The 110,041-nt window shown below is 71.8% G+C and carries 111 protein-coding genes, 1 tRNA gene and 1 pseudogene (2 of these 113 running past the window's edge); 58 read left to right on the forward strand and 55 right to left on the reverse strand.

Translation table 11 applies throughout. The features are described 5' to 3' along the window. Positions 1–528, forward strand: the 3' portion of a protein-coding gene (locus ACIQJT_RS17285) for a metal-dependent transcriptional regulator (protein ID WP_402644242.1). The gene continues 165 nt to the left of window position 1, outside the view; the window shows 528 of its 693 coding nt (coding positions 166–693); the start codon falls outside the window, past its left edge; the stop codon is at positions 526–528. A gap of 68 nt (positions 529–596) precedes the next feature. Here the strand turns inward: ACIQJT_RS17285 and ACIQJT_RS17290 are convergent, their stop codons facing one another. Continuing rightward, positions 597–1,496 (reverse strand): DMT family transporter, encoded by a 900-nt coding sequence (locus ACIQJT_RS17290; RefSeq protein WP_365453803.1) that lies wholly within the window; start codon positions 1,494–1,496, stop codon positions 597–599. 114 nt (positions 1,497–1,610) lie between these two features. Here ACIQJT_RS17290 and ACIQJT_RS17295 point away from each other — a divergent pair, with 114 nt between their 5' ends. From ACIQJT_RS17295 to ACIQJT_RS17315, 5 genes are all read left to right on the forward strand, one after another. After that, positions 1,611–2,153, forward strand: a complete 543-nt coding sequence (locus ACIQJT_RS17295; RefSeq protein WP_402644779.1) for a TetR/AcrR family transcriptional regulator — start codon at positions 1,611–1,613, stop codon at positions 2,151–2,153. Positions 2,154–2,246: 93 nt separating this feature from the next. Next, a complete protein-coding gene (sigK, locus tag ACIQJT_RS17300; RefSeq protein WP_402644244.1) occupies positions 2,247–2,831 on the forward strand; it encodes an ECF RNA polymerase sigma factor SigK in 585 nt (194 codons plus the stop codon). After that, positions 2,828–3,580 (forward strand): anti-sigma factor domain-containing protein, encoded by a 753-nt coding sequence (locus tag ACIQJT_RS17305; RefSeq protein WP_402644247.1) that lies wholly within the window; start codon positions 2,828–2,830, stop codon positions 3,578–3,580. Before sigK ends, ACIQJT_RS17305 begins: the two co-directional genes overlap by 4 nt. A 71-nt stretch (positions 3,581–3,651) precedes the next feature. Then, positions 3,652–5,244, forward strand: a complete 1,593-nt coding sequence (locus ACIQJT_RS17310) for a sulfite oxidase (protein ID WP_402644250.1) — start codon at positions 3,652–3,654, stop codon at positions 5,242–5,244. A 65-nt stretch (positions 5,245–5,309) separates the two neighbouring features. Beyond that, on the forward strand, positions 5,310–5,969 hold the full coding sequence (locus ACIQJT_RS17315; protein ID WP_402644252.1) for a fasciclin domain-containing protein: 660 nt from the start codon (positions 5,310–5,312) through the stop codon (positions 5,967–5,969). A 5-nt stretch (positions 5,970–5,974) separates the two neighbouring features. On the opposite strand, the gene ACIQJT_RS17320 is transcribed toward ACIQJT_RS17315, so the two are convergent. Beyond that, the gene (locus ACIQJT_RS17320) at positions 5,975–6,196 is read right to left on the reverse strand and encodes a hypothetical protein (RefSeq protein WP_365453327.1); all 222 of its coding nucleotides are present in this window, start codon (positions 6,194–6,196) and stop codon (positions 5,975–5,977) included. A gap of 44 nt (positions 6,197–6,240) precedes the next feature. After that, positions 6,241–6,474, reverse strand: a complete 234-nt coding sequence (locus ACIQJT_RS17325) for a hypothetical protein (protein ID WP_402644255.1) — start codon at positions 6,472–6,474, stop codon at positions 6,241–6,243. A gap of 108 nt (positions 6,475–6,582) precedes the next feature. Between ACIQJT_RS17325 and ACIQJT_RS17330 the strand changes: the two genes are divergently transcribed. Next, the gene (locus ACIQJT_RS17330; protein ID WP_402644257.1) at positions 6,583–7,158 is read left to right on the forward strand and encodes a dihydrofolate reductase family protein; all 576 of its coding nucleotides are present in this window, start codon (positions 6,583–6,585) and stop codon (positions 7,156–7,158) included. Between the two features lie 68 nt (positions 7,159–7,226). Here ACIQJT_RS17330 and ACIQJT_RS17335 read toward each other — a convergent pair whose 3' ends face one another. Beyond that, a complete protein-coding gene (locus ACIQJT_RS17335) occupies positions 7,227–8,168 on the reverse strand; it encodes an LAETG motif-containing sortase-dependent surface protein (RefSeq protein ID WP_365453336.1) in 942 nt (313 codons plus the stop codon). A gap of 279 nt (positions 8,169–8,447) precedes the next feature. Between ACIQJT_RS17335 and ACIQJT_RS17340 the strand changes: the two genes are divergently transcribed. Continuing rightward, entirely contained in the window at positions 8,448–10,121 is a 1,674-nt protein-coding gene (locus tag ACIQJT_RS17340) for a glycoside hydrolase family 13 protein (RefSeq protein WP_365453339.1), read from the forward strand. Positions 10,122–10,123: 2 nt separating this feature from the next. Here ACIQJT_RS17340 and ACIQJT_RS17345 read toward each other — a convergent pair whose 3' ends face one another. Continuing rightward, positions 10,124–10,870 (reverse strand): DUF4142 domain-containing protein, encoded by a 747-nt coding sequence (locus ACIQJT_RS17345; protein WP_365453342.1) that lies wholly within the window; start codon positions 10,868–10,870, stop codon positions 10,124–10,126. Between the two features lie 266 nt (positions 10,871–11,136). Between ACIQJT_RS17345 and ACIQJT_RS17350 the strand changes: the two genes are divergently transcribed. Beyond that, on the forward strand, positions 11,137–11,817 hold the full coding sequence (locus ACIQJT_RS17350; protein ID WP_402644262.1) for a DUF6445 family protein: 681 nt from the start codon (positions 11,137–11,139) through the stop codon (positions 11,815–11,817). 22 nt (positions 11,818–11,839) lie between these two features. Here the strand turns inward: ACIQJT_RS17350 and ACIQJT_RS17355 are convergent, their stop codons facing one another. Beyond that, on the reverse strand, positions 11,840–12,298 hold the full coding sequence (locus ACIQJT_RS17355) for a hypothetical protein (RefSeq protein ID WP_402644265.1): 459 nt from the start codon (positions 12,296–12,298) through the stop codon (positions 11,840–11,842). A gap of 147 nt (positions 12,299–12,445) precedes the next feature. On the opposite strand from ACIQJT_RS17355, the gene ACIQJT_RS17360 reads away from it, so the two are divergent. Then, positions 12,446–12,907, forward strand: a complete 462-nt coding sequence (locus ACIQJT_RS17360; RefSeq protein WP_365453351.1) for a hypothetical protein — start codon at positions 12,446–12,448, stop codon at positions 12,905–12,907. Between the two features lie 75 nt (positions 12,908–12,982). Here the strand turns inward: ACIQJT_RS17360 and ACIQJT_RS17365 are convergent, their stop codons facing one another. From ACIQJT_RS17365 to ACIQJT_RS17380, 4 genes are all read right to left on the reverse strand, one after another. After that, complete coding sequence (locus ACIQJT_RS17365; RefSeq protein WP_365453354.1) at positions 12,983–13,354, reverse strand: DUF6479 family protein; 372 nt, start codon at positions 13,352–13,354, stop codon at positions 12,983–12,985. Between the two features lie 20 nt (positions 13,355–13,374). Beyond that, positions 13,375–13,770 (reverse strand): luciferase family protein, encoded by a 396-nt coding sequence (locus ACIQJT_RS17370; RefSeq protein WP_365453357.1) that lies wholly within the window; start codon positions 13,768–13,770, stop codon positions 13,375–13,377. A gap of 145 nt (positions 13,771–13,915) precedes the next feature. Continuing rightward, on the reverse strand, positions 13,916–14,830 hold the full coding sequence (locus ACIQJT_RS17375) for a peptidoglycan-binding protein (RefSeq protein WP_402644269.1): 915 nt from the start codon (positions 14,828–14,830) through the stop codon (positions 13,916–13,918). Positions 14,831–14,894: 64 nt separating this feature from the next. Next, a complete protein-coding gene (locus ACIQJT_RS17380) occupies positions 14,895–15,707 on the reverse strand; it encodes a class I SAM-dependent methyltransferase (RefSeq protein ID WP_402644272.1) in 813 nt (270 codons plus the stop codon). A gap of 201 nt (positions 15,708–15,908) precedes the next feature. On the opposite strand from ACIQJT_RS17380, the gene ACIQJT_RS17385 reads away from it, so the two are divergent. Continuing rightward, complete coding sequence (locus tag ACIQJT_RS17385; protein WP_402644275.1) at positions 15,909–17,003, forward strand: sugar ABC transporter substrate-binding protein; 1,095 nt, start codon at positions 15,909–15,911, stop codon at positions 17,001–17,003. A 6-nt stretch (positions 17,004–17,009) separates the two neighbouring features. On the opposite strand, the gene ACIQJT_RS17390 is transcribed toward ACIQJT_RS17385, so the two are convergent. Then, positions 17,010–17,168 carry a hypothetical protein gene (locus tag ACIQJT_RS17390; RefSeq protein WP_179200255.1) on the reverse strand — a complete coding sequence of 53 codons (159 nt, stop codon included), beginning with the start codon at positions 17,166–17,168 and terminating at the stop codon, positions 17,010–17,012. A gap of 184 nt (positions 17,169–17,352) precedes the next feature. Here ACIQJT_RS17390 and ACIQJT_RS17395 point away from each other — a divergent pair, with 184 nt between their 5' ends. Further along, entirely contained in the window at positions 17,353–18,558 is a 1,206-nt protein-coding gene (locus ACIQJT_RS17395; RefSeq protein WP_402644276.1) for a sensor histidine kinase, read from the forward strand. Next, a complete protein-coding gene (locus tag ACIQJT_RS17400; protein WP_053851547.1) occupies positions 18,546–19,205 on the forward strand; it encodes a response regulator transcription factor in 660 nt (219 codons plus the stop codon). Before ACIQJT_RS17395 ends, ACIQJT_RS17400 begins: the two co-directional genes overlap by 13 nt. 152 nt (positions 19,206–19,357) lie before the next feature. Here the strand turns inward: ACIQJT_RS17400 and ACIQJT_RS17405 are convergent, their stop codons facing one another. Then, positions 19,358–19,705 (reverse strand): hypothetical protein, encoded by a 348-nt coding sequence (locus tag ACIQJT_RS17405; protein ID WP_365453373.1) that lies wholly within the window; start codon positions 19,703–19,705, stop codon positions 19,358–19,360. 85 nt (positions 19,706–19,790) lie between these two features. Here ACIQJT_RS17405 and ACIQJT_RS17410 point away from each other — a divergent pair, with 85 nt between their 5' ends. Genes ACIQJT_RS17410 through ACIQJT_RS17420 form a run of 3 tightly spaced genes read left to right on the forward strand, consistent with a single transcriptional unit; the run spans position 19,791 to position 21,760 of the window. Continuing rightward, complete coding sequence (locus tag ACIQJT_RS17410) at positions 19,791–20,420, forward strand: RNA polymerase sigma factor (protein ID WP_402644280.1); 630 nt, start codon at positions 19,791–19,793, stop codon at positions 20,418–20,420. Then, positions 20,417–21,403, forward strand: coding sequence for a CU044_5270 family protein (locus tag ACIQJT_RS17415; protein ID WP_402644282.1), 987 nt, complete (start codon positions 20,417–20,419; stop codon positions 21,401–21,403). The genes ACIQJT_RS17410 and ACIQJT_RS17415 overlap by 4 nt, the downstream gene beginning before the upstream one ends. Before the next feature lie 36 nt (positions 21,404–21,439). Further along, the gene (locus ACIQJT_RS17420; protein WP_402644285.1) at positions 21,440–21,760 is read left to right on the forward strand and encodes an antibiotic biosynthesis monooxygenase family protein; all 321 of its coding nucleotides are present in this window, start codon (positions 21,440–21,442) and stop codon (positions 21,758–21,760) included. 40 nt (positions 21,761–21,800) lie between these two features. Here ACIQJT_RS17420 and ACIQJT_RS17425 read toward each other — a convergent pair whose 3' ends face one another. Continuing rightward, entirely contained in the window at positions 21,801–23,375 is a 1,575-nt protein-coding gene (locus ACIQJT_RS17425; RefSeq protein WP_402644287.1) for a carbohydrate-binding protein, read from the reverse strand. Between the two features lie 127 nt (positions 23,376–23,502). On the opposite strand from ACIQJT_RS17425, the gene ACIQJT_RS17430 reads away from it, so the two are divergent. After that, entirely contained in the window at positions 23,503–24,117 is a 615-nt protein-coding gene (locus tag ACIQJT_RS17430; RefSeq protein WP_365453387.1) for a phosphoribosylanthranilate isomerase, read from the forward strand. A 129-nt stretch (positions 24,118–24,246) separates the two neighbouring features. On the opposite strand, the gene ACIQJT_RS17435 is transcribed toward ACIQJT_RS17430, so the two are convergent. Further along, positions 24,247–25,860 (reverse strand): alpha/beta hydrolase, encoded by a 1,614-nt coding sequence (locus ACIQJT_RS17435; protein ID WP_402644290.1) that lies wholly within the window; start codon positions 25,858–25,860, stop codon positions 24,247–24,249. A gap of 313 nt (positions 25,861–26,173) precedes the next feature. Between ACIQJT_RS17435 and ACIQJT_RS17440 the strand changes: the two genes are divergently transcribed. After that, a complete protein-coding gene (locus tag ACIQJT_RS17440) occupies positions 26,174–26,977 on the forward strand; it encodes an inositol monophosphatase family protein (RefSeq protein ID WP_402644781.1) in 804 nt (267 codons plus the stop codon). A gap of 119 nt (positions 26,978–27,096) precedes the next feature. Beyond that, positions 27,097–27,627: a TerD family protein gene (locus tag ACIQJT_RS17445; protein ID WP_402644292.1), complete on the forward strand. Its 531-nt coding sequence runs from the start codon at positions 27,097–27,099 to the stop codon at positions 27,625–27,627. Positions 27,628–27,811: 184 nt separating this feature from the next. Here ACIQJT_RS17445 and ACIQJT_RS17450 read toward each other — a convergent pair whose 3' ends face one another. Further along, positions 27,812–28,027: a DUF6959 family protein gene (locus ACIQJT_RS17450; RefSeq protein ID WP_402644293.1), complete on the reverse strand. Its 216-nt coding sequence runs from the start codon at positions 28,025–28,027 to the stop codon at positions 27,812–27,814. A gap of 180 nt (positions 28,028–28,207) precedes the next feature. Here ACIQJT_RS17450 and ACIQJT_RS17455 point away from each other — a divergent pair, with 180 nt between their 5' ends. Continuing rightward, entirely contained in the window at positions 28,208–28,429 is a 222-nt protein-coding gene (locus tag ACIQJT_RS17455) for a hypothetical protein (RefSeq protein WP_037706913.1), read from the forward strand. Positions 28,430–28,664: 235 nt separating this feature from the next. Here the strand turns inward: ACIQJT_RS17455 and ACIQJT_RS17460 are convergent, their stop codons facing one another. From ACIQJT_RS17460 to ACIQJT_RS17470, 3 genes are all read right to left on the reverse strand, one after another. After that, positions 28,665–29,984 (reverse strand): DUF3500 domain-containing protein, encoded by a 1,320-nt coding sequence (locus tag ACIQJT_RS17460; protein WP_402644296.1) that lies wholly within the window; start codon positions 29,982–29,984, stop codon positions 28,665–28,667. Between the two features lie 167 nt (positions 29,985–30,151). After that, the gene (locus ACIQJT_RS17465; protein ID WP_402644299.1) at positions 30,152–31,624 is read right to left on the reverse strand and encodes a sensor histidine kinase; all 1,473 of its coding nucleotides are present in this window, start codon (positions 31,622–31,624) and stop codon (positions 30,152–30,154) included. Further along, on the reverse strand, positions 31,621–32,346 hold the full coding sequence (locus ACIQJT_RS17470; protein ID WP_365453408.1) for a response regulator transcription factor: 726 nt from the start codon (positions 32,344–32,346) through the stop codon (positions 31,621–31,623). The genes ACIQJT_RS17465 and ACIQJT_RS17470 overlap by 4 nt, the downstream gene beginning before the upstream one ends. Before the next feature lie 161 nt (positions 32,347–32,507). Here ACIQJT_RS17470 and ACIQJT_RS17475 point away from each other — a divergent pair, with 161 nt between their 5' ends. Then, positions 32,508–33,749 (forward strand): acyltransferase, encoded by a 1,242-nt coding sequence (locus ACIQJT_RS17475; protein ID WP_365453411.1) that lies wholly within the window; start codon positions 32,508–32,510, stop codon positions 33,747–33,749. A gap of 91 nt (positions 33,750–33,840) precedes the next feature. On the opposite strand, the gene ACIQJT_RS17480 is transcribed toward ACIQJT_RS17475, so the two are convergent. The 5 genes from ACIQJT_RS17480 to ACIQJT_RS17500 form a co-directional block, all read right to left on the reverse strand. Beyond that, complete coding sequence (locus ACIQJT_RS17480) at positions 33,841–34,938, reverse strand: DUF3533 domain-containing protein (RefSeq protein ID WP_402644303.1); 1,098 nt, start codon at positions 34,936–34,938, stop codon at positions 33,841–33,843. Between the two features lie 151 nt (positions 34,939–35,089). Beyond that, positions 35,090–37,528 (reverse strand): SpoIIE family protein phosphatase, encoded by a 2,439-nt coding sequence (locus tag ACIQJT_RS17485; protein WP_402644306.1) that lies wholly within the window; start codon positions 37,526–37,528, stop codon positions 35,090–35,092. 78 nt (positions 37,529–37,606) lie between these two features. After that, complete coding sequence (locus ACIQJT_RS17490) at positions 37,607–37,909, reverse strand: SCO5918 family protein (RefSeq protein WP_402644309.1); 303 nt, start codon at positions 37,907–37,909, stop codon at positions 37,607–37,609. Positions 37,910–38,032: 123 nt separating this feature from the next. Next, positions 38,033–39,463, reverse strand: a complete 1,431-nt coding sequence (locus ACIQJT_RS17495) for a DEAD/DEAH box helicase (protein ID WP_365453423.1) — start codon at positions 39,461–39,463, stop codon at positions 38,033–38,035. A 238-nt stretch (positions 39,464–39,701) separates the two neighbouring features. Next, a complete protein-coding gene (locus tag ACIQJT_RS17500) occupies positions 39,702–39,905 on the reverse strand; it encodes a cold-shock protein (RefSeq protein WP_007383480.1) in 204 nt (67 codons plus the stop codon). Positions 39,906–40,629: 724 nt separating this feature from the next. Here ACIQJT_RS17500 and ACIQJT_RS17505 point away from each other — a divergent pair. Beyond that, positions 40,630–41,952 carry a phosphatase PAP2 family protein gene (locus ACIQJT_RS17505; protein WP_402644313.1) on the forward strand — a complete coding sequence of 441 codons (1,323 nt, stop codon included), beginning with the start codon at positions 40,630–40,632 and terminating at the stop codon, positions 41,950–41,952. A 19-nt stretch (positions 41,953–41,971) separates the two neighbouring features. On the opposite strand, the gene ACIQJT_RS17510 is transcribed toward ACIQJT_RS17505, so the two are convergent. Then, positions 41,972–43,324 (reverse strand): helix-turn-helix domain-containing protein, encoded by a 1,353-nt coding sequence (locus tag ACIQJT_RS17510; RefSeq protein ID WP_402644316.1) that lies wholly within the window; start codon positions 43,322–43,324, stop codon positions 41,972–41,974. 188 nt (positions 43,325–43,512) lie between these two features. Between ACIQJT_RS17510 and ACIQJT_RS17515 the strand changes: the two genes are divergently transcribed. Then, entirely contained in the window at positions 43,513–44,253 is a 741-nt protein-coding gene (locus ACIQJT_RS17515) for a DUF4232 domain-containing protein (RefSeq protein ID WP_402644318.1), read from the forward strand. A gap of 4 nt (positions 44,254–44,257) precedes the next feature. Here the strand turns inward: ACIQJT_RS17515 and ACIQJT_RS17520 are convergent, their stop codons facing one another. The 5 genes from ACIQJT_RS17520 to ACIQJT_RS17540 all read right to left on the reverse strand — a co-directional run bounded on the left by ACIQJT_RS17520 (position 44,258) and on the right by ACIQJT_RS17540 (position 48,297). After that, a complete protein-coding gene (locus tag ACIQJT_RS17520; RefSeq protein WP_365453435.1) occupies positions 44,258–44,608 on the reverse strand; it encodes a MerR family transcriptional regulator in 351 nt (116 codons plus the stop codon). Between the two features lie 448 nt (positions 44,609–45,056). After that, positions 45,057–45,305, reverse strand: coding sequence for a CBS domain-containing protein (locus tag ACIQJT_RS17525; RefSeq protein ID WP_402644321.1), 249 nt, complete (start codon positions 45,303–45,305; stop codon positions 45,057–45,059). 52 nt (positions 45,306–45,357) lie between these two features. Then, a complete protein-coding gene (locus ACIQJT_RS17530) occupies positions 45,358–46,830 on the reverse strand; it encodes a DEAD/DEAH box helicase (protein ID WP_365453441.1) in 1,473 nt (490 codons plus the stop codon). 224 nt (positions 46,831–47,054) lie between these two features. Next, positions 47,055–47,258, reverse strand: coding sequence for a cold-shock protein (locus ACIQJT_RS17535; protein WP_280850343.1), 204 nt, complete (start codon positions 47,256–47,258; stop codon positions 47,055–47,057). A gap of 370 nt (positions 47,259–47,628) precedes the next feature. Further along, positions 47,629–48,297: a TetR/AcrR family transcriptional regulator gene (locus tag ACIQJT_RS17540; protein ID WP_402644326.1), complete on the reverse strand. Its 669-nt coding sequence runs from the start codon at positions 48,295–48,297 to the stop codon at positions 47,629–47,631. A gap of 117 nt (positions 48,298–48,414) precedes the next feature. On the opposite strand from ACIQJT_RS17540, the gene ACIQJT_RS17545 reads away from it, so the two are divergent. The 3 genes from ACIQJT_RS17545 to ACIQJT_RS17555 all read left to right on the forward strand — a co-directional run bounded on the left by ACIQJT_RS17545 (position 48,415) and on the right by ACIQJT_RS17555 (position 51,833). Beyond that, entirely contained in the window at positions 48,415–49,449 is a 1,035-nt protein-coding gene (locus ACIQJT_RS17545; protein ID WP_402644328.1) for a medium chain dehydrogenase/reductase family protein, read from the forward strand. Positions 49,450–49,680: 231 nt separating this feature from the next. Beyond that, entirely contained in the window at positions 49,681–50,745 is a 1,065-nt protein-coding gene (locus tag ACIQJT_RS17550; RefSeq protein ID WP_402644330.1) for a nitrous oxide reductase family maturation protein NosD, read from the forward strand. A 59-nt stretch (positions 50,746–50,804) separates the two neighbouring features. Beyond that, on the forward strand, positions 50,805–51,833 hold the full coding sequence (locus ACIQJT_RS17555) for a methyltransferase (RefSeq protein WP_402644784.1): 1,029 nt from the start codon (positions 50,805–50,807) through the stop codon (positions 51,831–51,833). An 89-nt stretch (positions 51,834–51,922) separates the two neighbouring features. On the opposite strand, the gene ACIQJT_RS17560 is transcribed toward ACIQJT_RS17555, so the two are convergent. The 10 genes from ACIQJT_RS17560 to ACIQJT_RS17605 all read right to left on the reverse strand — a co-directional run bounded on the left by ACIQJT_RS17560 (position 51,923) and on the right by ACIQJT_RS17605 (position 60,403). Further along, the gene (locus ACIQJT_RS17560) at positions 51,923–52,255 is read right to left on the reverse strand and encodes a TcmI family type II polyketide cyclase (protein WP_365453453.1); all 333 of its coding nucleotides are present in this window, start codon (positions 52,253–52,255) and stop codon (positions 51,923–51,925) included. A 20-nt stretch (positions 52,256–52,275) separates the two neighbouring features. Beyond that, the gene (locus ACIQJT_RS17565) at positions 52,276–52,755 is read right to left on the reverse strand and encodes an SRPBCC family protein (protein WP_365453456.1); all 480 of its coding nucleotides are present in this window, start codon (positions 52,753–52,755) and stop codon (positions 52,276–52,278) included. A 1-nt stretch (position 52,756) separates the two neighbouring features. Continuing rightward, positions 52,757–53,014 (reverse strand): acyl carrier protein, encoded by a 258-nt coding sequence (locus tag ACIQJT_RS17570; RefSeq protein ID WP_365453459.1) that lies wholly within the window; start codon positions 53,012–53,014, stop codon positions 52,757–52,759. A gap of 57 nt (positions 53,015–53,071) precedes the next feature. Further along, complete coding sequence (locus ACIQJT_RS17575) at positions 53,072–54,322, reverse strand: ketosynthase chain-length factor (RefSeq protein ID WP_365453462.1); 1,251 nt, start codon at positions 54,320–54,322, stop codon at positions 53,072–53,074. Next, on the reverse strand, positions 54,319–55,587 hold the full coding sequence (locus ACIQJT_RS17580; RefSeq protein ID WP_365453465.1) for a beta-ketoacyl-[acyl-carrier-protein] synthase family protein: 1,269 nt from the start codon (positions 55,585–55,587) through the stop codon (positions 54,319–54,321). Before ACIQJT_RS17580 ends, ACIQJT_RS17575 begins: the two co-directional genes overlap by 4 nt. After that, positions 55,584–56,036 carry a cupin domain-containing protein gene (locus tag ACIQJT_RS17585; RefSeq protein WP_053847564.1) on the reverse strand — a complete coding sequence of 151 codons (453 nt, stop codon included), beginning with the start codon at positions 56,034–56,036 and terminating at the stop codon, positions 55,584–55,586. Before ACIQJT_RS17585 ends, ACIQJT_RS17580 begins: the two co-directional genes overlap by 4 nt. 66 nt (positions 56,037–56,102) lie before the next feature. After that, positions 56,103–57,260, reverse strand: coding sequence for a SchA/CurD-like domain-containing protein (locus tag ACIQJT_RS17590; RefSeq protein ID WP_365453468.1), 1,158 nt, complete (start codon positions 57,258–57,260; stop codon positions 56,103–56,105). A gap of 152 nt (positions 57,261–57,412) precedes the next feature. Beyond that, entirely contained in the window at positions 57,413–58,114 is a 702-nt protein-coding gene (locus tag ACIQJT_RS17595; RefSeq protein WP_402644336.1) for a class F sortase, read from the reverse strand. A 118-nt stretch (positions 58,115–58,232) separates the two neighbouring features. Further along, complete coding sequence (locus ACIQJT_RS17600; protein ID WP_053847561.1) at positions 58,233–58,601, reverse strand: hypothetical protein; 369 nt, start codon at positions 58,599–58,601, stop codon at positions 58,233–58,235. Positions 58,602–58,747: 146 nt separating this feature from the next. Then, positions 58,748–60,403 carry an FAD-dependent oxidoreductase gene (locus ACIQJT_RS17605; protein ID WP_402644339.1) on the reverse strand — a complete coding sequence of 552 codons (1,656 nt, stop codon included), beginning with the start codon at positions 60,401–60,403 and terminating at the stop codon, positions 58,748–58,750. A gap of 219 nt (positions 60,404–60,622) precedes the next feature. Between ACIQJT_RS17605 and ACIQJT_RS17610 the strand changes: the two genes are divergently transcribed. Further along, complete coding sequence (locus ACIQJT_RS17610) at positions 60,623–60,997, forward strand: hypothetical protein (protein WP_365453474.1); 375 nt, start codon at positions 60,623–60,625, stop codon at positions 60,995–60,997. A 124-nt stretch (positions 60,998–61,121) separates the two neighbouring features. Further along, complete coding sequence (locus tag ACIQJT_RS17615; protein WP_402644342.1) at positions 61,122–62,414, forward strand: alpha/beta hydrolase; 1,293 nt, start codon at positions 61,122–61,124, stop codon at positions 62,412–62,414. Between the two features lie 108 nt (positions 62,415–62,522). Here ACIQJT_RS17615 and ACIQJT_RS17620 read toward each other — a convergent pair whose 3' ends face one another. Continuing rightward, positions 62,523–63,092 (reverse strand): TetR/AcrR family transcriptional regulator, encoded by a 570-nt coding sequence (locus tag ACIQJT_RS17620; protein ID WP_402644344.1) that lies wholly within the window; start codon positions 63,090–63,092, stop codon positions 62,523–62,525. 343 nt (positions 63,093–63,435) lie between these two features. Here ACIQJT_RS17620 and ACIQJT_RS17625 point away from each other — a divergent pair, with 343 nt between their 5' ends. The 4 genes from ACIQJT_RS17625 to ACIQJT_RS17640 are packed head-to-tail and all read left to right on the forward strand — an operon-like array spanning position 63,436 to position 66,376. Then, positions 63,436–63,759, forward strand: a complete 324-nt coding sequence (locus ACIQJT_RS17625; RefSeq protein ID WP_053847556.1) for a hypothetical protein — start codon at positions 63,436–63,438, stop codon at positions 63,757–63,759. Positions 63,760–63,762: 3 nt separating this feature from the next. Further along, positions 63,763–65,049, forward strand: a complete 1,287-nt coding sequence (locus ACIQJT_RS17630) for a putative T7SS-secreted protein (RefSeq protein ID WP_402644348.1) — start codon at positions 63,763–63,765, stop codon at positions 65,047–65,049. Continuing rightward, positions 65,046–65,753, forward strand: a complete 708-nt coding sequence (locus tag ACIQJT_RS17635) for a hypothetical protein (RefSeq protein ID WP_402644351.1) — start codon at positions 65,046–65,048, stop codon at positions 65,751–65,753. The genes ACIQJT_RS17630 and ACIQJT_RS17635 overlap by 4 nt, the downstream gene beginning before the upstream one ends. Further along, entirely contained in the window at positions 65,750–66,376 is a 627-nt protein-coding gene (locus tag ACIQJT_RS17640; RefSeq protein ID WP_402644353.1) for a hypothetical protein, read from the forward strand. Before ACIQJT_RS17635 ends, ACIQJT_RS17640 begins: the two co-directional genes overlap by 4 nt. Positions 66,377–66,531: 155 nt before the next feature. Here ACIQJT_RS17640 and ACIQJT_RS17645 read toward each other — a convergent pair whose 3' ends face one another. Beyond that, complete coding sequence (locus tag ACIQJT_RS17645; protein ID WP_365453492.1) at positions 66,532–66,990, reverse strand: hypothetical protein; 459 nt, start codon at positions 66,988–66,990, stop codon at positions 66,532–66,534. 71 nt (positions 66,991–67,061) lie between these two features. Between ACIQJT_RS17645 and ACIQJT_RS17650 the strand changes: the two are divergent. Then, positions 67,062–67,310 (forward strand): annotated as a pseudogene (locus ACIQJT_RS17650) (ribbon-helix-helix protein, CopG family); the annotation flags it as partial. Beyond that, positions 67,307–67,750, forward strand: a complete 444-nt coding sequence (locus ACIQJT_RS17655) for a PIN domain-containing protein (protein ID WP_402644356.1) — start codon at positions 67,307–67,309, stop codon at positions 67,748–67,750. The pseudogene ACIQJT_RS17650 and the gene ACIQJT_RS17655, both read left to right, overlap by 4 nt. Positions 67,751–67,972: 222 nt before the next feature. Here ACIQJT_RS17655 and ACIQJT_RS17660 read toward each other — a convergent pair. Next, positions 67,973–68,046 (reverse strand) — tRNA-Gly (locus tag ACIQJT_RS17660). A 512-nt stretch (positions 68,047–68,558) separates the two neighbouring features. Between ACIQJT_RS17660 and dcd the strand changes: the two genes are divergently transcribed. Both dcd and ACIQJT_RS17670 read left to right on the forward strand, forming a co-directional pair. Further along, entirely contained in the window at positions 68,559–69,134 is a 576-nt protein-coding gene (gene dcd, locus ACIQJT_RS17665; RefSeq protein ID WP_053847548.1) for a dCTP deaminase, read from the forward strand. Next, positions 69,131–69,628 (forward strand): phosphoribosyltransferase, encoded by a 498-nt coding sequence (locus tag ACIQJT_RS17670; protein ID WP_365453502.1) that lies wholly within the window; start codon positions 69,131–69,133, stop codon positions 69,626–69,628. Before dcd ends, ACIQJT_RS17670 begins: the two co-directional genes overlap by 4 nt. 75 nt (positions 69,629–69,703) lie before the next feature. Here ACIQJT_RS17670 and ACIQJT_RS17675 read toward each other — a convergent pair whose 3' ends face one another. Together ACIQJT_RS17675 and ACIQJT_RS17680 are read right to left on the reverse strand one after the other, a co-directional pair. Further along, the gene (locus tag ACIQJT_RS17675; protein ID WP_402644361.1) at positions 69,704–71,917 is read right to left on the reverse strand and encodes a S1 family peptidase; all 2,214 of its coding nucleotides are present in this window, start codon (positions 71,915–71,917) and stop codon (positions 69,704–69,706) included. Positions 71,918–71,972: 55 nt separating this feature from the next. Next, positions 71,973–72,479 (reverse strand): hypothetical protein, encoded by a 507-nt coding sequence (locus ACIQJT_RS17680; protein ID WP_365453508.1) that lies wholly within the window; start codon positions 72,477–72,479, stop codon positions 71,973–71,975. 475 nt (positions 72,480–72,954) lie between these two features. Between ACIQJT_RS17680 and ACIQJT_RS17685 the strand changes: the two genes are divergently transcribed. Both ACIQJT_RS17685 and ACIQJT_RS17690 read left to right on the forward strand, forming a co-directional pair. Further along, positions 72,955–76,902, forward strand: coding sequence for a polymorphic toxin-type HINT domain-containing protein (locus tag ACIQJT_RS17685; protein WP_402644364.1), 3,948 nt, complete (start codon positions 72,955–72,957; stop codon positions 76,900–76,902). Then, on the forward strand, positions 76,899–77,375 hold the full coding sequence (locus ACIQJT_RS17690; RefSeq protein ID WP_365453514.1) for a hypothetical protein: 477 nt from the start codon (positions 76,899–76,901) through the stop codon (positions 77,373–77,375). The genes ACIQJT_RS17685 and ACIQJT_RS17690 overlap by 4 nt, the downstream gene beginning before the upstream one ends. A 62-nt stretch (positions 77,376–77,437) precedes the next feature. Here ACIQJT_RS17690 and ACIQJT_RS17695 read toward each other — a convergent pair whose 3' ends face one another. Then, positions 77,438–78,310 (reverse strand): YIP1 family protein, encoded by an 873-nt coding sequence (locus ACIQJT_RS17695; protein WP_402644367.1) that lies wholly within the window; start codon positions 78,308–78,310, stop codon positions 77,438–77,440. A 106-nt stretch (positions 78,311–78,416) separates the two neighbouring features. After that, positions 78,417–79,715 carry an FG-GAP repeat domain-containing protein gene (locus tag ACIQJT_RS17700; protein WP_402644787.1) on the reverse strand — a complete coding sequence of 433 codons (1,299 nt, stop codon included), beginning with the start codon at positions 79,713–79,715 and terminating at the stop codon, positions 78,417–78,419. 207 nt (positions 79,716–79,922) lie between these two features. Here ACIQJT_RS17700 and ACIQJT_RS17705 point away from each other — a divergent pair, with 207 nt between their 5' ends. Then, positions 79,923–80,414 carry a nucleotidyltransferase domain-containing protein gene (locus ACIQJT_RS17705; RefSeq protein WP_365453520.1) on the forward strand — a complete coding sequence of 164 codons (492 nt, stop codon included), beginning with the start codon at positions 79,923–79,925 and terminating at the stop codon, positions 80,412–80,414. Between the two features lie 67 nt (positions 80,415–80,481). Here ACIQJT_RS17705 and ACIQJT_RS17710 read toward each other — a convergent pair whose 3' ends face one another. Further along, complete coding sequence (locus ACIQJT_RS17710; RefSeq protein WP_365453523.1) at positions 80,482–82,764, reverse strand: (Fe-S)-binding protein; 2,283 nt, start codon at positions 82,762–82,764, stop codon at positions 80,482–80,484. A gap of 216 nt (positions 82,765–82,980) precedes the next feature. On the opposite strand from ACIQJT_RS17710, the gene ACIQJT_RS17715 reads away from it, so the two are divergent. The 5 genes from ACIQJT_RS17715 (at position 82,981) to ACIQJT_RS17735 (ending at position 88,256) form a co-directional block, all read left to right on the forward strand. Next, the gene (locus ACIQJT_RS17715) at positions 82,981–84,000 is read left to right on the forward strand and encodes an MraY family glycosyltransferase (RefSeq protein ID WP_402644371.1); all 1,020 of its coding nucleotides are present in this window, start codon (positions 82,981–82,983) and stop codon (positions 83,998–84,000) included. Positions 84,001–84,094: 94 nt separating this feature from the next. After that, on the forward strand, positions 84,095–85,936 hold the full coding sequence (gene dnaK, locus ACIQJT_RS17720; protein WP_365453529.1) for a molecular chaperone DnaK: 1,842 nt from the start codon (positions 84,095–84,097) through the stop codon (positions 85,934–85,936). Beyond that, complete coding sequence (grpE, locus tag ACIQJT_RS17725; RefSeq protein WP_402644374.1) at positions 85,933–86,580, forward strand: nucleotide exchange factor GrpE; 648 nt, start codon at positions 85,933–85,935, stop codon at positions 86,578–86,580. Before dnaK ends, grpE begins: the two co-directional genes overlap by 4 nt. A 45-nt stretch (positions 86,581–86,625) precedes the next feature. Continuing rightward, the gene (gene dnaJ, locus ACIQJT_RS17730) at positions 86,626–87,804 is read left to right on the forward strand and encodes a molecular chaperone DnaJ (RefSeq protein ID WP_053846459.1); all 1,179 of its coding nucleotides are present in this window, start codon (positions 86,626–86,628) and stop codon (positions 87,802–87,804) included. Between the two features lie 5 nt (positions 87,805–87,809). Then, positions 87,810–88,256 (forward strand): heat shock protein transcriptional repressor HspR, encoded by a 447-nt coding sequence (locus tag ACIQJT_RS17735; protein WP_037706704.1) that lies wholly within the window; start codon positions 87,810–87,812, stop codon positions 88,254–88,256. Positions 88,257–88,316: 60 nt separating this feature from the next. Here ACIQJT_RS17735 and ACIQJT_RS17740 read toward each other — a convergent pair whose 3' ends face one another. After that, positions 88,317–89,966: a fibronectin type III domain-containing protein gene (locus tag ACIQJT_RS17740; RefSeq protein WP_402644379.1), complete on the reverse strand. Its 1,650-nt coding sequence runs from the start codon at positions 89,964–89,966 to the stop codon at positions 88,317–88,319. 240 nt (positions 89,967–90,206) lie between these two features. Between ACIQJT_RS17740 and ACIQJT_RS17745 the strand changes: the two genes are divergently transcribed. Next, a complete protein-coding gene (locus ACIQJT_RS17745; RefSeq protein WP_365453538.1) occupies positions 90,207–91,310 on the forward strand; it encodes a substrate-binding domain-containing protein in 1,104 nt (367 codons plus the stop codon). Positions 91,311–91,599: 289 nt separating this feature from the next. Then, positions 91,600–92,628, forward strand: a complete 1,029-nt coding sequence (locus ACIQJT_RS17750; protein WP_365453541.1) for a LuxR C-terminal-related transcriptional regulator — start codon at positions 91,600–91,602, stop codon at positions 92,626–92,628. Here the strand turns inward: ACIQJT_RS17750 and ACIQJT_RS17755 are convergent. The 4 genes from ACIQJT_RS17755 to ACIQJT_RS17770 form a co-directional block, all read right to left on the reverse strand. Further along, complete coding sequence (locus ACIQJT_RS17755) at positions 92,591–93,583, reverse strand: LuxR C-terminal-related transcriptional regulator (RefSeq protein WP_402644382.1); 993 nt, start codon at positions 93,581–93,583, stop codon at positions 92,591–92,593. The two genes, ACIQJT_RS17750 and ACIQJT_RS17755, sit on opposite strands and share 38 nt — an antisense overlap. Then, positions 93,580–94,578: a helix-turn-helix transcriptional regulator gene (locus tag ACIQJT_RS17760; protein ID WP_365453547.1), complete on the reverse strand. Its 999-nt coding sequence runs from the start codon at positions 94,576–94,578 to the stop codon at positions 93,580–93,582. The genes ACIQJT_RS17755 and ACIQJT_RS17760 overlap by 4 nt, the downstream gene beginning before the upstream one ends. Beyond that, entirely contained in the window at positions 94,575–95,336 is a 762-nt protein-coding gene (locus tag ACIQJT_RS17765; protein WP_402644385.1) for a helix-turn-helix transcriptional regulator, read from the reverse strand. The genes ACIQJT_RS17760 and ACIQJT_RS17765 overlap by 4 nt, the downstream gene beginning before the upstream one ends. 80 nt (positions 95,337–95,416) lie before the next feature. Beyond that, positions 95,417–96,457 carry a helix-turn-helix transcriptional regulator gene (locus tag ACIQJT_RS17770; RefSeq protein ID WP_365453553.1) on the reverse strand — a complete coding sequence of 347 codons (1,041 nt, stop codon included), beginning with the start codon at positions 96,455–96,457 and terminating at the stop codon, positions 95,417–95,419. 86 nt (positions 96,458–96,543) lie between these two features. Here ACIQJT_RS17770 and ACIQJT_RS17775 point away from each other — a divergent pair, with 86 nt between their 5' ends. Further along, positions 96,544–96,741 (forward strand): hypothetical protein, encoded by a 198-nt coding sequence (locus ACIQJT_RS17775; protein WP_143663512.1) that lies wholly within the window; start codon positions 96,544–96,546, stop codon positions 96,739–96,741. Between the two features lie 5 nt (positions 96,742–96,746). After that, positions 96,747–97,082 carry a hypothetical protein gene (locus ACIQJT_RS17780; protein ID WP_086723925.1) on the forward strand — a complete coding sequence of 112 codons (336 nt, stop codon included), beginning with the start codon at positions 96,747–96,749 and terminating at the stop codon, positions 97,080–97,082. A 128-nt stretch (positions 97,083–97,210) separates the two neighbouring features. Here ACIQJT_RS17780 and ACIQJT_RS17785 read toward each other — a convergent pair whose 3' ends face one another. After that, positions 97,211–97,624 carry a pyridoxamine 5'-phosphate oxidase family protein gene (locus tag ACIQJT_RS17785; RefSeq protein ID WP_402644390.1) on the reverse strand — a complete coding sequence of 138 codons (414 nt, stop codon included), beginning with the start codon at positions 97,622–97,624 and terminating at the stop codon, positions 97,211–97,213. A gap of 127 nt (positions 97,625–97,751) precedes the next feature. Here ACIQJT_RS17785 and clpB point away from each other — a divergent pair, with 127 nt between their 5' ends. The 3 genes from clpB (at position 97,752) to ACIQJT_RS17800 (ending at position 102,345) form a co-directional block, all read left to right on the forward strand. Then, complete coding sequence (gene clpB / locus ACIQJT_RS17790; RefSeq protein ID WP_365453559.1) at positions 97,752–100,349, forward strand: ATP-dependent chaperone ClpB; 2,598 nt, start codon at positions 97,752–97,754, stop codon at positions 100,347–100,349. A gap of 126 nt (positions 100,350–100,475) precedes the next feature. Then, positions 100,476–101,777 (forward strand): ATP/GTP-binding protein, encoded by a 1,302-nt coding sequence (locus tag ACIQJT_RS17795; RefSeq protein WP_402644393.1) that lies wholly within the window; start codon positions 100,476–100,478, stop codon positions 101,775–101,777. Continuing rightward, positions 101,755–102,345, forward strand: coding sequence for an RloB family protein (locus ACIQJT_RS17800; RefSeq protein WP_402644396.1), 591 nt, complete (start codon positions 101,755–101,757; stop codon positions 102,343–102,345). Before ACIQJT_RS17795 ends, ACIQJT_RS17800 begins: the two co-directional genes overlap by 23 nt. Before the next feature lie 106 nt (positions 102,346–102,451). Here ACIQJT_RS17800 and ACIQJT_RS17805 read toward each other — a convergent pair whose 3' ends face one another. After that, the gene (locus tag ACIQJT_RS17805) at positions 102,452–102,940 is read right to left on the reverse strand and encodes a hypothetical protein (protein ID WP_402644398.1); all 489 of its coding nucleotides are present in this window, start codon (positions 102,938–102,940) and stop codon (positions 102,452–102,454) included. Positions 102,941–103,080: 140 nt separating this feature from the next. Between ACIQJT_RS17805 and ACIQJT_RS17810 the strand changes: the two genes are divergently transcribed. After that, positions 103,081–103,608, forward strand: a complete 528-nt coding sequence (locus ACIQJT_RS17810; RefSeq protein ID WP_402644400.1) for a YbjN domain-containing protein — start codon at positions 103,081–103,083, stop codon at positions 103,606–103,608. Between the two features lie 174 nt (positions 103,609–103,782). Here the strand turns inward: ACIQJT_RS17810 and ACIQJT_RS17815 are convergent, their stop codons facing one another. Beyond that, positions 103,783–104,988, reverse strand: coding sequence for a pyridoxal phosphate-dependent aminotransferase (locus tag ACIQJT_RS17815; protein WP_402644402.1), 1,206 nt, complete (start codon positions 104,986–104,988; stop codon positions 103,783–103,785). A 134-nt stretch (positions 104,989–105,122) separates the two neighbouring features. On the opposite strand from ACIQJT_RS17815, the gene ACIQJT_RS17820 reads away from it, so the two are divergent. From ACIQJT_RS17820 to pyrE, 6 genes are all read left to right on the forward strand, one after another. Then, positions 105,123–105,410, forward strand: coding sequence for a hypothetical protein (locus tag ACIQJT_RS17820; protein WP_402644405.1), 288 nt, complete (start codon positions 105,123–105,125; stop codon positions 105,408–105,410). Positions 105,411–105,810: 400 nt separating this feature from the next. After that, positions 105,811–106,335: a DUF2617 family protein gene (locus ACIQJT_RS17825; protein WP_365453568.1), complete on the forward strand. Its 525-nt coding sequence runs from the start codon at positions 105,811–105,813 to the stop codon at positions 106,333–106,335. Positions 106,336–106,423: 88 nt separating this feature from the next. Continuing rightward, on the forward strand, positions 106,424–108,052 hold the full coding sequence (locus ACIQJT_RS17830) for a polyamine aminopropyltransferase (RefSeq protein WP_402644407.1): 1,629 nt from the start codon (positions 106,424–106,426) through the stop codon (positions 108,050–108,052). An 82-nt stretch (positions 108,053–108,134) separates the two neighbouring features. After that, entirely contained in the window at positions 108,135–108,962 is an 828-nt protein-coding gene (locus ACIQJT_RS17835) for an SRPBCC domain-containing protein (RefSeq protein WP_402644409.1), read from the forward strand. 24 nt (positions 108,963–108,986) lie between these two features. Then, positions 108,987–109,778 carry an aldose 1-epimerase gene (locus ACIQJT_RS17840; protein ID WP_402644412.1) on the forward strand — a complete coding sequence of 264 codons (792 nt, stop codon included), beginning with the start codon at positions 108,987–108,989 and terminating at the stop codon, positions 109,776–109,778. A gap of 10 nt (positions 109,779–109,788) precedes the next feature. Then, positions 109,789–110,041: the start of an orotate phosphoribosyltransferase gene (gene pyrE / locus ACIQJT_RS17845; RefSeq protein ID WP_053852712.1), read on the forward strand. The gene runs 296 nt beyond the window's last position; only the first 253 of its 549 coding nucleotides appear in the window; it begins with the start codon at positions 109,789–109,791; its stop codon lies off the right edge, out of view.

Consider the following 110,041-nt stretch of genomic DNA (forward strand, 5'->3'; position numbering starts at 1 on the left):
GTCGCCGGCGACCGGCGCGTCGAGCTGACCGGTGAGGGGCGCCGACGGGCCGTGCGGGTCATGCGCAAGCACCGGCTCGCCGAGTGCCTGCTGCTCGACCTGCTCGGCATGGACTGGGAAGACGGCCACGCCGAAGCCCGCCGCTGGGAACACGTGATGAGCGAGGCCGTCGAACGCCGTGTCCTGCACCTGTTGCGGCACCCCACGCACTCGCCCTACGGCAACCCGATCCCGGGCCTGGCGGAGCTCGGCGGGCGGAGCACCGCGGGGTCGCTCCCCGAGGGCGGCACGGTCAGCCTCAGCGACCTGCGGACCGGGCCGGGCGGTGTGCGGACCGTGGTACGCCGCATCGCGGAGCCGGTGCAGACCGACTCCTGGGTGATGTGCGCGTTGCGGTATGCCGGGGTGCGGCCCGGCGCGGTCGTGAGCGTGACGTCGTCGCCCGGCGGGGTGACGGTCGGCGACGGCCGGGCGACCGCCGACCTTCCGGCGCCGACCGCGGCACACGTCTTCGTGGCCAGGCCCTGAGCGCGGCAGGGCGCGGACGGTGACGGCGCTGCGGGGGCTCCCCGGGTGCCCGTGATCCTCGGGACCTATCAGCGGGACCCGGCGGTCTCCGTCTCCTCTCGCCGGGGGCTCGCCCCCCGCACCACCGCCACCGCCGTCAGGGCCACCGCCAGGCCCAGCGCGGTCTGCGCCGTGAACGGCTCGTCGAACATGAGCGCGCCCCAGACGGCCGTGACGGGTGCCATGAGGAACATGAGGGTGTTGACCTCGGTGACTCCGGAGCGCTCGAGGACGAGCCAGTACAGGCCGTAGCCGCCGAAGGTGGAGAGGGTCACGAGCCAGACCGTCGCGAGCCAGAAGGACCCGTCGGCGGGCGGGGTCGCGGTGCCGGTGGCGAGGGCGGCGGCCGTGAAGACGACGGCGCTGGTGGCGCAGTGGACGGTCATCGACACGGCCGGGGCCACCGGGGTCCGGGAGCGCCGGTCGAGGAAGGTGGCCGCGACCAGCGAGAGCATCCCGGCGAACGGGACGAGGTAGGTCCACCACGCCACCCCCGTCGTCGAGGCCGCGTCGGCCGTGGTGACCAGGGCGACTCCGCACAGGCCCAGGCACAGACCCAGCCACTGCCGGGCCGACACGTACTGGCGCAGCAGTGGACCGGCGAGCGCGCCCGCGACCAGCGGCTGGGTGCCGTCGATCAGAGCCGTCGTACCGCTGGAGACGCCGAGCTGGACGGCGTGGTAGACGGTGAGCAGGTAGCCGCTCTGCGAGAGCAGTCCGATCAGGGCCTGCCGGCCGAGGTCGCGGGGTGCCAGCGTGCGCCAGGGAGCCCGGCCCCGATGGACGGCGTACGCGATCAGGACGGCCGCGAGCGGCAGGAACCGCCACATCAGCAGCGTCGTCGCGCCGGCGTCCTGGGTGCCCAGCTTCGCGCCGACGAACCCGGAGCTCCAGCAGACGACGAAGGCGGCGGAGAGCAGGACGTTCATGGAGGTCACCACCCGTGACTAAACAGATCGGTATACGTCCTTGCCGTGACCACTATACAGATCGGTATAGTCGGGAGGGTGGCAGACGGAACGGACCAGGTACGGCGGATCACCATGACCCCGGGCGCCCGGCGGGCCCTCGCGGCGGCGTCCCGGCTCTTCTACGAACGCGGCATCCACGCGGTCGGCGTGGACCTGATCGCCGCCGAGGCCGGGGTGACGAAGAAGACGCTCTACGACCGGTTCGGCTCCAAGGAGCAGATCGTCGTGGAGTACCTCGCCGACCGGGACGAGCGCTGGCGGGCGTATCTCCTGGAGCGGCTGGCGGCGGCGGGGCCCGGCGCCGCCGACCGGGTCCGCGCGGTCTTCGAGGCCTCCCGGGAGTGGATGGACGCCAACAGCCCCAAGGGGTGCGGCATGGTCAACGCGCACGCCGAGATCAGCGACCCCGCCCACCCGGCGTACGCCGTCATCACCGGCCAGAAGCAGTGGATGCTCCGGCTCTTCACCGACCTGGCTCCCGACCGGGCCGGCGCGCTCATGCTGCTGCACGAGGGCGCCATGGTCGCCCACGGTCTGCACGTCCTCCCCGACCCCCTCGGGCACGCCCGCGACCTGGCGGCGGAACTGCTGGGCGCACCGGACTCGGACTCCTGACGACGGCTCCCCGCGCCCCGCACGGCGCATCCAATCCGCGGTCCACGCAGAAACGGATTACACCCGGACATGTCCCGACCGCGGAGGCCCTCGGTGAGAGAAGCAGTGCATATCGGAAGAAATCCATCGGTGGAACCTGATCTCCAGGAACTGGTGGGCCGGGTGGCACTGGGCGACGAGGAAGCGTTCGCCCGGGTCTACGACACCGTGGTGGGCTCGGTGCTCGGCGTGGTGCGCGCCGTACTGCGTGACCGGGCCCAGTCGGAGGAGGTCGTGCAGGAAGTGCTCGTGGAGGTGTGGCGGACCGCCCCCCGCTACCGGCCCGACCTCGGGACGGCCATCAACTGGATCCTCACCCTGGCGCACCGCCGGGCGGTGGACCGCATCCGCTCGGCGGACGCCGCGGCCGCCCGCGACCACAAGGCCGCGCTGCTGGACCGGCTGCCCGAGTACGACGAGGTGGCCGAGCACGTCGAGGCCCGCCTGGAGCGGGAACAGGTACGGCGCTGTCTGCGCACCCTGACCGAGATCCAGCACCAGGCCGTGACCCTCGCCTACTACCGGGGACTGACCTACCGTCAGGTGGCGGAGGCGCTGGCGCTCCCGCTCGGCACCGTGAAGACCCGGCTGCGCGACGGACTCATCCGGCTGCGCGACTGCCTGGGGGTGACCGCATGACCGCCGTCGACCTCCACCGGATGACGGGCGCCTACGCCCTGCACGCTCTGTCCGAGGAGGAGAACGCCGCGTTCGAGCGGCACCTCCCGGGCTGCGAGCCGTGCGCCCAGGAGACCGCCGAACTGCGCGCCACCGCCGCCCGGTTGGGGCTGGCGGCCACCACGGCACCCCCCGTGGACCTGCGCGCACAGGTGCTGCGCCGGATCACCACCGTCCGGCAGGTGCCGCCCGGCCCGCCGGCCGAGGCGCTCTCCGTGCGGGCCGGGCGGCGCACCCGGGCACTGTCCCGGTGGGCGCTGGCGGCCTGTCTCGCCGCGGCCACGGCACTGGGCGGCACGACCGTGTGGCAGTACCAGCGGGCGGAGGACGCCCGCGACCGGGCCGGACAGGCGGTACGGACGGCGGACGAGATCGCCGCGGTGCTGTCCGCGCCGGACGCCCGGACCCGGGCCGCGGAACTCGCGGACGGCGGCACCGGCACCGTCGTCGTCTCGCGCGGTCTGGACCGTGCCGTCTTCGCCGTCTCGGGGATGGCCCGGCCCCCCGGCGGCAAGGTCTACCAGCTCTGGTTCGACGAGGACGGCACCATGCGGTCGGCCGGTCTGATGGACCCCGGCCGCAGCGACCAGACGGTCCTCATGCGGGGCGTGGTCGACGGGGCGTCAGGCATGGGTATCACCGTCGAACCCGTGGGCGGCTCGGAGCACCCCACCTCCGCCCCGGTCGCCCTGATGGGCTTCCCGGGCTGACGAGTTCAGGAAATTTCAGCAGATCGTGGGGAACGACCAATCCGCCCTCCCAGCGGGTCCGGATTCCCCACGTGACCGAGAACGAGAAGGAACCGAGGGGCCACAGCAGCCCGTTGAGGCTGCTGCCCGGCGCGCTCAGCGGCGTGCTGGCGGGCTGCGCCGCGCTCGCGGTCGCCGAGGCGGTGGCGGGGGGCGTGCGCCCGCAGTCCGGTCCCGTGGTCGCGGTGGGCGGGGCGGCCATCGACCGTACGCCTGCCGCGGTGAAGGACTGGGCGGTCCGTCAGTTCGGCACCGACGACAAGCTGGTCCTCCGGCTCGGGATTCTCGCGGTGCTGGCGCTTCTCGCCCTGGCCCTGGGAATCACCGCGCTGCGGTTCCGGCGCACCGGCGCGGTGGGCGTGCTGCTGTTCGGTGCCGTCGGCGCGGTCGCGGCGACGAGCCGCCCCGACTCGACGGGGGTCGCGGACGCCCTCCCCTCGGCGGCCGGCGCCGTGGCCGGTGCGGTGACCCTGTACGTCCTCGCGGGCCGCCTCGCACTCCACGACCGTGCCCCCGCCCCTGCGGGCGCGCGGGACTGGGACCGCCGTGGGTTCGTGCTCGCGGCGGGTGCCACCGCCGTGGCCTCGGCCGGGGCGGGTCTGCTCGGCCGGGCCCTGAGCGGTGCCGGGAACCGGGGCGCGGTCGCCTCCCGTCGGGCCGTGGTGCTTCCCCGGCCGGCGTCCCCGGCCCCGCCCGTACCCAGGGGCGCCGCGCTGCGGGTCCCCGGGGTCAGCCCGTTCGTCACCCCCGAGGGCTCCTTCTACCGCGTCGACACCGCCCTCGTCGTGCCGAAGGTGGACGCGACCTCCTGGCGGCTGCGCCTGCACGGCAAGGGCGTCACCAGGCCGCTCACCCTCTCCTACGACGATCTGCTCCGCCGTGACCAGGTCGAGCGCGACATCACCCTCACCTGCGTCTCCAACGAGGTCGGCGGCCCCTACGTCGGCAACGCCCGCTGGACCGGCGTACGGCTGGCCGACCTGCTCGCCGAGTGCGGGGTCGAACCGCCTTCCCGGGGCGGCCCGGCCGACCAGTTGGTCGCGCGCTCGGTGGACGGCATGACGATCGGCACCCCGGTCGAGGACGTCATGGACGGCCGCGACGCGCTGCTCGCCCTCGGCATGAACGGCGAACCCCTGCCCTTCGCCCACGGTTTCCCGGTCCGCATGGTGGTGCCCGGCCTGTACGGCTTCGTCTCCGCCTGCAAGTGGATCGAGGACATCGAGCTCACCACCTTCGACTCCTACGACCCCTACTGGGTCAAGCGCGGCTGGGCCCGCAGGGCGCCGGTCAGGACCCAGTCGCGGATCGACACACCCAAGCCGTTCGCCCGGCCGAGGACCGGCATGGTCATGGTCGCCGGGGTCGCGTGGGCCCAGCACCGCGGCATCGGCAAGGTCGAGGTGCGGGTCGACGACGGCCCCTGGCAGCAGGCCCGGCTGGCGGCCGAGGACTCGCGCGACACCTGGCGCCAGTGGTCCTTCCCGTGGCGGGCGACCAAGGGCGGCCACACCCTCACCGTGCGCGCCACCGACCGCACCGGCGCGGTGCAGACGGACAGACGCGCCCGCACGATCCCCGACGGCGCCACCGGATGGCACTCCGTCGTGGTCACCGTCGGGTGACCTCCCCGAACCACCCTCCGCAAGCCATCACCACTCAGTTCGATCCCCTCAACAGGAGACTCATCATGAACACCCGTATCCGCCGTACCGCCGTCACCCTCGCCGCCGCGGCCGTCCTGCCGCTCGCCCTGAGCGCCTGCTCCGACAGCGGCGACGACTCGGCCAAGTCGGACTCCTCCTCGAAGGCCGCGGCGTCGGCGTCCCCGTCGGACGACAGCATGGCGGGCGCCGGCAGCACCGTCTCCGCCGACCAGCCCTTCGGCTCCGCCTGTTCCGCGGTGCCCGCGAGCGGCGCCGGCTCCTTCGACGGCATGGCCCAGGACCCGGTCGCCACGGCCGCTTCCAACAACCCCGCCCTGTCCACGCTGGTGACGGCGGTCAAGAAGGCCGGACTGGTCGACACCCTCAACAACGCCCAGAACATCACCGTGTTCGCGCCGACCAACGACGCCTTCGCGAAGATCCCGAAGGCCACGCTGGACAAGGTCCTCAACGACAAGGCCCAGCTCACGAAGATCCTGACCTACCACGTGGTCGGCCAGAAGCTCACGCCGCAGGACCTGGAGAACGGCTCCTTCGACACCCTGGAGAAGTCGAAGCTCACCACCTCCGGCTCGGGCGAGTCGTACACCGTCAACGACTCCGCCAAGGTCGTCTGCGGCAACGTGAAGACCGCCAACGCCACCGTGTACATCATCGACAGCGTGCTGATGCCCACCGGCTGACGGCGTCAGCCGCCCTCCGGGCCCCACTGCTCGGGGCCGCCGCCGCGCCAGTCGATCCAGGACGACTGCGCCACCTCCGCCGGGTCGATCTCCAGCCCGGCCCGGCGGAGGAACTCGGCGACGTCGGTCAGGTTGTGGGCCAGGCCGAGGATCTCGCCGTCGACGCGGACCCGTCGGCCGCCGGTCGGGGACGGAGGGTGCACGATCACGCGGATCGGTCCGGACATGTCCTCAGGATCGTCCGCGGCGTACGGTCCCGCATGTCGGTCCGTCATCGGGTGGGCCGTTCGCCGCTGTCGTCGGGGAGCGGGCGCAGGTCACGCAGTTCCCGCCACTCGGCCGGCCGTGGGCGCCCACGCTGCCAGTAGGGGTGGAAGAACACCTGCGCCGACAGCCGGTACAGGCGCCGGCGCAGGTCCGTACGGCCGGGGCGGTCGGCGAGCTGCCGGTAGGCGGCACTCCACTCGCGCTGGGCCCGGGCGAGGTCGTCGGGGAACGATCGCATGCCTGGATTCAATCATGTGTTCGATTTATGGGGCCATGGCGATGAGTTCCGGAGACGGGCCGGGTCAACCCTGACGACCCGCAGCCACCCGGAGGACCGGAGACCGACATGACCGCCACCTACACCTTCGACGTCTTCACCAGCCTCGACGGCTACGGCGCCGCCGGCGGCGACTGCACCGGCTACTGGGGCAAGCAGGGGCCGGAGTTCCTCGCCCACCGCCTCGCCCAGTACGGCGGGGAGCAGCGGATGGTCCTCGGGGCCGCCACCTACCGGCTGTTCGCGCGGATGCTGGCGGAGAGCAGCGCGGGGGACGACGTGCGGGACCCCTGGGTCACCCGGATGACGAACCTGCCGGCGACGGTGGTGTCGACGACGCTGGAGGGCCCCCTCGACGGGCTGGACGCCACCGTCGTGCACGGGGACGCCGTCGAGGTCGTCGCCCGGCTCAAGCAGGAGTCGGACGTGCCCTTGCGCTCGCACGGCAGCCTGGCGATGAACCGGGCGCTGATGGCCGCCGGCCTGGTCGACCGCGTGCAGGTGACGGTCTTCCCCGTGATCACCGGCCGGACCGGGCTGGACCCGGTCTTCGCGGGCGGGGCGGACTTCGACCTGGAGCTGCTGGAGAGCCGCACGCTCGACGGCCGGATCCAGGAGCTCGTCTACCGGCCCACCCTGCACTGACGACCGGCACGGGAACGGCGAAAGGGCCGCCCGCACCGCGAACGGTGGGACGGCCCTGTCGGAGGGGATCAGGCGCGCGAGGCCTTGCGGCGACGCGTGGCGAGCACGATGCCCGCGCCACCCGCGAGCAGCACCGCGGCACCGCCCGCGATCAGCGGGGTGTTGCTGCTGGCGCCGGTCTCGGCGAGGTTGTCACCGCCGCCGCCGTTCGGCGTGGGGGCGGCCGGAGCCGTGGTGGACTCCGAGGCGGACGGGGTCGGAGTGCCCGTGCCCGGGGTCTCGGAGGCCGGGGGCGTGCTCTCGGACGCCGGCGGAGTGGACTCGGAGGCCGGCGGCGTCGACTCCGAGGCCGGCGGGGTGCTCTCGGCCGGCGGGGTCGCCGGGGGCGTGGTCTGCGTGCTCGTGCAGTCCTTCGTGCCGCCGTTCCAGGCCGCGATCAGCTTGTCCTTGATGACCGGGTGGTCCGGGCCCTTGGGCAGGTCGCCGTGCGGAAGGCCGTCCTTGGCGTCGAGCTTGCCGTCGAACTTGGTGTTGCCCCGGTAGAGGTCGATCTGCGCGTAGCAGCCGAGGTCCGGGATCGAGATGTCGAGGGAGTCGACGGCACCGGCCTTGACGGTCACGGTGTCGAAGTCGTGGAAGACCTGCTCGCCGGAGGTGGCGAACGTCGGGCCGTGCGCGAGGTAGGACGCCAGGGAGGCGGTGCAGGTGGAAGCGTCGCCCGCCGCACGGACCTTGACGTGGACCTTGCCGTCGTCGGTCGGCTTCAGGTTCTGGTCGTCGACCTTGACCGAGGCGAAGAAGTTCTTGCCGTCGAGGGAGAACTCGCAGCGGTCGGTCTCGGTCTTCGAGCCGGCGCCCGTACCCGGCTTGTAGCTTCCGCCGTCCTGCCAGCCCTTGCCGCCGGGGCAGTCGGAGGCGGAGGCGACGGAGGCGAGGGCGGCGGAGAAGGCGAGCGTCGCGGCGCCCGTCCCCAACAGGCGCCGCATGGTGACACGTCTCGCTATGGACATACGTATCCCGTCAGGATGAGAGTGAGTGGTTACAGCAAGCATCAGAAACACTGGGCCCATTGGTCACATGGGCCACGGTGTTCGCACATCGTGGATCTCCTTGCGGAATGCTGTCAACCTGCGGTGATACGGGGGCGGTTCGACGCCCATCACAATTTCGCCACACTGGGAAGGATTCACTCCGCACATCCCAGGTTCACTTTTCCGGTGACGTGGACAGATATCCCCTTTGTCGCCTTCCACGGAAGTGCATCGCACCCGCCTCGCAGAGGAGCCCGCGTGACCGCCCGCACCCCCACGCCCGACCCCTCGCCCGACCTCTCCAGCAACGACCCGAACTGGTGGCGGCAGGCCGTCGTCTACCAGGTCTATCCCCGCAGTTTCGCCGACGCCGACGGCGACGGCCTCGGTGACCTCCGGGGCGTCACCCAGCGCCTCACGCACCTGGCCGGCCTCGGCGCCGACGCCCTGTGGTTGAGCCCCTTCTACCCCTCCGAACTCGCCGACGGCGGCTACGACGTCGCCGACTACCGGGACGTCGACCCCCGCCTGGGCACCCTCGACGACTTCGACGCCATGGTCGCCGAGGCCCACCGGCTCGGCCTGAAGGTGATCGTCGACCTCGTCCCCAACCACACCTCCCACCGGCACGCCTGGTTCCAGGAGGCCCTCGCCGCCGGACCCGGTTCCGCCGCCCGTGCGCGGTACGTCTTCCGCGACGGCCGGGGCGCGCACGGCGAACTGCCGCCCACCGACTGGCAGTCCGTGTTCGGCGGCAGTGCCTGGCAGCGGGTCGCCGACGGGCAGTGGTACCTGCATCTGTTCGCCCCCGAACAGCCCGACCTCGACTGGTCGCACGAGGAGGTCCGCGAGGACTTCCGCACCACCCTGCGCTTCTGGTCCGACCGCGGGGTCGACGGTTTCCGCGTGGACGTGGCGCACGCGCTGGCCAAGGACCTCACCGAGCCGCTGCGCGACCTCGGCGAGCTGCCGGGCGTCGCGGAGGAGGCCCTGCACCGCCTGCCGCCGGGCGCCCACCCCTACTGGGACCGCGACGAGGTCCACGAGATCTACCGCGACTGGCGCACGATCCTCGACTCCTACTCCCCGCCCCGCATGGCCGTCGCCGAGGCCTGGGTGCCCGGCGCCCGCCGCGCCCTGTACGCCCGCGCGGACGAACTGGGCCAGGCGTTCAACTTCGAGTACCTCCAGACCGCCTGGGACGCCGGTGCGCTGCGCCGGGTCATCACCGACTCCCTGGACACCGCCCGCGCGGCCCACGCCTCGGCCACCTGGGTGCTCTCCAACCATGACGTCGTACGGCACGCCTCCCGCCTGGTGCTCCCGCCGGGCACCGACGAGAACGCCTGGCTGCTGTCCGGCGGCCGGGCGCCCGGGATCGACCTCTCCCGCGGCCTGCGGCGGGCTCGCGCGGCCACGCTGCTCATGCTCGCGCTGCCGGGGTCGTCGTACGTCTACCAGGGCGAGGAGCTCGGGCTGCCCGAGGTCGCCGACCTGCCCTTCGAGGTGCTCCAGGACCCGATCTGGGAGCAGACGGGACGGGTCCGCAAGGGGCGCGACGGATGCCGGGTGCCGCTGCCGTGGACGCGGAGCGGTCCTTCGTACGGCTTCGGCGCGGGCGGGTCCTGGCTGCCGCAGCCGCAGTGGTTCGCCGAGTACGCCGTCGAGGCCCAGGACGGTGTGGAGGGCTCCACGCTGGAGCTGTACCGCACCGCCCTGCGCCTGCGCCGCAAGCTCCTCCAGGGGGAGGAGCTCACCTGGACGGACCCGGGGCCGGACGGCGTACTGGACTTCGTCCGCCACGAGGGCTGGCGGTGTGTCGCCAACCTGTCGGACGCCGCTGTCCCGCTGCCGCCCGGAGAAGTGCTCATGACCAGCGGCCCGCTGGAGGACGGGCTGTTGGGACCGGACACGACGGCCTGGCTGGGCTAGGGCTATCCGACGGTCGGCGTCGGGGTCGCGCCCGTGGCCGGGGTGGCGCCGTTCGCGTTCTCGCCCGGGACCGCGAGCGGCGTCGACGTCGGGTTCGCCGGCGGGGTGAGCACGACCATCGGCGCGCCCGGCTGCGGGGCCGGTGGGGTCAGGTCGCTGTCGGGCAGCTTCGGCGGTGTGGTCTGCATGAAGAGGGCCTGGTCGAAGTTGACGAAGCCGGTCTTCTCCATGACCGTCATGTGGTCGAGCACCGTGTCGTTGGCCATGTCGGCCAGCGACCGCACCAGCGAGTTCTTCGTGGTGGAGCGGACCTTCGAGATCGTGTTGAAGATCGAGCCGTGCGTGACTCGCAGGATGTTGGCGAAGTTCGTGTCGAACTGCTGGCCGTTGCTCGACTCGATCTGGTTCACGAAGCCGACCTGCTGCGGGCTCGCCACGTTCGGGATGGTGATGTTGAGCATCGGCGCGATCTTGCGGCACGCGGCGTCCAGGGCCGCGTGCCCGTCGATGAGGTGCCGTCCGGCCTCCTTCACCTCCGGGGTCGTCCCCTTCTGCAGGGCGACCTGCCCCAGCGGGTACTCCCACAGGCCGGCCGCCCGCACCTTGACGACGAAGTCCCGGTCCAGTTCGGTCAGCGGGCCCCACTGCGTCTGCGCGATGACTCTGTCCTGTGCGCTGGAGACGGTGCTCACGCCGAGCATCGACGGATACGCGAGAGCACCGAGGGTCAATGTCAGGGCTCCGCCCACAAACAGCGTTCCCAGTGCATTGCGCGAGAGTGGCACCGTGCCTCCTGCCCGGTCGGGGTCCCCGCCGGGAGGCGGGTCGGACGCACAGGAGTACGCACCGGGGGGCGCGGATGTTCATCGCCTCCCCACAGGATGACCGGGCTCACACCACACCCCGTCAGTGCGGGGCCGTACGGCGGCGGTTGACCGTTCGTTGACCGGTTCACGGGGAAGTCCGGGGGAAATCGCGGGAGAGACCTGACGGGCCCCCGGCCTAGATTCGCCGCATGTCCATGCCACAGCGGTCGCAGCGGCCCCTGCCCGTCCTCCCGTACCGCAAGCCCACCAGGGGCCGCGACTACTGGGTGATCGACGACGTGCTCCCGGACGCCGACGCCGTACGGGAACGCTGTCTCGCGAAGGACGACTGGGTGCGGGGACACCCGTACACCTCGGAGACCTGGCCCGGGCTGCGGGCCATGCCCGGGCTCGAACCCGCCGAACTCGCCGTCGTCGAGCGGCTGGTGCGGAAGGCGACGGGGGCCGGGAGGCTGTGGGTGCAGCGGGCGCCCGGCGGGGGCACCCTCAACCACAACTGCGTCCAGGTCGTCGGGGAGGGCGAGAGCGAGCCCAGGCCGCACACCGACTCCCGGGCGCTGTGCCGGTACGCGGCCGTGCTGTACCTCAACCCCGGCGTCCCCAAGGACTGCGGCACCAGCTTCCACCGGCAGTCGCTGCCCGGCGGACGGCTCGGCGGCAACGTCGTGCAGGCCCCGCACGACAACCTCGTCGAGGCCCTCGGCACCCGGTTCGTCGCGCCCGACGCCTTCGAGGAGGACGTACGGGTGCCGCACAGGTACAACCGGCTGCTCCTCTACAACGCCAACCTCGTGCACAGCGCGACCGGTTACTGCGGCGGGACCCTGGAGGAGAAGCGGATGACGGCCGTCTTCTTCTGGATGGCGTGACCCCCGCCGCGGGCCGCCGGCGTCAGTAGCGGACCGCCCGGGACACCTTCGCCCGCACGTCCCCCGACAGGTCGTGCGTACTGCGGGCGGTCCCCTTCCCGGAGCCACCCGCCGGGACGTCCGCGACCGTCACCACCACCGCGTCCAGCAGCTTGCCCGTCCCGTCGGTGAAGTCGACCTGGACGGCGAAGGACTTCACCGAGCCCGCGCTGTTCGCCACGGTGACCGCCACCGTCGTACGGCCGTCGGATGCGGTCGCGGGGCTGCCGAGCCGTACGTCGTCCTCGGCGTCGACGCCGTTCCTGATGTCGTCGAACCGCCTGCCCGCCTCCGCCGTCGCCGACGAGACGGCGTCCCCGGCGCGCGAGGCGGCCGACGCCACCTTGCTCGCCACCGAGGACGGGCTGCCGTCGTCGGAGCAGCCGGTCAGGCCGGTGAGGGCCAGGGCCGCCACCAGCGCGGCCGTCGTCCTGCGGGTCATCTCGCCTCCCGGGTGCGGGTCCCTCCAGTGAAGATCCCCCGTGGCACGGCCGCACGCCCTGTCACCCGTTCGGCCCACTCCCGTGGTGGCCGGACCCGCCGCACCTGATGGTCGAAGCACATCGACCACGAGAGGCGGGACACGGCCATGACGCAGCAACCGCACGCCACCCAGCAGTCCGCCGGCACCACGCAGACGCCGACCCCGGGTTTCGGACCCACGCCCACCGAGGCCGCGTGGGCGGCCGGCGGGGTCGTCTTCGCCGGTGTGCTGATGCTGATGAACGGCATCCTGGCGATCTTCCAGGGCATCTCCCTGCTCGCGAAGGACGACGTGTGGACCCGCGTCGGCGACTACGTCTACAAGATGAATCTCACCGGCTGGGGCGTGGTCCTGCTCTGCCTGGGCGCCCTCGCCGCCGTCACGGGCGCGTTCGTCCTCAGGGGCGCCGCCTGGGCCCGGATGACCGGTATCTTCCTCGCCTCGCTGAGCATGCTCGCCCAGTTCCTCTTCCTGCCCTACGCCCCGGTCTGGTCGGTCATCATGATCGGCATCGACTTCTTCGTCATCTGGGCGCTGGCGGTGTACCGGCCCGGCATGCGCGCCTGACCCTCCGGGCGGGAGTGCCCGCCGGAGGATCGGCGGCCGTGGTCCGGGCGGCGGCGCGGCGCACGGCCGCCCCGGTCACACGTGTCCGAGGCCGCCGCTGCCGAAGCCGCCGCTGGAGCCGGGCAGCCAGCGTCTGCGGTGCTGGTCCTTTCCTCGTCTGCTTCCCGAGTGATGGAGCTGGTACGGCATCAGCCGTTCCTGCCCCTCCGCGGGGGCCGGCAGCTCGTCCGGCTCCCGCATCTCCCGGATCTCACGGATCGGTCCGGTCTCCGGGAGATGCGGCTGCTCATCGCTGAGCGGCCGCGGCAGCTCCCGTTGCTGGACCCGCATGCCGAACTGCACGGCCCACACCAGCGCGCCGGCGATGAACAGCCCACCGGCAAAGGCGGCGATCACGTTGAGTACCTCGCTCGACGTGGCCGCCAGGACAAACGTCGCCGTACTCATGGACCGATTATCGCCGAATATCACCCGAATGGCGCGAAGGAGTCGTCCCGGGGGACCACCGTGACCCGGTGGAGGTTGCACCCGCCCGGACCGGGCGCGGGCGGACCCGCCTGATGCGCCTTGAGCGCCACGCTGACCAGGCTCATCAGCAGGTCGACGTCGGTCTCGCAGTCGAGGTGGACGGTGACCCAGCGGGAGCCCGGCAGCAACCGGACCGCGGTCGACTCCCTCAGGTCGTCGTGGAACCTGCGGATGGCCGGTTCGGTGAGGTGCAGGTCCACGTCCCGCCCCGGGTGGAAGTGCACGATCTCGCTGTGCGCGGAGCGCAGCGCCAGGCCCGCTCCGCAGCTCGGCAGGTCCGTACTGAGGTCGGACCACGCCTCCAGGCGTTCCAGGGCGCGCTCGGCCAGAGTCATGTGCCCATCGTCGCCCGCTCATCGCCCGGCAACCAGAGGTTGAGCGAAACGTAACCGCGGCGTGAGGCGGGCGCGGGCCCCGCGTGGCGGGCCGGCGCCCCGGACCTGCGCGGACCGCCGGGGGTCCGGGGCGCCGGCCGCGCGGTCACGAGAAGAGCAGACGCCAGGTCAGCGGGCCGGGGTAGCCGTCGGCGTCCCCGTGCAGTTCCGGGCGGGACTTCTGGAAGTCGCGGACGTTCAGCCGGTCCGCCTCGCCCCAGGTCCTGCTCGGCCCGACCCGGTAGTGGTCGCCGAAGCCGCGCGCGACCAACTGCCTGCCCAGCCGCAGGACATGGTCGTTCGTGGCGCCCGCGCGGAAGTGCTTGCGGCCCGGGTAGGCCGGGACCCTCGGCTCGGACGGCTTCCCGGGGGTGTCGTCGTCGCCGACGTCGAGGTCCGCCTTGGCGTACTTGAGGAGCCGGGAGAAGTCGATCGCGCCCGGGTCGCCGTGGCTGTTCTCCGGCACGTGCATGTGCCCGCACACACCCTTGAAGGACTCCCACTTCCGCCCCGACATCCGCTGGCCCTGCTTGCTGCCGTACGACGACGGGTACGCGGGCCAGGCGCTCGGCCCCGACAGGGGGACGCCGTGCTCCTCGTGCATCCAGGAGAGGAACCGGGCGACCTGCCGGAGGGCCCAGTCGGGGGCGTCCGGCCAGTAGATGTGGGACTTGCCCGCGCTCTTCCACTTGGCGTGGATCGTGGGGTCGCAGGTGCCGACCAGTTCGACCTGGCAGACGTTGAGCGTGTTGGTCTCGACACCGCCGCGCAGGTTGGCCAGCGCCCGGGACGAGGTCTCGATGTCGAAGTGCTGGTACCAGCGCAGCCTCCTCGCGGCGAGGTCGGGCACCGCGGTCAGGTTGGGTGCCAGGGCACCGCCCGAGTACGTGGGCAGCGTGCGCCCCTCGGTGGTGTGCAGCACGACGACGTTGACCTCCATCGGGTCCCCGCCGAAGTCGTCCTGGTACCAGTTGGCCCGGCTCGCGCCGGGATAACGCTGCGGTCCGGTCCTCGTGCTCATACGGTCCCCCTGAGTGTGCCGTCCGACTGATGCGTCCCTGGACGCCTGCGTCTTTCGAACTCCTTCAGACGCGAGGGGAGTTGGGGACGGTTCCCGGACGGGCGGTGCGGCCGCGCACGGCCCAGGCGCGGGCCGAGAGGGGGATCGTGCCGTCGGGGGCGGTGGGGGCCGCCGCGCGCAGGGCCTCCCTCAGTTCGTCCCGTCCGGCCGGGGGGAGCGCGGTGACATAGCCGGGCGCCGGGCCCTGGCCGGCCAGGAAGGGACCCCACAGGTCGGCGAAGTCGGCGAAGACGGTGGGGACTTCGATCGGACGCACGACCACGTCGGCGAGTCCCGCGGCCGTCCACAGGTCGTGCAGCGGCTGGGGACGGCAACCGGGGAACCGCCGGCCCTCGTCCAACTCGGCGGCCGCGGGGTCGAGTGCGGCGGCGGTGTCCCAGAAGAGCCGCAGCAGCCCCATCCCCTGCGCGTAGTCCCAGACGTACGCGGCCACCTGAGCGCCGCCCGGCCGGACCGCCCGGGCCATCCCGGCGACGGCCGCCGCGGGGTCGGGCAGGAAGTTCAGGGTCAGACCGCTGACCGCCACGTCGAAGGCGCCGTCCCGGACGGGCAGCGCCATGGCGTCCGCGACGACCGCGGCCCGGGCCGCCCGGACGAAGCCCTCGGAGCGGTCGCAGCCCACGACCAGGCGAGGCCGGCAGCGCTCCCGCACCACCGCCGACAGCACCCCGGTGCCGCATCCCACGTCCAGCCAGCGCAGTCCGTCCGGACGCCCGAGCCAGGCCGTGAACTCACGTGCGACCGCCCGGCTCCAACGGCCCATGTAACGGTCGTAGGCGGCAACGGACGCCCACACGTCGTATCGCTGTTCGTCCATGGCTTCCACGATCCTCGCCCCACCGGAAATCTGCCCCACGTGTGGCGTGCGCGCCCTGACCGGCGTACAACTTGTGTACGTCGAGGGCCGGTTGCGTGCGCCGAGTGGTGATCCCTTGAAGGAAAGCGGCAGGGCGTTTGATCGGGATTGAGGGCACTTACTGTTGCGCCTACGTGACAGCCCCCCACCCACAGGATCGCCATGCGTACCGTCCCCTCCGTCATGGCCGTCTGCGTGTCGGCCCTCCTGCTCACCTCCTGCGGAGTGGGCGACAGCAACACCTCGGTGAGCCCCGAGAAGGGCGACGACATCACGCTGGGTCTGCTGCTGCCCGACCGGGACACCAGCCGCTTCGACCGCTTCGACCACCCCCTGATCAAGAAGGAGGTGGCGGCCCTCACCCATGGCAAGGGCAAGGTCAGCTACGCCAACGCCGGGGCGAGCGCGAAGCGGCAGAGCCGGCAGTTCCGGCAGATGATCGCCGACAGGGTCGACGTGATCGTGGTGGACGCGGTCGACGCCAGGGCGATCGGGCCGGACGTCCGGAAGGCGAAGGACGCGGGCATACCCGTGATCGCCTACGACCGGCTCGCCCAGGGCCCGATCGACGCCTACGTCTCGCACGACAACGAGCTCGTCGGCGAGGTGCAGGGCCGGGCCGTCGTGGAGGCGCTCGGCGACAAGGCCGAGACCAGCAAGATCGTGATGATGAACGGCTCGCCCGCCGACCCCAACACCGCGCTGTTCAAGAGGGGCGCGCTGGACGAGCTCGACGGCAAGGTCGTCATCGCGAAGCAGTACGACACCCGGGAGTGGCTGCCGTCGGTCGCCGAGGCCAACATGAAGGCGGCGATCACCTCGATCGGGCTGAAGGACATCGCCGCCGTGTACTCGGCCAACGACGACATGGCGGGCGCGGTCATCGACGCGCTCAAGGAGGCGGGAGCCACCAAGATCCCGCCGGTGACCGGGCAGGACGCGAGCCTCGCCGCCGTGCAGCGGGTGGTGTCGGGCGAGCAGTACATGACCGTGTACAAGTCGTTCCTGCTGGAGGCGACCAACGCGGCGCAGATCGCCGTGTACAAGGTCCAGGGCCGTGACCTCCAGTTCGACGCGCTGATCCGCGACAAGGTCGACAGCCCCACCCAGCGGGACATCCCGTCGCTGCTGGTGCCGGTGGTCGCCCTGACCAGGGACAACATCGAGCAGACGGTGATCAAGGACGACGTGTACACGGTGAAGCAGATCTGCACGGCCGCGTACGCCGCGGACTGCGCGGCGATCGGCCTCGGGTGAGGTTCCTCAGGGGCCGGTGCGCACCCGGCGTACGACGAGAGCGGTGGCCGTCAGCGCGGTGACCGTGCCGAAGGCCAGGTGGACGGCGGTGTCGGCCGAGGTGAAGGACGCCACCGCGTTGCCGAGGACGCTGAGGACGAGCAGGGGCCAGAGCAGAAGCTTCACGGGGTACTCCAAGGACGGTCGGGATCTCTTCGGTGAGGACGACGCTATGGGCCCCGGCCACGTCCGGACGATCCAGCCCTCGGCCCGTTCCGGGGTACAGCAGGCTGTACTTTCCGCCTCCCGGCCTGTCGGCGGACCGGCCCTCCGCCTAGGGTCGGTGTCCTCCGGACCGAAGGAGGCACCCATGGCCACCGCCGACGTCAGGGGTCTCGTCGTGGGCACCGCGACGACCGCGGCCGCCGCACTCGGCCAGTTGGTCTCCGGCCTCGGTACGGCCGTCCTCGCCCCGTTCGTGCTGCTGTGGCTGGTGCTGGCGCCCGGCGGGGTGCGCGTGCTGCACGCCCTGGCCGGCATGGAACGCGTCCGGCTCGCCCGCTGGGGCCCCGAGGTCAGCGCCCCCGCACCGCCGCCGACGCGCCTGCGGGACGCCCTCGGCGACCCCGCGACCCGGCGCGAACTGCTGTGGCTGGTCCGGCACCTGGCGGTGGGCCTGCCGCTGGGCCTGCTCGGGTTCGTCCTGCCGGTGCTCGCCCTGCGGGACACCCTGTTCCCGCTGTACTGGCGGCTCGCCCCGAAGGACGCGACCGCCACGTCCATCGGGATCGGCGTCGCGCACTCCTGGCCGGACGCCCTCGCGGTGTGCCTGCTCGGCGTGGGCTGGATCGCCATCATCCTGGGGCTCACACCCGGCATGGCGAAGCTCCAGGCGAACCCGGGGCGCCGGCTCCTGTCGGCCGGTCCCGACGCCGATCTCTCGCTGCGCGTCGCCGAGCTGACCGCGACCCGGGCCGCCGCCCTGGACGCCCACGCCACCGAACTGCGGCGCATCGAGCGGTCGTTGCACGACGGCACCCAGAACCGGATCGTCACGGTGACCGTGCTGCTCGGGGCCGCCCGCCGGATGGTCGCCCGCGACCCGGCCGGCGCCGACGAACTGCTGGAGCGGGCCCAGTCCGCGGCCGAGCAGGCGCTGGCCGAGCTGCGGACCGTCTCCCGCAGCATCCTGCCGCCGGTGCTCGCGGACCGCGGCCTCGCGGGCGCGCTCACCGGGCTCGCGGCGGAGAGCGCGGTGCCGTGCGCGGTCGACGTGGAGGTGGAGCGGCGGTGCGCCGCCTCCGTCGAGGCGACCGCGTACTTCGTGGTCGCCGAGGCGCTCACCAACATCGCCAAGCACAGCGGGGCGTCCCGGGCCGCGGTCACCGTCCGCGCCCCCGGCCCCACGCTCCTGCTGCGGGTCACGGACGACGGCCGGGGCGGGGCCGACGAGCACACCGGCTCCGGCCTCTCCGGCATCCGCCGCCGTGTCGCCGCCCACGACGGCACCTTCCGCCTGACGAGCCCGCCGGGCGGCCCCACGACCCTGGAGGTGGACCTGCCGTGCGGATCGTGATCGCCGAGGACGACCCGCTGCTGCGGGAGGGCCTGGCGCTGCTGCTGCGTGCCGAGGGGCTGGACGTGGTCGGCACGGCCGACTCCGCCGAGGGGGCGCTGGACGCCATCGACACGCACAAGCCCGACGTGGCCATCCTCGACGTACGGATGCCGCCCACGCACACCGACGAGGGGGTACGCGCGGCCGTCGAGGCCCGGCGGCGCAGGCCCGACCTCGCCGTCCTGGTGCTGTCCGCCTACGTCGAGCAGAGCTTCGCGACCGAGCTGCTGACCGGCGGGGTCGGCGGACTGGGCTATCTGCTCAAGGAACGGGTCGGCCGGGTCGAGGAGTTCCTCGACGCGCTGCGCCGGGTGGCGTCCGGCGGCACCGCCATCGACCCCGAGGTGGTCGCCCAGTTGTTCACGCGGTCCCGCAAGGACGTACGGCTGGAGCGGCTCAGCCCGCGCGAGAAGGACGTCCTCGCGCTGATGGCCGAGGGGCTCGGCAACAGCGCCATCGCGGAGCGGCTGTTCGTGACCGACGGGGCCGTCCACAAGCACATCCGCAGCATCTTCGCGAAGCTCGATCTGTCGCCGACGGACCAGGTCGACCGGCGCGTGGCGGCCGTACTGCACTACCTGGAGGACGCGCGGCGGCTGTCGTAGCGGGGCGGTGTGCGGTCACCGGAACGCTGACGGGTTCCCGGGGCCTCCCTCGTCGCCCCGGGAACCCGTCGCGGTGCCTCCCCTGGTGCTGTTCGTCGCCCGCCCCGGATCGGATGTCGTCCCGCCGCGGAAAATCGTGACGCGGCTCGCGGCTACTGCTGCGCGCCGCCCGCGAACTGGAGGGAGATGCGCCGCAAAACCTCCGCGGCGGTGTCGGTGCGGCCCTCGTCGTGCGCCTCGGCCAGCTGGACGAAGGCGAACGCGAAGCAGTGGGCGATGCTCGCGATGGCGGGCCCCAGTTCCTCCACCACGGCGTCGGCCGCCGCGTGGCCACTGGCGTCCGCGGGGAGCTGGATCCGTGGGAGGGTCTCCACGAGCAGCGCGGAGATGGCCCCGGTCAGGGAGACCTGCTGGTCGGGGTGCTCGCGGACCTGCCGCCGCATCTCCAGGGCCTCGGTGAGGATGCCGACGACGTTCTGCATGACCTCGCGCTGTTCCATGGGACCGCAGCGTAGGTGCTCCGCGGGACACGTCATGTGATCCAGCGCACAGGAACCCGGTGCGGAGGAGCGGAGCGTCACGGGTGTGAGGGAAACAGAGGCGGTGGAACCGTCACGCGCACGGATCCGGGACGGCGACCGGGCGGCCTTCGGGGAGTTGTACGACCTGTACGCGCGGGCCGTCCACAACCACGCCCTGCGGCTCACCGGGAACTGGGCGGACGCCGAGGAGGCCATGTCCGAGACCTTTCTGGCCGCCTGGCGGACCCGGGAGACCGTGGAGGCGGAGGGCGGCTCGCTCAAGCCCTGGCTGCTGGGGATCGCCACGCACAAGGCGTACAACGCCAACCGCGGGCTGCGCAGGCGGCTCGCCTTCCTGGCCCGCAGTCCGCAGCCGCGCCCGGTCGAGGACTTCGCCGAGGAGGCGGCGGGCAGGATCGACGACGCCCGCCGCCTGGCCCTCGTCCAGCAGGCGCTGGGCCGGCTCAAGCGCCAGGACCGTGAGGTCCTCGCGCTGTGCGTGGCGGCCGGGCTCGACTACCGGCAGGCCGCCGAGGCCCTGGGCGTGCCCGTCGGCACCGTGCGCTCCCGGCTGTCCCGGGCCCGGGCCCGGCTGGCCCGGCTCAGCGCGCAGGCGGAACCGCCGCCGTCCCACGGAGAGATGGAGAGCGAGGCCGCGCTCGCGGCCCTGTTCCTGAAGGAGGAGACCCCATGAACGAGGCCGAGGAACTCCTGGCCACAGCGGAGTGGGACCTCCCGCCGGAGCGTCACCGTCACTTCAAGGACGTACTGATGCAGCGCATCGACGACGACGAGAACCGAGCCGCGAAGCCTTCCGTACGGCGCCGGCTCGCCCGGCCGGCCGTGCTGGTCCCCCTGGTCTCCGCGGCCCTCGCGGGAGCCCTGCTCACCACGCTGACCCTGGGCGGGCAGCCGCCGCAGGCCCCGGCCGGCAGCGCCTCCGGCACCCTGAACCGGATCGCCACGGCCGTCATGGCGAGCGACACGATCCGGGTGCGGGACGACCAGTTCGTGTACGTCAGGGCGCTGGACCGCTCCAACACGGGCAGCTTCGGCGGCCCGGTGCGGCTGGGCGCCCTGCACACCGAGGAGAGCTGGACCGCCCAGGACCCCGGTCCCCTCAAGGTCACCGGCTGGCTCCGCTCCAGCGGCAAGGACGCGGTCATGCCCGGTCAGCTCATCCCGGTCGAGTCCGCGGACGCGGTCCCGGCGGGCGTCTTCCACCCCACCTACCGGTGGCTGGCCTCCCTGCCCACCGACCCCGACGCCCTTTTGCGCCGGCTCCGCGAGGAGGCCAGGCCGGTCGAGGGCGAGTCGCGGGACCAGGCGGTGTTCTCCCTGATCGGCGACCTGATCAGCGGCACCGTCATGCCGCCCGCCAACGCCGCCGCCTTCTACCGGGCGGCCGCCCGGCTGCCCGGGGTGCGGGAGATCCCGGACGCCGTCGACGCGGCCGGCCGGCACGGCATCGCCATCACCCTCGACGACACCGGCTTCGCGACCCGCCACGAGTGGATCTTCGACAAGGAGAGCCTCGCCCTGCTCGGTTCCCGCTTCTACATCACCGACCCGGACCGGGGCATCACGACCGAGACCCTCGCCGGCACCAGCGCCGTGATGGAGACCGCCGTCGTCGACAGGAAGGGTGAGGTGCCCGCCCGGGCCGCGTCCCGCTGACGTCCCGTTGATGCCCCTTGGCGGACAATGGCCGCCATGAGCATCGTCAAGATCAACGTACTCACGGTCCCCGAGGAACAGCGCGAGACGCTGGAGAAGCGGTTCGCCTCCCGGGCGGGCAGCGTGGAGAACTCGGACGGCTTCGAGTGGTTCGAGCTGCTGCGGCCCGTCGAGGGCACCGACACCTACCTCGTCTACACGCGCTGGCGCAGCGAGGAGGACTTCCAGAAGTGGATGTCCGGGATGTCGCAGGCCTCGCACGGGGCCGGCGGCGAGCAGGGCCGTCCCAAGCCCGCCGCCACCGGTTCGACGCTGTGGAGCTTCGAGGTCGTGCAGCAGGCCGCGCCCAAGCAGTGACCTGAGCGGACCCCGGGCGGGCAGCCCGGGGTCCCGTGGTCTACAGCGTGACCTGCTTGCCGCCGAAGGTGACCACCAGGGAGCCGTTCGAGGCGAACGACCAGCCGAGCGCGCCGGAGTAGGAGGAGCAGCGCGATCCGTTGGTGCCGGACCAGAACTGGTTCGAGCTGTCGGCGTCGCCGATGATCCGGTCGTTCGTCCCGCTGCTGAAGCGGCAGGAGGTGTTGGAGCGGAACACCGAGGTGCCGCCGTCGAAGTTGAAGTTGCGTTCGGTGTTGTCGACGGACACGTTGTTCGACACCGCCATGGTGCCCGGGTTGCTGTTCCACGTGAAACCGTGCTTGCCGTTGGCGTAGGCGATGCTGTGGCGCACCACGTGGTCGACCGCGATGTCGTCGCCGCCGAGCTTGTAGCCGTTGCGGTCGCCGTTGCCGGCCTGGGAGCCGTCGCTGAGGGTGCCGTTGTCGTAGGACAGGGAGTACTCGACGGTCACCGGGCCGATCGCTCCGGTGTCGGTCTTGGTGTAGAGGTCCCAGCCGTCGTCGATGTTGTGGTGCGAGACGGTGTACCGGAACACGTTCCCGGTGCCGGTGGTGAGCTTCGCGGCGAAGCCGTCGGCGTCCTCGCCGTCGCTGTCGGCGTTGTCGTGCGACTCGGAGCTGAGGATCAGGTTGTTCGCGGGCCACTGGGCGGCCGGCGTGGAGGAGGCCATCCGGCCGAGCTGGAGGCCGGTGTCCCGGTTGAAGCGGGTCACCGTGCGCTCGACGACGTTGTTGCTGCCGCCGATGTAGATGCCGTTGTCCCCGGCGTGCTCGACGACCAGGCCCTGGATCTTCCAGTAGTTCGCGTTGAGCTGGATCCCGCGGTTGGTGGAACTCTCGCTCTGCGCGGCGAAGTTGAGCACCGGGGTCTCGCCCGGGTAGGCGGAGATCGTGGTGCGGGCGGCGGCGGTGCCGTCGCTGCCGGCCGGGACGGTCACCGTCGAGGAGTAGGCGTACGTCCCTCCGCGCAGGTAGATCGTGCCGCCGGCGGAGATGCGGCTGATCGCCGAGGTGAGCGTGGTGGGCGCGGTCACCGTGCCGGCCGCGCTGTCGGTGCCGCTCGGTGACACGTACAGGGCGCTGCTCGACGGCGGGGTGGTCGTGCCGGACGTCTCGGCGTCCAGGTGGTCGACGTTGGGCAGCCCGTTGGCACTGGTGGGGTTCAGCCGGATCGTGTTGCTGCCCGCGGCCAGCGGGACGGTGAGCGTCTTGGTGGTCCAGGCGGTCCAGGTGCCGGTGGACGCGAAGGACGCCGAGGAGACCGTCGAGCCGTTCACGATGATGTCCGCGGGGCGGGCGGTGGTGGTGCCGTTGGCGAAGCGGACGTTCAGGGTCGCGGTCTGTGCTGCGGACGCGGACACGGTGAACTGGGCGTAGGCGCCGGTGGCGTTGGTGCCGTTGCAGAATCCGCTGCCGGAGTAGCCGGCGTACTCGCTCTCTATGGCTCCGGTGCAGATGGCAGGGCTGGTCTCCGCTTCGTAGCGGAGGGTGGCGGCCTGGGCGGTGGTGCCGGACAGTGCGACGAACGTGCCGGCGACGAGGCCGACGGATGCGAGGACTGGTCTCAGGTGCATCGTTCGTCTCCCTGGTGTGCGGCGACGGGGGCACGTACCGTTCGGAAGGTAAGCGCTTGCCATGGGCGCGTCAAAGGTTGTGTATGTGATTCTTGTTCACACATACGAATTGGATACGGTGGGCGGCATGACGCTCTTCGTGAAGATCTGCGGCCTGAGGACCGAGCAGGACGTGGACACGGCCGTCGAGGCCGGTGCCGACGCCATCGGGTTCGTCTTCTCCGACAGCCCGCGCCGCATCGACCCCGCCACCGCGGCACGGCTGGCCGCCAGGGTCCCCGAGAGCGTCCTCACGGTGGGGGTCTTCCGCCGCGAACCCCTCGACCACGTGCGCTCCGCGGCCGCCGAGTCGGGCATCCGGGCGGTCCAGCTCCACGGCCCCGAGGACCGCGACTACTACGCCGAACTCGCCGGTGGGGGCTGGACGTTGATCCGCGCGGCCGCCTTCGGCGACTCCGTGCCGCGCTGCGGGGAGCTGGGTGAGGACATGCTGCTCCTCGACGCGCCGGTGCCGGGCTCCGGGATCGCGTGGGACTGGTCGCGCAAACAGGTCGCGGGCGCGGGCGAGAAGTGGCTGCTCGCGGGAGGGCTCACGCCGGAGAACGTGGGCGAGGCGGTGGACGTCACCCGGCCCTGGGGTGTCGACGTGTCGAGCGGCGTGGAGGCGAGCCGGGGGGTGAAGGACCCGGCCCTGATCACGGCGTTCGTGGAGGCGGCCCGGGCGGGGGCGGCGACGGGGTGAATCGACCGTCGGTGCCGGGTGCAAGGTGACGGGTGCCTGGTACGGGGTCGTTGTCGCTGGTCGCGCAGTTCCCCGCGCCCCTGAGGGCGGGGCCCGGGCCTCCCCCGAGAGACCCGGGCCCTTGTGCGGTCAGCGCAGCGAACCGATGCGGTCGACCCGCTCGTTCACACCGTTGCTCAGTTCCGTGAGCGTCGTGCCGGGCGGTGCCACCGTGGGCTCGGACGTGGGCGGCTGGGTCTCGTCCGCGCAGGTCGTGCCGCGGGCCGGGACCTTCAGGTCCACCAGGTAGTCCGTGATCGCGTCCGTCGCGCACACACTGCGGTTGAAGGCGGTGTGCCCCTCGGCCTCGAAGGTCAGCAGACGGCCGTTGTCGAGCTCACGGGACAGGGCCACCGCGTCCTGGTACGGGGTGTCCGGGTCACCGGTGTTGCCGACGACGAGGATCGGCGCGGAGCCCTTCGCGTGGAAGTTCCCCTCGTAGCGGCTGGTGTGCTCGCCCTTCCACTGCGCGCACGCGGTGGCGTGCTGGTGGTCGTAGGTCGGCGGGCCGTACGCCATGGCCGGACCCAGCAGCGGGGCCAGCCTGGCGTTGGTGGTGACCTGGCGCTTCAACAGGGCCGGGTCGGACGGGTACTTCTTGTCGACGCACTCGACCACGACGTTCGGGTTGAGGAAGTCGAAGCTGGCCGGGGACGGCGGCCGCAGCAGGAACGAGGTGTTGTCGCGCTGCTGCGCCTTGCGCAGGGCCTCGCCGAAGGACGGCCAGATGACCTTGCCCTCGTTGATGTTGAACATCAGCCGGTAGACCAGCGTGTAGCCGTTCGCCCGACCGCCGTTGGCGGTGGGCACCGGGTTGGCGTCCAGGTCGGCCTTCAGCTTCTCGAACGCCCCCCGCGGGTCGCCGTCGCCGAAGCCGCAGGTCGCCTGGTCGGCCTCGCACCAGTCCAGGAAGCGGCTCATCGCGCCGTCCAGGGCCAGGTACTGCGGCCGGTCGTAGGCGTAGGGCCTGTTCGTGTAGTGCTCCGGGTCGTACGCCCCGTCCAGCGCGAGCGCGCGGACCCGCTTGGGGAACATCGCGGCGTAGACCGTACCGATGTAGGAGCCGAACGAGCGCCCGTAGTAGGTCAGTTGCTTCTCGCCCAGGGCCTGGCGCAGCAGGTCGATGTCCCGGGCCACGTACTGGGTGCCGACGTACGGCAGCAGGTCGCCCGCGTTGTCCTGGCAGGCCCGGTCGAAGTCGGCGGCCTGCCGGACGGCCGGCTCGTAGGCGTCGGGGCCGGGGACTCCCTTGGCGGCGGTGACGGCCGCGGTGTAGGTCGGGTCGTCCCAGCACACGACCTGGGAGCTGCGGCCGACGCCGCGCACGTCGTAGCCGAACACGTCGAAGTCGTCGCGGAGTTCGGATGGCAGGTCGGCGTAGTTGTTGCGCACGAAGTCCACGCCGGAGTTGCCGGGGCCGCCGGGCTGAAGGAACAGCGTTCCCTTGCGCCGGGAGGGGTCGGCCGCCGGCTTGCGTATGACGGCGAGGGTGAGGGTCCTGCCCTGCGGATCCCGGTAGTCCAGGGGCACTTGGGCGTTCGCGCACTCGAAGCCGCCCTGGCAGTCCGACCAGGTCAGGGTCGGGACGGTCGGGGCCGGCACGGTCGGGGTGTCCTGCGCTGCCGCCGACACCGGCGACGCGGTCCAGGCCACGGCGAGCGCGCTCACCGCGGCTCCGGTGAGTCTGAGTCGTCTGAACTTCACTGCTGTTGTTCCCCCTTGGGCTGGTCAAGCCTCAGAGAATCGGTTGTCTCACTGAGAACACACAGAAAAACACCCGCCCCGGTTCCCGCTGTCCGGCGGCAGTCCCGGCGGCCTGGACGGACTGTTCGGCACCGGATGGGGAGATCCCCCGCCGTGGCCGCCTTCCCGATGCCGGGCGGCTTCGAGGTGCGCACGGCACTGCCGTTGCAGCCTTGGGTGAGCGGCGACCGGACGGGCTGAGGGCGGCCGCGGTGGGCGGGGGTCATCCGGGGTTCACCGGAAGGTCGCCGGCCGCCGAGCCCCGGGCCGTAGGCTGGCCGGCATGGCTGACGTGGATCTCGACCGGGCACTGGAGGTCGCGACGGAACTCGCGGCCTGGGCGTCGGAGACGATTCGGCGCCCCCGCGACCCGGGTGCCGCGGTGCGGGAGAAGGACGGGCCCGCGGACATCGTGACCGCCACCGACGAGGCGGTGGAGACCCACACCCGTGAGGTGCTCGGGCGGGCCTTCCCCGACCACGGGATCGTCGGCGAGGAGTACGGCACGACGGAGGGCGCCCCGGGCGCCCCGCACTGGGTGGTCGACCCGGTCGACGGCACCACCAACTACGCCCACGCGCTCGGCTGGTGCTCCTTCTCGCTGGGCCTGGCCGCCGCCGACGGCACCCCGCTGCTCGGCGTCGTGGCGGACCCCTGGCGGGGCGAGACGTTCACCGCGGTCCGGGGCCGCGGCGCGTATCTGAACGGCACCCGGCTGCACGCGGCCGCCCACACCACGCTCACCGGCCATGTGTTCCTCACCGAGTGGGCCGCGCACGCCCATTGGCCCGGCATGGACGCCCTCCTCGCCGAACTGGCCGCCCGGCACTGCACGGTGAGGGTGATGGGATCGACCGCACTCTCCCTCGCGCAGGTCGCGGCCGGCCGGGCGACCGCGGCGGCGATCGGCGGCTTCCACGCGGTCGACGGACTCCCGGCACTGCTCATCGCACGGGAGGCGGGAGCGGTGGCGCTGCCCGAGCTCCCCGCCCACAACCAGCCGTTGCTGCTCGTCGCGCCCGAAGCCGCCGAGGAGGCGGCCGGGATCTGGCGCAGGACGGGAGCGGCGGCCGGCTGACGGCCTCCCGGGCAGGACCTGACCAGGAGACCACAGTCGGCGAGGCATCATCGGGCCGGTCACGGCACATACTTCAGCAAGCGGGCAAGTCCCGGGGAACTCCGACGGGGAGCGGCTTGATGCATGCCGATGGTGCGGGTCTTGGCAGGGTCCAGGTGCGGCTCAAGTGGGACCCGAGCCCCTACGGGGAACCGGCCCGGCACCTCGACATCATCGCCGCGACCTACGCGGCGGGCGACCCGTACGGTCGGCCCGAGTACGTGGTGCACACCGAGAGCCGCTCACCGGACGGCACCATCAACATGACCCGGCACAGCGAGACCGGCCTCGGCCTCGGCTACGTCGAGGTGATGGAGCTGGAGTTCGAGCGCCTGTCGTCCGCCTACGGCCGGGTGGTGGTCGGCGTCGCCATCCATCAGGACGGCGGCCCCCGCACCTTCGGCGACCTGTCCCACGCCGGGGTGCTCGTCGTCGAGGGCTACCGGCAGCTGCTGGCCGACGACTTCGCGGGCGTCGCGGACGCCACGGCCGCCACCGTCGCCGAGTTCACCAGGGACCCCTCCGGGGCCTGGCACCACGCGGAACTGATCCGGGGCTTCGACAGCAACCCCACCGGATTCATGGCGGAGATGGGCGGCGCACGCGGCTGAGGGACCCGGCCACGGGCCGACCCCTCGCCGCGGTTACGCAGCGAGGCGGCGGTGGTGCCCGGTGGCGGGCAGCAGCCGCTCGCGGGGACCCCGTCACCCGAGGCGGGCTCGGCGACCCGGGCCGGACGGCGGTCGACGAAGCGGAAAGCGGCCGCCGCGGTGCCGTCCCGCGGGCCGCCGGCCCTCAGTACGGTCGCCGGAGCCCGTGGCCGTGAGCGCCGCCTCGTAGCCGGCCAGGAGCTCGTCGAGGCCGCTCAGGAGGAGGCTGGCCGTGTCGCTGGCCCCGGCCAGGTCGTCCCGCCCGCACGCCGAGGATTTCGCCCACCTCGCCGCGCAGGACGTGCAAGGGGTCGCCCTGCACGAGGACCCCGGGGAAGTGACGGCCGGGCGGGCGGACCATGGCCTTGTTGCCGCCCGGCGGCGGTCAGGAGCGGGGCTCGGCAGAGGCCCGCCGGCGGCGGCCGCACCCCTGTGCCGAACCCCTCCACGGTGATCTCGGGAACGCCTGGCCCGTTGCGTGTTCGTATCGGTCCTGGACGGACGGCGCGGGCCGGGCGGCCATGGGCGCATACTGAGGAGGATGACAAAGCCTGCTGCACCGAAGCGTCACTTGCCCACCAGCCCCTTCAAGGCACCGGTCGCACCCGCTCCCAAGCACTTCGCCGTGGGCGACCAGGTCACACACGACATGTACGGTCTCGGCCGGGTGATCGGCGTCGAGGACGGAATCGCGGTGCTCGTCGATTTCGGCTCGTCGCAGATGCGGATCCTGAGTCCGTACTCGAAGATGACCAAGCTGTAGGAGAAAGGACTCCCTCTCATCGATCTGACCTCGCTGTTCTCCGCCCCCGAAGGGCAGCCCCAGCGCACCCCCGCGGCCCTGCCGCCCCCCACCACGAACCCCTTCCAGGCCCCGGACTTCGGGGACGACGAGGACGAGACCTTCCCCCGGCCGGAAGCGGCCTAGCTCCCCTCGCACGGACGAAAGGGCCGCACCCGCCCGGGTACGACCCTCCGCCTGACGGGAGACCCCCGCCTCACCGATGGTGCGGTGAGGTCAGATAGTGCTGCCTGATGAGCTCCTTTCCGTAGTCGTTGCCGTTCGGAGTGCGGATCACCGAGTGGACGTGCTTCTGGGTCGGGCCGTCCCCCTGGCTCGCGCCGTACGCGCCGGCCAGGGGACCCGGGCCCTGGCAGTCGACCTCGACCCACACCACGGGGCTGTGCACCCGCACGTAGAACGCGGAGTCGTCGGCCGTCCCGCCCGCCCAGGTGACGTACGTGTCCGACAGGTGGGAGCGGACCTCCGCGAGCCGTACCTTCGCCGCGTCCGCCTTCGCCCGGCCGGTGAACGCCTCGACGATCGCCAGGAGCTTCTTCTGCTGCGCCGCCGTCAGCACATCGGCGCGCAGCCCCTCGTACGGCTGGACCGCGTTGTCCGAGAAGGCACCCGCCTTCATCGACTCGTTCGTCTTGGTCGCGGAGGAGACCGCCACCGAACGCTGCGCGTCGGTGAGGGAGTTGACGAAGGCCAGCGAGGCGGTGACCTCCTCGTGGCAGACGGTGACCGTCTCGCCGTCGATCTCCATCGAGGTCGGCTCCGAACCCCAGAAGCACGGGCTCATCACGACCTGGTCGCCCAGCACGAAGTAGTTGATCACCAGGTGGTGTCCGTCGAACTGGAAGCCCCAGGGCTCGTCGGCCGACGGTGTGCCCATCACCGTCCAGTAGTAGGCGTCCTCGTTGAAGGCGTTCGTGTTGCCGATCGCCTCGCCCGCCGCCTGGTTGATCCGGCGGATCCGCTCTGTCGTCTCCAGCCCGTCCGCGCTGAGCGCCGCCTTCAGCAGGGCGGTGCCGAGCGCCTTCTGGGCGTCGGTGAGGTCGGCCAGGGAGACGCCCTGGCGGTCGTAGGAGTCGACGTTGCTCCACAGACGCCATTCGGTGGAGTGGACGGTGAACTGGGTCGACGTCCGCTGGGTGTCCGTGAGACCGGCGAGGAAGGCGGTGGCCGCCGTGACGACCGGGGCCGTGGACACCCCCGTCGAGTGGATCGTGAACAGGTCGTCGATCCGCTTGCCGTCGGTCGTCAGGCCGAAGAAGTCCTCGGTGACCGACTGGTTGCCCGGGCCCCCGGCACCGCCGCCCGGGCCGCCGCTCGGGGCCCCGCTCGGAGTGGCGGCCGCGGAGGCGCCGGCCGTGGTGGTGTCGTCCGCGAGCGCCGCCCAGGCCCCGGCACCGCCCATCGTGGCCACGGCCGTGGCACCGGCGGCGAAGAAGGCTTTGCGCATGAAGGTACGGCGGTTAGCGTGCGCCCCTCGATCCGTCCGCCCGGCCGCCGTCTCGTCGAGCTCGGTCATCGTCGCTGGCTCCCTTCGTCATGGGCACGCCCGCCCTCGGACGGCCCCGAAGCCCCACCCTCGGTGCCCGAACTGAGTCCGAGCTGAACTCTCCCGGCCGTCGCAGCCCCCACGGCCCGCCGGACCTGCACCTCTGTGAATCCCCTGAGAGAACCCGAGCGGCGACGTCACGGTGAACCCCCTCCACCCCCTCCACCCCCTCCCGCCACTCCCGGCAACGTCACCGTGAACTCCGTCCACCCCGGCTCGCTCGCCACCTCGATCCGCCCCCCGTGCGCCCGCGTGATCGCCGCCGCGATGGCGAGCCCCAGGCCCGTGCCCCCTCCCGCGGTGCCACGGGCACGGGACGCGTCCGCGCGGGTGAAGCGTTCGAAGACGGCCGGGAGAAGGGCTGGAGGGACACCGGGGCCGTCGTCCCGGACCCGGACGACGCGGCACGCGCGCGTGGACTCCACCGCCACCGTGACCCGCGTGCCCGCCGGGGTGTGCGCCCGCGCGTTGGCGAGCAGGTTCGCCACGACCTGGGTGAGCCGGGCCGGGTCGCCCGTCACCGTGGCCGGTTCGTCCAGGCGCAGGGCGAGCCGCCAGTCGTGCCCGGCGCCCGCCGCCCGCGCGTCCCACACCGCCTCCGCGACCAGCGTCGCGAGATCGACGTCCACCGCCTCCAGCGGCCGTCCCTCGTCGAGACGGGCGAGCAGCAGCAGATCCTCGACGAGCCCGGTCATCCGGGCCGACTGGGCGGAGACCCGGCGCCAGGCCAGCTCCGGCTCGATACGGGCCGCACCCCGGTGCATCAGCTCGGCGTACCCGGCGATGGAGGCGAGCGGAGTGCGCAGTTCGTGGCTCGCGTCGGCGAGGAAGCGGCGCATGCGGTCCTCGCTGCGCTGCCGCTGGGCGAGCGCCGACTCGACGCTGTCGATCAGGTGGTTCAGGGCGGCGCCCACCTGACCGGCCTCGGTGCCGGGGTCGGTGTCCCCGGCCGGGACCCGGACGAGTCCGGTGACCGCACCGCGGTCCAGCGGCGCCCGCGCGACCGCGGCGGCGGTGGCGGCCACCCGGCCGAGGGGCCGCAGCTGCCGCCGTATGACCACCGCGCCCGCGCAGCCCGCGACGGCGAGCCCGGCCGCGGCGATCACCGTCTCGGTCACCACCAGGCGGTGGACCGTGTCCTGTACGGCGGCCATGGGGAGCGCGGCCAGGACGTCGGCCCCGTCGCCGCCGACCACGGTCACCCGGTAGGTGCCGAGCCCGGGGACGGTCCGGGTGCGCAGGGTGCCGTCCGCGGGAATCCCGGCCAGGGCCGCGCGCTGCGCCGCCGTGAGGCGCTGACGGGCGCCGCCCCCCGCCACCACCTCGGCGACGGTGACCCGGCCGCCCGCGACCCGCGCCGCCACGGTCCCGGCGGGCTGCCCCTGCTCACCGAGGAAGCCCAAATCCGTGTCGCTGCCCGCCCGGTAGTGGGCGCCGCCCTGACTGCGCGCGGCGGCGTCCCGCACCCGCTGGTCCAGCTCGTCCAGCAGCCGGGCCCGTTGCACGAGGACCGTGGTGAGCGCCATCGTCACGCACACCGCGCCCAGCACGAGCGTCGTGAACAGCACCAACCGCACCCGCAGGGACCGGACGCCCGGCCGGCACCTCATGGGCCGCCGTCCGCCGCCCTGAGGACGTACCCGGCGCCGCGCACGGTGTGGATCATCGGCGCCCGCCCCTTGTCGATCTTCGCGCGCAGGCCGTAGATGTAGACCTCGACCAGATTCCCCTCGCTGTCGAACGAACTGCTCCACACCTCGCCCAGGATCTGCGCCTTGCTGAGCACCTGGCGCGGGTGCCGCATCAGGAAGTGCAGCAGGTCGAACTCCTTCGCGGTGAGCGCGATCGGCGTCCCGTCCCGCTGCACCTGCCGGGTCCTCTCGGCCAGCACGAGGTCACCGAGTACCCGTACGGACTCGTCGGCCGCCTCCTGCTCGGCGCCGGCGCGGCGCAGCAGGGCGCGCAGCCGCAGCATGACCTCCTCCAGGGAGAAGGGCTTGGTGACGTAGTCGTCGGCGCCCGCCGACAGTCCGTCGAGGCGGTGCTCCAGGGCGTCACGGGCGGTCAGCATGAGCACGGGCAGGCGCGCGTTCTCGTAGCGCAGCCGGCGCAGCACGTGCACGCCGTCCAGGTCCGGCAGCATCCCGTCCAGGACGACGGCGTGCGGGGCGCAGCCACGGGCGAGGGCGAGCGCGCCGTGGCCGTCCTCGGCCAGGAAGGGCTGCCAGCCCGCGTCGGCGACGGCCCATGACAGCAGTTCGGTGAGCTCGGGCTCGTCGTCGACGATGAGCACGCGCACCGCGCCCCGGCGGATTCCACGAGTGGCAGGCATACGGGGACTGTGCCGGGTGGGTCTGAGCGGAATCTGTGGGCGTGCTGTGGCGGGGCCGTGACGTGGCACAGCTGACGCCCAGAGAGGCATGCGAGCGTGATTTCCGGTTAGGCGCACCGGGATTACTCGATTCAGCGGGCAGGTGAGAAGAGATCTCTTTCATGGCGAAGGCACCGGACTCGACAGCCGTGGCGGAATCGGAGCAGGAAGGACAGGGCACAGCGGACACCGCGGCAGGCGTCCGCAGACCTCCGGCCCCGGTCGCACCCCGTGCGAGCCGGGGTTTTCCGTCCGCGGTGGCCCGTACCGGCCGGGTGAGCGGCCTGGACGGGCTGCGCACCCTCGCGGTCGCGCTGGTCGTCGTCCACCATGTGGAGCCCGACGTGCTGCCGGGCGGCGCGGTCGCCGTGGACGTCTTCTTCACCATCAGCGGCTTCGTCATCACCCGCCTGCTGATCGCCGAGTACGTCCGCCGCGGCGGCATCTCCCTCCTGTCCTTCTACCGCCGCCGCTGGCTGCGGCTCGTGCCCGCCCTGCTGGCCCTGTGCGCGGTCTGCGCCCTGCTCGCGTCGACGACGTCCCTGTGGGGCTTCGACGGTTCGCTCCAGGCCGCGGGCCTGTCCGCGCTCTTCCTCACCAATGTCGTACGGGCCATGGAGCCCGGCCCCTACTCCGACCTCACCAGCCCGCTCGCGCACACCTGGTCCCTGGGCGTGGAGGAGCAGTTCTACTTCCTGTGGCCGCTCGTCCTGCTCGTCCTCCTGCGGCGCGTGCGGGCCCGCGCGGTCCTGCTGGGCACGGCGGCCCTGTGCGTGCTGCCCCTGCTGTGGCGCTGCGTCCTGTGGACCCCGGAGGCGGCCCACCGCATCTACAACGGCACCGACACCCGCGCCGACCAGCTCCTGGCCGGCGCCCTGGTCGCCGTGGCCCTCGCCCGTCTGCGCTCCGACGACCCGCGCCTGGCCGCCCTGCGCACCTGGTCCGCCCGCCTGGCCTGGCCGGCCCTCGCCCTGCTGGGCCTGGTCGCCTGGCAGGTGCCGGTCACCGAGGACCTCGGCCCCTGGACGGCGGCTTGGTACACGACCGGTTTCCTCGCCGTGGCCGCCCTCTCCGCCACCCTGGTCACGGCCCTGGAACTGGGCCCCGGCGACCGCCTCTCCCGCCTGCTGGCCCTGGCCCCCCTGTCCTGGGTGGGCCGCAACCTGAGCTACGGCATCTATCTCTGGCACTACCCGGTCGTCCGCCTCCTCGCCTCCCTCGGCGTGAAGGAGGGCCGGCTGGCGGCGACGGTGCTCCTGACCCTCCTGATGGCCCTGCTGTCCTACTACGCCGTCGAGAGGCCGTTCCTGCGCAGGGCCCACGTGACCCGCACGCGGGGTCCGGCGCCGGTGCCGGCGACGTAGGACGGTCCCGGGGCGGGCCCGCTTCTCCGGCGGGACGGCCCGCCCGGGGGCCTCAGGACCCCGGCCCCCGTGTGGAACGCCGTGCCTCACCTCAAGCAGTCACCGCCGCCTCCGCGACCGTCCCCGCGGGGGCCGTCCGCCCCTCCCGCCACCAGGACGCGGCCCAGGCCAGCACCGCTCCCCCCACCGCGTACGCCACCAGTACCCACAGGGCCGGGCCCGTCGCGTGGCCCGAGAAGTAGACCGTGTTGCGGACCAGTGTCGTGCCGGCGCCGGGCGGCAGGGCCTGGCCGATCGCGCTCCAGAAGGCGGGGAGGAGGGGGGCCGGGTAGACGCCGCCGGAGCTGGGGTTGCCGAGGACCACGAAGAGCAGGACGACCAGTCCCGTGCCCAGCAGGCCCAGCAGGGTCTGCAGGGCCAGTGCCGTGGTCGCCGAGGCCAGGACGGTCAGGGTTCCGATCGCGCTCAGGGCCCAGAAGTGGCCGCCCAGGGCGTGGAACACCGGGCCCACGATCACCGCTCCGGCCACGCCCGACACCACCGCGTACGGGATCAGGGCGGCCAGGCGGATCAGAGTGCGGGGGCGGTTCGCCGGGCGGGAGCCGGACGCCATGCCCATGATCGTGGCGGTCAGGTAGCCGCCGATCACCCAGCCCAGGACCAGGTAGAAAGACGTCATGCCGCGGCCGTCCCCGGGGTTGGGGGAGCGGATGTCGGTCACCGTGATCCGGCGCTTCTCCGACGCCTCGATCCTCTGGGCGATCTGCGTGGCCGTCTGGGACACCGACGGCCCGCCCGCCGAGGCGACGAGCAGCGTGTCCTCGGTGCCCCTGGGGTTGAAGAGGAAGGCCGCGTCCGTGCGGCGCGTCATCACCCACTCGCGGGCGACGGCCGTACTGGACGCCGCCGTCGCCGTCACCGGTTCGCCGTCCAGCCCGTTGAGCTGCGCCACGATCTTCGCGGAGGCCTGTGGGGGAGCCAGCACCGCCACGGGGATGCGGTGGGGCGTGGGGGAGTGGAAGGCGCCGACGTACGAGACGACGAAGGCCAGTTGGACCAGCAGGCCGCCGAGGACCAGGCCGAAGGCGCGGAACGTCACGGCGTCCTTGAACTCCGCCGCGAAACCAGAGGACTTGGGGGCCGGCTCGGTCGGGGGCCGGCCGGTGGAAGGACTGGAGGGTGCGTTCACGGGCGCATCGTCGCACAAGGGAGTGAATTCACCGTTCCGTTTGCCGTCCCGCGCTGACCGGACAACCCGGGCAACCCAAGACCCGCAACCCAAGACCCGGGCGATCCGGAGCCCGGGCACCCCGCGACGGGGCGACCCCGTCGCCGGCCCTCTACTCCTCCGGTAACCCCAGCTCCGCCCAGATCGTCTTCCCCGTGGCCGTCTGCCGGCTCCCCCACCGTTCCGCCATCTGCGCGACCAGCAGCAGCCCCCGCCCGCCCTCGTCGAACACCCGCGCCCGGCGCAGGTGCGGAGCCGTACTGCTGCCGTCGGAGACCTCGCAGATCAGCGCCGAGTCCCGGATCAGCCGCAGGACGACGGGGTCGTCGCCGTAGCGGACGGCGTTGGTGACGAGCTCGCTGACGACGAGTTCCGTCGCGAAGGACGCCTCCCCGAGGCCCCACGCCGTGACCTGTTCGCTCGCCGCCTTCCGCGCCCGTGCCACCGCCGCCGGATCCCGCTGGAGGTTCCAGGTGCGGACCTGCGCCGCGTCCAGCGCCGAGGTGCGGGCCAGCATCAGGACGATGTCGTCGGCGGGGCGGGCCGGGAGGACCGTCCGCAGGACCTGGTCGCAGGTCTCCTCCAGCGGCCCCGACGTGTCGGCGAGGGCCCCGCGCAGCAGGTTCAGGCCGACCTCGATGTCGCGGTCGGCGGCCTCGACGAGACCGTCGGTGTAGAGCGCGAGCAGGCTGCCCTCCGCCAGCTCCACCTCGACGGACTCGAAGGGCAGGCCGCCGAGGCCGAGGGGCGGGCCGGTCGGGAGGTTCAGGAAGCGGACCTCGCCGCCGGGGGTGACCACGGCCGGTGGCGGGTGGCCGGCGCGGGCCATCGTGCAGCGGCGCGAGACCGGGTCGTAGACGGCGTAGAGGCAGGTGGCCCCCACCTCGCCGGGTGTGGAAGCCTCCGCGGCCCGGTCGCGGGTGTCCGGGCCCTCCTCCCGGTCGAGCCGGACGACCAGGTCGTCGAGCTGGGTGAGGAGTTCGTCGGGGGCGAGGTCCACGTCCGCGAGGGTGCGTACGGCCGTGCGCAGGCGGCCCATCGTCGCCGAGGCGTGGATGCCGTGGCCCACCACGTCGCCCACGACCAGGGCGACCCGGGCGCCGGACAGCGGGATGACGTCGAACCAGTCACCGCCCACGTCCGCGCCGGAGCCCGCCGGGAGATACCGGTACGCGACGTCCATGGCCGCGAGGTGCGGCGGCCGCTCGGGCAGCAGACTGCGCTGGAGGGTGAGCGCGGTACGGCGCTCGTGGGTGTAGCGGCGGGCGTTGTCCACGCTCACCGCGGCCCTCGCCACGATCTCCTCCGCGAGCAGCAGGTCGTCGTCGCTGAAGGGCTCGGCCGTACGGTGCCGCAGGAAGTGCACCAGGCCCAGGGTGACCCCGCGGGCGCGCAGCGGCACCATCATCACCGAGTGGATCAGGTACTTGGCCACGGACTCGGCACGGGCCCGGGAGGAGTCGACCCACTCCCGCATCCCCGGCTCCCAGGACTCCGGCCGGGTGCCGCGACCGGCGATCAGGGCCAGCATCGGGGGCGTGCCCACCGGGTAGAACGTCCTCTCGCCGGTCGGCACCACCGACTCCGGGCAGCCGTCGAGGACGGACCGCTGGGCCGTACGGCGTACCGTGACCGACCGGTCCGGCGGCACGGGTTCCGGTTCCTCGCCGAGGGCGACCGACTCCAGCAGGTCCACGGTGACGAAGTCCGCGAAGCCGGTCACGGCCACCTCCGCCAGTTCCTCGGCGGTCCGGGTCACGTCGAGGGTGCTGCCGATGCGGAGGCTCGCGTCGTTGAGGACGGCGAGGCGGCGGCGGGCCCAGTACTGCTCGGTGGTGTCGAAGACGGCCGCGGACATGCCCCGCACCGCCCCGCTCCCGTCCTTCAGCGGGGACAGGAACATCGACCAGGCGTGGCCCCGGACCTCGCCGGGGGCCTGTCCGTAGTTCTCGTGGAAGATCGGCTCACCGGTGCGCAGCACCTGCCGCTGGAGGCGGTCGTACAGGTCGAAGGGCGGGTTGGGCTCGATCTCCGACAGGGTCAGCCCGCGCATCTCGGCCACGCTGCGGCCCATCACCCGGGTCATGACCTCGTTGGCGGACACCAGCCGGGCGTCGGTGTCGTAGACCGCCACCGGCACGGGCAACTGCGCGAGCGTGAGGTCCCACAGGGCCTCCGCGTCCGGTTCGACGGGCCCGGCCATGTACTCGGGGGCGGCGGCGGTCACCAGCCACGGCCGGGCGCCGTCGCCGTCCGCGAGCGGAGTCGCCTTCAGCCGTACGACGACCCGGTCGCCGGCCCGGTGCCGCAGCGCGACCTCGGTGGCCCAGCTCCGGCCCTGGGCGACGTGGCGGCGCGCGGACCCCGGCAGGTCGGCGGCGAGCAGTCCGGCCGCCGGGCGTCCCACGATCTCCTCGGCCTCGTATCCGAGGAGCCGGTGCGCCCCGGCGCTCCACGCCGTGATCGTCCCGGCGGCGTCGACGACGACCGCGAGGTCCTCGGGTACGCGTCCCTCCACGGTGCCTCCGGGTGTGCCGCCCCTGCTGTCCATGCTCCCAGCGTCGCGCCGCGCAGCTTCCCGCTCAAGCGATGACAAGCGATGACAGACACAGACAGGAGGGACACGGCGTCAGCCCAGCGGGGTGTCGGCCCAGGGGAGGGACGCGGCCGGGTCGTTGAAGGCCTCCTGGCGGGGCGGCTGGACCTCGTGGCAGGTGAAGCCGAGCCGGGTCAGGGCCCGGCCCACCTCGCCGGCGGTGAAGTCACGGCGGTCCTGGCGGGTGATCACCTGGCCGACCTGCTTGACCGGGTAGACGTGGGGGCCGACGGTCACGCACAGGCCGGTGGCGGGTTCGGGCTGGACGCCGCCCATCGACCTCTCGACCTCGCTCATGGTCAGGTCGAAGGGAAAACGTGCGATGACGATGCGCATGGTGCCTCCACGGGGAGCGGTCGGGACGTGACGGTGAGAACGGCCAGGGAGCGGCCCTGTTCGTCTCCTTCTCGACGGGGACGCCGGCGGCGCGGCCGCCGGGCCCGTCAGTCGGTCGTACGGCTATCGGCTGGTGGGGGTGGAGCGGCGGCGGCCCCGCGCGGAGCGGGCGCTGCGGTTGCGTCCCGCGGACCCGGAGCGCTTCGGTGCCTCGGCGGGCGCGGGAGCGGGGAGGACGACGGGCACACCGGAGGGGGTGCGGGCGCCGGTGATGCGGTTCAGCTCGGCCTCGCCCGGGCGGACCCGGGTGATCCGCGCGGTGACGCCGGCGTCGGTCATCAGACGGTCCACCGAGCGCCGCTGGTGCGGCAGGACCAGCGTGACGACGGTGCCGGACTCGCCGGCGCGTGCGGTACGGCCGCCGCGGTGCAGGTAGTCCTTGTGGTCCGCGGGCGGGTCGAAGTTGACGACGAGGTCGACGTCGTCCACGTGGATGCCGCGGGCCGCGACGTTGGTCGCGACCAGGACGGTCACCTGGCCGTCCTTGAACTGGCCGAGGGTGCGGGTGCGCTGCGGCTGCGACTTGCCGCCGTGCAGCGCCGAGGCCCGCACACCGACCGACAGCAGGTGCTTGGCGAGGCGCTCGGCCGCGTGCTTGGTGTCCAGGAACATGATCACGCGGCCGTCGCGGGCGGCGATCTCGGTGGCGGTGGCGTGCTTGTCGTCGTCCCGGACGTGCAGGAGGTGGTGGTCCATCGTGGTGACGGTGCCCGCGGAGGGGTCGACCGAGTGGACGACGGGGTCGTGCAGGTAGTTCCGCACCAGCCGGTCGATGTTGCGGTCCAGTGTCGCCGAGAACAGCATCCGCTGGCCGTCGGGGCGCACCTGGTCGAGCAGGGCGGTGACCTGGGGCATGAAGCCCATGTCGGTCATCTGGTCGGCCTCGTCGAGCACGGTCATGGTGACCTGGCTCAGGCTGCAGTCGCCGCGCTCGATGAGGTCCTTGAGCCGGCCGGGGGTGGCCACCAGGACCTCGGCGCCGGCCCGCAGCGCGGACGCCTGCCGGCCGATCGACATGCCGCCGACGACGGTGGCCGCGCGCAGACGCAGCGCCCGCGCGTAGGGGGTCAGCGCGTCGGTGACCTGCTGGGCCAGCTCGCGGGTCGGCACCAGGACCAGGGCGAGCGGGTGCCGGGGCTCGGCGCGCTGTCCGTCCAGGCGGGCCAGCAGCGGCAGGCCGAAGGCGAGGGTCTTGCCCGAGCCGGTGCGGCCGCGGCCGAGGACGTCACGGCCGGCCAGCGAGTTCGGCAGGGTCGCCGCCTGGATGGGGAAGGGCGTGGTCACACCCTCGGCGAGGAGCGCGGCCTGAAGTCGCTCGGGCAGGTCGAGGTCGGTGAACGCCTCCACCGCGGGCAGGGCCTCGGTGACGGTGGTGGGGAGGGTGAACTCGCCGCGCGGGGCGGCGGCCGGGCGGGAGCGCTGGTGGCTCGCGCCGCGGGAGCGGTGGCGGGACGTGCTGTTCCCGTTGGTCCCGGTACGGCGGGTGCGGTTCATGGGAGGGAACCCTTCCTCGATGCGTGCGGCACGTGTCGAGGAATTCCTCCGGGGCGCGGCGAAACCGCACGAGAATTCGCAAGAAAGAGCCGGGGAGAAACGAAGAAAATCAGATTCTTCGGGACTGTCAGATGCTTGGGTGCCGGCAGGTCCGTGGACCTGTCGGGTTCTTCGGGGCAATGGGACAGGGCCCGCACCCCAAGAGTGCGGGCCCCAGCCGTGAAGATACGCGTCAGCGTCAGGCGGGAACGATGTTCTCGGCCTGCGGGCCCTTCTGGCCCTGCGTGACGTCGAAGGTAACCTTCTGGCCTTCCTGAAGCTCGCGGAAGCCGGAGGTGGCGATGTTCGAGTAGTGCGCGAACACGTCAGCGCCGCCGCCGTCCTGCTCGATGAAGCCGAAGCCCTTTTCCGCGTTGAACCACTTCACGGTGCCAGATGCCATATTGAATCTCCCTAGGGGGCAGTGCCGGGACCCGCACTGTACGGACCCGAGTCGCCGCGATGGACTCCCCTCCGGAAGACCCGGAAAGACGCCGGAGAACTTCAGAATTCTCCGGAAACCAAAACTGCAACTTTTATCACGGTAACACACGGTAGGTGGGCGGCTCTACGGCGCCGCGCATTCTGGCGGCGACCGGCCCGAAAACCTCTTCGTGCCCCGCGCGCGATTCTGTCGCGGCGATGACAGTTATTCGTCCGGCCGACGGGTGCGCCCCCTCGTTCCGTGCGGTGGGCCGCCTCCGCGGCCCGCCCCGGTCGACGAGCGCGCGGGCCCGGACGGCGCGGCGCAGTAGGGATGTCGACGCTCCGGCCCTGAGGTCGACGCACACGAAAATGTGGTGTCACGGGACCAGATTTTCGGACCCGGTTCAAGGCCGCCGAGACACACCCCGGCGCCCATAGTGATCCGCCACACGTGTGGCCACCCGGTACGGCGCCGGCCCGCGGCCCCTCGGCGATCGGTGACGCGGTGTTCGATTAGCGCCGCGATGTCATACCCTGCATCTTCGGTGAGCCGGGCTTCTCAGGGGGGACACAGGAACCCGGACCGCGATCGTTCCCTCTTTCTCAGTCGGGCGGGCGGTTCTCTGACGAGCATCTAGTGAAACTGGCTGGAATTGATACAAATGCCACCGCGGATCGGTTCGCGGGCGAGACTCTGGGCCGTGGCGGCCGTCGTGGCCCTCGGGTTCTTCGTCGCGATGGAGTGCCTCGCGCACCACTACGGTCTGCCGGGACCGCTCGGCACCCAGGCGCGGGAGTTCGTCGGCCCGCCCAAGTCCGGTCCCCTGCTGTACGCGGGACTGGCCCTGACGATGGTGGTGCTGACCTGGCGGCAGCGTTTCGTCGCGCTCGGCGCCGCGCTCGGCATCGACCTCGTCTTCGCGGTGGTCCGGTGGGCCTGCGACATCGAGGTGACCCACGGCCACCCCTTCGGCAACGGCGCGCTGTGGGTGATCGTGGGCTGCGCGGTCGTCGCCCTCACCCGCCGCACCGGCCCGGAACGCGTCCTGCTGCTGAAGGGCGTCGGGCTGGGCCTGCTGCTGGTGGCCGGCCGCAAGACCGGCGACACTTGGCTCCTCATCACCTCGAAGTCCCGGCACCTGGTCCTCGACCCGTACCTGGCGAACGCCGACCACGCCCTGGGCAATCCCTCGTGGCTGATGGGACGGCTGGTCACGGCCACCGGAGCGGTCGGCTTCAACTTCCTCGACACCATCTACGGCCAGCTCGCGGTGGCCGCGGTGGTCGTCGCGCTGTACCAACTGCGCCACGTGGCGGCGGAGCGCCGCTTCCCCCGCCACCACCTGGTGCGCACCTTCCTGCTGATCGGCCTGCTCGGACCGGGCATCTACATGATCTTCCCGGTGGTCGGCCCGGTCTTCGCCTACGGCACCGGCACCGACCACTGGGCGTCGATCGCCCTGTGGTCGCCGCAGATACCGAGCGACGGGCACTGGGCGGTGGCGAACCTGTGGCCGCAGACCCCGCCGCCGATATCCGCGCCGCACGCCATCCCGTTCGACGGCGTCACCCCGCGCAACTGCATGCCCAGCCTGCACACCGCATGGGCCACCGCGATCTTCATCCACTCCCGCAAGGGCCCCCGCCTCCTGCGGTACGCGGGCACCTTCTGGCTCATCGCCACCCTCTGCGCCACGCTGGGCTTCGGCTACCACTACGGGGTGGACCTCGTCGCCGGAGTGGTGTTCACGCTCACCATCGAGGCGGGAGTGCGCTCGTTCGACCGCGGCTGGGACCGGTCCGGGCTGCGGCTGACGGCCTACGGCACGGTGGTCTTCGTCGCGCTGCTGGTGTCGTACCGCTTCCTGCCGGTGCGGATGGCCGAGTACCCCTGGCTGGCCGGCCCGCTGCTCCTGGTGGCGATGGGGTCGGTGATCCACGGCTATCTGCGCACCGTCGCCCGCTGGGAACCGGCGACCGCGTCGGCGCGCTCGCCGCAGCAGCCGCAACCCGAACTGCTGTGAAGGGCGGCGCAGGCCCGGATCAGCCGCCGACCCGCTCGATCCACTCGCCGCCGCCCAGCGGATAGTCGTAGCCGGGGCGGCCCACGTCGGCGCTGGTGCGGAAGGGCCGGCCGGCGTCGTCGATGTGGAGGGTGCCGCTGCGGCTGCCGCTGGACCAGTCCAGGCTGAGGTCCCAGCGCACGTCGTGCGCCTTGGTGTGGGCGCTGATGTAGAAGACCTCCGGGTCGGACTCGCTCACCTTGTACGGGAAGTCGCGCTGGCCGTTCTTCACGGTGACCGTGGGACTGCCGTTGTCCAGGTCGATGTCGAAGGACTTGGTGCCGACCCCGCCTCCGCAGCCGACGCCCATCGAGTAGTCGTTCCAGGCGAGTGGCGCGCCCTTGGTGAGGAAGCGCACGTGCAGCGCGTTCAGTACGACGGTCTCGGCGCCGGTGCCCTGGACGGTGAGCGCGATCCGCTGCTCGCCCGAGGAGACCGCCCCGTAGGCGCCGGCCCAGCGCCGCGCGTCCTGCTCGGTGGCCGGCGGGCCGACCTGCTCGGGCTCGCTGTCGACGAGGAAGTGCTGGCTGCACGGGTCGTCGTAGACATAGGGGCGGACGCCGACGGTGAGCGGGACGGCGTCGGTGGCGCCGCCGGTGGACCGGGCCGCGCCCGGCTCGCCGGCGCCCCGGGAGGTGCCGGCTCCGGCGTGCCCGGAGGCGGCGGTCGCGGACGGGGAGGCGCTGGCCGACGCGGACGGGCTGTGTCCGCCGCCGTCGGCGGACGGGGCGGCGGAGGGCCGGCCGGCGGCTCCGGCGTCCGGGGCGCCGGTGGACGTCGGAGCGGCGGTGTCCCCGGCCCCGACGATCGTCGGGTGCAGAGCGAACGCGACAGCGCCCAGTGCGGCGGCCACGGCGACGGCGGCAATCAGGGCGCTGCGGCGACGGCGCAGCCAGGAGGGGTGGGGGAGCGGGGAACCCTCGGGCCCGCTGCCGTCCTCGGGGGCCTCGGTCCGGTGCGGCCCCTCCGTGGTCTCCGGGCCCTCCGTGCTCGCCGTAGGGTCCGGGTCCTCCGTACCGTCCGCGCCGGTCCCGCCCGCCGGGGTCTTCGCCGCGGGCTGGTCCGGCCTGCGCCCCCGTTCCGCGTCCGCGAGGATCCAGTGCCGGTGCAGCTCCACCAGCTCCTGCGGGGTGGCCCGGCAGACCCGGGCGAGGCGCTCCACCGGGGCGTACTCGACCGGCACGGCGGTGCCGTTGCAGTAGCGGTGCAGCGTCGACGTGCTCATGTGCAGACGCTTGGCGAGCGTCCCGTAACTCAGCCCCGACCGGTCCTTGAGCTCCCGCAGCCGACGCGCGAACGCCTCCGTCCGCTCGGTCCCCGTTGCCCCTGACACCCGTTCCCCTCAACCCCGCGCATCCCGGTCAAGCATTCCAGGGTGAGCGCGTTCCCCCTGGTCACAGCCCGTTTTGGCGTTCCGGCGTCCCCAACTGCCCGCTGCCCGTGGCGGCCGGGACGGATCACCTCACAAGCTTCGGTCATCCAATCACCACCGCCACCCGAACTCCGAAGGGGCACAGCACCATGTCCAAGACCTCCCGCGCCCGTCTCCTCACCGTCGCCGCGTCCACCGTCCTCGCCGCGCTCTCGCTGACCGCGTGCAACGACGGGACGGGCACCCAGGACGAGGGCCGCGCGGCCGGCACGAGCCCTTCCGCCACGGCCTCCTCTCCGGCCGCCGCCCCGGACTCCCCGGCCCCCTCGGCCACCACGGACCGGTCGGCCACGACGGGCTCCACCGGCTCCTCGGCCACCACGGGCTCCTCCGGCACCGGGACCGGGGGCGGCGCCGGGACGTCCACCGCGCGTACCCCCGTGAGCAAGGCGCCCGCGGGGAAGCCGGTCACCTGCGAGGGCTCCGTCACCAGGACGGTCGCCGCGCCGCTGACCCGACCCGTGAACCACATGCTGCTCACGGTCACCAACACCGGCAGCAGGAGCTGCTACCTGTACGGCTACCCGGCCGTCCGCTTCGGCGAGGCCCAGTCCGTGCCTCCGGTCATCGAGGCCTCGCAGCCGCAGGCGGTCGTCACGCTCGCACCGGGCGAGTCCGGCTACGCCTCCGTGAACCTGTCCGCCACCGACGGCAGCGCCGCGAACGGCCACACCGTCAAGTCCCTGGCCGTCTACTTCCAGGGCCGCTCCGGCAGTGAGAGCGTCGGCACCGGCGCCCGCCCGTCACTGCCGGCGAAGGGCGTCTACGTCGACGACTCGCTGGCGGTCACGTACTGGCAGCAGTCGATGGACGACGCCGTGAGCTGGTGACACCTCAGCTCGCGCGGGACTCCGTGCTCTCGGCGGACGCCTTCGCGGCACGGCGGTACTCGGCGTTGATGCGCTGTGCTTCCTCCAGCTGGTCCTCGAGGATGACGATGCGGCAGGCGGCCTCGATCGGGGTCCCCCGGTCGACGAGCTCACGGGCACGGGCGGCGATCCGCAACTGGTAGCGGGAGTACCGGCGGTGTCCGCCCTCCGAGCGCAGAGGCGTGATCAGACGGGCCTCGCCGATGGCCCGGAGGAAGCCCGGGGTGGTGCCGAGCATCTCCGCGGCACGGCCCATCGTGTACGCGGGGTAGTCGTCGTCGTCCAGGCGATCGCCGAGTGGGTTATCTGCTGCCATGTCACCTCGTTGTGCAACGCGTCGAGGGGCCCCGATGCCGTACGGCACCAGGGCCCCGAAGGGAATTCAACACCATCTGTCGGCCCTCATGCTGTGCCGACCTTCTGTTTCCGCTACCCGGCCCTGCGGCGGGCGGGGTGCGGGGATCGCGGCTGCGTGACCGGGGACCACCATCCAATCCGGGGTCTTGCGGTACCCGGGCCGAGAACATCGGGCCGGGCGATCCTGATGGCGTCTGCTCCTCCGTCCTTGCTCTGAACCTCGTCTACGAGAAAAACAGTAACGCTGTCAGGGACCAATGTCTACTCTGACAAGAGGAGATTTTGGTGTTCGAGAGACGCAGAGATTTTCGCTCCCGGGCATACGACGAAGGGGCCCCGCCGACGCGCGTCGGCGGGGCCCCTTCGGGCTGGGCGGGCGGACCGCAAGGGGGCCGCGAGGGTACGGATCAGCGGGCGGGGCTCACGACGTCCCGCAGCCGGAGCCGGTCCGTGTAGGCGGAGCTGTCCCGGAGGACGGCGAGCCCGGCCAGGGTGACCAGGCCGGTGCGCTGCTCGTCCCCGTCGCAGAGGACGAGGTGGTCGACACGGGCACCGGCCATGAGGGACAGGGCCACCTCGACCGTCATGTCGTCACTGACCCGGGGTCCGGGCCCCGGCCTGTCGAGGACCGCGTGCTGCGTCCGGGTCGGCGTCATGGTTGCCTCCTGCTGGAAGGGGGGTGGGGGCGTGGGCCGGCGGCACGGCCGCCTACGCGGCGGAGCCGTAGCCGGTCCGGCGCGGCGCGCCACGGCGGACCGCCTCGCCCGCGGGACGGCCCTGGCCCGCCTGGCCCCTTCGTCCACGGCGGCCCCGGGACGGGGACGAGGACGCGGAGGACGCGCGACGCGGACGCTCGGCCTGCGGGGCGGTGATGACGACCGGGACGCCGGACGGGGCCTGGGCGCCGGTGATGCGGCTCAACTCCGCCTCGCCGGAGCGCACCTGGGCGATCCGGGGGGTGATGCCCGCCGAGACCATCAGCCGGCTCATGCCGCGGCGCTGGGCCGGGGTCACCAGGGTGACGACGCTCCCGGACTCGCCGGCGCGTGCGGTACGGCCGCCGCGGTGCAGGTAGTCCTTGTGGTCGGTGGGCGGATCGACGTTGACGACCAGGTCGAGGTTGTCGACGTGGATGCCGCGGGCCGCCACGTTGGTCGCCACCAGCACGGTCACGTGCCCGGTCTTGAACTGGGCGAGGGTGCGCGTGCGCTGGGGCTGGGACTTGCCGCCGTGCAGGGCCGCGGCACGGACGCCGCTGCCCAGCAGGTGCTTGGTCAGCCGGTCCACGGCGTGCTTGGTGTCCAGGAACATGATCACGCGGCCGTCGCGGGCCGCGATCTCGGTGGTCGTCCGGTGCTTGTCCGCGTCGTGCACGTGCAGGACGTGGTGCTCCATCGTGGTGACCGCGCCGGCGGAGGGGTCGACCGAGTGGACGACCGGGTCGTGCAGGTAGGTGCGCACCAGCCGGTCGACGTTGCGGTCCAGCGTGGCCGAGAAGAGCATGCGCTGCCCGTCGGGGTGCACCTGGTCGAGCAGGGCGGTGACCTGGGGCATGAAGCCCATGTCGGCCATCTGGTCGGCTTCGTCCAGGACGGTGATCGCCACCTCGTCCAGCCGGCAGTCGCCCCGGTCGATGAGGTCCTTGAGCCGGCCCGGCGTCGCGACGACCACCTCGACCCCGGCGCGCAGCGCACCGGCCTGCCTGCCGAGCGACATGCCGCCGACGACGGTGGCCAGCCGCAGGTTCACGGAGCGGGCGTAGGGGGTGAGGGCGTCGGTGACCTGCTGGGCGAGCTCGCGGGTGGGGACGAGGACGAGGGCCAGCGGCTGCCGCGGCTCGGCACGGCGTCCTGCCGTACGGGCCAGCGTGGCGAGGCCGAAGGCGAGGGTCTTGCCCGAGCCGGTGCGGCCGCGGCCGAGGACGTCACGGCCGGCCAGGGAGTTCGGCAGGGTCGCCGCCTGGATCGGGAACGGCACGGTCACGCCTTCGTGGCCCAGCGTGGCCAGCAGCCCTGCCGGCATGGCGAGGTCGGCGAACGTCTCGACCGCGGGCAGCGCGGGTGTGATCGTCCTGGGCGGTGCGAACTCGCCCGAGACGGTCTGCCGGTTTCCGTGGGGCCGGGAAGTGCGGCGGGGACCGCCGGAGCGGCCTCGGGCGGGATTGGAGCGTGTGCGATTCATGCGAGAAAAACCTTCCTTGATGCGGCACGTGTCAAGGAAGTCCCGCAGCCGGTGAGCGGCGCAGAGAATCGCGAGAACGAGCCGGAGGCGATGTGTGATGCGCCCTGAAGAACAGTGCCTGAAAAACAGGGTCTGGAAAACGGTGCCCTGAAAAAGCCGCGAGCTGGGGCCCGCACCCCAAGGTGCGGGCCCCAGCTACGAAAAGATGCGCGGCGGTGCCGGGGTCAGGCCGGGACGATGTTCTCGGCCGTCGGGCCCTTCTGGCCCTGCGCGATCTCGAACGACACCTTCTGGCCTTCCAGCAGCTCACGGAAGCCCTGGGCGGCGATGTTGGAGTAGTGGGCGAAGACGTCGGCGCCGCCGCCGTCCTGCTCGATGAAGCCGAAGCCCTTTTCCGCGTTGAACCACTTCACGGTGCCAGTAGCCATGTCATATCTCCTTCGGAGGCGGTTTCGGAACGCACCCTGTGTGCATTCCGTGTCGCCGTGCTGATTAGCCCGTCGGAAATAAACCTTGTGGCAACCACACCTGCAACTGAGATCGACAGTAGCACGGTGTCATCGGCCCTGCGTGGGCGCCGTTTTTCTGCTCGACCGGTGTTCGGGGAATACGTGTCGTGCCCCGGTCCTGTTTCTCATTTTGTCGGCACAGATATTGCGGTCCCCCGGGCGTGATCTACCTCCCGCACGGGTCCTCCGCACCCCTGTGACCTCCCGTGACGGGACTTCCGCCGCCGTCACGGGCGTCGGCGTCCGGCGCGGCGGTTCAGGTCCCGGAAATCCGCCGGCACGACGAACGTCACATCGTGGCGTCGGCCCCCGGACCGGTCAGCTCGTCCAGTTCGGCGGCGTAGTACCGCGCGGGGTCGAAGCCCATGCCGGTGAAGTGACCGGCGAGCTCCAGGGACAGGGTGCCGTGCAGCCGGGTCCAGAAGGTCAGGGCCCGGTGGAGGACCGCGGTGGGGGCGGGGTGGTCGCGCGCCCAGTGCCGGTGCTCGTCGAGGTGGGCGTCGAACGGGGTCTCCCGGCCGCTCGACGGCAGCCTGGCGAAGGCGTCGAGGAGCGCCGCCATGATCTCGGACGCGATCGCGGTGATGTCGTCGGGCGCGTGATAGCCCGGGACGGGGGTGCCGTAGATGAGGAAGTAGCGGTGCGGGTCCGCGAGGGCCCAGGTCCGCAGGGCCTCCGCCAGCGCGGTCACGTCGGCGCCGGGCCGGGCGGCGACCGTGCGGAAGGTGTCGGCGAGGCTGCGGTACGCGTCCCTGACGAGTTCGGTGATCAGTTCGTCGCGCCCCGCGTAGTACCGGTACAGCGCGGGTCCGCTCATGCCGAGCTGCTTGGCGATCGCGTTGAGGGACAGTGCGGACGCGCCCGCGGTGGCGATCTGCTCCCACGCGCGTTCCTTGATCTCCGTGCGCACCTGGGCGCGGTAGCGCTCGCGCGGGGTCTTCGCTTCCGGTTTCACCATGGTTAGAGGCTATCACTGAAGTTATTGACACTCCCCTTCCTGTGCAGTTATAACTTCTAACGAAAGCGAAGCCGAGTAACCGGCCGCGTGCAGCCAGCCGTCCGTGTGGAGGTCGTCATGAACACCGAAGAACTCGTCGAGGTCGTCCTGCCGGGCAAGGTCGAGCCCGAGGGGCTGCAGATCCGGCACGGCGCCGTCCCCGCCGCGGGCCCGGGCCAGGTCGTGGTGCGGATGGAGGCCACCGGCGTCTCCTTCGCCGAGCAGCAGATGCGGCGCGGCCGCTACTACGACCAGCCGCCGTTCCCCTTCGTCCCCGGCTACGACCTCGTCGGCACGGTGCTGACGACCGGCGAGGGCGTCGACCCGGACCTGGCCGGCACCCGTGTCGCCGCCCTGGTCAAGGTCGGCGGCTGGGCCAGCCACGTGCTGGTCGACGCCGGGGACGTGGTGCCGGTGCCCGACGGGATCGGCGCGGCGGAGGCCGAGACCCTGGTCGTCAACGGCGTCACCGCCTGGCAGATGCTGCACCGCAAGGCCCGCGTTCGCGCCGGGCAGACCGTCGTCGTGCACGGCGCCAACGGCGGTGTCGGCTCGGTCCTGGTCCAGCTCGCCCTGGCCGCGGGCGCCCAGGTGATCGGTACGGCCTCCCCGCGCCACCACGACACCCTCCGGGAGCGGGGAGTTCTCCCGGTCGACTACCGCGCCGACGGCCTCGCGGCACGGATTCGCGAACTCGCCCCGCGCGAGGGCGTCCACGCCGTCTTCGACCACGTCGGCGGGCGCGGCATCGTCGACTCCTGGCGCCTGCTCGCCCCCGGCGGCACGCTCGTCGCGTACGGCACCGCCGCCACCCGCGACGCCGAGGGCTCCAAGCAGTGGCCGGTGCTCAAGCTCCTCGGCCGGGTGTGGCTGTGGAACACCCTGCCCAACCGCCGCCGCGCCCTCTTCTTCAACGTGTGGGCCGGCAAGGCGCTGTCCAGGAACCGCTTCCGGGCCCGTCTGCGCGCCGACCTCACGCACGTCTTCGCCGCCTTCCAGCGCGGCGAGGTCACCGCGCAGATCGCCGCCCGGATGCCGCTCGCCCGCGTCGCCGACGCCCTGCGGCTGGCCGAGTCCGGCACCGTCGCCGGCAAGGTCGTCCTCCACCCGTAGCGAGCAGGCGCGGACCCCGACCGACCGTCACCACGAGAGGAACACCATGTCCCGCGTCTCGCGGTGCGGCGGCCGTGGCGTCGACGCCGACGCCGGCATCCGCTACCCGTCCGACGTGCTGAGTGCCGGCACACAGCACGGCCGCAGCCGGTCGGCGGGCCGCATCCGTGACACGCCCCCGGACGGTCTATCCCGGCCATGTGCGACCTTTCAGGCCATACCGTACCGAATATGATGAGATTTCATATCTCCCGCCTGGCATGCACCGCGGCGATCATCGGGGCGGTGTTCGGGGCCGCCCCGCCCGTCGCCGCCGCCCACCAGATGACCCACGTGGTCTTTCCCGGACAGTCGATCCAGCGGGCGGTGGACGCCGCCGAGCCGGGTGACACCGTCCTGCTGACCCCCGGCACCTACCGCGAGAGCGTCAAGGTGAGCACGCCCGGGATCACCCTGAGCGGCACGGGCCGCGAGACCGTCATCGAGCCGGCCGCCACGAAGGCCGGCAACCCCTGCGCCGAGGCCGGCAACGGCATCTGCGTGATCGGGACGAAGGACCACGACGTCGAGGGGGTCACCGTCGCCTCCCTCACCGTCACCGGCTTCTCCGGGTCCGGGGTGTTCGCCATGGCGACCGACGGGCTGACCGTGCGGAACGTGACCGCCGTGAAGAACGGCGTGTGGGGCATCGCCCAGGAGCGTTCGGTGCACGGGGTGTTCCGCAAGAACACCGCCAGGGACAACGGCGACGCCGGACTGTTCCTCGCCAACACGATCAAGGAGGAGGCGGGCGCCGCGGACACCCGGGGGACCGTGGTCGCGCACAACCGCCTGGAGGGCAACCGGATCGGCATCACCGTCCGGCGCCTCAGGAACCTCACCGTCGCGGACAACCACCTCACCGGCAACTGCGCGGGCGTCTTCGTCGTGGGCGACGAGAACAAGCCGCGGGCCGGCGCGCTGACCGTGCGCGGCAACACCGTCGTGAAGAACAACAAGTCCTGCCCGAAGACCGCGCGGCTCGACGCGCTTCAGGGCTCCGGGATCGTGCTGACCGGCGCCGAGGACACCCTGGTGACGCACAACCGCGTCATCGGCAACACCGGCAACTCGCCGCTGTCGGGCGGCATCGTCCTGTTCAAGAGCTTCGTGGGCACCCCCAGCGAACGGAACCGGATCACCGACAACGTCCTGGAGGGCAACGCCCCGGCGGACCTCGTCAACGCGGCCGCCGGCACGAGCAACACCTTCGAGCACAACTCCTGCCGGGCCTCCAAGCCCGCCGGACTGTGCTGACCGGCGTGGTCACCCGCGAACTCGACGCAGAAGGACAGCCCATGACGACCACTCAGACCGTGGCGACCGCTCAGACCGCCCCGCCGCCGTCCATGCGGCTCAGGGAACTCGTGTTCGGCGCGGCCTGTGCCGCCGCCCTCCGGGCCGCCGCCCGGCTCGGCGTCGCCGACGCCCTCGACGACAGCCCGCTGGCCGTGGAGGACATCGCGGCCGCAGTGAAGACCGAGCCCGGCACCCTGCGCCGGCTGATGCGGGCCCTGTCCTGCTACGGGGTCTTCACCGAGCAGCCGGACGGGAGGTTCGCGCACACCGACATGTCCCGGCTGCTGCGCGAGGACGACCCGAACAGCCTGCGCGCCATCGCCCTGTGGTGCACCGAGCCCTGGACCTGGGCCGCCTGGCCGATGCTGGACGAGGCGGTGCGCACCGGCCGCAACGTCGTGGAGGACCTCTACGGCAAGGAGTTCTTCCAGTACCTCAACGAGGACGCCCCGGCGTCGGCGGACGTCTTCAACCGCGCCATGACGACCTCCAGCGTGCAGTCCGCGCGGGACGTCGCGCAGTTCCTGGACCTGACGGGAAGCGCCTCGGTCGCCGACATCGGCGGTGGCCAGGGGCACGTGGTGGCGAGCCTGCTGGAGAAGTACCCGACGCTGCACGGCACGCTGCTCGACCTGCCGCGCGTCGTGGAGAACGCCGATCCCCGGCTGCGTCCGGGAGGCGCGCTCGCGGACCGGACGCGCCTGGTGCCGGGCGACTGCCGGGTCGCCGTACCGGTCCGGGCCGATGTGTACATCATCAAGAACATCCTGGAATGGGACGACGACAGCACGACCCGCGCCCTGCGCAACGTCATCGAGGCGGGCGGCCCCGGAGCACGGGTGGTGGTCATCGAGAACCTCGTCGACGACTCGCCGTCGATGCGGTTCAGCACCGCGATGGACCTGCTGCTCCTGCTCAACGTCGGAGGGGCCAAGCACACCACCGAGAGCCTGACCCGCAGGCTGACGGCGGCGGGCCTGGTCATCGACGACGTCCGGCCGGTCAACCCCTACCTGCACGCGTTCGACTGCACCGTCACCGGCTGACCGGGCCGGGTGCCGCGGACAGCCGCGCGCCGGGCACGCGGTCCACACGTGCCCGGCGGGCGGCGGTCGTACGGCGGGCGTACGGCGGTTCAGGAGCCGCCGTCGCGCTCCCAGCGGTAGAAGCACCGGGCCATCGCGTCCTTGGGCGACCGCCAGGTCGCCGGGTCGTACGCGCTGACGTACGCCGCGAGGCGCTCGCTGATGTCCCGGAACTCGGGGTGCCCGGCCGCCTTCGCGATGGCGGGCCCGGGGTCCTGCTCGGACTCGATGAGGTGCAGGTACACGTCATCGAACTGGAAGAGGCTGCGCCGGGCGACCCCGACGAGGTGCGGCAGTTCACCGCGGTCCGACTCCTCGAACACCTTGGCGATGTCCAGGGCCGACTCGGGGGCCATGCGGGCGACGATCAGGGACTGATGCATCCTCAGGTTCTCCGTCCCGCTCAGTCGGACAGCATCTGCACGGGCCGGCGCTCTGCGGCGGCCTTCTCGATGCGGTCCCGGATCAGCGCCATCTGGACCTTGGAGTTCCGGTTGATGTTGTCCGTCATCCAGGCGTCGTCGACCGGGGCGTCCGGCCGCATCGCGAAGTCCTGCGTCCACACCATGCGGGTGCCCTCGGGCACCTCCTCGTACTGCCACACGATGTTCATGTAGGCGAAGGGCCCGGTCTCGACCCGGCGCGCCCGCACGGTGAGGGTGTCGCGGTCCGGCTCCCGCTCCGAGACCCAGCTCCACACCTTGCCGTCCTGGTCGGGGTGCATGGTGAGCCGGAACGTGGTCCTGTTCCCCTCGCGGGACAGGATCTCGGCGGAGGCGTACTCGCTGAACAGCTCCGGCCAGCTCGCGACGTCGTTGGTCATCTCCCAGACCAGGTCCAGCGGGGCCGCGATGGTGACCTCGTTCTGCGTGTGTCCGGTCATGTCAGGCTCCTGCCAGAAGTGCGCTGTTGGCGAGTTCGAGGAACTGCCGGGGGCTCTTGCTCTTCTCCGCGTCGGGCGGCATCGGGGTGCCGTACCGGTTCTCCAGCTCGCCCACGATGCCGAGCAGGCCGAGCGAGTCGAGGCCGAAGGTGTCGAAGCCGGAGTCCTCGCGCTGCCGGAGCTCCTCGGGGGCGACGGTGACTCCGGCGGCCTTCTTCATGAGCTCGGCCAGCTCTTCCACGGTGATGCGGTCACTCATGGGGTTCCTCTCCTTGGGTCGTGGTGTTCTGTCGTGATGGGTGGTCGCGAGGCCCCGCTACGAGGCGCCGACGGCACCGCGCCGTAGCACCAGCGCCGCGTTCGACCCCATGAGTCCCCGGCTGAGGACCAGCGCCGTGCGCATTTCGGCGGCACGCGCGCGGACGGTGACGAGGTCGAGGTCGTGGCAGATGTCGAAGACGTTGGGGGTGGGCGGGATCAGCCCGTGCTCCATCGCGAGCACCGCGGCGGCCACGTCCAGGACGGGAGCCGCGCCGTAGGCCCGGCCGACGGCGGTCTTCGGCGCCGTGACGGGCACCCGGGTGCCGTGCGGGCCGAGGGCGTCCGCGATCGCCAGTGCCTCGGCGCGGTCGGCCTCCGGCACCCCGAGGGCGTCGGCGAAGACCACGTCGATCTCCTCCGGCGCGCACCCGGCCTCGTCCAGGGCTCCCCGGATCGCCTGGGCCAGCCCCTGGCGGGACTCCTGCCAGCGGGAGGCGCCGGTGAAGGTCGCCGCGTGTCCGGCCAGGGTGGCCCGTACGGGCACGCCCCGCTCCCGGGCCGCGCCCTCGGCCTCCACGACGAGCATGGCACCGCCCTCGGCCGGCACGAATCCGCAGGCCGCGGAGGTGAACGGACGGTAGGCGCGGTCCGGTTCCGCGACCGTGCTCAGCTCCTCGTAACCGAGCTGGCAGACCATCGAGTAGGGGGCCAGCGGCGCCTCGGTCGCACCGGCCACCATCACGTCGGTGCCGCGCCGCACCGCCCGCGCCGCGTGCGCCAGGGCGTCCAGACCGCCGGCCTCGTCGGAGGCGACCACCCCGCACGGGCCCTTGAGGCCGCGCCGGATGGAGATCTGGCCGGTGCTGGCGGCGTAGAACCAGGCGATGGACTGGTACGGCCCGACGAACCGGCTTCCCTTGCCCCACAGTTGCTGGAGCTCGCGCTGGCCGAACTCGCCGCCGCCGGAACCGGCCGCGGTGACCACGCCCACGGAGAAGGGGTCGGCGTCGGTGTCGGACCGGCCGAGCCCGGCGTCGTCCAGCGCCAGGTCGGCGGCGGCCATCGCGAAGTGCGTGAACCGGTCGGTCTGGACGAGGTAGCGCTCCTCGATCGCCGACGGCGGATCGAAGTCCCGGATCTGGCCGGCCACCCGCAGCGGCAGGTGCTCGCACCCGTCACGGGTGATCCGGTCCAGGACGGGAACGCCCTCCATGGTGGCCTTCCAGAAGGCCTCGGTGTTGGTTCCGTTGGGCGCGACCACGCCGATTCCGGTGACGGCCGCGCGCCGGGGCTGCGGAGCGCTCATTCGGTTCCCTCCCTCGGCAGGCTCATGATCACCGCGGACTGGAAGCCGCCGAACCCGCTGCCCACCGAGAGCACGCTGCGCAGCCTGCGCTCACGGGCGACCCGCGGCACGTAGTCCAGGTCGCACTCGGGGTCGGGGGTCTCGTAGTTCGCGGTGGGCGGGACCACCTGGTGGGCCAGGGCCAGCGTGCAGGCGACGACCTCGATCGCCCCGATCGCGCCGAGGGAGTGGCCCACCATGGACTTGATGGAGCTCATGGGCGTGTCGTAGGCGTGCGCGCCCAGCGCCCGCTTGACCGCGGCCGTCTCGTGCCGGTCGTTCTGGACGGTGCCCGAGCCGTGCGCGTTGACGTAGTCGATCGCCGTGGCGTCGAGCCGGGCCTGGCCGAGTGCGTCCTCGATGGCGCGGGCCATCTCCAGGCCCTCGCTGGTCAGACCGGTCATGTGGTAGGCGTTGCCGAACGTGGCGTAGCCGCCGATCTCGCAGTACACGTGCGCGCCGCGGGCCCGGGCGTGCTCCAGTTCCTCCAGGACGAGCACCGCGCCGCCCTCGCCCATGACGAACCCGTTGCGCTCGGCGTCGAAGGGGCGGGACGCGTGGGCGGGGTCGTCGTTGTTCGGGGAGGTGGCCTTGATGGCGTCGAAGCAGGCCATGGTGATCGGGGAGATCGGCGAGTCCGAGGCGCCGGCGATGCACACGTCGGCCCTGCCCTCCTCGATCGTGTGGAAGGCGTACCCGACGGCGTCGAGCCCCGAGGTGCAGCCCGTGGAGACGGTCTGCACCGGTCCGCGGGCCTCGAACCGTTCCGCGACCGCGGAGGCGAGGGTGCTGGGCGCGAACGCCCGGTGCAGATGCGCGCCGGCCTCCCGGGGGTCCACGTCCCAGCGCTGCCCGCCATGGCTGACCAGGACGTAGTCGTGCTCCAGCCGGGTGGTGCCGCCCACCGCGGTGCCCAGGGAGACCCCGACCCGCCACGGGTTCTCCGCGGCGAGGTCGAGACCGGAGTCACGTATCGCCTCCTCGCCGGCGACCAGGGCGAACTGGAGGTACCGGTCGCTGCGGGCGATCTGCTCGGCGTCCAGTCCGTGCGCGGCCGGGTCGAAGTCGCACTCGGCGGCGATCTGCGAACGCAGCCCGGACGGGTCGAAGAACGTGATCCCGCGGGTCGCCGTACGACCGCTGGTCAGCAGATCCCAGAACGCCGGGACACCGATGCCGCCGGGAGCGACGATTCCTATGCCGGTGACCGCCACGCGCCTCCTCATGAGCGCAGCCCGGATCGTTCGGCCGCCCCGACGGCGTGGACCGCCTCCGGGATCGGCACGCCGTCGGCGTCCTCGGTGTCGACGTGCCCGAGCGGCGGGCTCGGGGCCAGCGGACCGAGGTGGAAGACCATCCGCGCCTCCACGTTGCCGACGTTGCGGAACCGGTGCCGCATGTGGGACGGGATCAGGAGCCCCTGCTCGGGCCGCAGTTCATGGGGCTCGCCGTCCAGGTCCACCTCGAGCTGCCCGCACACCACGTAGATGAACTCCTCGGAGTACGGGTGGTAGTGCTCGGCGATGCGGTCGCCGGGCTGCACGATGGCCACGCCCATGAAACCGCTGGTGGAGCCGACCGTGGCGGGGGTGAGCATGGCGCGCAGGTCGCCCCCGCGCCGGGTGTTGGGCTCGACCTCGCTGAGATCCACTACTCCGGGATGACGTTTGATCACGACGTTCCTCCGAACATGTGCTGCTTCGACATGAGGGCGGGGCCGGTCACGGCCCGGGCCGGTGGGTCAGGCGCCGGGCGCGCGGCGGTCGGTGACGAGGTCCATGCGGGAGACCGCGAGGAGGTGGGCAGGGGTGCTGTCCCGCAGCGCCGGACCGTCCACCCCGAGGGCTTCGCCGTCGAGAAGGGCCGTCAGCTCGGCGGTGGCGGCCCCGTCCGTGAGACCGAGCACGGGACCGGCGTCGCCGTCGAGGGGGCCGCGCACGTCGACCAGTCGCATCACGATGTCGTCGCGCTGGAAGATCGTGCTGCGCAGCACCGGTCCCCGCGGGTCGTCGGCGGCGGCCTCGTCCTGCCGGGCGAGCAGTTCGGCCAGTTGCATCCCGCGCCCCTCGCGGGCCGGGTAGTACAGCGCGTGCCGCACCGCCTCCGGGCTCTCCTCACCCGACGTCACGTGGTGGACGGCGGGCAGTGCCGCGCGGGTGAAGAAGAGCCGGGCGGACTCGGGGTCGTCCAGGTCCCGGTCCTGCTCCAGATAGGGGTTGATGGCCTCCTCGACGGCCCGCACCTCGGGCTGCCGGGCGACGTGGCGCAGCGCGGCGAGCAGGTCGCCCCGCACCTCGATGGCCCGGACCACCCGGTTGCCGTGCATGAAGAGGGAGGTGCGGCACAGCCGGGTGGTGTCGTCGACCCGCGGCTCCGGTGAGGTGTAGCCGGCGAGGATCTCGGCGACGGTGGCCTCGCTGCCCGGCTTGACCGTGAAGGTGAGCGCGTGCCGGATCAGTCCGTCACCGATCCTGGGCGCCGCCTGGAGCCGGCGCTCCTCGGGTCCGCTCTGCACCGCCGGGCCGCCGGTCTCGCGGACGATGTGGAAGCGCAGCGAGCGGGTGTCCCGGACGCAGCTGTGCAGCGGCTGCACCATCCGTACGTGTTCCTCGCTGTTGACCCAGGTGAGGAAGGGCGGGGCGCTCTCCCACTCGCTGGTGATGAGCCACTGGGAGGGGTTCTCGATGGACTGGCAGAGCTGGTCGCTGACGTGTCCGGGGACGGACGCGACCTGGCTGCACAGGCTCTCGTACGCCTCGAGGAACTGCTGTTGGGCCCCGTCGTAGACGTCCACCAGCAGGACGACACGGAGCCTGGAGCCGTCGAACACGGACTGGGAGACTCGCTGCGACGCCTGTTGCACAGACGCTTTCGAAACACGTTCGGACGTGGTGGTCATCCTGCGCACATCTCCTTCGGGGGCTTGGGCGGACGAACGTCGGCCACGGGGTATGACGTCGGCGTTCCTCGATCGTCAGCCCGCCCCGGGAAGCGCGCGACTCGTATGCACCGTGGGGGTGACCGGCGGCCCGGGAGCCGGGCGGGGCGGACTCAGAGGAGGTGGGCGAAGACCACGAGGTTGTCGGTGTAGTCCCTGGCCGAGCGGTCGTAGTCGCCCGCGCAGGTGATGAGCCGGACCTCGGGGCGGGCGGTGTCGTCGTACACCCGCCGGCTGGGGAAGTCGTCCTTGTCGAAGGTCTCCACGCTGTCGACCACGAAGGACGCCCGGCGCCCGTCGGCCCGGTCGACGTGGAAGACGTCCCCCTTCGCCAGTTCGCCGAGGTTGACGAACACGGCCGCCGACGTGGCCGTGTCGACGTGCCCGGCGATGATCGCGGTGCCCGGCTCACCGGGGGAGACGCCCTTGGCGTGCCAGCCGACGAGGTTGGTGTCATGGGCGGGAGGCGGTTCGAGACGTCCCGAGGGACCGATGGCGAGGTCCGTGAAGGGCGCGTCGACCGAGATCTTCGGAATGAGCAGGCGTACCGGCCGTGACCGCGGGAGCTGTCTGCCGGCCGGCTGCCCGGCCGCCTGTCCGGGAGGTGTGGCCGACGGGGCCGACACGGAGGCGGCCGCGGCCCGGGGCGGCGGGGAGGCCGCGGGCGACGAGCCGTCGTTCCCGCCGAACAGGCTCACGGCCAGTACCAGGACCGCCGCGGCGCCCACCATCACCTTGGTGGGGGGACCGTCCCCGGTCGGGGCGGGTTCGTCCTGGCCGGGGGTTGCTGCGGGAGGAGAAGGACTGACTGCCATCGGGGACCACCTCACCAGGACATGGCAGATATCAGGCGGACGGGGCACGGAACGGGCCGGCCGGACCGCCACGCGGCTCGCGCGTGGCGGCCACGGCGGCTATCGCGTCCGGCATGGATCAGGCCAGGCTTCCGGCGACCCTCTTACGGCGTGCCGCGTACAGGCCGGTTCCGGCGACCACCAGCATGGCGAGCCCACCTGTGGTCACCGTCGGGGAGGCCAGACCGCCGCCCCCGGTGTGCATGCCGCCGCTGGGCTTCTCGTGGCCGCTCCAGCCGCCCTCGTGCTTGCCGCCACCGGAGTCCCGGCCGTGCTCGCTGTCCTTGTCCTTGTAGGTCTCCGGGTCGTACTTCGGGTTGTTGTGCTCCTTGCTGTAGGAGGAGTCCGACGAGTCCCAGTCGTCCCCGGCCGCGTGGGCGCCGGGTGCGCCGAGAACGAGGACGGCCGAGGCCGCCGCCGTGGTCAGCAGGATGCGAGCAGAGCGCATGTGTCGTTCCTTCCGTCGGCGGCCGGGCTGCTGGTGCTTCGTCAGCTTGGGTGGCCCACCCCCGACGTGATCCACCGTCAGTCACGCGGCCGTTGGCCACCACTCAAGGCGGTCACCCGGGTGAACCGGCCCCGGTCCGGCGGACGTCAGACCGACCCCAGCAGGGTGCTCAGGACCTCGCGCAGCGCCGACTCGGCGTCCGGGACCGGGCCCTGCGACCGCCAGGCCACGAACCCGTCGGGCCGCACGAGCACCGCCCCTTCGGGCGTCGTCCCGTGCGCGGCCGCCCAGTTCGCGTCGCCCTCGGGGACCAGTTCGGCGTCCGGGCCCTCGCCCACCCGGTACGACGTCAGCGGGACGGACGTCCGCCCGGCGAGGCGGACGGCGGCCTCGTGCCAGTCGCCCGCCGCCCCGGCGCCGCTGAGCAGGACGAGCGACCTCTCGTACAGGTCCAGGGTGGAGATCCGCTCGCCGCGGTGCCGTACCGCCAGGTGGGGGGCCCTGCTGCCGGGTGCCCCGGACAGGTCGAGGCGGTCCGGCACGACCGGGGTGGTGGGGTCGGCGCCCACGACGGCGCCGTGCGGATAGCGGTAGCCGAGGGCCACGTTGAGGATGCCGCGCTGCGGGCCGCCGCCGGCGCCGGGGGCCGGGGCGTACCCGGGGTGGCTGTGTTCGGCCGACCGGGCGGCGGCACGGGCGCTGGTCGCCTCCGCGACCGGGCGGCGCTCGGCGTCGTAGGAGTCCAGCAGCGACTCCCCGGCCCAGCCGCCGAGGACCGCGGCGAGCTTCCAGGCGAGGTTGTGCGCGTCCTGGATACCGGTGTTGGAGCCGAACGCCCCGGTGGGGGACATCTCGTGGGCCGAGTCGCCGGCCAGGAACACCCGCCCCGACCGGTAGCTGCGGGCGACGCGCTGGGCGGCGTGCCAGGGGGCCCGGCCGGTGATCTGCACGTCGAGATCGGGGACGCCGACAGCGCGGCGGATGTGCTCGACGCACCGCTCGTCGGTGAACTCCTCCAGCGTTTCGCCGCGTTCGGGGTGCCAGGGGGCGTGGAACACCCAGTTCTCCCGGTTGTCCACCGGCAGCAGGGCGCCGTCGGCCGCCGGGTCGGTCAGGTAGCAGACGATGAACCGGCGCTCGCCCACCACGTCGGCGAGACGGCGTGAGCGGAAGGTGATGCTGACGTTGCTGAACAGCTCGCCCGGACCGCTCTGGCCGATGCCGAGCTGCTCGCGGACCGGGCTGCGGGGGCCGTCGGCGGCGACCAGGTAGTCCGCGAGGACGGTGGTGTGCTCGCCGGTCTCCCGGCTCTTGACGATCGCGGTGACACCCGAGGGCCCGCTCTCGAAGGACAGCAGCTCGGTGGCGTACCGCAGATCGCCGCCGAGCCGGCCGGCGTGGTCGAGCAGCACCGGCTCCAGGTCGTTCTGGCTGCACAGACACCATGAGCTGGGACTGAAGCGGGCCAGTCCGCCGCCCTCGTCGATCTCCTTGAACAGCCACTCGCCCGCCTCGCCGACCAGGGTCGGGGTCTGGAGGATGCCGTGGTTGCCGGCCAGCGTGGCGGCCGCCTGACGGATCATCGGCTCGACGCCGGCCGTCCGGAACAGTTCCATGGTGCGGACGTTGTTGCCGCGGCCACGGGGATGGATCGAGGTGCCGGCGTGCCGCTCGACCAGGGTGTGCGGTACGCCCAGCCGGCCCAGGAACACCGAGGTCGACAGGCCGACGAGGGAACCGCCGACGATGAGGACCGGTACCCGGTGGGTCGTGGGATCGGCCTGGGCCGCTTCTTGGTTCATCACTCGCCTCCAGCGCGTCGTGTCCGCCGGCTCGTCCGGATACGGCGGAGACGTTCATGCATGCCCCGCGCCGCGAACCCGGGCCCAAGCTTCACCCGCTCAACACGCCCGGTTCCCCGAGTCGGCGGGCACGGGGCGCGGCACCTCGGCGCCGGTCGCCGTCACCGCCGACGGGACCCGAGTCCCGCCCGGTGCCGGGACTGCATAGGATCTGCTCTCATGTCGAACCCTGACGAGCTGCTTGTCGCCCTCTCCGCCGCGGTGGAGTCCGAGCGAAGCAATCAGATGTCGTTGACCGTGGTCGTCGGCGGTGCCGTCATCACCGGCCGGCTGGCTCCTGAGGCCGTGTGGAGGGAGCGCGTCGCGGAGGTCCTGAAGGACTCGGACCGCCTCGGACCGTTCTCCGACGTCTTCGCCGGCGCCCCGCGAGAGGATCGGCCCGCCCCTGCCGGGACGCCCACCCACCTGCACTTCCACCTCGCCCGGATCCTCCAGGGGAGCCTCGGCATCCCGGAGACGGGCGGCATGTACCGGGTGGCGATCAAGGACGTCAGCGCATGGACCGTGGGGGACCTCAGCTACATCGACCAGTAGCCCGCCGCTCCTGTGCGGCAGGACACGTACCCCTTTTGCACTAATTGGGGAACGCGGAGGAGCCCCCGGCCCTCTGTCTGTGTGAAGGAAACCGCACAGGCAGGGAAACTGGGGATCAACCGGTATGGGTCTGACCAGCGAGACGACCGTGTACGTGATGGCGGGGCTTGCCGCCGTGTGTGTGGCACTGCTGGTCTGGTGGTGGCCACGGTTCGCCCGCCAGGGGCTGCTGCAGGTGCTCGGCCGCCTGCTGGCCCTCGGGACGACCCAGGTGGTGATCATCGCCGCGTTCGCGTGCTGGCTGAACTCGTCGTACCAGTTCTTCGGCTCGTGGGGCGAACTCTTCGGCCGTGTGGAGACGGCCCCCGTCGGCGTGACGCAGGCGGGGGACGTCGGCGGCACCGGCACGGTGAACGGCGTCGCCGTGAAGGGGGCCCTGGTCCAGCCCGCCACCGACGAGCAGCTCAAGAGGGTCAGCGGCCTGCCCACCGGCCCCGCCGCGGTGAACGGCCGAGTGGAGTCCGTGAAGGTCATCGGCCGCCGCACCGGCGTGGTCGACCCGGCGTTCGTCTACCTGCCGCCGCAGTACTTCCAGAAGGCGTACCAGCGGCAGCGCTTCCCGGTGATCGTCGCGCTCAGCGGCTACCCGGGCAGCATCTTCAACCTCGCGCAGCACCTGCGGGTCTCGCAGACGGCCGGTGCGCTCCAGAAGAGCGGTCAGATGCAGCCGACCGTCATGGTGATGATCCGGCCCACGATCGCCCCGCCGCGCGACACCGAGTGCGTGGACGTGCCGGGCGGCCCGCAGACCGAGACCTTCCTGGCCAAGGACCTCCCCGACGCCCTGAAATCCGCCTACCGGGTCGGCCACGACGCCAGTGCCTGGGGGGTCATGGGCTACTCCTCCGGCGGCAGCTGCGCCCTGCAACTGACGATGCGTGATCCGCACGTGTACACGACGGCCGCCGCCCTGTCGCCGGACTACCGGGTCAAGGACGACCCGACGACCGGCAACCTCTTCGGCAACGGCCCGGACCGCACGGAGCGGATCAACGGCCACGACCTGATGTGGCGGCTCAAGCACCTGCCCGCTCCCCAGGTGTCCGTCCTGGTGGCCGAGAGCAAGCACGGCGAACGCGGCTACCCGCAGACGCAGGCCTTCATCAAGGCGGTCAAGGCGCCCATGCGGGTCGTGTCGATCCTGCCCGAGCACGGCAGCCACAACTTCCCGACCTGGGTCCAGGAGATGCCCCCGGCCCTGAAGTGGATGAACCAGCAGCTCACGTTCCCCCAGGACGTCGTGCCCCGGCACCACAGGAAGGGCACGGTGGTCGCCGAGCCCTCGAAGCCCGGTCACGACCCCCTGCGCGCCGACGGCCCGGAGCCGACACCGACGGCCACGAGGTCCCGGCCGTAGGCGTTCCGTGCTCGGGCGGGGGGTGCAGGCTGCGTGAACCGTCCGCCCGGTGGGTGTGTCGGTGACGTGGAGGCCGCCGGCCACGCCGACGGCATCCCGTTCGTACGGTCAGCGCACGCCCGCCGCGTCGAGCAGGGTGACCACCGTGGGGGCGACGAGCCCCGCCAGGGTGTCCGCCCCGATGCCCGCCCGGGCGCTGGCGCCGTCGAAGACCAGGCTGAGCTGCCGGGCCAGCAGACCGGGATCGCTCGCCCCGCCCTTCTCGGCCTCGGCACGGAACCAGGCGGTCAGGCCATCCTTGGCCCGGTGGGCCACCCGGCTCGCGGGATGGTTCCGGTCCTTGAGCTCGATCTGCGCGGCCAGGTAGGGGCAGCCGTGGAACTCGGGCGCTCCCGAAAGCGACTCCACCTGCTCGAATACGTGCAGGATCCGCGCCCGGGGCGAACGGCCGTCGTCCGCGGGGGGCAGCAGGGTACCCACGTAGCCGGAAGCGCGCCGTTCCAGGCTCGCCGCGAGCAGTTCGTCCTTGCTCTCGAAGAGCTGGTACATCGAGCGCTTCGACACCCCCGCCGTCCTGCACAGCGCCTCGACGCCGATGTTGACGCCCTCGCGGTAGGTCAGCGTGGCCGCCGCGTCCAGCAGCCGCTCTCGGGGGCTCGGTTTCGCCTCGGTGGTCATAGTGCGAGGTTAACGCGATTCCGGCAGGAAGGAAACTGATCGGTTTCTACAGGGGGTGGAATCCACCGCCGGGACCGCGGAGGGAACGGGTCGCATCCGGTCGGCCCACCTCCGGGTTTGTCGAACCTGTGGAGATTCGAAGGTGATGGGCGGCAGGTGGGTCGTAGCCGCGACCGACTCCCTGTAAACGTCCGGGAGTTGCTGTTTCGCACGGGGAACGGTGACACCGTGCCTTTGCTCGTACTTTAGTCTGGTGGCGCGCCGGCACCATGGCGGGAACGCCTGTTCCGCTCTCCATGCGTCCCGTGTCGCCTCGTTAGCAGTCGAAGAAGGGGGCCGCCTCATGGCGGATGAATTCAAGGTCGACCTGAGTCAATTGAACTCTTTTGGCCGGGTGTTGAAGCAGACCGTCACCGATCTGGAAGAAGCACGCACAGCGCTCTCCGCTGTCAGTGCGGAACAGATCGGAACCCCGCGCTTGGACGAGGCGTGCGAGACCTTCCAGAACAGGTGGAAGTACGGAACCGGTCAGTTGAAGGACATGATCAAAGCGGTGGACGAGGGCGTGGAGAAGACCGCGCTGAGCTACAAGCAGTTCGAGGAGAACCTCTCGCAGGCCCTCAAGAAGATGGAAGAGACCAACGCCGCGAACACCGGGGGTAAGTGACCGGTGGCCGACAACCCGTACCCGAGCCTCGGCTGGAACCCCGTACCGGGAGTCCCCGAGCAGGTCACCTCCCTCTACCGCAAGGTGAAGGCCGCGGCGGACACGCTCAACAACTGCCACCGCCAGATCGAGTACCTGCTGGGAGCGAGCTCCAGCTGGCAGGGAGACGCGGCGAGCGCGTTCCGGGACACCCTGGACGGCGACCTCAAGACCGCCATGCTGAACGCTGGCCGCTCCCTCGACAAGGCCGCGGGCGCCCTGGGCACCTGGGAAGGCGACCTGACCTCGCACCGCGACCTCGCCAAGAAGTACGACGACGCCGCCCGCGAGAACAAGGCCGACGCCGACAAGGCGCGCACCCGCTACGACCAGGCCAAGGAGAACCCGGACCTCAAGCTCGCCGGCAAGGAGTACCCGAGCCAGGCGGAGGCGGACGCCGCGACGGAGCGCCTGCGCGCCGCCGAGCGCGAACTGAACGAGGCCACCACCCACCTCAACAACGCCAACAGCGCCTACAACGACGTCATCGCGAAGGCGAAGGAGCTGGAGGGCACCCACACCCACGCGGCCGAAGCCGTCGCCCGCAGCCTCGACGAGGCCGACGACAAGCTGGCCCCCAAGGAGCCGGGGTGGTTCGACAAGGCCCTCAGCGCCATCGGCGAGGGCCTCAAGGCGGTCGGCGAGTTCCTCGTGGAGCACGCCGGCACCATCGGGGCCATCGCGGGCCTGCTGGCCCTGCTCCCCACCCCGCTGGCCCCGGTCTTCGCGGGGATCGCCGTCGTGGCGAGCGGGGTGTCCATGGCGAAGAACCTCGCCAGCGAGGACTTCAGGGACGCGCTGATGGGCGAGTACGGCTTCAAGGAAGGCGCCTTCGCCTGGGCCTCCATGGTCGGTGACGGCCTCGGCATGGTGCCCGGCGTCGGTGCCCTCGCCCGCGCCGGCAGCGAGGCGGGTCTCGCGGCGGCGGTCGCCCGGGAGGGCGGCGAGGCCCTGTCCCTGGGCTCGAAGCTGGGGACGTTCGGCAGGGAGATCGTGCCCGCGTTCAACTTCAAGGCCCTCGACGTGGCCACCGACCCCGCCACCGGCGCCCTCCAGTACGGCATCAACGGCGTCAACGTGGCGGCGAACATGGCGTCGTCCCTGGAGAACCTGGGCGTGTTCCCGAAGAACGGTCCCGGACACGACGCTTCCGAGATCACCAAGGGCGCGGCCGCGTCCACCGGCCTCAAGGGCGGCGTGACCGCGATCGCGCAGGACATCGGCGAGCTGATGGGCGGCATCCGACTGTGAGTGCATACCTCGGCACGGTGGAGACCGAGCCCAGGCCGGAGTTCTGGTACGGACTGCCCTACGGGTACCTCCAGATGGACCTCCGGCCCACGCCGGAGGGCATCCAGGAGGTGGCCCGGCAGCTCGACGCACTCCCCGAGGGCCTCCGGGACCGTGCCGACCAGGTGTTCCGGCTCTACTCCGTCGTCCTGACGCTGCTGCGGAGCCAGGCCGTGATGGGCTGCGCGCTCGGCATGCACCCCGGCGAGAACGGCGAGCCCACGCTGTCCGTCCTCACGGTCTCCACCGTCCCGACCTCGGGAGCACACCCCGAGGCCGTGCTGATCCAGATGCTGGGCGACGGCGGGACCGGCGCGGACGACGGCCTCGTACCCGTGGAACTGCCCGCCGGCACCGGGTACCTGTGGGAGACGGAGCGGACGACCGTCGCGCCGACCGCTCCCCCCGACGGCGAGGAAGGCCCCGCACAGGGCACCGTCTGGCAGGGCACCGTGGCGATCCCGGTCCCCCGCACAGGGTCGATCGTCACCGTGCAGATGGTCACGCCGTCGGTGGACCTCGCCGACGACTACCGCGGTGTGCTGCTCGGCGTCGCGCGTACAGTGACGTTCGACGACCCGGCGGCGCCAGGCGAGGTGGACAACGGGTCCGGTCCGTCCTCGGACGCGGGCTCAGGGACAGACGAAAGGAGCCCGTTCGGATGACGGTGCCAGAACGGTGGAAGGACGGTCTGGAGTCGGACACCCCGCCCGCGCCGTACGCGACCGACGGGACGGATCACCGGGGCGCGGTGCGCTACCACTACGTCGCCGCACTGAAGAAATTCCTCAAGTTCTTCCCGGTGTTCCTGCTGTTGTGGATCCAACTGTTCGTGTTCCGGATCGACTATCTCCTGCCGGTGGGCATCGTCGGAATGCTCGGGGCCGTCTGGACGCTCATCATTTTCTACGGCCGCGTGTCTTCGATCCGGAAGTGCGCGAAGGTTTTCCGGACCTACCCCCTCGAATTCCGCACTCCCGTCGAGAAGATCGGCATGGAGTCGACGCACACGCTCTACCTCCGCTTCGGAGATCAGAAGGGCACCCCCTTCACCTTGCGGGCGAAGGACGCCCTGGGGCGTGGCCGGTGGCCCGTCGGCATCACTGACGGCGTCTGGTTCGCGGGCGACGAGCCCTTCGGCGGCGCGATGATCGTGCCCGGCAGCGGCGAACTCCTCTTCCTCCAGCCCAGGGACTGGAGGGCGAGGGAGGAGGACCGCACCACGGCAGGACCGGAACGGATCGAGAAGGCGGGCCGGGCAGGGATCAAACGCCCTTCCCAGCGTTAGCGCTCCTCGGCGCCGGTTGTCTCCCCTCGCCGCTTGCCGAGCCCGGCCACCGCGACGAAGGGTGGCCGGGCTCAGGGAATTGGTCGGTCCGTTTCCGTTTCCGTCAGAGCCGTTGGCGCACGGTCGACCTCCGTCACGCCTCTGCCGCGGAACGATCAACCGCCGTAGCGGCTGTGCAGATCCTCGGTGACCCCCGACATCAGCTCGGCCAGACTCTGCGGCTGTATGTCCATCAGAGGCCGTTCCATCTGAGGGTCGTAGGCCGTCAGCCCGGTTTCCTTCTCGACGATGCCCGCAAGGGCGAAGACCTTGCGGGCCGCGCCCGCCGCATCGTCCCCCGTGTGCCAGAACGGCACCGTGATGCTCACCTCGTCACCGAAGACAGACAGGTCGATGCCGGTGTCCGAGTGGCTGAGGTCCCGCGACTCCTGCTCTTCCTCCGTGACGTCCACTTCGCCCAGCAGCGCCCGGGCCTGCGGGACGATTCGGTCCCAGGCACCGAGGAGGCGGGCAGGGATCGACTCGCTCTCCTCTGCCGCGTCCTCCATCGCCTCGAGGACCTCGTCCCAGGACTGCCCGTCGCGCCTGCTCAAGAAGTAGATGTCGTAGCTCACGGCGCGATCGTAGACACTCGTCCTGTCGGCCACAGCCCTTCTGCCAACTCACTCCGCGCGCTGCTCATGCCGACGTCTACGCCGACCCCGAGGACCTGGCGATCATCAAGGAGGCCGCCAAGCGCCGGGGCATCAGCGAGGCCGAGATCATCCGTCAGGGCATCCATCTTGCGGCCATGGCGAACAGGGTCTGGGACGAGCCGCTGTTCTCGCGCACCTTCGAGGGGCCGGGACGCACCCTGCCCAGGTCGGAGATCCGCGACACGGTCACCGAGGCCGTCCGGCGGGAGGCCGGGTCGGGTTCCGGATCCGACGCGTGATCATCGTCATCGCCGACACGTCCGGCCTTCTGGCAGCCCTGGACTCGGCTCATCCGGAACATGGGGCGGCGAACGAGGCGATCATGGCGGCGGGCCTGCTGGTCATGTCCCCGCTCCTGCTGGCCGAACTGGATCACGTGGCGACGCGTGAGCTCGGCCGCGAAGCTGCTCTCAGCGCGGTCGACGACCTGCGGCGCTGGATGAGCCGGGGTCGTGTCGTCATGCCGGAGATCACGGAGACCCACCTGAGTGCCGCCCAGTCTGTCCGTGTCCGCTGTCACGCGCTGGACCTCGACCTCGCCGACGCGGTGAACGTGGCACTTGCCGTCGACTACGACACGGACGCGATTCTCACCCTCGACCGACGAGACTTCCGGGCCGTACGCCCGTTGGGTCGCCACAAGGCATTCCGGGTACTCCCCGACGACCTCCCGCTCTGAGCGGGCCCCTCGGCGGCCAAGTGCGCGCTCCCACAGGGCGCTCGCCACCCTCAAGGACACGATGGTCCACGCCGGCCAGTCCTCTGAGAAGGCCGCGCTGCTGGCGTGCCGGAACCACAGACGGCCGCCACCGACGAGCAACCATCTGACACGGATCTGGCACGCGGCCGTGATCACCCCGGACAGCAAAAAGGCCCGGGTCGCTGACCTGGGCCTTGCTCATGGAGCGGGTGACGAGAATCGAACTCGCGCTCTCAGCTTGGGAAGCTGATGTTCTACCATTAAACTACACCCGCAAGGGACGCCGGACGGAACCGGTGTCGAACGCAACGTTACCTTACCTCATGCCAGGCCCCCGGCGCTGAAGCCGTGGGGCCTGAGTGCGTTCGTGGGGTGGGACGGGGCTGCGGGGCGCGGGAGTTGGGGCGTACGGTGGAGACGTGGGAGAGGGTCCGGGCGGGATCGGAGTGCCGCCTGGAGGGCCGTCCCGTCCATCCCGTAATGTGGCTTTTGTCGTCAGGCAAGTAGCAGCCGGACGAGGCTCTTGGGGAAGGGACTACAGGACTTGATGGAGCGCACCGTCGTCCGTTGTGCCGATGGGCACGTGTTCAGCACCGCTTCGTTCCCGATGCAGCAGGCCGAGCGCCTCGGCCCCGGACGGCTTGTCCGCTGTCCTCGCTGTGCCCGGCTTCGCAGCGTCGTGCAGGTGACCTTGGAGAAGCACTAGAGGGAAGCGCAGGAGATCGGTGCCAGGCGCGCGGGCCCGTCCGATGACGGCGGGTCCGCGCGCCTTGCGTATCCTCGGGGCGTGCTTCTCTCAGACAAGGACATCCGGGCCGAGATCGACGCCGGGCGGGTACGGATCGATCCCTACGACGAATCCATGGTGCAGCCGTCCAGCATCGACGTGCGCCTCGACCGCTTCTTCCGGGTGTTCGAGAACCACCGCTACCCCCACATCGACCCCTCCGTGGAGCAGGCCGACCTGACGCGGCTCGTGGAGCCGGAGGGCGACGAGCCGTTCATCCTGCACCCCGGGGAGTTCGTCCTCGCGTCCACGTACGAGGTCATCACGCTCCCCGACGACCTCGCCTCCCGGCTCGAGGGAAAGTCGTCCCTCGGCCGGCTCGGGCTCGTCACGCACTCGACCGCCGGGTTCATCGATCCCGGCTTCAGCGGGCACGTCACCCTGGAGCTCTCGAACCTGGCCACGCTGCCCATCAAGCTCTGGCCGGGCATGAAGATCGGCCAGTTGTGCATGTTCCGGCTCTCCTCGCCGGCCGACTTCCCCTACGGCAGCGAGCGCTACGGCTCCCGCTACCAGGGCCAGCGCGGCCCCACCGCCTCCCGCTCCTTCCTCAACTTCCACAGGACACAGGTATGAGCGCCGTACGGGAGAACCTCAGCTACGAGGGGTTCGGCACCGCGGTCCGCGAGCTCGCGCAGACCATCGCCGACGACGGCTACGAGCCCGACGTCGTGCTCTCCATCGCCCGCGGCGGGGTCTTCGTCGCCGGCGGTCTCGCGTACGCCCTCGACTGCAAGAACATCCACCTGGTGAACGTCGAGTTCTACACCGGCGTGGGGACCACCCTGGAGATGCCGGTCATGCTGGCCCCGGTCCCCAACGTGATCGACTTCTCCGACAAGAAGGTCCTCATCACCGACGACGTCGCCGACACCGGCAAGACGCTCAAACTGGTGCGGGACTTCTGCCTCGACGCCGTCGCCGAGGTCCGCTCCGCGGTCATCTACGAGAAGTCGCAGTCCCTGGTGAAGTGCGAGTACGTCTGGAAGCGCACGGACGACTGGATCAACTTCCCGTGGTCGGTAGAACCCCCCGTCGTCCGGCGGCAGGGGCAGGTCCTCGACGCCTGAGGGTGGTGGACGGAGGCACGGCGAAGGGCCCCCGACACAGGTCGGGGGCCCTTCGCCGTGGTGAGCGGGGTGTGGTTACCGTGCCGCGTAGCCGAAGCGGTCGCCCGCTGCCGGGAGGCCGCCCGTGCCGGGCTGGTACGTGGTCACCGGGGCGACCGCGCCGCCGGCGGTGACGTTGGACAGGGGCAGGGCGTACAGGGTGCCGTAGGTCGACGGGCCCAGGGGCAGGCCGACGTACAGCTTGGTGCCCGTGTAGTGGATGCTCGTGCCGAGCTGCTGGCCGGCGCCGGGGGCCGTGGGGATGCCGTCGCCGTCGCCCGCCTCCAGCCAGCGGTCGTTGGCGCCGGGGGCGCCCAGGAGCGAGAACGTGTGCACCGCGCCCGCGTTGTCCGCCGTGTCGATGGCCTCGTTCGGGACACCCACGGCCAGCTTCATCGTCGCCGTGGTGCTCAGCGCGCGCGGTGCCGTGTTGATCGCGGTCAGGGCGGCGCCCATGCGGTCGCCGGCCTCCGCGGTGCCGGTCACGTCGTCGTCGGCGTTGCCCTGGGAGATGTAGTTGAGCTGGCTGACGACGCCCGCGGCGGTGATGCGGAAGGTCAGCACGTTGCCCGCGTCGGCCTTGGCGACGCCGTCGATGTCGAGGTCCTCACCGGGGGCGCCGACCGCGAGGATCGAGTCGGTGGCGGCCGCGGCGCCCGAGGGACGGTACGGGGCGAGGGCCAGGGACCAGCCGAACTGGTCGCCCGCCTCGGCGCCGCCGGCGACGGTGTCGAGGTCCTGGTCGAGCCCGAACTTCGGGGTGGGCAGGCCCGCCGAGGTCAGGGTGTGGCTGAACACGGCCAGGTTGCCCGCGTTCTCGTCGGCGCCGATGGCCTCGCCGGGCGCGCCGACGGCGAAGAAGTTGGCGTCGGCCGCGACCGAGCCGCCGAAGCCGTCGTTCGCCTCCGCCGCACCCGGCACGTCGGTGCTGTCCTGGTGGAAGACGATGTTGGTCTTGCTGCGGAGGTAGAAGGCCGCGCCGGCTTTCGCCAGGCCGCTGACGCTCTCGCCCGGCGCGCCGCTGACCACGAACGGCTCACCGGCGGCGGTCACGCCGGCCGCGACGGAGTCGCCGAAGCGGTCACCGGCCTGGGGGACGGCGGTGGCCAGGGAGCCGGTGCCGGAGCCCTCCTCGAAGTGGGTGTTCTTCAGCGAACCGGTGCCGAGGCCGCCGGGAGCGCCGTGCAGGACGTCGACCATGCCGGAGTCGGCGGCGCCGCCGATGTCCTCGGCCGGGGTGCCCACGACGAGGTCGGTGCAGCCGTCCTCGTTCCAGTCGACGGTGGCCAGGGACTCGCCGAACCAGTCGCTGGCCTCGGCGGCGCCGGGTACCCAGTCGAGGTTCTGGTTGATCTCGGCGGTGCCCTTGCCGCCGCCGTAGACGATCCGGATCAGGCCGGCCGCGCCGACGCCGCCGACGGTGGCCCGCGGGTCGGAGATCGCGATGTCCTCGACGCCGTCGCAGTTGAAGTCGGTGACGCGCACGGTGCCGACCGTCGCGCTCACCCAGGAGGCGAGGTCGTCCACGCGCGTGACGACGCCGTCGGTACGGGTCTCGGTGCCGGCGATCCCGTAGCAGCCGCCCTGGTACGACTGGCTGGCCAGCGCGGCGAGCTGGGCGGTGCCGCCCGTCCCGCGGACCAGGGGGCCGCCGGTGTCGCCCATGCACGCGGCCGTGCCGCCGGTGCCGGTGACCGCGGCGTTCGTGGCGGTGGTGGAGTTCACCGCGAGGGTGCCGGTGTGCAGGCTGAGCGGGGCCCACTCGGTGGCGGTGCGGCCGTAGCCGGCCAGGGTGAGGCTCTCGCCGGCCGTGGGGGCCGCGGTGGCCAGGGCGATCGGGGCGACGTTGGTGACCGGGCGGTTGAGGCGGGCCAGGACCAGGTCGCGGTCGGTGCGCGGGACGAGCTGCACGATCTGGCGGGCGGCGCCCGCGGTGCCGGTCAGGTCGGAGCGGCCGATGACCGCGGTCGTGCTGGTGGCCGGCTTGCCGGCGGGCACGCTCAGGCTGGTCGCCGGGTCGGCGGCGAAGCAACTGGCCGCGGTCAGCAGCCACTCGCGGTCGACGAGGACGCCGGAGCAGCCGCGGTCGTGGTCGCCGACGGTGATCTGCGCGGTGTACGCGTAGGTGGTGTCGGCGGCGCTGACGGCGGGGCCGGTGACGGCGGCCGCGGGGCCCGCCGCGAGCACGGCGGAGCCGAGGGTCAGGGTGGCGGCCAGTGCGGCGAGGCGCACGGGTCTGGCGTAGGTCATGAGGTTGGGTTCCCTGGTGGGTGGCGGAGATCGGGCAAGGTGGCTCGGCGGAGCGCTACTTGGCGGTGCGGAGCTCCAGGAGGGTCCACTCGCGGGCCTGTTCGTCCGAGCTCTCGCCCACCGGGGTCCAGGCGTTCTTGGCGATGTCGTACGACTGCTGCTCGCTGCCGACCGTCATGTCGGCCTCGGTGGTGTAGTCGTTGCCGCGGATCAGGTAGACCGACGGCAGCTCCAGGGTGAGCCAGCCGGAGGTGCCCTTGACGTCGAAGCAGACCTTGCTCTTGTCGCGCGCCTGGACCTCCAACTGGCCCGTGCCGGTCGCACAGTCGGCCAGCGTGATGTGACCGTCGCCGCGCTTGAGCAGGATGTTCTTCTCGGCCAGGATCTTGTCGGCCTGCGGGTAGTCGAAGTCCTCGACGGCGTAACCGGGAGCCTCGCCGGCCACCGACACCGCGTCGGCGGAAGTGCCGCCCGCTGTCATGGCGGTCCAGGCCACGGCCCCGGCGGCCAGGGCGGCCACGGCGGTGCCCAGGAGTCTTTTGCGATACGGCCTCGACGGCATGGGAAAACGTCCCTTCATCACATCGGTCGATCCGGACGAGGAATGGCGGAAACGCAATTCGCGCACGGGCGTGAAGGAACGAGGAATACAGGTGCAGCCCCCCACTCCCGGCGATGAAATGACCCCCCTGGCCACCTGCCGGAAAACTGCTTGAACGGCTATGCAACCTCGCGCTCGCGAACCTGTCCACTTCGTGAACTCCCCCAAATGGGGCGAGCGTTGACAGTCCGCGGTGACCTCCGTCACGTGCGCGAACGGTTGTACGGGACCTCGTTGAGAAAAGGTAACGAAAATGTCAGGAGGATGCGCTATAAGTCGGGCATAAGGGCCCGTAGGTGCGTATGCGAGGCAAGAATTCGGTGGGGGAAATGTAAGGTGCCGTTAAAGATTGAGCAGTCCGCACGGGGGGTCATGTGATGGCGTACGCAAATTTGTCACTGTTCTCGCTCCCTGTGCTCGGCAAGGGAGAAACACGTTGAGTGTCAGATTGCGGGCCGTGCCGGTACGGCGCGGTTCCGTGGCGGCGCTGATAGCCCTGGTGATGATCCTGGGCATCGATCCGCGCCCCGCCGCGGCCGAGGACGCGGCACCGGAGTTCACCCGGGCCGACGTCCTCATGGAGTGGGAGTACGGCGGCGAGGGCGTCCGGCGCGAGGCCGAGGCGGCCCTGCTGGGCTCCACGGCCGACGTCCAGACGTTCATGGACCAGGACCTGGCGGCCGCCCAGACGGAGGATCTGCGGGTCGAGGTCGCGCAGATCATGGCCATCGGCGGCCCCTCCGTGCGCGCGAAGGCCAACACCGCGCTGGGGGGCGGTGAGGCGGAGCTCCAGGCGTTCCTGGACGACGGCTACATCGCGGCTTACGAGGAGGACCAGCGCGTCCAGGCGGCGCAGATCATGGCCTTCGGCGGTCCGGGCGTGAAGAAGGCGGCCAACACGGCGCTGAACGGCACGGCCGACGACGTGAGCGCCTTCCTGAACACCGGGCAGTACAAGGCGCGCGCCGACGACAACCGGGTCAAGGTCGGCAGGCTGCTGTACACCGGCGGCCCGAACGTGCGGCTGCTCGCGGGCCAGGCCCTGGACGGCACGGACGCGGACGTCCAGCAGTTCCTGGACGACGGCTGGGCCGTCGCGGCCGCGCGCGACCAGGAGACCATCACCGTCGCCCAGCTCGCCGAACTCGCCGACACGGCGCAGAAGCGGGCCAAGGAGCTGACGGAGACCGCCAAGGAGGAGGCGGCCAAGGCGGCGAAGGCCACCCAGGCCGCGAAGGCGGCTGCGCTGGAAGCGGCCGCGGAGGCACAGGAGTCCAAGGAGTCGGCGGGCCGGGCGGCCGCGGCCGCGGCCCGCGCGGCGGCCGCCGCCGACCGGGCCGCACAGGCGGCGCGCACGGCGGTCTCCGCGGCGGCGGCCGCGAACGCGACGGCACGCATGGCGGCCTCGGCGGCCGCACAGGCGGCCTACGCGGCCGGTCAGGCCGGTGGCGCGGCGGCCGCGGCGAGGGCCGCTGCCGGTGCCGCCGCCAGTGACGCGGGACGGGCCGAGGCGGCCCGCAAGGCCGCGGACAAGGCCAACGCCGCCGCCGCGGGCGCGCGGAAGGCGGCCGACGCCGCCGACCAGGCCGGTATCGCCGCCGAGCAGGCGGCCACCGCGGCCGGTGCCGCGGCCAGCGCGGGCGCGAACGCGGCGGCCGCCGCTGCCGCCGCCGCGGACGCGGGCCGCTGGGCCGGCGAGGCGGGTGCCAAGGGCGAGGAGGCCGCAGCCGCGGCCGCCAAGGCCAAGCGGCTCGCCGACCAGGCCACGCGCGCGGCCGACTCCGCGCAGTCCAACGCCCGGCAGGCCGCCACGGCCGCCCGGCAGTCGCGCGACGCGGCCAACGAGACCGCGGCGCACGCCGAGGCCGCGGCGATCGCGGCGAACAAGGCCGCCGACGCCGCCGGCCAGGCGGTGGACGCGGCCAAGGCGTCCACCGACGCGGCCAACGCGGCCAGCGAGGCCGCGAACCGGGCCATGTCGGCGGCCGAACAGGCCTCGACCGTGGTCGAGCTGGCCCGCAAGGCCGACACCGAGCGGCTGGCACAGCAGCAGGACGAGGCGGTCCTGGCGGCCGAGGAGGCCGCCGCGGCCCACGACGAGAAGGTCGCCGCCGCCCAGTGGGAGATCGGCAGGGCCCAGGAACTCGGTGCGCAGACCCGGCAGTTGATCACGGAGGCGGCCGCCTCCACCGATCTGTCGGTCACGGCCGCCAAGGGCCGCCAGGCCGCGGTCAATCTGCTGAGCAGCGGCGGGACCTGGGTGAAGGACGCCGCCGCGGACGCGCTCGCGGGCAGCGACGACGACGTGGCCGACTTCGTCCGCGTCAGGCTGGCCGTCGCGATGGAACAGGACGACCGCGCGAGCGTCGGCCACATCGCCACGACCACCCGGATCCCCGCGCAGGAGCAGGCCGCGCTGGACGTCCTGGACAAGCCGATCGACGAGGTGCGGGCCTGGCTGCGCACCCGCGCCTACCCGGGCAAGGAGGACGACGACCGGGTCGCCGTCGGCAAGATCGCCGCCCAGGGCGGTCCGGGTGTGAAGGCCGCGGCGAGCAGGGCACTGGACGGCACCGCCGCCGACCTGGCGGCGTTCCTGGAGACCGGGCAGTACGCGGCGCAGGAGGACGACGACCGGGTGGCGGTCAGCGAGGCCCTCGCCACGGGCGGCCCCGAGGTGCGGGCCGCGGCACAGGCCGTGCTGTCGGGCCCCGCGTCCGGGCTGCGGCCCTTCCTGGAGATCGGCCTCCACCAGGCGCGGCAGCGGGACGCCAACGCGGCCGCCCACCTCGCCGAGGTGAACGTCCTGCTCCAGGCCGCCTACAAGTCGGCGGCGCTCGCACAGAAGGACGCCGCCGACGCGCAGAAGGTCGCCGCGGAGGCCCGCAAGGACGCCGCCAAGGCCACCGAGTGGGCCAAGGCGGCCAACGACTCGGCCCAGCGTGCGAACACGTACGCCGAACAGGCCGACAAGTCCGCCGACCAGGCCGAGGCATCCGCCGCCCAGGCGGCCGAGTCCGCCCGCACGGCCCGCAACGCGGCCGCTTCGGCGCAGGCGGACGCCCGGTCGGCGGCCCGCTCCGCCGAGCGCGCGCAGCACTCCGCCGCCGTCGCCTACGGCTACTCCCTGGAGGCCAACAACTCCGCCTACCAGGCCGGTCTGTCCAAGCTGGCGGCTGAGGCGGACTCCGCCGCCGCCGCGAAGGCGGCCGGTGAGGCCATGAAGACGGCGGCCGACCTGCTGGTCGCGGAGCTGAAGAAGCAGATCCAGGAAGAGGCCGCGCTGGAGACCAGCAAGCCGCTCAGCGACAACGAGCTGCGCGCCGCCCTCGAACGGCGGCTGGTCGACTACCGGTCCATCGTCCTTCAGAACGGCGATCTGAAGCCGGGCGAGACCATGCTGGTCTGCGGCGGCGACGGCGCGGGCGGCATGGGCTGCATCACCAGCACCACCCTCGACCGTCTGATCGCCTGGTACATCGGCGCCGACGAGATCGAGAAGTGCCTTCAGGACAAGAAGCCCTCGTGTCTGTCGGGTCTCGCCCTCAGCGCCCTCAAGCTCAAGTTCCTGAAGAAGATGCACTGCGGGACGAGCAGCTTCGTGCCGGGCACCCGTGTGCTGCTGGCCGGCGGCCGGACCGAGGAGATCGAGGACGTCCGGGTCGGCGACCGGATCGTCTCGACCGACCCGGAGACGGGCCGCACCGAGGCGAAGCGGGTCCGGGCGACCATCGAGAGCACCGGGCCCAAGAACCTCGTCGGCGTCTCAGTCACCGGCTCCCGCGGACGGTCCACGGGCACGGTGGTCGCCACCCACAACCACCCGTTCTGGGCGGGCGGCGACCAGCGCACCTGGGTGGACGCAGGGGACCTCCGGACCGGCACCGTGCTGCGCACCGTCACCGGTGGGGCCGCGACGGTGGGCGGGACGCGGGCGTGGACCGTGCCGGAGCAGCGCGTCCACAACCTGACGGTCGCGGACTTCAACACGTACTACGTGCTGGCGGGCCGCACACCGGTCCTGGTGCACAACGCGAGCTGTCCGATCGGTTTCACCGCGGACACCGTCGCGGACGCGTTCACCGGGATGAACAAGGGGGGCGGGCATGCGATCCGGCACCTGATCACCGACGGACTGATTCCCAACAAGGGCAGTGTCGCCTCGCAGGTGAAGTACTTCCAGGACAACTTCGGGCACGTCCTGACGTCGCCGGAGAAGACGTTCGACTGGAAGATCGGCGGCACGCAGGCCAAGGGTTTCGCGAAGAAGGTCAACGGCAAGGTGGTGGTGATTTTCGTGGCGAAGGAGGGGAACTATCAGGGCAAGATCCTGAGCGCGATGGTGCTGGGCGCCAAGAACATGACGAAGTGGGGCCTGTGGTGAGTTCCCTCAAGGAGGCCCTGACGTGGAGCGGCCCCGCGGTGATCGGCCTGTTCACCCTGGGGCGGGTCGAGTCCGCGCTGGCGGAGGACGCGTTCGACCTCCTCGGCACGCGTCCGGACGAAGTCGGGGTCTTCCCCCTCTCCACCGAGGCCTGGGACCGGGACGCGGTCGTCCTGGCGTACGACCTCACCTTCGACGAGGGGAGCCTGGACGACCCGCGACTGCCCGGCTATCTCCGGGAATGCCTGCGAAAAGCCGCCGCGCACGCGGAGGGCATCGCCTGGCTGACGTTCGAGGGGGCGTTCCACTTCGACCACCTCTTCACGGACGACATCGCCGATCAGGTCTACGGCTACTGCGTGGCCGGCGGTGAGCCCGTGGTCGTCTGGGACCACGGGACGTTGACGAGCGACCGGTGGAAACGCGAGATCGGGGACGTGCGGTCGGCTCTGGACCGCGCCTTCCCGGCGTGACCCGAGGCGAAGGGCTCCCGGTGACCACCGGGAGCCCTTCGCCGTCGTACCGCCGCAAGACCCTAGAACGTGCCCAGCTTCACGATCGACAGCAGGGCGATGAGCTGGATCGCCGACGCGCCCAGGGCCTTGGGCCAGGGCAGGTCGTGGGAGCGGGAGACCATCAGGGTGAGCAGGGCGCCGGCCGCCACCCAGGTCGCCCAGCCCAGGAGCTGGACGAAGGACGCGTCGCCGCCGAAGAACATGGCCACGATCAGACGGGGGGCGTCGGTCAGGGACATGATCAGCATGGAGAGGCCGACCGTGGGCTGCCACGCGCCGTCGCCGCCGAGCTGACGGGCCAGGGCGTGGGTGACGACGCCCAGCACGAACGCCGACAGGACCATGGCCACGGCGGTCGTCAGGACGATCGGGATCGCGTTCGACAGGGTGGCGTTGATCGCGTCCTGGCGGGCGTCCTCGAAGCCGAACACGGCGAGCAGGCCGTAGAGGAAGGTCACGACGAGGGCCGGGCCCCACATCGTGTAGTCCCGCATCTGGAGGAAGGTCTGCTTGGGCGAGAGCAGGATGCCCTTCAGCAGCTCCTTCCAGTGCAGACGGGGGCCCACGGGTCCGGCCGGGGCCGAGCCCGCGCGGTAGGTGCCGCCCGGGTTGTAGGGGTCCTCGCCGACCGAGAACGCCTGCGTGTGGCCCGGGTTGTTCGCCGCGTACGGGTCAGGGCCGCCCTGCGGGTGCGGGGCACCGCTGCCGTCGCCGAAGTACTCCGGCTCGTCGTAGCCCCCGCCGCCCTGGGTCCACTGGCCCGGGTGGGCCTGCGGCGCGGGAGGGTAGCCGTACGGCTGTCCCTGGGGCGCCTGCTGCCCGTACGGAGGTTGTTGCGGTCGCGCGTGAGGAGCGCCGTTGTCCCGGCCGCGTCCGATCCTGAATCCAGCCACGCCTTCGAACGTACCTGGTCCCGGGGAACGGCGTGTGCGCCCGGGGTTTCGGGGACGGCTTTGCTGCCGAGCTGTGACATCCCCTAAGGGGGCCGCCGGCCGCCCCCTACGGGCTCGTGAGGAACGCCGACGTCGAGAACGTGACGGCCGGCTCCGTGGCCACCAGGCCCCGCTTCGTCCCGGCGAACACCGCCACGGTGTCCTTCGTCTCGCTCCGGTACGTCCGCACCGCGAGGTCCGCGCGGCCGTCGCCGTCGAAGTCGCCGATCGCGACGACCCGGGTGGTGCCGGTGGCGGGAGGTTCCACGGTGACCGTCGCCCCGGTGGACGGGCCCGTCGTACGGCCCTGAAAGACGCGCAGGCGAGAGCCGCTGGAGACCAGTTCGCTCAGGCCGTCACCGTCGAAGTCGGCGGCGTCCAGGACTGATCCGGGCGAGGCCAGGGAGCCCTTCGCCGCGGTGGGCAGGTCGTAGCGCAGGGACGTTCCGCCCATGGCGCCGACCGCCGCGTCCAAGGCCTTGCCGCGGCCGAAGGAGCCGAGGGCCACGTCGATCCCGGACGGCAGGACGGCTCCGGTGCGGGTCGGTCCCGCCGGGCCGCCGAGGACCACGGCGGCGGGGCCGGTGCCCGGTGCCGCGCGGACGATCAGGTCGTCGTGGCCGTCGCGGTCGACGTCGGCCGCCGGGCCCGTGGGGACCTCGCCGGGCGCCGGGATCGGGGCGCCGGCCCCGTGCGGGGCGCCCTTGCGGGTGAACGGGCCGCGCAGGTAGGTGAGATGGCCGCCGGTGGCGTGCAGGACCAGGTCCTCGGCGTCGTCGCCGTCGAAGTCGCCGCAGACCGGCTGGTCGGGCCAGTCGTTGCCGACGCGGGCGACGGGCGGGACGGTGAGGTGAACGGCCCTGCCGGTCAGGCCGTTCGGGGAGCCGAAGAGGATCTGGAGCGGGACCGGGGGCGGGCCCTGGCCGTCGTAGGGCGGGTCGGTGGAGACGACGAGGTCGGTGAAGCCGTCCTGGTCGAGGTCGCAGGTGGCCTCCGCGTCGAACAGGGCGGGGAGTTGGCCGTCGGTGGCCGCGCCCTGCCCGCCCGGGGTGATCAACTGCCGGGCGCCCGGGACGAGACCGCGCTCACTGCCGTAGACGATGCCGATGCCGGGGTCGTCGGCGTGGGCCTGCGCCTTGACCAGGTCTCCCAGGACGAGGTCGCGGTGGCCGTCGCCGTTGAAGTCGTCCGGGGTCCTGCTGCCGTCACCCTTCGGTACGGGCAGTCGGGCCGGGGCGTCGGCGATCCGGACCGGGGTGCGGTCCGCGGACCCGGAGTGGTGGGTGGGGCCGCAGCTCGCGAGGAGGAGGGCGGAGGCGAGGGCGGCGAGGGCGGCGAGCAGGGTCCCGCCGGGGCGCGTCGGCACCGTCACGTCTTCCCGCCCGAGCCGCCCGGCCCGCCCGAGGTGCCCGATCCGCCCGGCTCGCCCGAGCCGCACGACCCGCACGACCCGCCCGAGCCGCACCGTTCGCACACGCACCGCTCACCTCGTCAGCATCATGGACAACGACCCGGGTAATGATGCACGTGTTCGACAGGTGGCGACAGCCCCGTAGAGCCCTGGAGTCAAGTGGTGGACGCGGAAGCGGTGTTGCACGTCCTGGACATGCTGCGGCGGGCCGGGACCGAGGTGTGGGTCGGCGGCGGGTGGGGGATCGACGCCCTGGTCGGCGAGCGGACCCGGGACCACCGTGACCTGGACCTGATGCACCGGCGGGAGCAGGAGCCCGCGGTGGTCGCGGCGCTGTCCGGCGCGGGCTTCGTGGAGAGCCTCGACCTGCGGCCGGTGCGGTTCGTGGTCACCGACGGCGGGGGACGGGAGGTCGATCTGCACCCGCTGGTCTTCGCCGGGGACGGTTCCGCCGTTCAGGCGTCCGGGGTGCCGGGGCGGCCCTTCGTGTACCCGGCCTCCGCCTTCGTGACCGGGACCATCGGCGGGACGCCCGTCCCGTGCCTGTCGGCCGAGCAGCAGGTCCACTTCCACCAGGGCTACGAGCCGACGGAGCGCGACCGGCACGACATGGCCCTGCTGCGGCGCGTCTTCGGGATCGCCACCCACTTCTGAGCGCCGACGCGCCGGAGCCCCCAGGACCGGCAGGACCTGGGGGCTCCGAACGGCACAGCGCCGGGCGCTACTTCACCGGCTCCGGCTCCGGCTCGCTCTCCGCCGCTTCCTCGCCGGCCGGGTCGACCGGCGTCTTCACGGACTGCAGCAGGAGCTGGGCCACGTCGACGACCTGGATCGACTCCTTGGCCTTGCCGTCGTTCTTCTTGCCGTTGACCGAGTCGGTCAGCATGACCAGGCAGAACGGGCAGGCCGTCGAGACGATGTCCGGGTTGAGGGAGAGGGCCTCGTCCACGCGCTCGTTGTTGATGCGCTTGCCGATCCGCTCCTCCATCCACATCCGCGCGCCACCGGCACCGCAGCAGAAGCCGCGCTCCTTGTGGCGGTGCATCTCCTCGTTGCGCAGGCCCGGGACGCCCGCGATGATCTCGCGCGGGGGCGTGTAGATCTTGTTGTGGCGGCCCAGGTAGCACGGGTCGTGGTAGGTGATGATGCCCTCGACCGGGGTGACCGGGATCAGCTTGCCCTCGTCGACGAGGTGCTGGAGCAGCTGGGTGTGGTGGATGACCTCGTAGTCACCGCCGAGCTGCGGGTACTCGTTGCCGATCGTGTTGAGGCAGTGCGGGCAGGTCGCGACGATCTTCTTCGCGGATTTCGGCTTGGCGGACTCCGGGACCACCTTGCCGTCGTCGTCCAGCTCCTCGCCGAACGCCATGTTCAGCGCCATGACGTTCTCCATGCCGAGCTCCTGGAACAGGGGCTCGTTGCCCAGGCGGCGGGCGGAGTCACCGGTGCACTTCTCGTCGCCGCCCATGATCGCGAACTTGACGCCCGCGATGTGCAGCAGCTCGGCGAAGGCCTTGGTGGTCTTCTTGGCCCGGTCCTCCAGGGCGCCCGCGCAGCCGACCCAGTACAGGTACTCGACCTCGGTGAGGTCCTCGATGTCCTGGCCGACGACCGGGACCTCGAACTCGACCTCCTTGAGCCACTCCAGGCGCTGCTTCTTCGCCAGGCCCCAGGGGTTGCCCTTCTTCTCCAGGTTCTTGAGCATCGTGCCCGCCTCGGACGGGAACGCGCTCTCGATCATCACCTGGTAGCGGCGCATGTCGACGATGTGGTCGACGTGCTCGATGTCCACCGGGCACTGCTCGACACAGGCGCCGCAGGTGGTGCAGGACCACAGGACGTCCGGGTCGATGACGCCGTTCTCCTCCAGCGTGCCGATCAGCGGGCGCTCGGCCTCGGCGAGAGCCGCGGCCGGGACGTCCTTCAGCTGCTCCTCGGACGCCTTCTCCTCGCCCTCCATGGTCTTGCCGCCGCCGGCCAGCAGGTAGGGCGCCTTGGCGTGCGCGTGGTCGCGCAGCGACATGATCAGGAGCTTGGGGGACAGCGGCTTGCCGGTGTTCCAGGCGGGGCACTGCGACTGGCAGCGGCCGCACTCGGTGCAGGTGGAGAAGTCCAGCAGGCCCTTCCAGGAGAACTGCTCGACCTGGGAGACGCCGAAGACGTCGTCGTCACCGGGGTCGGTGAAGTCGATCGGCTTGCCGCCGGAGGTCATCGGGAGCAGGGCACCGAGCGAGGTCTCGCCCGTCGCGTTCCGCTTGAACCAGATGTTCGGGAACGCGAGGAAGCGGTGCCAGGCCACACCCATGTCGGTCTTCAGGGCGACCACGATCATCCAGATGAACGAGGTGGCGATCTTCAGGCCGGCGAAGAAGTACGTGAGGTTCTGGAGCGTCGAGACGTCCATGCCCTCCAGCCAGTGCACCACCGGGTACGAGATGAAGAACGAGGCCTCGTAGCCGTCCACGTGGTGCTGGGCGCCCTCCAGCGCGTGCAGCATGAAGATGCAGACGCCCACGACGAGGATGACGGTCTCGACGAAGTACGCCTGGCCGAAGTTGGAGCCGGCGAAGCGGGACTTGCGGCCCGGCTTGCGCGGGTGGCTGAGCTGGCGGATCGCGATCAGGGCCAGGATGCCGAGGACGGTCATCGTGCCGATGAACTCGACGAAGACGTTGTACGGCGCCCAGTCGCCGATGACCGGCAGGATCCAGTCGGCCTGGAACAGCTGGCCGATGGCGTTGACGATCGTCAGCAGCAGGGTGAAGAAGCCCACCGCCACGAACCAGTGCGCGACACCGACGACGCCCCAGCGGTTCATCCGGGTGTGGCCGAGGAACTCCTTGGCCACGGTGACGGTGCGCTTGCCGGGTTCGTCGGTACGGGTGCCCGCGGGCACGTCCTGACCGAGCCGCATGAAGGTGTAGATCTGGAGGAGGGCGCGGGCGAACAGGGCCACGCCGACCACGATCAGTACCAGCGACACGATGATCGCGGCGAGTTGCATTTCGGGGCTCCTCGGGCCTGCGAGGGGTCTACGAGTGATCCATGAGGAGGGATCCTCGCCATTACTAAGCGGTAACTTATGCAGTCCGTCTGAGACTACCCCCATCCTCCGCCGCACTGTAGCCGGGTGCGGGGTGATCTGAATCGCTGAGGGTTACCTTAAAACCCGATCGTGTTATTCGTGATGAATTGGTACATACGGCGCTAATTTAGGCTCGTGCTCTACGGGATCCTCGCCGCCACCTCCGCCCTGCTCCTCGCCGCCGTGCTCACCGCCGTGCTAAGGACGGCCGCCCTGCGCCTCGGCATCGTCGACCGGCGATGGCGACGGCCCGTGCCGCTGTCCGGCGGCGTGGCGGTGGTGGCCGCCACCTGCGGGGTGGCGTTCGTCGGGGACTGGCGGGGGGTCACCCCGCTCGGTCCCGACGTCGGACGGCTGCTCCTCGCGGGGGCCGGCGTGGCCCTGCTCGGCCTGGTGGCCGACGTGCGGCGGGTCAAGGCGCGGTTCCTCGTGGGCGGTACGGCCGTGGCGGCGGCGTGTGTCGTGCCGTACGAGGAGACCGGGGTGCTCGCCGGGATGCTCGCGGTCGGATGGATCGTCTTCGTGGCGCTCGGGTTCAAGGCGCTCGACCACGCCGACGGACTCGCCGGGACCGTCGGGGTGGTCACCGCCTTCGGGGCGGGGGCCTGTGCGGCGGCCGAGGTGATGGACGGGCTCGCCGTGCTGCTCAGCGTGCTGGCCGCCGCGCTGACCGGGTTCCTGATGCACAACTGGCATCCCGCGCGCGCGGGACTCGGCGCCTGCGGGGCCCTGTTCACCGGGTTCGTGCTCGCGTCGGCGGCCGTGACGACCCGCGCGGGGCAGGAACTGGGCTCCAGTGCGGGGGTGCTGTCCGCGCTGACGGCGGTGGTGAGCGCCGACGTGCTGTTCGTCGTCCTGGCCCGGGGGCTGTCCGGGCGGCCGCTGCTGCGTGCCGCTCCCGACCATCTCGCGCACCGGCTGCGGCGGCTCGGTCTCACTGCGCAGGGGGTGGCCGTCGTCCTCGGTGCCGCGGCCTTCGGCGGGGTACTCGTCGCGGTGCTGGTGCACCTGGGCTGGATCGCCGCGACCGGTGCCCTCTGGGTCGCCGGGGGCGCCCTCCTCGTCGTACTCGCACTCCTTCGGGTCAAGTGCGGTAGCCCACAACGTCCCGTATCGACGCAGGTCAGAGCCCCATTGCGTGTAAGGAACGGATAAGAGTTGAGCCTCCATGGCTCAGGTCTGTTGACCGAGCCGGAACCGTCGTGCACACTTGAGCCTGTTCCACTCAAGTCAGCCTGGAGGATTAACCATGGCACGTGCGGTCGGCATCGACCTGGGCACGACTAACTCCGTCGTCAGCGTTCTCGAAGGCGGCGAGCCCACCGTCATCACCAACGCCGAGGGTGCCAGGACCACGCCGTCCGTCGTCGCCTTCGCGAAGAACGGCGAAGTGCTGGTCGGCGAGGTGGCCAAGCGCCAGGCGGTCACCAACGTGGACCGGACCATCCGTTCGGTGAAGCGTCACATGGGCACCGACTGGAAGATGGAGCTGGACGGGAAGCCCTTCAACCCGCAGCAGATCTCCGCCTTCATCCTTCAGAAGCTGAAGCGGGACGCCGAGTCCTACCTGGGCGAGAAGGTGACCGACGCGGTCATCACCGTCCCGGCGTACTTCAACGACTCCGAGCGCCAGGCGACGAAGGAAGCCGGCGAGATCGCCGGTCTCAACGTCCTTCGCATCGTCAACGAGCCCACCGCGGCCGCGCTCGCCTACGGCCTCGACAAGGACGACCAGACGATCCTCGTCTTCGACCTCGGTGGCGGCACCTTCGACGTGTCCCTCCTGGAGATCGGCGACGGCGTCGTCGAGGTGAAGGCCACCAACGGTGACAACCACCTCGGTGGTGACGACTGGGACCAGCGCGTCGTCGACTACCTGGTGCAGCAGTTCAAGTCCGGTCACGGCGTGGACCTCGCCAAGGACAAGATGGCCCTCCAGCGCCTCCGCGAGGCCGCCGAGAAGGCCAAGATCGAGCTGTCCTCCTCCACCGAGACCTCGATCAACCTGCCCTACATCACCGCCTCCGCCGAGGGCCCGCTGCACCTGGACGAGAAGCTCACCCGGGCTCAGTTCCAGCAGCTCACCGCGGACCTCCTGGAGCGCTGCAAGACCCCGTTCTTCAACGTCATGAAGGACGCCGGCGTCTCCATCAACGAGATCGACCACGTCGTCCTCGTCGGTGGCTCCACCCGCATGCCCGCCGTCGCCGAGCTCGTCAAGGAGCTGACCGGCGGCAAGGAGGCCAACAAGGGTGTGAACCCGGACGAGGTCGTCGCCATCGGCGCCTCGCTCCAGGCCGGTGTCCTCAAGGGCGAGGTCAAGGACGTCCTGCTCCTCGACGTCACCCCGCTGTCCCTCGGCATCGAGACCAAGGGCGGCATCATGACCAAGCTCATCGAGCGCAACACCACGATCCCGACCAAGCGGTCCGAGATCTTCACCACGGCCGAGGACAACCAGCCGTCCGTGCAGATCCAGGTCTACCAGGGCGAGCGCGAGATCGCGGCGTACAACAAGAAGCTCGGGATGTTCGAGCTGACCGGTCTGCCGCCGGCCCCCCGTGGCGTGCCGCAGATCGAGGTGTCCTTCGACATCGACGCCAACGGCATCATGCACGTGACCGCCAAGGACCTGGGCACGGGCAAGGAGCAGAAGATGACCGTCACCGGCGGCTCCTCGCTGCCGAAGGACGAGGTCGACCGGATGCGCCAGGAGGCCGAACAGTACGCGGAGGAGGACCACCGCCGCCGCGAGGCCGCCGAGACCCGCAACCAGGGCGAGCAGCTCGTCTACCAGACGGAGAAGTTCCTCAAGGACAACGAGGAGAAGGTCCCCGCCGAGGTCAAGACCGAGGTCGAGGCCGCCGTCGAGGAGCTGAAGGCCGCGCTCAAGGGCGAGGACACCGCGGAGATCCGCACCGCGACCGAGAAGGTCGCCGCGGTCTCCCAGAAGGTCGGCCAGGCCATGTACGCCGACGCCCAGGCCGCGCAGGCCGCGGGCGGCGAGGCCGGCGCCGAGGCCCCCAAGGCCGACGACGACGTCGTGGACGCCGAGATCGTGGACGACGAGCGCAAGGACGGTGCCGCGTGACGGAGGAGACCCCGGGCTTCGAGGAGAAGCCCGACGTCCCCTCCGGCGCCACCCCCGACGACGCCGAGCCGAAGGCCGCCCCCGAGGAAGGGGCGGCCCCGGCCGGGGACGCAACAGCGCAGATCGCCGGCCTGACGGCCCAGCTGGACCAGTCGCGCAAGGCGCTCGACGAGCGCACCGCAGACCTCCAGCGGCTCCAGGCCGAGTTCCAGAACTACCGCCGCCGGGTGGAGCGGGACCGGATCACGGTCAAGGAGATCGCCATCGCGAACCTCCTGACCGAACTCCTGCCCGTGCTCGACGACATCGGCCGCGCGCGGGAACACGGGGAGCTCCTCGGCGGGTTCAAGTCCGTCGCGGAGTCCCTGGAGACCGTCGCGGCGAAGATGGGCCTTCAGCAGTTCGGCAAGGAGGGCGAGCCCTTCGACCCGACGATCCACGAGGCCCTGATGCACAGTTACGCGCCCGACGTCACCGAGACGACGTGCGTGGCGATTCTGCAGCCTGGGTATCGCATCGGCGAGCGCACCATCCGCCCCGCGCGGGTGGCCGTGGCCGAGCCGCAGCCGGGCGCGCAGACGGTCAAGGCCGAGGACGGGTCCGAGGCCGGCGACGACAAGGACAACGGCCCTGAGGAGGGCTGAGGTCGAAGAGATTGATCGGGACACCGGAAAGGGGGCGCGTCGAGGATGAGCACCAAGGACTTCATCGAGAAGGACTACTACAAGGTCCTCGGCGTCCCCAAGGACGCCACCGAGGCCGAGATCAAGAAGGCGTACCGGAAGCTCGCCCGCGAGTTCCACCCGGACGCCAACAAGGGCAACACCAAGGCCGAGGAGCGCTTCAAGGAGATCTCCGAGGCGAACGACGTCCTCGGTGACCCCAAGAAGCGCAAGGAGTACGACGAGGCCCGCGCCCTGTTCGGCAACGGCGGCTTCCGCCCGGGGCCGGGCGGCGCGGGCGGCTCCTTCAACTTCGACCTGGGCGACCTCTTCGGAGGCGCCCAGGGCGGGGGCCAGGGAGCCGGCGGCTTCGGCGGCGGACTCGGAGACGTCTTCGGGGGCCTGTTCAACCGGGGCAGCTCCGGCACCACACGGGTCCAGCCGCGGCGCGGGCAGGACATCGACACCGAGGTCTCCCTCAGCTTCACCGAGGCGATCGAGGGCGCGACGGTCCCGCTCAGGATGTCCTCGCAGGCCCCCTGCAAGGCCTGTTCGGGCACCGGCGACGCCAACGGCAACCCGCGCGTGTGCCCGACCTGCGTGGGCACCGGCCAGGTGGCCAGGGGCTCCGGGGGAGGCTTCTCCCTGACCGACCCGTGCCCCGACTGCAAGGGCCGCGGCCTGATCGCGGAGAACCCCTGCGAGATCTGCAAGGGCTCCGGGCGGGCCAAGTCCTCCCGCACCATGCAGGTCCGCATCCCGGCGGGCGTCTCCGACGGGCAGCGGATCCGGCTGCGCGGGAAGGGGGCGCCCGGCGAACGCGGCGGCCCCGCGGGCGACCTGTACGTCACCGTGCACGTCGACACGCACCCCGTCTTCGGCCGCAAGGGCGACAACCTCACGGTGACGGTCCCGGTGACCTTCTCGGAGGCGGCGCTCGGCGGCGAGGTCAGGGTGCCGACACTGGGCGGTCCCGCCGTGACGCTGAAGCTGCCCCCGGGCACGCCCAACGGCCGCACCATGCGGGCGCGGGGCAAGGGCGCGGTCCGCAAGGACGGCACCCGGGGCGATCTGCTGGTCACCGTCGAGGTGAGTGTCCCGACCGAGCTGTCGGGGAAGGCTCGTGACGCGCTCGAGGCGTATCGCGAGGCGACCGTGGGTGAGGATCCACGGGCGGAGCTGTTCCAGGCCGCGAAGGGAGCTTGATCTAGATGGACGGCCGTCGACGCAATCCGTATGAACTGACCGAGGAGACCCCGGTCTACGTCATCTCGGTGGCGGCCCAGCTCTCCGGCCTGCACCCGCAGACGCTGCGCCAGTACGACCGTCTGGGCCTGGTGTCCCCGGACCGCACCGCGGGCCGGGGCCGGCGCTACTCGGCCCGGGACATCGAACTGCTGCGCACCGTCCAGCAGTTGTCGCAGGACGAGGGCATCAACCTCGCCGGCATCAAGCGCATCATCGAGCTGGAGAACCAGGTCGCCGCGCTCCAGTCGAGGGTGGCCGAACTCCAGGCCGCCGTCGAGGGCGCCGCGGCGGCCATGCAGCAGCGCGAGGCGGCGGTGCACGCGTCGTACCGCCGCGACCTGGTCCCGTACCAGGAGGTCCAGCAGACCAGCGCGCTGGTGGTGTGGCGGCCGAAGAAGGCGAAGGACTAGGGCACAGGCAGTGCACGAGAAGGGGCCCGGAGATCTCTCCGGGCCCCTTCTGCCATGTCGTCAGCGTCCGCTGAAGAACTCCACGGAGGCGCTCTGCGCGCCCTGACGGCCGTAGGCGTCCACGGCGTACGCCGTGGCGACGCAGGGGCCGTTCCAGGGGGCCGTCCAGGAGAGCGTGCCGGTGGTGGAGAACTGGTCGCCGCTGGAGCCGCAGGCGCCCGACATCTCCCAGGCGTAGCCCTTCAGGACGCGTGCCTCGTCACCCGCGCCGGGGACGGCCTTGACCTCGATGGGAGAGCGGCCGGGGACCCCGTTGGTGACCAGGGTCAGCTTCGGCGCGGCCGGGCCGGTCGCGGTGGCCGGGGTGAGCCGGTCGACGGTCACCGGCGAGGAGGGCACCGAGTCGGCGCCGCTCGCGTCGACGGCGGCCACGTAGTAGGAGGCCTCGCCCTGCGGTGCCGAGGTGTCCTCGTACGACGTGCCGGACGCGGTGCCGAGCACGCTCCAGGCGCCGTTGACACGGGTGCGACGGTAGACGCGGTAGCCGGTGGCGTCGGGGGCCGCGGTCCACGCGAGGGTGGTGGCCGCGTCGGCCGGGGTGCCGGTGGCCCCGGTCGGGGCGGGCACCGCCGAGGGAACGGGGCGGGTGACCGTGGCCGGCTCGGAGACCGGCGCGAAGTTACCGGCCCTGTCCACGGCCTGCACCTTGTACGCGTACGCCGTCCCCGCCTCTGCGGTCACGTCCGTCCAGGAGGTGCTCCAGACCGGGTGCGGCCCGTCGGGGTCGGACTGTCCCACCGGGGCGCCCCACACCTCGTAGTGGTCGACGTCCGGGGACGGGGAGGCCTGCCAGGTCAGCGAGTTGCCCGCCGTGGTGCCCACCGCCGTCAGCCCGGTGGCCGCGGACGGGCCGGTCCGGTCGACGGTGACCACGGGCTGGTCGGCGGTGCCGCCGGACTCGTTGCCCGCCTTGTCGCGGGCGCGGACCTCGTAGTAGTAGGTGTCGCCGGTCACCGGCAGAGTGCTGTCGGTGTACGAGGTCGAGGTGGTCGTGGTGAGCGGGGCGGCCGGGAACGAGGTGCCCTTCAGCCGCCGGTACACGCGGTACCCGGCGAGGTCCATCTCCTTGTTCTTGGTCCAGATGAGTGTGGCCTTGCCGGTGGTCTTGTCGTAGGTCAGCGAAGTGCCGGTCGGTACCAGGGGTTTGACCTTGTCGACGTCGGCTGTGGTGCGGGGGGTGTAGGTGACTTTGACCTTGGCGGTGCCGGTCCAGTTGGCGTAGTCGATGCGCAGGGTGTGCTTGCCGGAGGGGATGGTGACGTTGGCGGTCTTGGTGACCGTCGACGAGACGTTCTTCCAGAGGTCGATCTTGCGGACGCCGTCGAGGTGGACGCGCATGCCGTCGAGGCCGGTGGCGTTGAGGGCGAAGGGGCCGCCGGAGCCGAAGTCGCGGGTCACCGTCCAGCGGACGCCGAAGTTGTCCTTGGGCAGTCCGGTGACGGGGGCGCCGGTCCAGGTCTGGTCGATCGCGTTGTCGCAGTCGGTCTTCTTCGGGGTGCCGGAGAGGGACGTGTTCGCGTAGAACTGCCGTTTGAACACGGGGGAGGTGCACGACACGGTCGCCGCGGCGGGGGACGTCGTCAGGGTGACGAGGGTGCCGGCGGTGGCGAGGACGACAGCGGTGGCGGTCGTCCGTCTGGCTGACTTCATTCGATCCTCTGGTCGGGCGTGGAACAGCAGTTGTGGGGCTGCTGTGATCACGACTCACGAGGTGTGAAGTTGGTTGTACCGGTGTTCGCGCCAAGTCTTCACACCATCGGCGGAGAGTGGTGTTGCGCACTCGTTAAGTGATTCCGCTTGACGCCGGTGGGCGCCGCCGCGTTGGCTTTTCAGTCACATGGGCCGCAATGCCGCGCCCGCGTCCGGAAAGCATCAGAAGTGAGCAGCCCCATGCGTCGTATCGCCATAGCCGTGGCCGCGTCCACGATGACCTTCTCGCTGGCCGCCTGCGGCGCGCTCGGCGCCGCGAGCGGGAGCGAGGCGAGTCCGACCAAGGGGAACGACATCACCGTCGGCGTGCTGATGCCGGAGAAGACGAACACCCGCTACGAGGAGTTCGACTACCCGATCATCCAGAAGAAGGTCGCCGAACTCACCGACAAGCAGGGCAAGACCGTCTACGCCAACGGCGAGGCCAACGCCAAGAAGCAGGCCACGCAGATGCAGCAGATGATCGACCAGAAGGTCGACGTCATCCTGCTGGACGCCGTGGACTCGCACGCCATCGCGGGCATGGTGGAGAAGGCCAAGGAGGCGGGCATCCCGGTCATCGCCTACGACCGGCTCGCCGAGGGCCCGATCGACGGGTACGTCTCCTTCGACAACGAGCTCGTCGGCGAGGTGCAGGGCCGCTCCCTCCTGGAGGCGCTCGGCTCGGGCATCGACACCTCCGACAAGATCGTGATGATCAACGGCTCGCCGTCCGACCCGAACGCCGGGCAGTTCAAGGCGGGCGCGATGTCCGAGCTCAACGGCAAGGTGACGATCGCCAAGACGTACGACGTCGACGGCTGGAAGCCGGAGATCGCGCAGAAGAACATGGCCGAGGCGGTCAGCGCGATCGGCAAGGGCAACATCAAGGCCGTGTACTCCGCCAACGACGCCATGGCCGGCGCCGCCATCCAGGCCATGGAGGACGCGGGCATCAGCAAGATCCCGCCGATCACGGGCCAGGACGCGGAACTGTCCGCGGTGCAGCGGATCGTCGCGGGCGAGCAGTACATGAGCGTCTACAAGCCGTACCCGGACGAGGCCGAGGCCGCCGCCGAGATGGCCGTGACGAAGATCCAGGGCAAGAGCATCCAGTTCGACGCCCTCGCCAAGGACAGCGTGGACAGCCCCACGAACAAGGACATCCCGGCCCAGCTCGTCCAGGTCGTCGCCCTGACGAAGGACAACATCAAGAGCACGGTCGTCAAGGACGGCATCTACACCGTCAAGGACATCTGCACCTCGCAGTACGCGAGCGCCTGCCAGACGGCCGGCCTGAAGTAAGCCTGCCGACAAGGGCCGGAGGGGTTCCCCTCCGGCCCTTCGTGCTGTCCCTGTGCCGCTCGCGGCTCGGGCAATCCGGGCCCCGGCACCGCAGCTTGTTGCAAGGAGGCGGACGGAGGCCCGTGGATACCGGTGCATACCGTCCCGTATCGACGGTCGTGGCCCGGGGAGCCGTGTTGCGGAGCCGGTCCGGTCCGCGCATAGTTGCGGAGCCGAGGGGGCTTCGACGCTCCGCTGGGGAAACAGGACAAGAGGGCGGTAGACGCTGGAACCGGGGGTGGGATGGGCAATGGCCGGGCTCGGGGCGGACGACCATCCACACGGCGCTGACCGGCTGTGCGAGGCCGGGGACCGGGTGTACTCCCGGGCCGTACGACGCGGCCGTGTGCCGCGCGCCGACGCCGAACCGGTGCCCTGCCTGCTCGAACTGGCCCTGCTGCACCCGGACCCCGACGACATGGACTGGCTGGTGCCGACCGCCCCGCAGGAGGTCATGACCCGGCTGCTGCGCGGCGTCCACGACGAGGTCAGCGCGAGCCAGCGGCGGGTGGGGGAGGCGGTCGCGGCGGTCGAGCGGTACGCGGGCCTCGGCCCCAGTGTCGTGCCGGGCGCCGGTGAGGGGACCGCGATCCGGGTCCTCGACGGCCTGTCCCGGATCCAGGCCGCGATGGACGAGGCGACCGAGGCGTGCACGACGGAGGTCCTCACGGTCCAGCCCGGCGGCATCCGCCCCGAGCACGAGCTGACGGAGGGCCTGCACCGGGCGCTGGCGCTGCGCGGCCGGGGCGTGCGGATGCGGGACCTGTACACCCATGTCGCCCGGCACGGCCAAGGGCTGCTGAACTACTTGGAGCTGATGGGCGGTTCGGTCCAGGCGCGGACGCTGGACGAGGTCATCGACCGGCTCATCCTCTTCGACCGCACGGTGGCCTTCATCCCCGCCAACGCCGACCGCACCCTCGCCCTGGAGCTGCGGCACCCGGCGCTGGTGGAGTACCTGGTGACGGTCTTCGAGCGGCTGTGGCGCCTGGCGATCCCCCTCACCGCCCCGCTGCCCGACACCGGCATCGAGGGCATCTCCCACCGCGAGCAGTCCATCGCCGCGCTGCTGGCCGAGGGCCACCAGGACGCCGTGATCGCGGAACGGCTGGGGATCAGCGTGCGCACCTGCCGGGCCCACATCGCCCGGCTGTCGGAGACGCTCGGCGCGGCCAGCCGTACCCAACTGGGCGTCCGCATCGCGCAGGTGGGCCTGGACGGACCGGCGGCGGTGTCCTCGATCACGCTCCCCGGTCAAGAATCCCGGACCGTCCGATGAGGTAGCCGAGCTGGGCGCGGCTCTCGCTGCCGAGGGTGGCGGCGAGCTTGGCGATGTGGACGCGGACGGTACGGATGTTCATGCCGAGCCGGTCGGCGACGACGGCGTCGGTGTGCCCCTCCACGAGCAGTCCTGCGATTGCCCGTTGGCGGGGTGTGATGCCGTTCAGGCTCGGCCGGTGGACCGTCTGCGGGTACATGGGCGTGGCCTGCCACCACAGCCGGTAGAAGGTGGTGGCGAGGAACTCGACCAGGGCCGGGTGCCGGACCTCCAGCGCGACCGTGCCGTCCCCGTCGGCGGGGATGAACGCCACGTCCCGGTCGGCGACGATGAGCCGGTCGGTGACCTCGTCCAGGGAGCGGGCCTCGGCGTCGCCGCGCAGTTGCTCGTAGCGGGCGAGGACGAGCGGCATGTGGCGCTGGGTGTGCTGGTACAGGGTGCGGATACGGGCGCCGCGCTCCAGCAGCGCCTGATCCCGGTCCATCGCCACCACCTGGGCGGCGGCGCCCCGGCTGTCGTTGTAGTGGACGTTGGGCTGCACGCACAGGAGCTCGTGCACGACCCCGGACACGGCCTCGGTGATGGCCTCGTTGATGGGGCCGGTACCGCTGACGACCCTGATCGCCGGGTTCTCCGCGACCGCGGCCGCGCCCCCGGCGGCCCGCATGAACGGTGCGAACGCCTCGGCGAGCCGCTGCTCGCGCCGCCGCTCGTGCGCCGCCCGGTCCGTGGTGGCGCGCAGCATGCGGTGCAGGGCGAGGGCGGGCGGCACGGGCTCCAGCCGGCCGCCGTCCCGGGCGTCGGGCCGCAGCAGCCCGGTCTCGAGGAGGCAGGGGAGGTGCGCCGCCTCCCGGCGGTCGGCACCGCCCTCGCGCAGGGCCCGTGCGTAGAGCTCGATGCCTGCCCGGCACGGGTCTTCCGGGCCGTGCTCCGAGTGGGCTGCCGGCGTGCTCACTCGCCCGTGTCCTCCTGGCCGAGAATGCCCGACCGTCCGATGAGGTAGCCGAGCTGGGCGCGGCTCTCGCTGCCGAGGGTGGCGGCGAGCTTGGCGATGTGGACGCGGGCGGTGCGGATGTTCATGCCCAGCCGGTCGGCGATGACGGCGTCGGTGTGGCCCTCGACGAGGAGGGCGGCGATGGCCCGCTGACGGGGCGTGATGCCGTCGCGCGTGGGCTGCTGCACCGCCTCGGGGTACATGGGGGTGGCCAGCCGCCACAGCCGGTCGAAGGCGGTCACGAAGAAGGCGATCAGGGCCGGGTGGCGGATCTCCAGGGCGAGCGTGCGGTCCTTGTTGGCCGGGATGAAGGCCACGGTCCGGTCCACGATGATGAGACGTTCCGTCACCTCGTCCAGACTGCGGGCCTCCACGTCGCCGTCGAGGCGTTCGTAGCGGGCCACGACACTCGGCGCGTGGCGCAGGGTGTGCTGGTAGAGGGTGCGGATACGGCCGCCGCGGTCGAGCAGGGCCTGGTCGCGCGCGAAGGCCTCGGCGTGCACGGGCGGGGGCGGCTCGGCGTGCCGGTCGCTGGTGTTCGGCTGGACGGCCAGCAGTTCGGAACCCACGGCCACGGCCTGGCCGATGACCCGGCTGATCAGGTCGATCCCGCTGAGCACGCTGATCATCGAGGAGTCGTCGGTGCCGGTGCGGCCGCCGTCGATGCGCATCAGGGGCTCGAACGTCTCGGTCAGCCTGGCCTCGCGCCGGCGTTCGTCCGCGATGCGTTCCTCCGCGATCCGCAGCATGCGGTGCAGGGCGACCGCGGGGGCGACCGGCTCCAGCTTCCCCGGGTCGGTGACGGCGGGGTGCAGGAGCCCGAAGTCGAGCAGACAGGGCGCCTGACCGGCGTCGGCGCCGAGCACGTACCCCTCGCGCAGGGCACGCGCGTACAGCTCCGTCCCTGCCGCGCACAGGTTCTCCACGCCGTGCTCGGGGTGGGGCACCGGGATCACTCGGTCACTCCCTCCTGCTCGGGGATGCCTGACTCCGCGCCGGGGTGGGCGCGGCTCTCGCCGCCGGGGGCGGCGGCGAGCCGGACGGTGCGGACGCGTGCGGTGCGGGTGTTCGTGCCGGGGCGGTCGGCGGTGCCGGCGCCGGCCCGCCGCCGGGAGGTGACGCCGCCGGAGCGCGCGGGGACGGCCTCGGGGCATCTCGGGGCGGTCGGCCGCCACCGGCGGTCGAGGACGGCGGCGAGGAAGCCGGCGACGACGGGGTGGCGGATCTCCAGGGCGCGGGTGCGGTTCTGGCCGACGGGGCCGGGGGCGATCTCACGGTCCACGACGGTCAGGCGCCGGGTGACCTGGTCGAGGGCGCGGATACGGCCGCCGCGGTCGAGCAGGGCCTGGTCGCGGACCAGGGCCTCGGCCCGGGTCCCTGCCGGGGAGCCGGTCTGCCGCCGACCGGTGAGCACCTCGCCCGAGGTGTCCGGCCCGGCCCGGTGGACGGCCCGGCCGATGCGGCCGGGACCGCTGAGGACGCTGATCGTCGGGGTCTCCGTGACGGCGTCGTACCGGCTGTCGGGCCCCACCGGGGACGCGAACACCGCCGTTGGCTTCTCCCACCGGCGCTCGCCGGTGATGCGGTCCTCGACGCCGCGCAGCAGGCGGCGGAGGGCGAGGGCCGGGCCGGCCCGCCGCGGGGCCCTCACGTCCGGCTGGAGCAGGCCGAGGCCGGCCGGACACGGCGTCCCCTGCGTGCCCTCGGTGCTCACCCGTCCTTCGCGCCGGGCACGGGTGCACAGGTTCGGGGCCGCCTCGCACGGTTCCTCCGTCCCGTGCGTGTGCGCCCCGGTCACGGGTGGTCCTCTCCCCCCGGCACGGGATGGTCGGGCTTGAGGATGCCCGACTGCGCGATCAGGAAGCCGAGCTGGGCGCGGCTGCCGCTGCCGAGGGCGGTCGCGAGCTTGGCGATGTGGGCACGGCAGGTGCGGACGTTCATGCCCAGGCGGCGGGCGATCGCCTCGTCGACGTGCCCCTCGACGAGGAGCTTGGCTATGGAGTGCTGGATGTCGGTGATGCCGTCGGGGGCCGTCTCGTAGGGGGCGCCGGCGTTCAGCGGGACGGCCCGGGTCCACATGAACTCGAACACCTTGATGAGGTAGCGGACCAGGCCGGGGTGACGCAGCTCCAGGGCGACCTGCCGGTCGTCGCGCGTGGGGATGAAGGCGACGGTCTCGTCGAGGATGATCAGGCGCTCGACCAGCTCGTCGATGGTGCGGTACTCCGCCTTCCCGTCGGCGAAGTGGTCCACCCAGGCCAGCCGCTCCGGGCTGTACCGGGCCGTGTGCTGGTAGAGCGTCCGGATCCGCACCCCCCGCTCGATGAGCGGTCTGTCGCGCTCCAGCGCCTCCATGAGCCGGTTCTCGGAGCTGCGGCGGCCGCTCGGCTGGACCGTGAGCATCTCGGTCTGGCACTGGGCGGTGGCCAGGTCGAGCGCCGCGTTGATGCGGTCGAGGCCCTCCAGCACGGTGATCGAGTGGGTGGAGGTGGTCTCCTGCGCGCTGAGGGCCATGAACGGCTCGAAGACCTCGGTGAGCGCGATCGACAGCCGCCGGTTCTCACTGATCTCGTGCTCGATGGGGTGGAGGCGCTGGGCCAGGGCAACGGCAGGTGAGACGGGTCGCAGCCAGTTCGCGTCGTCGGGGTCGGGGTGCAGGAGGGCGAACTCCATCAGGCAGGGGGCGGGTTCGATGTCCGCCCGGAGAATGCGTCCCGTGCGCAGAGCGTTCGCGTAGAGGCGACTTCCCTCTTCGCACAACTCGGTCACCGCATGGGGATGTGTCGCCTTAATCCCATTTGTTGCCAAATCTCCACCCCCCAGGGTCCTGAACATGCAGGAACATGATGCACCGATCGTGTGGCCATGACGTGCCTGAATGAGCCATCGTCTTACTCGACGGGGGAAGAGGGGACCTTCAAGTGAGGACGAAGCCGACTATGCGTAAGAGAATGCTTCGCTCGGTGCTTGTCGCCGCCTTCTCCGCCGTTGTGGCCTTCGGAGCTCTGAGTGGCCTCTCCGGTGCGAAGAGCGATGCGCGCGAGACGGGTGGTGTGCAGTCTGTCGTCGTCGCGGACGACGAGCTGGTCGCGGTCCCGGCCGACAGCAAGTGGGACTGAGGCCGATGACCACGCCACCCGACGACCGCTCCTTCCGCAGGGAGATGGCCACCGCCTACCGCTCCGGATGGCACTTCATCGACCTTGTCACCGCGATCCCCCACCCCGGTGACTCGTTGATGGTGACCGTCTTCGGCGAACCGGTGGTCGTCACCCGGGACGAGGACGAGGACGTGCGGGCGTACCGGTGTCTGCGGCGGCCTCGGGGGGCGCCGCAGCCCGTACGGTGTGCCGTCCGGTACGGAATGATCTTTGTGAACCTGGACCAACGAGACCATCGGCTGGTGGAACCGGAAACCCCCACCCCGCGGACCATCTCAGCCACCCCCCGCAGTGCCTGACGCGATTCCCCCGTCGTAACAGATCGCGCAGGTGCTTCCCCCCGCAGCGGCGTCACCGTGACCTGAACACGGTGACGCCGCTGCAGTTTTGGGCGACATTTCGGTGTATCGGGTGATCAGCCCATGGCCTAAAAACGTCCCATCGCTCCCGTGAGGGAGATCTCGATGACCACCCGCCGCGGGTTCGGCGCGGGGGTGCGTTCGTAGCGCTCGGCGTAGCGCCGCACCGCCTCCGCCACCCGCTCCGGCTCCGTGCGCACGTGCGCCCGCCCTTCCAGCGTGGCCCAGCGCCGTCCCGCCACCTGGCACACCGCCACCGCCGCCCCGCCCTCGCCGGCCTCCAGCACGTGCCGCACCTTCGCGCTGGTCCGGTTGGTGATCACCCGGGCGAGCCGGGCCTCGGGGTCGTAGGTGACGCCGACGGGCACCACGTGCGGGGTCCCGTCCGGGCGCGGGGTGGTCAGTGTGCACAGATGCCGTTCGCGCCAGAAGCTGAGGAACGACGGGTCCGGGGCACCCGGATCCTGGGCGTAGGAGGTCATGCCGGGAAAGCTAGTCCCCCCATCCCTCCCGTGGACCGCATTGAGTGGAATAGACTCAACTTTATGTACGCTGACTGAGTCAGTGCAGGAGTCGGTACAGGAGCGACACCAGGAGGAGTACGGACACGTGGATGCCGAGCTGACCAACCGGAGCCGGGACGCGATCAACGCGGCCAGCAACCGGGCCGTGACCGAGGGACACCCGGACCTCACCCCCGCCCACCTGCTCCTCGCTCTGCTCCAGGGGCAGGACAACGAGAACATCGTCGATCTGCTCGCGGCCGTCGACGCCGACCAGGCCGCCGTGCGGGCCGGCGCCGAGAAGGTGCTCGGCTCGCTGCCCAGCGTGGCCGGGTCCACCGTCGCGCCCCCGCAGCCCAACCGCGACCTGCTCACCGTCATCGCCGACGCGCAGGCCCGCGCCAAGGACCTCGGTGACGAGTACCTCTCCACCGAGCACCTGCTCATCGGCATCGCCGCCAAGGGCGGACCGGCCGCCGAGGTGCTGTCCCGCCAGGGCGCAACCCCCAACAAGCTTGTCGACGCCTTCCAGAAGGCCAGAGGAGGGCGCAGGGTGACCACCGCCGACCCCGAGGGGCAGTACAAGGCCCTGGAGAAGTTCGGAACCGACTTCACCGCCGCCGCGCGGGACGGCAAGCTCGACCCCGTCATCGGCCGCGACCAGGAGATCCGCCGGGTCGTCCAGGTGCTGTCCCGCCGTACCAAGAACAACCCCGTCCTCATCGGCGAGCCCGGCGTCGGCAAGACCGCCGTCGTCGAGGGGCTCGCCCAGCGGATCGTCAAGGGGGACGTGCCCGAGTCGCTCAAGGACAAGCGGCTGGTCGCGCTCGACCTCGGGGCCATGGTGGCCGGGGCCAAGTACCGCGGTGAGTTCGAGGAGCGGCTCAAGACCGTCCTCGCGGAGATCAAGGACTCCGACGGGCAGATCATCACCTTCATCGACGAGCTGCACACCGTCGTGGGCGCCGGCGCCGGCGGGGACTCCTCCATGGACGCCGGCAACATGCTCAAGCCCATGCTGGCCCGCGGTGAGCTGCGGATGGTCGGTGCCACCACCCTCGACGAGTACCGGGAGCGGATCGAGAAGGACCCCGCCCTGGAGCGCCGCTTCCAGCAGGTGCTGGTCGCCGAGCCCACCGTCGAGGACACCATCGCCATCCTGCGCGGCCTCAAGGGGCGCTACGAGGCCCACCACAAGGTCCAGATCGCCGACAGCGCGCTGGTCGCGGCGGCCACCCTGTCCGACCGGTACATCACCTCCCGCTTCCTGCCCGACAAGGCCATCGACCTCGTCGACGAGGCGGCCTCCCGGCTGCGCATGGAGATCGACTCATCGCCCGTCGAGATCGACGAACTCCAGCGCGGGGTCGACCGGTTGAAGATGGAGGAGCTCGCGCTGGACAAGGAGACCGACCCGGCCTCCCGCGAGCGCCTGGAGCGGCTGCGCCGTGACCTCGCCGACAAGGAGGAGGAGCTGCGGGGCCTGACCGCCCGCTGGGAGAAGGAGAAGCAGTCCCTCAACCGGGTGGGTGAACTCAAGGAGAAGCTGGACGAGTTGCGCGGCCAGGCCGAACGCGCCCAGCGCGACGGCGACTTCGACACCGCCAGCAAGCTGCTGTACGGCGAGATCCCCACCCTGGAGCGCGACCTGGAGGCCGCCTCCGAGGCGGAGGAGGAGGCCGCCAAGGACACCATGGTCAAGGAGGAGGTCGGCGCCGACGACATCGCCGACACCGTCGCCGCCTGGACCGGCATCCCGGCCGGCCGCCTCATGGAGGGCGAGACGCAGAAACTCCTGCGCATGGAGGAGGAGCTGGGGCGCCGCCTGATCGGGCAGGCGGAGGCCGTGCAGGCGGTGTCCGACGCCGTACGGCGCACCCGGGCCGGGATCGCCGACCCGGACCGGCCCACCGGCTCCTTCCTCTTCCTCGGCCCCACCGGCGTCGGCAAGACCGAACTCGCCAAGGCCCTCGCCGACTTCCTCTTCGACGACGAGCGGGCCATGGTCCGCATCGACATGTCGGAGTACGGCGAGAAGCACACCGTCGCCCGGCTCGTCGGCGCGCCTCCCGGCTACGTCGGCTACGAGGAGGGCGGCCAGCTGACCGAGGCGGTGCGCAGGCGGCCGTACAGCGTGGTGCTCCTCGACGAGGTGGAGAAGGCCCACCCGGAGGTCTTCGACATCCTCCTCCAGGTCCTGGACGACGGGCGTCTGACGGACGGCCAGGGCCGTACGGTCGACTTCCGCAACACGATCCTGGTGCTGACGTCCAACCTGGGCAGCCAGTTCCTGGTCGACCCGATCACCAGCGAGGCGGAGAAGAAGGAACAGGTCCTGGAGGTGGTGCGGGCCTCCTTCAAGCCGGAGTTCCTCAACCGGCTCGACGACCTGGTCGTCTTCTCCGCCCTCACCAAGGACGAGCTCGGCCGGATCGCGCGGCTCCAGATCGACCGGCTCGCACAGCGCCTCGCCGAGCGCCGGCTCACCCTGGAGGTCACCGACGCGGCCCTGGACTGGCTCGCCGTCGAGGGCCTGGACCCGGCCTACGGCGCCCGCCCGCTGCGCCGCCTCGTCCAGACCGCCATCGGCGACCGGCTCGCCAAGGAGATCCTGTCCGGCGAGGTCAAGGACGGCGACACGGTCCGGGTGGACGCCTTCGGCGACGGCCTGATCGTGGGACCGGCCACCGGCAAGACGCTGTAACGACACAAGGGCCCGTCACCCTGGTGGGTGGCGGGCCTGTCCGGGTTGAGGACGCGAAGCTAGTATTCGGTATCGTCTCTCTTTGCATTTCACTTGTTCACAAGGGCGGGAAATGGGGTGCACGGCATGCTGTTGAGCTTCCGGGTGGCCAATCATGGGTCACTGCGTGAGCCTCAGGAGCTGAACCTTGTGCCGGTCTATGCGGATGACCGTCCGGCCCTCACGGTGGCGGCAATCTACGGGGCCAACGCGTCGGGCAAGTCGACAGTCGTGAACGCGTACGAGTTCTTCGTGGACGCGGTGCGCAACTCGCAGGCCCGTTGGCTGCCCGACGAGCCGATTCCCAGACGCCCCTTTCTCCTCGACCACGAGAACATGCGCCGGCCGTCGAGTTATGCGGTGGACGTCCTGGTGGACGGAACGCGGTATGTCTACGGGTTCACAGTCGGAGACCGAGCCGTGGAGGAGGAGTGGCTGTACTCCTATCCCAAGGCGCGTAGGCGGGTGCTGTTCGAGCGCACCGGGCAGGGTGTGACGTTCGGCGCGTCGCTCACCGGGGAGCGTGCCGCCGCAGAGCGGATCATGCGAGCCAACAGTCTCTATCTCTCGGCTGCTGCGCAGATGGGGCTCCAGGAGCTGAGCGCGGTGTGGGAAGCCACACAGGTAGACGACGTCATCGACGATCAGACGCGGCAGCTGGCGTCCGGCTCGGGATCGCTCACGGTGGCCATGTTCCGGATGTTCGAGGCGATCGGTATCGCGCGGGCCGACGACCTGCTGGCCGCTGCCGACCTCGGAGTGGCCGGAGTGCGGGCGGGGCCGCAGGACGAGCGGCTTCAGCGGGCCTTCGACGAAAGCGGGGCCGCTGACGAGCTCGCAGGCCAGCTCGGTGACCTTGCGCCGACTCTGAGGCAACTGGCCGGGCGATCCCTGCGGTTCGTGCACAGAGTCGGCGACGAGGAGTTCCTGCTGCCGCCGGAGGCGGAGTCGGCCGGTACGAAGACCTGGCTGACTTTGGCGAGCATGGCCTTGATGTCCATCGTGCGGGGCAGCCGACTGTGGATCGACGAGGTCGATGTGAGCCTGCACCCTTTGCTTACGGCCAAGCTCGTCAAACTGTTCCAGGACCCTGAACTCAACCCTCAGGGCGCCCAGTTGGTCTTCACCACGCATGACGCCTCACTCCTCGGCACGATGCTGGGCGAGGAAGTGCTCCGCCGTGACCAGATCTGGTTCGTGGAGAAGGACGTGGCGACCGGCGCTTCCGAGCTGTATCCCCTCAGCGACTTCAAGCCGCGCAAGGGGGAGAACTTCGAGCGGCGCTACCTCTCCGGTGGCTATGGTGCCGTGCCGGTGCTGCCGGACTCCGCTCTGGAAGACATGGTCCGGGAGTACTGGGGGGCACATGCCAAGGCCGTTTCCGCGTGAGGGGTCGGGCCGTCGGCGCGGCCCCACCCGCAGATCCGCGCGGACCGTCCTCGTAGTCTGCGGCAGCAGGGAGACCGAGCGGCAGTACCTCCAGGGGCTGCGAGAGCACCTCCGCAACCCCGCCGTCTCCGTCGTCGTACGTGGCAAAGCCTGCGCGCCGACCCAGCTTGTCGCCTACGCGCGCAAGCAGCGGGATCTCACTAAGGGCAGCTTCGACGAGGTGTGGTGCGTATTCGACGTGGACCAGTTCGTCGACGTCGCTGAAGCCGTCGTTGCCGCGCGCAGAGCGAACATCAAGGTAGCTGTCTCCAATCCCTGTTTCGAACTATGGCTCCTGCTCCACTTCGCCCCGCAGACGGCACACGTCCCGACGTACCGGAAGCTGCTCCCTCTCCTGCAGAAGCACGTGCCCGGATACGACAAGGCGCGTGTCGACTTCGCCCTTTACAGAGACGGCCGGGCTGCCGCCGCGGAGCGTGCCCGTGGGCTCGATCCGACCGGTGAGCAGCATGAACGGAATCCGTCCACCAACGTATGGCGGCTGGTCGAGCGGATGGAGGAGCGGTGACGGCGACACGGTCCGGGTGGACGCCTTCGGCGACGGCCTGATCGTGGGACCGGCCACCGGCAAGACGCTCTGAGGGGCGTGGTGACGAGGGGGCGCCGCCCCCTCGTCACGGCGTGAACGCCACGAACCGCACCTCGGACCACTTCGGCCCGTCGTGCACGACCTCGATCTGCACGGCGGACATCTTCCCGGCGACCGGGCCGCCGTTCAGGCACGCGTCGACCGCCTCGCTGCGGCACTGCTCGGTCCGCAGTCCGGGTCCCTCCGGGTAGCCGGCGGCCACCCAGGGGCCCACCTCGTCCCGCCGCAGCCGGAAGTTCGCCTCGTAGCGTGGTTCCGGCCCGGCCTGGATCCCGCACCAGGCGTCGTCCGCCCCCGCCGGCAGCTTCGCCCCGCCGTAGGCCAGCGCTTCGACGCACGAGGTCTTCTTCACGTCCGCCTCGACCGAGTCGTCCGTGAAGAGCCAGGCGACCAGAACCGCGATCAGACCGGCCACCACCAGCGTCGGCACGGCCAGGATCGTCAGGAAGACCCCCCATCTGGTCCTGCCCGGCGCGGCCTGTTCCGCGACCGCTTCGATGTCCGTCAGTGTCATGTGTTCCCCCAATGGTCGACCCCCGTTCTACCTGGCTGACCGGATCATGTCAGCCCTGGGAGGACAGGGCCCGCCTGGGCTTGCCACCCCCCTCCCCGCATGGGGGAGGATGGCAGGATCCGTACGAAGGGAAATTCACGGTGACCATCGACCCGTCCTCGATTCCGAACTTCGGGGGCCAGCCCGAGCCGCAGCCCCAAGGACCGGCGGGCCCCGTCGTCCCGGATCAGGATCTCGTGAAGCAGCTCCTCGACCAGATGGAGCTGAAGTATGTCGTCGACGACGAGGGTGACCTCGCGGCGCCGTGGGAGCAGTTCCGTACGTATTTCATGTTCCGCGGCGAAGGCGACCAGCAGGTCTTCTCGGTGCGGACGTTCTACGACCGGCCCCACCAGATCGACGAGAAGCCCGCGCTGCTGGAGTCCATCGACGACTGGAACCGGCGCACCCTGTGGCCCAAGGTCTACAGCCACACCCACGACGACGGCACCGTCCGTCTGATCGGTGAGGCGCAGATGCTCATCGGCACCGGCGTCAGCCTGGAGCACTTCGTCTCCTCCACCGTGAGCTGGGTGCGCGCCGCCATCGAGTTCGACAAGTGGCTCGTCGAGCAGCTCGGTCTCGAGCAGGAGGTCAACGACGCGGAGAAGCCCGAGGACGACGAGTAGACGTCCTCGCGCCACCCGAGAGCCCGGCCAGGGCACCGGCCGCCACGGCCGTGTGCCGGGGCCGGGCTCTCGCCGTCGCCTGAGCCGGCCCGGGCTCCGAAGGCACCCGCGCCCGTCCACAGCCTGTGGACGGGCGCGCTCCTTTTGCGAGCCCCTCTCAGCCCGCGAGCCCCTTCAGCCGGCGAGCCCCTTCAGCCGCTGGACGGCCTCCTCCAGCACTCCCGTCCGCTTGCAGAACGCGAACCGCACGAACGGCGCGCCCGCCTCCCGGTGGTCGTAGAAGACCGCGTTCGGGATGGCGACGACGCCCGCGCGTTCGGGCAGGGCGCGGCAGAAGGCGAAGCCGTCGCCCTCCGCGGACAGCACCGCGCCGAGGGGGCGGATGTCGGTGGTGACGAAGTAGGTGCCGGCGGGCCGGAACACCTTGAAGCCCGCCTCCGCGAGACCCGCCGCCAGCAGGTCCCGCTTGGCCAGCATGTCCTCGCGGAAGGCGGCGAAGTAGCTGTCCGGGAGGGCGAGGGCCTCGGCGACCGCGTACTGGAAGGGCCCGGAGGACACGTACGTCAGGAACTGCTTCGCCGAGCGGACCGCCGCAACCAGACCGGGCGCCGCCGTGATCCAGCCGACCTTCCAGCCGGTGAAGGAGAAGGTCTTGCCGGCGGAGCCGATGGTGACCGTGCGCTCCCGCATCCCCGGGAAGGTCGCGAGGGGCAGGTGCTCGGCCTCGTCGAAGACCAGGTGCTCGTAGACCTCGTCCGTGACCACCAGCAGGTCCCGCTCCACGGCCAGCTCGGCGATCGCCGTCAGCTCCTCGCGGGTGAGGACCGTGCCGGTCGGGTTGTGCGGGGTGTTGATCAGCAGGAGCCGGGTGCGGTCGGTGACGGCGGCGCGCAGCTCGTCGAGGTCGAGGCGGAAGCTGCTCTCGTGCGGCCGCAGGGTGACCGGGACCCTGGTCCCGCCCGCCATGGCGATGCAGGCCGCGTAGGAGTCGTAGTACGGCTCGAGCGCGACGACCTCGTCACCCGGCTCCACCAGCGCGAGCAGGGCGGCGGCGATGGCCTCCGTGGCGCCGGCCGTGACCAGGACCTCGGTGTCGGGGTCGTGGGCCAGGCCGTAGCGGCGCTCCTGGTGCGCGGCGATCGCGGTGCGCAGCTCGGGGACCCCCGGGCCCGGCGGGTACTGGTTGCCGCGTCCGTCGCGCAGCGCCCGCACGGCCGCCTCCCTGACCTCCTCGGGACCGTCCGTGTCGGGGAAGCCCTGCCCCAGGTTGATCGAGCCGGTGCTGAGGGCCAGGGCGGACATCTCGGCGAAGATCGTCGTCCCGAACTCGGTGAGACGGCGGTTGAGCAGGGGGCGCGCGCTGGAGGTCATGCCGGCCATCCTGCGCCCAAGCTCTGGAGTTCCTCAACTCTGCTTTGGCCCGTGACACGGAAGGGCATCTCCAGCTCACGCAGCGAGCGAGGCGCCCACGGGGGGTCGTTTTCGGGGCGCTGCGGAGAAAGGTCGGTGACGCCATGGGTGTGGTGCTCGGCATCATCCTGCTGGTTCTCTTCCCGGTCGTGCTGCTGCTGGCGGTCGCGAGCGCCGGGCGCCGGCGGCGCGGTCGGCGCGACCGGCGGCTGTACAGCGGTTCCGCCTCGGGTTCGAGCGGCAGCTGGTGGGCCGGTGACAGCGGTTCCGACTCCGGCGGCGGACATCACGGAGGGCATGGCGGGCACTCCTGCGGCGGCCACTCCGGTGGTCACTCCTGCGGCGGCGGGTCGTCCTGCGGCGGCGGAGGCGGATGCGGGGGAGGCAGCTGACACGGGGCAGCTGCCTGCGGCAGGGGGAACCGCATCCGGGACGGGGGGAACGGGGGAAGGCGGGGGCGTGGGGTCCGGACCTGGGTCGGGCCGCGCGCCCCCGCTTGTCGCTTTTTCACTCCGGTGCTCCGGCGCACGCTCCGGCCGCCGTGGCGCACGCCGTGGTTGAACAGATGAGCTGGGGAGCCCACGCAGGGATGGAAACCCCACGAAGTTGGGTAAAAACGCTGTGACGGCGCCACCGTTCATGATTCCCTCTAACTCGCCAACGCAGCCCCTCGGACGTCCTCCGGACACGTCCTGACCTCCCACTGGGCTGACCGGGCCGATCCCCCCACAGTCGCCCGGGTGCGCCGGAACCCCACACCACCCTTTCTTTGCGTGCTAGCGGAGCCGATCCATGCTCACGACCCTGAACACCTCGTACACCGACACGCGCGCGGCCGACCTCGCCTGGGCCCTGGGGCGTGAGCCGCTGCCCGCCCTCGCCGCGCTCGACGTCGACATCGCCGGGGCGAAGCTTCAGTTGAGACTCCTCGGCGCGTCCCACCAAGTGCTCCTCGAGGAGGACCGGGGCACCTGTTCGGAGACGGTGGCGTGCATCCCCGGCAGCAGCACGCCGCTGCCGCTCGGCGTGGCCAAGCGGGTGGGGGACTGGGAGTACGAGTTCGCCGCCCGCGTGGAGGCCCTGTCGCCGGGTCAGTTCGCGGGCCGCGCACAGGAGTTGCTCGCGCTGGTGTCCGACCATCCGCACGGTCTCGCCGGCGTCTTCCCCGGCAGCCCGCACGCGTTCACGGCCCTGCTGGCCCAGCGCCACGAGGGCCAGGTGCACTGGCGGACCTGGCACGCGTACCCGCAGGACGGGCAGTTGGTGGCCACCCGGACCCGCGTCGGGGTCAGGGTCCCGGTGGCGACGGCGGGTTGAGCCGGGCAAACCGCTGCCCCCGGGTTCACTCCCACTTCCACACGTGTGGGTGACGAAGCGTGCCGTGGCCGTGACGTAACGTCGCACCGTGATCGAGCCGCACGCCCTCGCCCCGCCCGGCGCTCCGCCGCCCCGGGCCGGGCCCGCGCCGCTGCCGGTCCGCCCCGGCGTCGGCCGGTTCCTCGTCCTGGCCTGCGTCTTCGTCTGTGCGGCCTGCGGACTGGTGTACGAGCTCGAACTGGTCGCCCTGGCCTCCTACTTGACCGGCGACTCGGTCACCCAGGCCTCCGTGGTGCTGTCCGTCATGGTCTTCGCGATGGGCATCGGCTCGCTGGCCGCCAAGCGGTTGCGCCGGCTCGCGGCCGCGGCCTTCGGCGCCCTCGAGGCACTGCTCGCGCTGGTCGGCGGGTGCAGCGCGATGACCCTGTACGCCGTGTTCGCGTGGACCGGTGACTGGGGCGGGCTGTGGGCGAGCGGTCCGCGCTGGCTCCTGGTCGCCTTCTCCCTCGCCATCGGCCTGCTCATCGGGGCCGAGGTGCCCCTGCTGATGGAGCTGATCCAGCGCATCCGCCGCCAGGACGCGGGCGGCGCGGTGGCCGACCTGTTCGCGGCGGACTACGTCGGCGCCCTGGTCGGCGGCCTGGCCTTCCCGTTCCTCCTGCTGCCCCTGCTGGGCCAGTTGACCGGCGCGCTGCTCACCGGCGCGGTCAACGCGCTCGCGGGCGGCGCCCTGGTCCTCGGCCTGTTCCGCGGCGACCTGACCCGCCGGGCCCGCAGGCTGCTGCTGGCCGCCAACCTCGCCGTGCTCGTCGTCCTCGCCACCGCCACCGTCCTCGTCGACGACTTCGAGCGGGCCGCGCGCGAGGCGGTCTACGGCCACGACGTGCGGGTCGCCCTCCAGACCGGCGTCCGGGAGGTCGCGCTCACCGGCGGCACCGACGGCCGCCCCCTCGACCTCTACGTCGACGGCCGGCTCAGGGTCGGCGGCCGCGACGAGGACCGCTACCACGAGGCCCTCGTCCACCCCGCGATGAACGGCCCCCACGCGCGCGTGCTCGTCCTCGGCGGTGCGGACGGCCTCGCCGCCCGCGCGGTGCTCGGCCACTCCGGCGTCCGGCGGGTCGACCTGGTGGCGCTCGACCCCGCGGTGGTCGACCTGGCCCGCCGCGACCCGGCACTCTCCCGGCTCAACGGCCATGTCTACGGCGACCCGCGCGTCCACGTCAGCACAGCGGACGCGTTCCGCCGGCTGCGGACGCCGGCGCCCGGGCCGTCGTACGACGTGGTGATCGCCGATCTGCCCGACCCCGGCGTCACCGCGAGCACCAAGCTGTACTCGCAGGAGTTCTACGGCCTCGTCCGCCGCGCCCTGGCCCCCGGCGGCCGGTTCGCCGTGCACGCGGGCCCGGTCTCCTCCCGCCCCCGGGTCTTCTGGACGGTGGACGCGACCCTGCGCGCGGCGGGCCTGCGCACCACCCCCTACCGCGTCCGTGGCCCGGACTCCGGCTCCGGCCGCACGCCCGGGGTGTCCCGCGCCCCCCGCGACTGGGGCTTCGTGCTGGCGTCGCGGGGACGGCGCCCGGCACTGGCCCTGGACCCCCGCGGGCCCCGGCCGGCGACCCTGACGGCGGAGTCCCTGCGGGCGGCGTCCCGGGCGGCACAGGCGACCCGGGTCGGCGGCCTCGCGGCGTCCACGTTGGTGCATCCGCGCTACTGATCCCGCCGACGGGGCGTCGGGGCGCTGTCACTTTCGACCAACGGGGGTGCAGGAGCGGCGCCCCTGGGTAGGCTCGGCAACCATGGAGCATGAGGTGTTCGTTCCGGTTCCGGTCGAGCGGCTGCGGGAGACCCTGGGGGACCCCGGCAGGGTGGCCCGGGCGGTTCCCGGGCTCCAGCAGGACGCCGGCGCGGAGCCCGTCGCCGGGCGCCTGAAGGTGCGGGTCGGCAGCCACTCCGTCACCTACCGGGGCGCGGTACGCCTCTCTCCCCGGGACGACGGTTCCTACGCCGTCGAGGGCGAGGCGGCCGAGACCCGCGGCACCGGCTCGGTCAAGCTGGCCCTCACCGTCCGCCTGCGCGACACCGACGGCGGCTCGACCGTGGTCTTCGACGGCACGGCCACGGCGGACGGCCGTGTCACGGAACTCCCCCAGGACGCGGTGGGCTCCGCGGTCGTACGTCTGCTGAACCGTTTCGCGGAGGCGCTGGGCGAGACGACGGAGACGCCGGCGGAGCCGTCCGGGACGGCGGCGGCCCCGGAGCCGGCCGAGGCTGCGAAGACTCCGGAGGTCCCGGAGGTCCCGGAGACCGCCGAGGCCCCGGGAGCCGTCGCGGCGCAGGAAGCCGCGGAGACCTCCGAGGAGCCCGTCGAGCAGCCCCCCGCCCCCCAGGTCGACGACTTCATGGAACCCTCCGGCCCCCCGGCCGAGGCCGCCCACGCCCGCCGCACGATGATCGGCCGCAGCGCGGAAGAGGTCGACCACGCGCCCCCGAGGGGCCGTTACGCCCCCGTCCCCGCTCCCCAGACGGTGGCCTCGGGTGTGCCCCTGCGCTGGGCGGCGCCGGCGGCGGCGGTGGCCCTGGCGTCGGCGATCGTGGTGGGAAGGGCACTGCGCAGACGCCGTTGAGCGGCCGCCCAGTAGTGTCGTCCCGTGAGCCATGAAGACATCACACTGACCGCGGGCGACGCGGAAGTGACCTTGCGGCCGGCAAACGGCGGACGGGTCGGGGGACTTCGAGTCGGAGGCGTCCAACTGCTGCGCCAGGGCGACCGGTTCGGCTGCTTCCCGATGGTCCCCTGGTGCGGCCGTATCCGTGACGGACGGTTCCGCGACGGGGCCGAGGTCCACCAGATGCCGCTCAGCTCCCCGCCGCACGCCATCCACGGCACCGCCCGCGACGGCGCCTGGAACATCGCCCGCACATCCACCGACGAGGCGGTCCTCACGTACGACCTCGTCGAGCCCTGGCCCTACCCCGGGCGGGTCACCCAGATCGCGGCACTCACCCCGGACGCCCTGACGCTCACGATGTCCGTGGAGACGTACGACGCCTCCTTCCCGGCCCAGATCGGCTGGCACCCCTGGTTCAACCGCACCCTCGACGGCGGCGAGCCCGTCCGGCTCGACTTCACCGCCGCCTGGCAGGAGGAGCGCGGCGACGACCACCTGCCCACCGGCAACCGCGTCGACCCGAAGCCCGGCCCCTGGGACGACTGCTTCGGCATGCCCGGCGGCGTCGACGTCACGCTGACCTGGCCCGGGCAGCTGGAGCTCAAGGTCGCCAGCCGCGAGGAGTGGGTCGTGGTCTACGACGAGCAGGAGGCCGCCGTCTGCGTGGAGCCGCAGACCGGGCCGCCCAACGGCCTCAACACCCTGCCCCGCCTGGTCACGCCCCTGGAGCCGCTGGAGGCCTCGACGACCTGGAGCTGGCGGCGCCTCTAAGCTGACAGGCATGACTGACGCACGCGCCGCCCTCAAGCAGCAGATTCTCGACAAGGCCGTGGTGCACGGCAAGGTGACCCTGTCATCGGGCCTGGAGGCCGACTACTACGTCGACCTGCGCCGCGTGACCCTCGACGGGGAGGCGGCCCCGCTGGTCGGCCAGGTGCTCCTGGACCTGACCGCGGACCTGGAGTTCGACGCGGTCGGCGGCCTGACCATGGGCGCCGACCCGGTCGCCGGCGCCATGCTGCACGCGGCCGCCG

The sequence above is a fragment of the Streptomyces sp. NPDC091972 genome (assembly GCF_044756385.1).
Lineage (GTDB): Bacteria > Actinomycetota > Actinomycetes > Streptomycetales > Streptomycetaceae > Streptomyces.

Coding starts and splice junctions, on each gene's coding strand:
- ACIQJT_RS17290 (WP_365453803.1), bottom strand. CDS start 1,496: ATGAACGTCCTGCTCTCCGCCGCCTTCGTCGTCTGCTGGAGCTCCGGG.
- ACIQJT_RS17295 (WP_402644779.1), top strand. CDS start 1,611: ATGACCCCGGGCGCCCGGCGGGCCCTCGCGGCGGCGTCCCGGCTCTTC.
- ACIQJT_RS17305 (WP_402644247.1), top strand. CDS start 2,828: ATGACCGCCGTCGACCTCCACCGGATGACGGGCGCCTACGCCCTGCAC.
- ACIQJT_RS17315 (WP_402644252.1), top strand. CDS start 5,310: ATGAACACCCGTATCCGCCGTACCGCCGTCACCCTCGCCGCCGCGGCC.
- ACIQJT_RS17320 (WP_365453327.1), bottom strand. CDS start 6,196: ATGTCCGGACCGATCCGCGTGATCGTGCACCCTCCGTCCCCGACCGGC.
- ACIQJT_RS17325 (WP_402644255.1), bottom strand. CDS start 6,474: ATGCGATCGTTCCCCGACGACCTCGCCCGGGCCCAGCGCGAGTGGAGT.
- ACIQJT_RS17330 (WP_402644257.1), top strand. CDS start 6,583: ATGACCGCCACCTACACCTTCGACGTCTTCACCAGCCTCGACGGCTAC.
- ACIQJT_RS17335 (WP_365453336.1), bottom strand. CDS start 8,168: ATGTCCATAGCGAGACGTGTCACCATGCGGCGCCTGTTGGGGACGGGC.
- ACIQJT_RS17350 (WP_402644262.1), top strand. CDS start 11,137: ATGTCCATGCCACAGCGGTCGCAGCGGCCCCTGCCCGTCCTCCCGTAC.
- ACIQJT_RS17355 (WP_402644265.1), bottom strand. CDS start 12,298: ATGACCCGCAGGACGACGGCCGCGCTGGTGGCGGCCCTGGCCCTCACC.
- ACIQJT_RS17360 (WP_365453351.1), top strand. CDS start 12,446: ATGACGCAGCAACCGCACGCCACCCAGCAGTCCGCCGGCACCACGCAG.
- ACIQJT_RS17365 (WP_365453354.1), bottom strand. CDS start 13,354: ATGAGTACGGCGACGTTTGTCCTGGCGGCCACGTCGAGCGAGGTACTC.
- ACIQJT_RS17370 (WP_365453357.1), bottom strand. CDS start 13,770: ATGACTCTGGCCGAGCGCGCCCTGGAACGCCTGGAGGCGTGGTCCGAC.
- ACIQJT_RS17375 (WP_402644269.1), bottom strand. CDS start 14,830: ATGAGCACGAGGACCGGACCGCAGCGTTATCCCGGCGCGAGCCGGGCC.
- ACIQJT_RS17380 (WP_402644272.1), bottom strand. CDS start 15,707: ATGGACGAACAGCGATACGACGTGTGGGCGTCCGTTGCCGCCTACGAC.
- ACIQJT_RS17385 (WP_402644275.1), top strand. CDS start 15,909: ATGCGTACCGTCCCCTCCGTCATGGCCGTCTGCGTGTCGGCCCTCCTG.
- ACIQJT_RS17395 (WP_402644276.1), top strand. CDS start 17,353: ATGGCCACCGCCGACGTCAGGGGTCTCGTCGTGGGCACCGCGACGACC.
- ACIQJT_RS17405 (WP_365453373.1), bottom strand. CDS start 19,705: ATGGAACAGCGCGAGGTCATGCAGAACGTCGTCGGCATCCTCACCGAG.
- ACIQJT_RS17415 (WP_402644282.1), top strand. CDS start 20,417: ATGAACGAGGCCGAGGAACTCCTGGCCACAGCGGAGTGGGACCTCCCG.
- ACIQJT_RS17420 (WP_402644285.1), top strand. CDS start 21,440: ATGAGCATCGTCAAGATCAACGTACTCACGGTCCCCGAGGAACAGCGC.
- ACIQJT_RS17425 (WP_402644287.1), bottom strand. CDS start 23,375: ATGCACCTGAGACCAGTCCTCGCATCCGTCGGCCTCGTCGCCGGCACG.
- ACIQJT_RS17430 (WP_365453387.1), top strand. CDS start 23,503: ATGACGCTCTTCGTGAAGATCTGCGGCCTGAGGACCGAGCAGGACGTG.
- ACIQJT_RS17445 (WP_402644292.1), top strand. CDS start 27,097: ATGCATGCCGATGGTGCGGGTCTTGGCAGGGTCCAGGTGCGGCTCAAG.
- ACIQJT_RS17450 (WP_402644293.1), bottom strand. CDS start 28,027: ATGGTCCGCCCGCCCGGCCGTCACTTCCCCGGGGTCCTCGTGCAGGGC.
- ACIQJT_RS17455 (WP_037706913.1), top strand. CDS start 28,208: ATGACAAAGCCTGCTGCACCGAAGCGTCACTTGCCCACCAGCCCCTTC.
- ACIQJT_RS17460 (WP_402644296.1), bottom strand. CDS start 29,984: ATGACCGAGCTCGACGAGACGGCGGCCGGGCGGACGGATCGAGGGGCG.
- ACIQJT_RS17465 (WP_402644299.1), bottom strand. CDS start 31,624: ATGAGGTGCCGGCCGGGCGTCCGGTCCCTGCGGGTGCGGTTGGTGCTG.
- ACIQJT_RS17470 (WP_365453408.1), bottom strand. CDS start 32,346: ATGCCTGCCACTCGTGGAATCCGCCGGGGCGCGGTGCGCGTGCTCATC.
- ACIQJT_RS17475 (WP_365453411.1), top strand. CDS start 32,508: ATGGCGAAGGCACCGGACTCGACAGCCGTGGCGGAATCGGAGCAGGAA.
- ACIQJT_RS17485 (WP_402644306.1), bottom strand. CDS start 37,528: ATGGACAGCAGGGGCGGCACACCCGGAGGCACCGTGGAGGGACGCGTA.
- ACIQJT_RS17490 (WP_402644309.1), bottom strand. CDS start 37,909: ATGCGCATCGTCATCGCACGTTTTCCCTTCGACCTGACCATGAGCGAG.
- ACIQJT_RS17495 (WP_365453423.1), bottom strand. CDS start 39,463: ATGAACCGCACCCGCCGTACCGGGACCAACGGGAACAGCACGTCCCGC.
- ACIQJT_RS17500 (WP_007383480.1), bottom strand. CDS start 39,905: ATGGCATCTGGCACCGTGAAGTGGTTCAACGCGGAAAAGGGCTTCGGC.
- ACIQJT_RS17515 (WP_402644318.1), top strand. CDS start 43,513: ATGTCCAAGACCTCCCGCGCCCGTCTCCTCACCGTCGCCGCGTCCACC.
- ACIQJT_RS17520 (WP_365453435.1), bottom strand. CDS start 44,608: ATGGCAGCAGATAACCCACTCGGCGATCGCCTGGACGACGACGACTAC.
- ACIQJT_RS17525 (WP_402644321.1), bottom strand. CDS start 45,305: ATGACGCCGACCCGGACGCAGCACGCGGTCCTCGACAGGCCGGGGCCC.
- ACIQJT_RS17530 (WP_365453441.1), bottom strand. CDS start 46,830: ATGAATCGCACACGCTCCAATCCCGCCCGAGGCCGCTCCGGCGGTCCC.
- ACIQJT_RS17535 (WP_280850343.1), bottom strand. CDS start 47,258: ATGGCTACTGGCACCGTGAAGTGGTTCAACGCGGAAAAGGGCTTCGGC.
- ACIQJT_RS17540 (WP_402644326.1), bottom strand. CDS start 48,297: ATGGTGAAACCGGAAGCGAAGACCCCGCGCGAGCGCTACCGCGCCCAG.
- ACIQJT_RS17545 (WP_402644328.1), top strand. CDS start 48,415: ATGAACACCGAAGAACTCGTCGAGGTCGTCCTGCCGGGCAAGGTCGAG.
- ACIQJT_RS17550 (WP_402644330.1), top strand. CDS start 49,681: ATGATGAGATTTCATATCTCCCGCCTGGCATGCACCGCGGCGATCATC.
- ACIQJT_RS17560 (WP_365453453.1), bottom strand. CDS start 52,255: ATGCATCAGTCCCTGATCGTCGCCCGCATGGCCCCCGAGTCGGCCCTG.
- ACIQJT_RS17565 (WP_365453456.1), bottom strand. CDS start 52,755: ATGACCGGACACACGCAGAACGAGGTCACCATCGCGGCCCCGCTGGAC.
- ACIQJT_RS17570 (WP_365453459.1), bottom strand. CDS start 53,014: ATGAGTGACCGCATCACCGTGGAAGAGCTGGCCGAGCTCATGAAGAAG.
- ACIQJT_RS17575 (WP_365453462.1), bottom strand. CDS start 54,322: ATGAGCGCTCCGCAGCCCCGGCGCGCGGCCGTCACCGGAATCGGCGTG.
- ACIQJT_RS17580 (WP_365453465.1), bottom strand. CDS start 55,587: ATGAGGAGGCGCGTGGCGGTCACCGGCATAGGAATCGTCGCTCCCGGC.
- ACIQJT_RS17590 (WP_365453468.1), bottom strand. CDS start 57,260: ATGACCACCACGTCCGAACGTGTTTCGAAAGCGTCTGTGCAACAGGCG.
- ACIQJT_RS17595 (WP_402644336.1), bottom strand. CDS start 58,114: ATGGCAGTCAGTCCTTCTCCTCCCGCAGCAACCCCCGGCCAGGACGAA.
- ACIQJT_RS17600 (WP_053847561.1), bottom strand. CDS start 58,601: ATGCGCTCTGCTCGCATCCTGCTGACCACGGCGGCGGCCTCGGCCGTC.
- ACIQJT_RS17605 (WP_402644339.1), bottom strand. CDS start 60,403: ATGAACCAAGAAGCGGCCCAGGCCGATCCCACGACCCACCGGGTACCG.
- ACIQJT_RS17610 (WP_365453474.1), top strand. CDS start 60,623: ATGTCGAACCCTGACGAGCTGCTTGTCGCCCTCTCCGCCGCGGTGGAG.
- ACIQJT_RS17615 (WP_402644342.1), top strand. CDS start 61,122: ATGGGTCTGACCAGCGAGACGACCGTGTACGTGATGGCGGGGCTTGCC.
- ACIQJT_RS17620 (WP_402644344.1), bottom strand. CDS start 63,092: ATGACCACCGAGGCGAAACCGAGCCCCCGAGAGCGGCTGCTGGACGCG.
- ACIQJT_RS17625 (WP_053847556.1), top strand. CDS start 63,436: ATGGCGGATGAATTCAAGGTCGACCTGAGTCAATTGAACTCTTTTGGC.
- ACIQJT_RS17640 (WP_402644353.1), top strand. CDS start 65,750: ATGACGGTGCCAGAACGGTGGAAGGACGGTCTGGAGTCGGACACCCCG.
- ACIQJT_RS17670 (WP_365453502.1), top strand. CDS start 69,131: ATGAGCGCCGTACGGGAGAACCTCAGCTACGAGGGGTTCGGCACCGCG.
- ACIQJT_RS17675 (WP_402644361.1), bottom strand. CDS start 71,917: ATGACCTACGCCAGACCCGTGCGCCTCGCCGCACTGGCCGCCACCCTG.
- ACIQJT_RS17680 (WP_365453508.1), bottom strand. CDS start 72,479: ATGCCGTCGAGGCCGTATCGCAAAAGACTCCTGGGCACCGCCGTGGCC.
- ACIQJT_RS17710 (WP_365453523.1), bottom strand. CDS start 82,764: ATGCAACTCGCCGCGATCATCGTGTCGCTGGTACTGATCGTGGTCGGC.
- dnaK (WP_365453529.1), top strand. CDS start 84,095: ATGGCACGTGCGGTCGGCATCGACCTGGGCACGACTAACTCCGTCGTC.
- dnaJ (WP_053846459.1), top strand. CDS start 86,626: ATGAGCACCAAGGACTTCATCGAGAAGGACTACTACAAGGTCCTCGGC.
- ACIQJT_RS17735 (WP_037706704.1), top strand. CDS start 87,810: ATGGACGGCCGTCGACGCAATCCGTATGAACTGACCGAGGAGACCCCG.
- ACIQJT_RS17740 (WP_402644379.1), bottom strand. CDS start 89,966: ATGAAGTCAGCCAGACGGACGACCGCCACCGCTGTCGTCCTCGCCACC.
- ACIQJT_RS17745 (WP_365453538.1), top strand. CDS start 90,207: ATGCGTCGTATCGCCATAGCCGTGGCCGCGTCCACGATGACCTTCTCG.
- ACIQJT_RS17750 (WP_365453541.1), top strand. CDS start 91,600: ATGGCCGGGCTCGGGGCGGACGACCATCCACACGGCGCTGACCGGCTG.
- ACIQJT_RS17770 (WP_365453553.1), bottom strand. CDS start 96,457: ATGTTCAGGACCCTGGGGGGTGGAGATTTGGCAACAAATGGGATTAAG.
- ACIQJT_RS17780 (WP_086723925.1), top strand. CDS start 96,747: ATGACCACGCCACCCGACGACCGCTCCTTCCGCAGGGAGATGGCCACC.
- ACIQJT_RS17785 (WP_402644390.1), bottom strand. CDS start 97,624: ATGACCTCCTACGCCCAGGATCCGGGTGCCCCGGACCCGTCGTTCCTC.
- ACIQJT_RS17795 (WP_402644393.1), top strand. CDS start 100,476: ATGCTGTTGAGCTTCCGGGTGGCCAATCATGGGTCACTGCGTGAGCCT.
- ACIQJT_RS17800 (WP_402644396.1), top strand. CDS start 101,755: ATGCCAAGGCCGTTTCCGCGTGAGGGGTCGGGCCGTCGGCGCGGCCCC.
- ACIQJT_RS17805 (WP_402644398.1), bottom strand. CDS start 102,940: ATGACACTGACGGACATCGAAGCGGTCGCGGAACAGGCCGCGCCGGGC.
- ACIQJT_RS17815 (WP_402644402.1), bottom strand. CDS start 104,988: ATGGCCGGCATGACCTCCAGCGCGCGCCCCCTGCTCAACCGCCGTCTC.
- ACIQJT_RS17820 (WP_402644405.1), top strand. CDS start 105,123: ATGGGTGTGGTGCTCGGCATCATCCTGCTGGTTCTCTTCCCGGTCGTG.
- ACIQJT_RS17825 (WP_365453568.1), top strand. CDS start 105,811: ATGCTCACGACCCTGAACACCTCGTACACCGACACGCGCGCGGCCGAC.
- ACIQJT_RS17835 (WP_402644409.1), top strand. CDS start 108,135: ATGGAGCATGAGGTGTTCGTTCCGGTTCCGGTCGAGCGGCTGCGGGAG.